Source organism: Zhongshania antarctica (assembly GCF_014202945.1).
Taxonomy (GTDB): domain Bacteria; phylum Pseudomonadota; class Gammaproteobacteria; order Pseudomonadales; family Spongiibacteraceae; genus Spongiibacter; species Spongiibacter antarcticus.
Genome location: NZ_JACHHW010000006.1, coordinates 171900 through 287242, shown reverse-complemented (window position 1 = coordinate 287242; position 115343 = coordinate 171900). Strand labels below are relative to the sequence as shown.

Sequence of the window (115343 nt, the reverse complement as noted above, 5' to 3'; positions counted from 1 at the left end):
CCAGTCAGCGCTATATTTATACGGTAACGGAATTTGTCGACGGTAAAAGCCTTTTCCAATGGATGCTAGACAATCCTACGCCCGCCATAAATGAGGTGCGCGGTATTGTTGAACAAATCGCCAACGGCCTTCGGGCTTTGCACCGTCTTGAAATAGTACACCAGGATTTGCGCCCCCAGAACATTATGATCGACAGCGCGGGCACCGTAAAAATCATCGATTTTGGCGCGGCTAAAGTCGCGGGACTTGCCGAAACCTGCCGCCGTAATCTCGGGGTGGTCGGCACTATGCAGTATTCCGCGCCAGAGTATTTTTTAGATTTTGACGGCAGTAGCCGCTCAGACATATTTTCACTGGGGGTAATTGTCTACCAAATGCTATGCGGCGAATTGCCCTACGGCAACGAAGTCTGCCGTGCGAGTACTCGGCAGGCGCAGGCAAGATTGGCGTATAAGCCCCTGGCCTTAGTGCGCGCCGATTTACCCGGCTGGGTAGACTACGCAATTTCCCAAGCGCTTCAGATCCAGCCCGAAAAGCGTTACCAAGAAGTCTCGGAATTTGTTTACGATTTACAAAATCCCAATAGCCGCTATTTAAATAAGGCCAAACCGCCAATTATCGAGCGCAACCCCGTATTGTTTTGGCAAGTTATATCGGCGGCCTTACTGGCCGTGATTGCGATTCAAAATATACGCTAGTAATACCAGGAGATTGATTGACGGTGTGAGAGCGTAAAGTGGCTGACGCCACTTTACGCAGTGCAGCGGCTTTACCAGCTTTTGTAGGGCAAAAATTTTCCGTTCATTGTGATTACAACCCTGTCGCCTTTGGGGTTCTCTTCTTTATCAACATCCATCGAAAAATCAATGGCGCTCATAATCCCGTCACCGAACTGCTCTTGAATAACCTCTTTCAAAGTATCGCCATAAACGCCAACGATTTCATAAAGGCGATAAATAAGCGGATCTTGCGGCACATCCCAGCCCCAAGTTTTAGTCGGATAGCTCATTAAGGTCGCCTTGGCCTCGGGCGGTAATTCGAGTAATGCGCACAACTTATCTGCTGGAGCTTCGGGCATGCTGTTCATACCTAGGCAAGCGGATGTTAGCCATACCTTGCCAACACCAAGATCATCAGCAATCGCTTCCCATGTTAGGCTTTTTGCTTGCTTCGCAAGCACGATAATTTCGGTTAATTCCTCTCGGTTCATGTGCATACCTTTGTTGGTTTATTTTAGGTATGTAAATCATTCAAGATGTATGCCAGCGGTCGAATTTTTTCGATTCATGTCTAAGCTTTTGGGCAGTGTATGGTGCGGTCAGTGATGCAAGAATTTTGAATCCGTGAAGCGTTCTGGCGTTTCCGCGTCAGCGTTACGGTTTTATGAAGAAAAAGGCTTGATAAGGCCTGTTGGCCGACGGGGAATACGCCGCCAATTTCGTAGTAGTGTTTTGGAGCGTTTGGCGCTTATTGCATTAGGCCGCTCTGCGGGATTCTCATTAGGTGAAATCGCAAAATGTTAGGCCCTGATGGGGAGCCGCAGATAGATTGCCAGTTGCTTGCTGATAAGGCGGAGGGATTTGATAGTTCAATTCGACAATTAAAATCAATGCGGGATGGTCTTCGCCATGCGGCGGTGTGTTCGGCGCCAAGTCATATGGAGTGCCCCAAGTTTCGCCGTTTATTGGGTTTAGCTGCCGCTGGGGTTATCGGTGCTTATGAGGAGAAAAAGCCGCTGCGTAAGCGGAAGTCTAAATGAGTTTTTCTGTCTTGGTTAATCGCTACTTGAATTTATTAGTTCTGCGTTACAGATAATACGTTTGATTTTCACTTCGTTGCTGGGATGGACCCCTGCCTTCGCAGGGGCGGTGATCGGCCGTCGCAGGAGTGACGAGCAGTTGTAAACGTCGCTCGGAGTTTTGAGTTAAGTCGACGTCATGCCTGCGCAGGCAGGCATCCATGTGAACGTAGTGAATGCTTTTTCGTCAGACACCCGACACCCGACACCCGACACCCGACACCCGACACCCGACATCCGTCGTCCGACAATCGCTACCGCAACTCAAAATCATCCGCATCCAAATGCGCGGGAAACTTTTCCCTAAACCCCTGCAAATCGGCAAATGATATTTCAGCGGTAAGTATCGCGGGGGTGTGGGCAATAGTTTGTGCCAGGGGCTGGCCTAGGTAGTCGAGGATGACGCTGTCGCCGCTGTAATTGATGCCGTTGCCGTCTTCGCCTACACGGTTCACGCCAATAACATAGCTTTGGTTTTCGATGGCTCTGGCGGTGAGTAGGGATGACCAAGCGTGGCGGCGGGGTTCTGGCCAATTAGCAACAAAGATCAATACGTCGTAGTCGTTACGGTTACGGCAGAACACGGGGAAGCGCAGGTCGTAGCAGACTTGCAGGCATAGTCTGAAGCCTTGGTATTCGACTATTTTGCGCTCGCTGCCGGCGGCGTAGTGCGTGTGTTCGCCGGCCATGCGGAATAGGTGGTGTTTGTCGTAGTGGCTTTCGCTCTCTGGGCTTACCCAATACAGGCGATTGTAGAAGTTGCCATTTTCTTCAACCGCGACGGAGCCGGTAATAGCGATATTGTGTTGCTGGCTCATATCCCGCAACCAACGCAGGCTTGGGCCATCGGCGGCTTCGGCGATTTGTTCCGGCGCCATAGAGAAGCCGGTGGTGAACATTTCAGGTAAGACCAGTAGGTCAGCTTCCCCGAGACTGTCAATAAGGTCGCTGAAGTAGGCGAGGTTGGCTTCGCGGTCTTGCCAGTACAGGGGCGATTGCAGCGCGGCTATTTTCATCGTAGTGCTTCTTTCTATAGTCGTTTAATTACAGGGCGCAGAGTTTGGCGGCGGCATCTAATAGGGTCTGTTCGCGCTTGGCAAAACAGAAACGGATGATGCGGCTATTCGGCGGGGTTTTATAGAACACCGACAGCGGAATGGCGGCAACGCCGTGCTGGCGAGTTAGCTCCTCACAAAAGTCGACGTCGTTTTTGTCGCTAATGGCGCTGTAGTCGGCCAAAGCAAAATAAGTGCCGGCGCTGGGCAGCATGTTAAAGCGTGATGCCTGCATAGCGTTAATAAAGCAGTCGCGTTTGCTGCGGTAAAAACCCCCTAGGCCGTGAACCTCGTCGCTATATTCGTTAAGCATATCAGTCACAGCGTACTGGGCTGGTGTAAAACTGGTGAAGGTGACGAACTGGTGTATTTTACGAAATTCCGCGCTCAGGGCTGGCGGCGCAATGCAGTAGCCCAGCTTCCAGCCGGTGGCGTGAAAGGTTTTGCCAAAGGAAGAAACGATAAAGGTGCGGTCATATAGGGCCGGATAGCGGTGGGCGCTAATGCGGGCTTGGTCGAAGACAATGTGTTCATAGACCTCGTCGCTTATCACAAGCAGGTTGTGTTGCTCTGCCAAGTTGGCGAGGGCCTGCCAGTCGTTGTCGCTAAATACGGTAGCGGTGGGGTTGTGTGGGCTGTTGACGATAATCAGCCGGGTTTTCGGCGACACTGCGGCGGCGATTTGCTGCCAATCTGGCTGGTAGCTCGGCGGCATTAGGCTGATGTGCTTACATATACCCCCCGCCAAGGTCACCGCCGGCGCGTAGCTGTCGTAGGCTGGGTCGAGCAGAATCACTTCATCGCAGGGGTTAACCACGGCTTGAATGGCAACGAACAGCGCTTCGGTAGCGCCAGAGGCCAAGGTGACTTCGGTGTCCGGGTCAATTGCGCGGCCGTAGCATTCTTGGGTAAGGGTCGCGATGGCGTGGCGCAACTCAGGAATGCCGTTCATGGGCGCGTATTGGTTTTTGCCGTTGTGGGCGTGGTGGCTAAGTCGGTCTAGCAGATACTCATTGGGCGTGAAATCTGGGAAGCCTTGGGACAAGTTGATGGCGTCACACTCGCTAGCCATGGCTGACATCACTGAAAATATGGTGGTGCCAACGTCGGGAAGTTTACTTTTCAATGTTGAGTCCTTGGCGCTGGGAACGATTGTTTGCTGCCCGAGTTTACTACAGATAAGTGGTCGGAGAGAAAAGCCTCTTGGTGCCAACGTTTGCTTTGCCATAGCGACGGGCGGCGACAAAAATAGCTAATGAAGCGCTTTATATCGAGTATTCCGAACTTTTGTTTTCAGTGATCACATCTGGGTCGTGGCACTCTTTGCTTGCGCCTTTGTTGTGCGCTTAGGTGAGGTGATAGCTGGGACATTGCCTACTCGATCACGCTTTTGTGTGATTTAGCTAAGATTGCCGCACCGTGGCACTGATTCTGCAATAACGGTAGTGATATGCACTGTTTAGCTAAATTTAATGGCTAACTTCCTTTTAAGCTGTAGGGATTTTTATGACATCACTTCGACCGAGTAGTAAATCTAAGCTGTTTTTTAAAATTATTTTTGCAACTTGTTTGGTGGCAAGTATTGCTGCCTGCGGAGGCGGTAGTTCGTCGTCGACTGCTGCGCCTATTGATAATGTTGACACGGGTGGAGATACCGGCGGAGATACCGGCGGCGATACCGGTGGAGATACCGGTGGAGATACCGGTGGAGATACCGGCGACGAGCCAAAAGGCGCACCGGAGCGCTTTAATGCCACCGCTGCAGATGCCGATGCAGCTGGTGCATATAGCATTTCTGGCCCTATCGATTTTAAATACGCGCCGGTGATTGCGACTAAAGACATTAATGATGCAGATGGCACTAGCACGTCGACATTTGCCGACCCCATTGATGTGTTGGGCGTAATTCATTACCCCCTAGTGACTGCTGATATGCCCGCACCACTTGATGGCTTTCCGGTTATTTTGTTTCAGCATGGGCGCCATTCCACGTGCTCTACAACGGGCGATGCCAACGGCGACGAGAGTTCCGGTACAGATTGCGAAGCGAATGGTTTAGTAGCTATTCGCTCAGACAAAGGCTATGACTATATTGCCGAGACATTGGCCGCTAACGGTTATGTCGTGATCTCCATTGATGTGAATGACATTAATGCACAGGACTCTGGCTCGAATGACCAGGGTATTACCGCGAGGGCGGAATTGATCTTGCACCATTTGGATATTCTGCGCGATATTAATGACAACGCCGCATCAGCTTACGCTCAGGACAGCAATGGTCTTGATTTAAGTTCGCTTTACGGCAACATAGATATGTCGCGCGTTGGATTAATGGGGCATTCGCGGGGTGGTAATGGCGTGGCAAAGGCAATTACCTATAATCAGGATCCCCGGTTCCGCAGCAGCTCGCAGTTTGATCAGCCTCACGAAATAAAGGCAGTGTTCTCTTTGGCGCCAACGGATTTTGACTCTGAGCTGCCCTTAAACACCGCGTGGGTTACTTTGTCGCCCTATTGCGATGGTGATGTATCGACTCTCCACGGCGTGTATATGTACGACAATATTCGTTACAACGCAGAGGACGTGTCTCAGCCTCAGTTTATGGTGACGTCAATGGGCGCCAACCATAACTATTACAATGATTTTTGGTTTAACGATGACGCGACCCTAAACGGTTTTGATCCCTACTGCACCGAAGCGTCGCCGGTGTCTGGCCGATACTCTCGGGCTGATCAGAAGCGTCATGGCGAGTTTTTGATTGCCAGCTTCCTGCGGCTGTTTGTCGGTGGTGAAGGTCAATATGCTGGTTATTGGGGCGGTGTTGAGCGTGCGCCTACGAGTGCATGCCCAGAAGGCTCCGATACCTGCGACGAGCGTTTACATATGTCCTTCCATCAGTCGCAAGAGAATTTAATTGTGGTAGACACGACGCTGACGGATGCATCGTTAAGCACCAATGAATTTGGTTTGGCTAATACGCTTTCTGGCTTTAACTTTACCGGCTGGTGTGCGCCAAACGGTGGCAGTTTAAATGATATTTTGGGGTTTAATACCGATAGCTGCCCGTCGCCATCTACGATCTCGAAAGCACCGCAGATATTCGGTAATTATCTTGGCTCGGCGGCGAGTATAAATTACGCCTTGCCCGCTGGCGGCTTGGATGCGAGCGGTGCCGACTTCCTTACCCTGCGCATGGGGGTGAGTGTGACACCAGAGAATGCATTTGGTCAGGATTTTACTTTGACTCTCACGGACATTAACGGTGTCTCAGTAAGTTTGCTCGCCAGTGACTTTACCGATGCCCTATACTTCCCGCCAGGCTTGACGGTGTCGGCGCGAGATACCGGCGCTAAAACGGTTATTAATATGGTGCCTTTTAGGTTGGATGCTCAGCTGCTATTTGATTCCGATTTGGATCTGAGTAAACTGACCAATATTAATTTAGCCTTTGATCAGCGCATTGCAGGTACGATTCAGATTACTGATGTTTTGTTCCAGAAGGTGCCTTATTAAGCCATAGTGCACACGGGACAGTTTGCCAGCAAACCCCAGTCTTTGGCTGGGGTTTGTCGTTTTCGGATGTTGTTAATTAGCGCTGTTATGTCAGAAATACTCGGCCTCGCAGGAGGGCGCTGTTGCTTTGGCTCTATGCAAATTCAACGTATGATGGCTGTGTTCAAGGTGTTGCCGTAATTATTCAAAGACTGGGCCTCAACATCTCAAGTTGACGTCATGAGTTCGAGTTTTTATCGCTGTTGTTTTTGCTCAGGTATCGTTATGAATCGAAAAAAGAAATTGAATAAAGTGCTTAATCAAAAGCTCAAGAAGGCCAATGCAAAGAATCAACCGAGTAATAAACCGCGCTATATTTCTAAAGCGGAGCGAGCGGTGGCGGCTGGGCGCGAAGCTGAGGCCGGAACCGTGTAGATTTACGCTGTGACTCTGTTGGACTGTGTCTAGCCTAAGGCTTGGCAAACTGCCCGTTTGGCCTTGTTCTTGGCTGTATTGGCCTCGTTTTAAGTTGGGTGGTCTCGAGTGGTATAATTTGGGGTTAAAACCACCGCACTATGGATGAAACAAGTGGATAAAATGATGAATATCCGCAGCTTATAGGTTTAATCCCTAGTGAATAACTGGTAATAGGGGGTAGACACGGCCTGAAATCTCTATATACTCAATCGCAGCTAGAAAGTTCGACCTATATTTATGTACACCATTTCGAAGTCCTGTCTGTAGTTTTCGTCCTGTACTTCATAAGTAATAGAATCACTTCCAGCCTAATCGATCTGATTTCAGATCAAAAATTACCTTTGAATATTTCAGGAAAAAATTATGTCTACTACTACTGGCACAGTAAAATGGTTCAACGAATCTAAAGGCTTTGGCTTCATCGAGCAAGAATCTGGCCCAGACGTTTTCGCTCACTTCAGCGCTATCTCTGGTTCAGGCTTCAAAACTTTGGTTGAAGGCCAGCGCGTTCAGTTCACTGTTACTCAGGGCCAGAAAGGTCCTCAGGCAGAGAACATCGTAGCACTGTAATTTGCTATGTGGCCGCGCCCTTGGGCAGCGGCCAGCTTCAAACCCTTGTGGATTGAATGCTAAAGGGGCAGGACCTAAGGGTCTTGCCCTTTTTTCATTTCAGCAACACCATTTAACATCCAGTTCCACCGCGCCACCGCCGCGCATTTTTCTGGCGGTATTACAGGATACACATCGTGAGTCAGCTAGATTTTTCTACCCTTCCGCTTAACCCCTCGTTATTGCAAAACCTGAGTTCGCTCGGTTATACCGAGATGACCCCCATTCAGGCCAAGGCGTTGCCGCATACACTGCATGGCAAAGACGTTATTGCACAGGGCAAAACCGGTTCGGGAAAAACCGCTGTTTTCGGTCTTACCCAGTTACAAAAATTAGATGTAAAAAAGTTTTATGTGCAGTCTTTAGTTTTGTGCCCGACTCGTGAATTAGCCGATCAGGTCGCTAAGGAACTGCGTAAGTTAGCGCGTACTATCCATAATATTAAGGTTCTAACGCTGTGTGGCGGCATGCCTTTTGGCCCGCAGGTTGGCTCCCTAGAGCACGGCGCCCATATTGTGGTTGGGACCCCCGGTCGTATAGAAGAGCATGTGCGCAAAGGCACGCTCAAATTAGATAATGTAAATACCTTGGTGTTGGACGAAGCCGACCGCATGCTGGAAATGGGCTTTCAAGATTCCCTAGACACCATCATTGGCTATATTCCCAAGGAGCGACAGACCCTGCTCTTTAGTGCGACCTACCCCGACGAAATTCAGGATGTTGCCACCCGCATTATGCAGCGGCCATTGCTCGTTAAAGTGGAGTCGACCCACGACAATGAAAGTATTGCCCAGCATTTCTATAAAGTGGCCGACAACACCCAGCGTATTGTTGCGGTAAAATTGTTGTTGCTGCGCTACCGCCCAGATTCCACCGTTATTTTTTGTAACACCCGCCATGAAACCCAGCAGGTGTGCGACGATCTTCGCGAAGCCGGTTTTAGCGTGCAGGCCCTGCACGGCGAGCTAGATCAAAAAATGCGAGATCAGACCTTGGTGCGCTTTGCGAATAAGAGCGTGTCGGTGCTGGTTGCCACTGATGTTGCGGCGCGAGGCTTAGATATCGACGCCCTTGATGCGGTGATTAACTACCATATTGCCCGCGACGCCGAAGTGCATATTCATCGCATTGGTCGTACTGGCCGTGCTGGCGGCAAAGGTATTGCCTGCAGTCTGTACACTGAGCGTGAAAGCGCCAAGATTGCCCGTATTGAAGAAATGCGTGGCAATAAAGTGGTGCCCGAGGCGCTGCCCGAGGTTAATTATTTAGACAAGCCGACATTCAAACCGCCAATGGCTTGCCTGCAGATTGACGGCGGCAAGAAGCAGAAAATTCGTCCCGGTGATATTGTCGGTGCCTTAACCGGTGCCGACGGCATTGCCGGCACCGATGTCGGCAAAATCCACGTTTTTGACAATACTGCCTATGTTGCTGTGCGTAACGACGTGGCGGCTGACGCCCTGCGCAAACTAAGCGAAGGTCAGCTCAAGGGGCGTAACTTTAGAGTGCGTCGTATTCGCGGCTAGCTGCTTGGCGGACATCGGGCGGCGGCGCAGAATATTCGCCGCCCGAAGTAAACCGACGATACAAACCCCTCTTAATGAATAAAACCCTCTTTAAAATTCACCGGCTACTCGCCTTCTTGGTGTGTGTACCACTATTGCTGATTAGTTTAAGCGGCAGTGTGCTGGTGTTTAAGCATGAAATAGATGCGCTGCTCATGCCCGAGCGCGTTCGCGTAGATTTTCACGGCCAACAACGGCTGCCCTTTGATGTGTTGTTGGCTGCGTTTAATCAGCGCTATCCTGAGTATGAAGTCACTGGCTGGCAGTTATTTGCCGATCCTGGCCGAGCCGATTTAGTCTATGTAATGGCGCATGGCGGCAGCGACTGGTCGTCTTTATTTGTCGATCAATACAGCGCGAGCATGTTGTCGGCGCCTACGCCGCCAAAATACTACTTTAGCGACCTTGTACGTGAGTTTCACTACACCTTTTTGGTGGGGGATACGGGCTTGCTGCTCTGCGCAATCGTCGCTGTGTTACTTTGCTTGCAAGCCATAGTGGGTTTGATTTTACACCGCAAATTCTGGAAAGTTTTGTTTACCTTTCGTTATCGCGCTCGGCCAATAATTTACCTTGGTGACGGCCACAAATTGCTCGGCGCAATTGCTGCGCCGGTATTGCTGGTGCTGGGGTTTACCGGGGCATATTGGAATATCAGTCAGCTAAGTTATAGTCTCGGTAAGCCTGTTGTCACCCCGTATATTGTTGGTGAGCGTCTGTATCATTCGGCAATTTCTATCGATGCACTGCTAGGCGAGAGCCGCCAGCGCCTGCCGGGTTTTACGCCTAGTTTTATCTCGTTGCCTAGCAAGCCCGGCTACGGCATTAGTATCTTCGGTGAGGTTGCTGGGCAAAATCCCTTGTTCAGCGAGTTTGCAAATTTGCTTCGTTACGACGCCCAAAACGGTGTATTCGTAGGTATGCGCGATATGGCGGAGGCCGCGACTGCTGAGCAAATAAAAAATAGCTTTCGCCGCCTGCACTTTGGTGATTTTGCCGGTAATTGGAGTCGCGTGATTTGGGTGGTGCTAGGCTTTAGTCCAATATTGTTAATCGCTATGGGCGTGGCGATGTGGCGTCTACGTCGCCCGCAGCGGCTGCGGCAGGCAGGAAAAAGTACAAAACGCCGGTGTAATAAGTAAGGGAATAGTCATGATAATTTTTTTACGGGGCTGGGGCATTAAGAAGTAAGCGCCCCAATTATTGGACAAGTAGGTGTTGTATTGGCGTCACACTGTTTAATCATATCAGCTAAGGTCTTTTCCATTTTTTTCAAATCTCTAATCTTTGCTTTAATGCTCCGCAAGTGAACGGCTGATAAGTCCCGTACTTGGCTGCAGCTTCTGTCGCTGCTGTCACTGAGTGAAATTAGATCTTTTATTTCTTTGAGTGTAAAGCCGAGCTCGCGGCTGCGGCGGATAAAGATCAAACGCTGCAGGTGTTCCTCAATGTATATACGTTGCCCGCCAGCACTCCTGGCCGGAGGCTGAAGTAATCCGCAACTTTCGTAATAGCGAATGGTCTCGGCGTTTACGTTGGTAACTTTGGCGGCCTGTGCGCGGGAATAGCTGCGGATTTTACTGTTCATACAATACTTGACCCTGTAGTTGCTACAGGGTTTATAGTCCTTTTGTACAAAAAATGTCAATCTTTGGGGTTTAGTATGAGTCGTAAATTAAGCGCATTAGATCACGTCGGCTGTGGCGGTATTTTGATCGCCGCATTGAGTTGCGCTGGCTGTTTCCCAGCACTGGGTGCGCTTGCGGCGACATTTGGGTTGGGCTTTCTTGGTCAATTCGAGGGTGTGATGGTAAACACCGTTTTGCCACTGCTCGCCGTATTGGTGTTGTGTATCAACGGCTACGCTTGGTGGCAACGCCGGAGCCACTGGCGTGGGGTTTTATCTATCCTTGGGCCAGCTGCCATACTGGCGAGCTTGTACCCGTTTTGGCAATACTCGTGGAGCGGGGGATTGTTTTATGGTGCACTCACTTTAATGTTGGTGGTGTCGGTGATGGAATTTGTTAAACCAGTACAGGCTCGTTGCGCGCTGCCGAGGGGGCTTAATGAATAAGATTGTTCAGGAATCGACAATACGCTGCCCATCTTGTGGGTATGAAAATTGTGAGGTAATGCCTGCAGATTTTTGTCAGTGGTTTTACGAGTGCCATTCCTGCGGTACGTTAATTAAACCTAAAGCGGGCGACTGCTGTGTCTATTGCTCCTACGGCACAGTGAAATGCCCACCGATTCAAGCGGGCAGCTCGTGTTGCGGTCAATGATTATTTGTCATGCCGCGTTAATTTATCAAGCATTCCCATCGCAAAAGCCGAGAGCACAAACGTCAGGTGAATGGCCACGTACCAAAGCAGTTTGTCGTTTTCGATTTTGTCGGCATTCATAAAAATTTTAAGTAAGTGAATAGACGAAATAGCGACGATGGAGGCGGCAACTTTGTTCTTGAGGCTGCCGGTGTCGAGTTTACCGAGCCAGCTTAGTTTGTCGTCGTTGTCATCGAGGTCGATTTGCGAGACGAAATTCTCGTAGCCAGAGAACATCACCATAACAAGTAGGCCGCCGACGAGGGAGATGTCGATCAGCGAAAGGACAAGTAGTACTAAGTCCATTTCTGAAGTTTCAAAGATATGGGGTAAGACGTGAACGATTTCTTGAAAGAATTTGATGGCTAGCGCCAGCAGTGCAAAGCTCAGGCCGAGGTAAATTGGGGCCAATAGCCAGCGGGCAGAGTAGAGTATGCGTTCAAAAACTTTTTCTAACATCGGGCTAAAACCTTGTGGGCGAGTGGACAGTTTAGCGCGCTATTATAGGGGAGTTTTGTTGCCGATGGTGAAGCTTAGCGGCGCAAATATGACATTGCTGAAGCGGTAACGCTTAAGTCGTTTTATAGCCCTTACAGCGGTGTCATTGAGCGCGAGCGGCGCATATTGCGAGATCGTGGTGTTTAATTCTGAATTTTCTTGATAAAGCCCGCTGCGCGCAGCGGGCTTTTGGTCGTTTTACGAGGCTTTTGGTGCTGAGCTGCGGCCACGGTTGCCGCCACCTGGGCGACCACGGCGTGCACCTGGGTTTGCCGCTGGGCGTTGCCCGTCGCGGTGTTCAACTCGAGGGCGGTGGGGGCGACTATTGCTGGGCGCTCCCAGGCGAGATTCTGGCAATGGGTTGACTGGGGTAAAGCCTTCGGGAATCTCGCGGGGCAGAATTTCCTTTATCAGCCGCTCGATGTCAGCTAGCAGCTTAAACTCGTCTGCACAAACCAATGATACCGCGTGGCCTGTCGCACCGGCACGGCCGGTACGGCCAATGCGGTGAACATAGTCTTCGGGCACATTGGGCAGGTCGAAGTTAACGACTTGAGGTAGTTGATCGATGTCTAAGCCCCGCGCGGCGATATCGGTTGCCACTAGCGCTCTTACGTCGCCATTTTTAAATTCGGCGAGTGCACGAGTACGCGCCCCTTGGCTTTTATTGCCGTGGATGGCGGCGGCTTTAATGCCCGCATTCTCTAGCTGGGTCGCTAGACGGTTGGCGCCGTGCTTGGTCTTGGAGAAAATCAGCACTTGCTGCCAGTTATTACTGTTGATGAGGTGTGTTAAGAGCGCGGGCTTCTGGTTCTTATCAACGGGGTATATGCACTGGGTGACGGATTTTGCCGTAGTGACTTCGGGGCTAACGGATATTTCTACTGGATTATTGACCAAGCCCTTGGCGAGCTGGCGAATGTCGCCGGAGAAGGTCGCAGAAAACATCAGATTCTGGCGGCGCTTCGGCAATACCGCGAGTATTTTGCGAATATCGTGAATAAAGCCCATGTCGAGCATGCGGTCGGCTTCGTCGAGTACCAGAATTTCTAGCTGGTTAAATTTCACAGCATTCTGATTGTATAAATCTAATAAGCGGCCTGGGGTGGCAACAAGAATGTCGACGCCACGGCGCAGCTTGATCATTTGCGGGTTAATTTTTACGCCACCAAATACCACGGTGGAGCGCAGTGGCAGGTTCTTGCCATACATGGCGACGTTTTCGCCAATTTGGGCGGCAAGTTCGCGGGTTGGTGTCAGTATTAGGGCGCGGGCTTGGTTGGCATTGGCGCGCTCGCCACGAGACAGTAATTCCAGTATTGGCAGGGTAAAACCTGCGGTTTTGCCGGTGCCAGTTTGTGCAGCGGCCATAACATCTCTGCCTTCCAACACGGCGGGAATGGCTTGGGCTTGGATTGCTGAGGGTGTGTCGTAACCTTTGTCGGTTACCGCAGAAAGTATCGGGGCGGATAAGCCCAGGGAGGTAAAGCTCATAAAATCTATCGTCTCATAATGTCGCGCGTCGCGGCGTGATGGCCGGTGTCCTGATGACAGCGGGCGTGCAGCTTACGGGAAAAGCAAGATTTGCGCCATAGATAGAAACCCCCAGTGCGACGGAATACCAGAGCTGGCGGGGTTTTGGTGGCTATTTGCGGTATTTATTGGCAGGGCGTTTCGCCGGCGATTGATGCGGCGAATAGTGCAAGCCCTGCTCAAGTCCTTTAAACTCACGCCTCTTATATACGCAGCGAGATTTTATTCTGCGTATCGTCCCGAACCTGTTTAGTCAGAAGACCCAATTTAATGTCAGATATTAGCTTTCAGCAGGAAGTGGCCAAGCGCCGCACCTTTGCCATCATCTCTCACCCAGATGCCGGTAAAACCACTATTACCGAGAAATTGATCCTATTGGGGCAGTTGATTCAGGTGGCCGGTACGGTGAAAGGTAAAAAGAATGACCGCGCGGCGACGTCTGACTGGATGAGCTTGGAGAAAGAGCGGGGTATTTCGGTGACCTCCTCGGTCATGCAGTTCCCTTATAAAGGCCGAATCGTTAACTTGCTGGATACCCCGGGGCACGAGGACTTCTCTGAAGACACCTACCGCACCCTGACGGCGGTGGATTCAGCACTGATGATTATTGATGGTGCCAAGGGTGTCGAAGACCGAACCATTAAATTGATGAATGTTTGCCGTTTGCGCGACACGCCCATTTTAGGTTTTGTAAATAAGATGGACCGCGATATTCGCGATCCCATTGAGTTGTTAGACGAAGTCGAGAGTGTGCTGGGTATTGCCGCGGCGCCGATCAACTGGCCGATTGGCATGGGGCGCGATTTTAAGGGCGTCTACAATATGTACACCGACACCATTCACGTGTTTCAGCCCGGTAAAGGCTCGGTGGTGGCTGAAGATATTCGCATAGACGGTTTAGAGAGTGACGCTGCGCGGACTTTGCTTGACGACGAGTATGAGAATTTCCTCGAGGAAATTGAGCTGGTGCGCGGCGCTAGCCACTTCTTCGACCGCGAGGCGTATTTGGCGGGTAAGCAGACCCCAGTATTTTTTGGAACGGCGCTGTCTAATTTCGGCGTGCGCGAGATGCTCGACGGTTTTGTAGAGTGGTCGCCGGAGCCGCTGGATCGGCCTACCGATACTCGCGAGGTCAGCGCCAAAGAAGACACTTTCTCGGGCTTTGTGTTTAAGATTCAAGCGAATATGGATCCCAAGCACCGCGACCGTATCGCCTTTATGCGGATTTGCTCGGGCACGTATACCAAGGGTATGAAAATGCGCCATGTGCGTCTTGGTAAAGACGTTAAGATTGTCGATGCGGTAAGCTTTTTGGCGGGTGACCGAGAGCTTGTGGAAGAGGCGGTGTCGGGTGACATAATTGGCCTGCACAACCACGGCACCATTCAGATAGGCGATACCTTTTCTTCGGGCGAAAATTTTAAATTTACCGGTATTCCTCATTTTGCGCCGGAGCTGTTTCGCCGCATTCGCCTAAAAGACCCGATGAAGGCTAAGCAATTACAAAAAGGCTTGCAGCAGTTGTCTGAAGAGGGATCAACTCAGGTATTTATGCCCCAGCGCAATAGCGACCTGATTGTTGGTGCCGTGGGTAATCTGCAGTTTGAAGTGGTGAGCTATCGTCTTAAAGACGAGTATAAGGTCGAGGCGATATACGAGCCGATCAACGTTTTTACCGCACGCTGGGTAGATTGCGACGATGCTAAAAAGTTTGAAGAATTTAAGCGCAAGTGTGCAGAAAACCTCGCTATTGACGGCGGCGGTCACTTGACCTATCTGGCGCCAACGCGGGTGAATTTGGCGTTGACCGAAGAACGGCATCCCGAGGTCCGCTTCAGGTCAACGCGCGAGCATTAATGTCACAAGCTTGCTATAAGCTGAACGGTGACTAGAATTGTGGCTGAAAATTACGGTGAAATTTACGCTATGTAAGGCTTGTTTGAACGCTGCGCTGCCCTACAATAGATCTCACTAAACGAGTTCAATAATGACTTTTGATAAAAAAAGGATTATCACAATGAAAATGAAAGAATTAGTTCTGGCCGTAAGTTTAATCGGATTGAGCGGCAGCGTATTGGCTGAAGGTGGTTTCTTTAGCAAGCTGGGCTTGGGCGGCAGCGCTAAAGCTGAAGAAAAAGCAGATGCAAAAGCGGACGCGAAAGTAGAAGCCAATGTGAATGTCGATACCAATATCGATGAAAAAGCAGCCAAAATGAAGGCTGACGGCGAAGCGAAGGGCGAGGCAATGAAAGCGGCTGCAGCCGAGAAGAAAGCAGCTGCCGACGCCCAGCGTGCAGAAGCGAAAGCGAAGCGTGAAGAAGAAAAAGCTGCTGCCAAAGCACGTAAAGCTGAGCGCGAAGCCCAAGCTGAGGCCGATGCACAAGCCCGTGCTGAAGCTCGCGCAGAAACTAAAGCGAACGCAAAAGCGGCCGTAGAAGAGAAGAAAAGCGCCCTGCGCAGCCTGACGAATATCAAGGTTGATGCTAGCGTAAATGCTGGTGCTGCAGCAGAATAAATCTGTTTTACATCAGTGTGTAAAAAAGGGGCCTTCAAGGCCCCTTTTTTGTGGATGCGCCAAACTGCACCGGTAGCGCCGTCGGGATTTAACCCCACCCCAATCTTCAGCGTTGGACATCAGAACCCGTGAGGGTTATGTTCAAGAGAACGTTATTATTATTTTGCGCTTGGTTGCCGTTTAGTTACGGTGAATCACGCTGGCGCAAACAATGTGGAATTGATCGCGGTGCAGCCGGGCTGCACCGCCGACATATGATTCGGGGGCGCGATGAACACCATTTTTGAACAGGCGGTCGCTAGGTTGCTCGCCATGGGGCAGCTTGCCGGTGTTGCCGATTCGGTACTTGCTGGTTTGTCGCGGCCCAAAGCAATGATGTATGCCTCGCTTCCGGTGCGCATGGATGATGGCGCTACCCAATACTTTGACGCCTATCGCTGCCATTACAGTCAAATGCTCGGTCCCAGCAAGGGGGGGATTCGATTCCACCCTGGCGTTGATGATGCTGAAATGCGCGCCTTAGGTTTGTGGATGACGATCAAGTGCGCTTTAGTAAATTTGCCTTTTGGCGGCGCCAAGGGTGGCGTTGTTGTCGATCCAAAATCCTTGTCACGTATGGAATTAGAGCGGCTCTCCCGCGCCTATATGCGGGCGATGGCTGATTTTGTTGGGCCGGATCTTGATATTCCAGCACCCGATGTGTACACCAACGAGCGCATTATGGGTTGGATGCGTGATGAATATGAAGTAATTAAAGGCGCAAAATTTCCTGCGGTGATTACTGGTAAACCCGTCAATTTGGGTGGTAGTGAAGGGCGCTTCGAAGCGACCGGCCGAGGTGCGTTTTATTGCATTGAATTTTTACGCGTTAAGGAGGGTAAACTCCCAGAGGATTTGCGCATTGCCATTCAAGGTTTTGGTAATGCGGGATACCACTTGGCGAGGCTGCTAGCTGAGGCCGGTTATAAGGTGGTGGCCGTGAGCGATTCCCAAGGGGGAATTTATTGCGCGCAGGGCTTAGACGTGCAATTAGTTCATGAGCGCAAAATAGCAACGAATCAGCTCCATCCGAACTACCCTGAAGGCTCAGTGAGTAGCTGCGAAAATTGTGACAGTTACCAGTCTATAAGCAATGAAGACCTATTGGCGATGGAAGTGGATATTCTTGTGCCGGCGGCGCTAGAAAATGCCATCACAAAGCATAATGTTGAAGCCGTGCGCGCAAAATGGGTGGTTGAAGTGGCTAATGGCCCGATTAGTCTCGACGCTGATCAAGCCCTATTTGAACGCGGTATTGTCGTCATTCCCGATGTTTTAGCGAATGCCGGTGGGGTGATTGTGAGCTATTTTGAATGGGTTCAGAACCGCGCGGGTTACCCGTGGTCATTACTGGATGTCCAAAGTCGTTTGAAAGAAAAGCTGGAGGCGGCGTTTGAAGAAATGTGGCAGTTTCAGCACCAGAAAGAAGGCGTTAGTTTTCGACAGGCCGCTTACGCAAAGGCGCTACTGCATCTCCAAGAAGTGTTTAAGATGAAAGGAACTAAAGAGTACTTTGCTAACGGCGAGTAATGTTTCTTTGGTATGGCGGGCTATGGATACCGCGGTGCCAATATTGCTCCACCTACGTCTAAGAGAGAGGATACCCCGCATGTGGCTACGCACCAGCTGTGAAATGAGTTTTGAAATCTCAGTGCCGACGCCGTTTATTTTAATGCTGCGCCTACGCAGTGGGCGTCAGCAATGGGTGGCAAGTGATGAGTATATGCTCACACCGATTATTCCGGTGATGGAGTTTACCGATGGTTATGGCAACCTCTGCCAACGCTTAGTTGCTCAGCCTGGGCCTTTAACTATCTATACCTCTGCCGAGGTGATGACGGCCGATTATATGGATCAGTCGCCAGGGGCGCCGTTTGTCGATATTGAGTATTTACCAGATGAAGTCCTCAGTTTTCTTTTGCCCAGCCGGTTTTGTGAGTCCGACCGCTTTGGGCAGATGGCCACTGCCATTGTGGCGGGAAAAGCACTGGGCTACGACCAGGTTAAAGCGATTGAGGATTGGCTGCGCAACTCGATACGTTTTGAACCCGGTAATAGTGAAGTGCCTATTTCTGCGGTAGAGGTACATGCCAGGCAGTCGGGGGTTTGCCGCGATTTATCACACTTGGGAATTGCGCTGTGTCGCAGCCTTAGTATTCCCGCGCGCTTGGTGGTGGGCTATATGTATGGCCTTGAACCCATGGATTTACATGCCTGGTTTGAAGCCTATGTCGGTGGCCGCTGGTATACCTTTGATGCGACGCAGACAGAGCTTCGCAGCGGCTATGTGGTTATTGGCTATGGACGAGACGCGGCTGATGTTGCCATTTATAATCAGTTTGGCCCGCCGGTAAGCCCCGTGGTCAAAGACGTTCGCGTGCAGTTGCTTGAAAAGCGCCATGCCTAAAGGACGAACATTGAGCGTGGTGGTCATCGGCCGCTTGCTGCCAGTGCTGCCATGGCCGACAATAGCCGCTTAATATAAGAGTGGCCAGATTTGTGAGTAACGTCAGCAATAAACCTCTGCGCCTGGATCGTTATTTGGCCAGTGTGACCGATTATTCCCGTAGTGATGCCAAAAAGCTGATTAAAGCCGGTGAAATAACCGTAGATGGCCTCGTTGTGCGTGATCCTGCGCAAGGGGTTGCGGCAGATGCCGAACTTGCCTTAAGCGGTCATTCGCTGCGGGCCGCCAGTTCCCGCTATATCATGTTGAACAAGCCGCAAGGTTATATCTGCGCGGCGCGAGATCGTCGCCACCAAACTGTGTTAGACCTGATGGATGAAGATAACCCTGAGCGTTTGCATGTGGCTGGTCGTCTCGATATTGATACAACCGGCCTAGTCTTACTCACCGATGATGGTAACTGGTCCCACGCAGTGACCTCACCTCAGCGGAAATGTTGGAAGCGCTATTACGTTGAAACCGCTGAAGTGATTAACGAGCAAGCCCAACTGCATTTTAGTCGCGGCGTGTTTCTAAAGGATGATAAGGCCCGCACACTGCCGGCCGAATTGGATATTTTAGGGGAGCGGGTGGCGCGCTTAAAAATCTGTGAAGGGCGCTACCATCAGGTTAAGCGAATGTTTGGTGCTGAAGGTAATTTGGTGACCCGCCTGCACCGCGAGGCAATTGGCGATATTGTTTTGGACGCCGACTTAGCGGAAGGTGAGTACCGCTATTTAACGGCGGCCGAGGTTGCCAGTGTTCAAAAATAGTATTGATGTATTTTGGTCAGCGTAAATTACCTAGAGATTCCCATCGCAATGAGCAGTGAACAGCCAAACTCCATCGCGTCAGATACCGCTTTAATGGCGCTGTATCAGCAGTTTTCAGCTATGCCTACACCGGCTTGGTGGTTTGCCGACGAGCACGTTGCAGCGATGCCCTTGCCTGCTGCGCGGGCTGATTGGCATAGTTTTAGTAATCGCTGTGATATCGCTGGGCTCTTGCGTCGCGCGGGCTACCCCGTGACCTTGGCTGATTTTGTGGTGCCGGTCGACATCCCTAGGCCGCAAACAGTGTGTTATCGGGTGTCTAAAGAAAAAGCCTTGGTGAATTATTTAATTAATCAGGCTCTGGCCGCGTTGCCTGTTGGTGGTAGCCTGCATTTGGCCGGCCATAAAAATGATGGTTTACACAACTACGCAAAAAAGGCGGCTGCGCTGGTAGGCGGCTCTGCGGATATTAAAAAATACGGCGGCGCAGCGTATATCGCTACCATTGGCAAATACGCCGAGCCGAGTGGCCTGCTGCCAGACAGCGACTATACCCAAATACAGGAAATAGCGCAGTCACCAAGCTTGTATAGCAAGCCGGGAGTGTTTGGCTGGCAGAAAATTGATCGTGGCAGCGCCTTATTAGTTGAGCAATTACCTGCATTTTTTGCTGGCTTTGTTCAGCGTCCGGCGAGCTTGGTGGATCTTGGCTGTGGCTATGGGTTCATCACGGTGATGGCGGCGGCGCAGCTCCCCGCAAGCAACTGGCTGCTCACGGACAATAACGCCACTGCGCTGCTGGCTGCTCGCAAAAATTGTGAGGTGAGTGGGATTAGCGCGCAAATTGAATTGGCCGACTGTGCGTCGGGTTTAAGCGGCCCCTATGATGCAGTGTTGTGTAATCCGCCTTTTCATAAGGGCTTTGCTGTTGCCGGGTCGCTAACCGATCAATTTATTGGCGCAGCCCACCGGCTGTTGGGCCGTAAAGGTCGGGCTTTGTTCGTGGTGAATCAATTCATACCGCTGGAGCGCAAAGCAGCGGCACTGTTTGCCGGTGCCGAGGTGCTTGTTGAGCAGGACGGCTTTAAAGTCGTTTGCTTGAGCAAGTAACTGTGCTGATACACCAGCCCTCAGTTTTGAGGGCTGGCAGTTTGTGCTGCTGGTGCCGAAGGGGCGATGGCTGTATTACCCGCTTCCGGGGTGGCTTCGGGTAAGCGCGGCTTTAATAGTTCTTCTGGTAGTTCGTCTACCGTCGGAATCTCATCTATTGCGCCGTCACAGGCGCTACCGGCGTAAATAGCCCGTTTCAGTAAACCTTGTGCCAATAAAGATAGGCCGCCAGTATACACCGCCGCGCCGGTCGATAGCCCTGAGGTAAACATCCCCGATGGGTCGGCGACAATTTTCGGCTTGCTAAAAGTGCCGCCAAGTCGCACCAAACCTGCGGCGGCGCCGACATTAATACCTACGCCGGTGCGCGCGATAGGGGATACCCCAAATAAGAGTTGTTCTTTGCCGAGATCAAAATGGCCGGTGCCGATAATTTTGGTTTGGGCGGTTTCTAAAGCAATGCCGTCGTCGCTGATGAATTTACCATTTTTGCCATCGAAGTGAATGGCGATGCATTCAATTTCTGTACTGGTTTTTTTCTCCGAAAACGGATTGAGCTTATCAATAGTTTCACTGAGTACGTCGGAGCCGATCAAATTCAGGGCATTACCTTCGGCGACTAAATCGGTGATTTTTACGTCTAATTTACCGTTCATATTGGCGGCTAATAGATAGGGGCTGGCGCCTTGGCTATTCACATTTAAGCGAATGTCGCCGTTACCGCCATTAATACCTGCGGCTTTGGTTAGCCCGAGTTTGCCGTAATCTTCCGCATTCACGCTGAGCTTTAGGTCGATGCGAGTTTGGTTTTGAGTACTGTCGAGTTTTAGCCGCAATTTGGCGTCGCCACCGGCAAAGTTGATGGTGGTGTTTTTTAAATTTAGAACGCCAGCTTGCAGGCTGGGTTTGAGATTGGCTTTGCGAATAAGCGCGTAGCCGGTGTCGATGTCTTCCAGGGCAATACTCACATTGGCATTCATTGCTTGCAGTGCGCTCAAGTCGAAGGGGTCTTTGCTAATGAGCTTGCTGCCCTTTTTTGCGGGCGGGGCAGCGGTCGGACTAGTAGTCGCGGTTGGCGCGCTGAGAAAGGCGAGGTCAATGCGTTTCAAGTTTATGCTGCCACGGAGCTCGGCGAGTTGTTCTTTGGCGGCGGGAGTAAACTGCAAATCGAGTTCGGTGTTTTGCTTGCCCATGCTGGCGCTGCCTTTGGCGGAGTAGCGATCGGCTTGGGTTTGAATATTGGCATTTACGCTTATCGCACCCGCTTCTTGGTAGGGCAGTTGGGCGAGTTTCCAGAGCGTTGCGCTCTGCGGGGCGTCGGCTTGCAGTTGCAGTTCGGTGCCCGCTATGCCGTTGACATTGAGCTTGCCATCAACGCTGGTCTCAAGTCCGGCCATGCTCAGCTTTAAACTCATGGCGAGGTCGGCGGCGTCGGTGATTTTAGCGAGAGGCTTTAAATCGACATCGGCCTTAAATTGGCTGATTTCACGGCTATTGGCCAACTCGGTGATGCTTGCGGCGGCGAGTATCACCTTGATGTTTTCTTTTATGGCGATATCGCTACTGAGGTCTTGCAGTTGCCAGCCCGACGCGGTGAGGGTGCCAATATTAAGTTTGAGGGCAAGTTGGGTCGTGTCTAGCCATGCCCAGTCGATGGCTGTTTCTTTGTTTGGCTCATCAGCGTTTTTGGTACTTGCTGAGCTTGTATCAGCCGGTGGCGCTGACAGGAGTTTATCGACATTAATGGATTCGGCGCTTAATTTGCCGCGCACTGCGGAACTGCCTGCATCAACAGTAAGCGCGCCGCGAATTTCGTCGTCATTGAGTTTTAATATGATGTCGGTGAATTCGTAGTTGGGGTTGATGGCGAGCGTACTCGCGAGACGTATCTTAGGGATCACCGGCGCGTCGGTATTGGCGAGCGCGGCTAAATTTTTGACACTGCGTAAATTGAGTTTGAGCTTGATCGCGCTGCCCGCCAAATTGGGTGTGAGCACCAATTTCCCTTCGCTGCTGAAATCGAGGTCTTGGTGTTTGAGCGCCAATGCGTAAACGAGTACACCGCTCTTGGGGTCGAATAAGGTGATGTCGGTCTTAAGTTCAAAGTGCTGTTTTTGGTAATCTAGGCCAATATAAAAATCGCCGTTGCCCGCTTCTACTCGTTCACCGCTGACCTTGGGCAGATGGACGCTGCGCTCAACGCCGGTTTTATCCCGCCATATGAAATTGATGTTCTTTAGGCTGATGTGATTAAAGTTAAAATCGCCGGGTAACGCCGGCATCCCAGTACTGACCTGGGGTTCTGGGCTGGCGGTGTTGCTATTGGCGAGTAGTTCTGGACTGATCCAATTGAATTCTCCCGCTTCATTTTGCTCGAGTCGTATATTCAGTGCGTCGGCGTTAAGAGTCCAAAATGGCTCACTGCCAAAGGGATTCTCGTTGAGGCTAATGCTGATGTTCGCCAAATTTAATAGCGTGGGCCGTGGCCAGTGGGGGTTGCGAATCGCCAAGCCGTCTACTTCGAGGCGCAGGGGGTTTAGCTGCGAGCGTATATCGCTGATCTCAACCTCTAAACCGGCAAAGCGCTGCGCGCCACTGCTGATGATGCCGCGCAGTAGTTGCGGCTGAATTAAGACGGTGGCAACGGTGATGAGGACAATGAGAGTCAGGAGGCCGAAAGCGATTAGTGTTTTTTTTATCATGGTATTGGTTTAAAGCTCATACGCAAATATCTGAAAATCTACGATACCATGTTTAACCGGCTTGCTGGGACTTGCGCGGGGCGCTAAACAAGCAGATTTACACTATTTACAGATTGCTAGGAGAGTAGGTGTGCAATGGCATGGGGAGTTACAGGGCGGCTATTTACTGCGGCGCTATAAGCGCTTTTTAGCTGACGTGGTCTTAGAAAGCGGCGAGGAAATCACGGTGCACTGCCCAAATACCGGGGCCATGACCGGCTGCGCCGAGCCGGGCAGCCGAGTGTGGCTGTCGCGTAGTGCTAACTTAAAACGCAAATACAGTATGACTTGGGAGTTACTTGAAACCGAAGCTGGGGCGACGGTATGTATTCATTCCGCGCTTGCTAATGGCCTGGTTCATGAGGGGCTGCTAGCTGGGCGCGTCGCTGACTTGGCTGGATACACCCAGTGGCAGCGGGAGAGGAAGTTGGCTTCGGGCAGCCGCATTGACTTCTATGCGCCGCCGACCCACGGACTGCCTGAATGTTATGTTGAGGTGAAGTCGGTGACCTTGGACTGTGGCAAGGGTCTTGGCGCCTTTCCCGATGCAGTGAGCAAGCGGGCGAGTAAGCATATCGAGGAATTAGCCGAGCTGCGGCAACAGGGGGCGCGAGTGGTGCTGCTGTTTGCCGTTTTGCATGAGGGTATTCAGCGGGTCACCGCGGCGAGCCATATTGATCCTGGGTACGCACGCACCTTAGGTGAGGCCGTTGACGCCGGTTTGGAGGTTTTGGCGTATAAGGCAAACATCAGCCTTGAACAGATGGTTTTAGGCGCATCACTACCGGTGTGTCTTTAATCTGGTTCGCAGACGCTTATCATGCCCCGGTCAATGCGAAAGTCGACGGCTTCTAGGGTTTTGCCGATACACGGTCCGGCTATGCACTCGCCATTTTCAATAATGAATAAAGCGCCGTGGGTCGCGCATTGAATCAGCGAGTCGTCGTAGTCTAAAAATTGATCCTCCTGCCAATTTAATTCAATGCCAAGGTGCGGACAGCTGTTGCGATAGACGTAAACCTGTCCGCGCAGGCGAACCGCAAACAGGCTGTGCTCTGCGGATTTAAAGCCCTTGGAACCGGGGTCGGGAATGTCGTTGAGGTGGCAAAGTACGCGCATAAAGTGGCTTGTATAGGTTTTTGGTCGCTAGCGCTGCAATACGCTAGCGACGTTGGTTTGAGTGAGGGCCGAGCTGGCGCGGGGAATTTATTGCCCGGGTTCTATTAGGCGGTCGTCGCCTTCGCTTTTAAAGGCGTGGCGAATGGCCGGCAGCATGCGGTCGACGGCGTCGCGACCCTCTTGAATGGCTTCGGCGGCGCTGCTGAATTCCATTAAACCGATATGCCCGAGGCGCGGCCACAGCATGATATCGGCTGGCTCGCCAGCGAGGCGGCTGCGAGTGATGCGATCCTGCATAATATTGATAGCGCTCATCATTACCGCAATGGTGCCGGGCGGTTCTGGCTTTTTGTCTTCCTCACTGCCGCGGAAATTACTGGCAGCTTCCTTCACCGAGGCGGCAAAGCGGCTAAATGCGGCGCCGAGAAAGGGGTCTTGACCATCTACCTCGTCACCTTCGCTGTCCTCGAAAACGGGCAGCTCTTCTTCGGACTCCTCCTCTTCAGCGATTTCTTCCGCGCTGGCCGCTTTCGCATTGCTGATGACCTTCTGACGACCAACGAGGTCGCTATTCAGGTCGACACCGATAATGATGTCGGCGCCTAAGGCGCGACACACGGATACCGGTACAGGGTTTACAAGGCCGCCGTCAACGAGCCAAGAGTTGCGGAAGGGTACGGGGGTTAGTATGCCGGGAATCGCCATAGAGGCGCGTACGGCGTCCCACAGCGGGCCGCGCTGTAGCCAAACTTCGCGGCCGCGCACTAGGTCGGTGGCGACGGCGGCAAAGGGTTGGTCTAAATCTTCGATGTTTGGATTGCCATATTCTCGGGCAAAAAAGTCGATCAGCCGAGTTGCATGGGCTACGCCCCCGGTGGCGCCGAGACTAACACTCATATAGTGGAGTACTTGGGTTGTACTTAAGGATTGGATCCAGTGTTCAAAATGATCGAGTTTTCCGGTGAGGTAGCAGGCGGCGATAATTGAGCCAACTGAGGTGCCGCAGAGGATGTCTGGGCGAATACCGAGCTCGTCGAGGCGCTGGATGACGCCGATATGAGCCATCCCGCGAGCTGAACCGCTGCCTAGGGCAAGGGCAATTTTTTTTACATGTCCAGTGGACTCGTTCACGTATTCCTACTCCAGAATTTCAAGTCAGATCATTTGGCGGTAGTATGATGCCATGAAGCTTCAATACCTTAAACAGCGCGAATAGTATGCACCTATGATGGATCTAACCGTAAGTGCCGATTTGGTTTTAGGGCGCGATGACTCCGCCAATGAGCTATTTAATGGTATTCCTGTGCACCGTGCCATTATCGCACCGTTAACGGCCTTGTGTGCTGACGCCAAAAAAGCGGGTTTCGATTTGCGTTTGGTGAGCGGTTATCGCAGTTTTGAGCGTCAGCTGGCCATTTGGAATGCGAAAGCCCAGGGGCGGCGCCCAGTATTAGATAGTGCGGGCCACGCGCTCGATATCAATACGCTAAGCGAGTCAGAGTTGATCAATGCCATTATGCGCTGGTCAGCCTTGCCAGGCGCGTCGCGACATCACTGGGGGAGCGATATCGATGTTTACGATGCGGCGGCGGTTGCTGCCGATTATTCTGTGCAGTTAACCCCCGCTGAGGTTACTGATGCCGGTGTTTTCGGCCCGATGCATCGGTGGTTAGACCGGCAGTTTGCCAATGGTCACGGCCATGGCTTTTTTCGACCCTATGCGGTTGATCGCGGCGGCATCGCGCCGGAGCGTTGGCATTTAAGTTACGCGCCTTTAGCGGCAAAGTGCGATGACGTGATAAGCGCAAAGCTCTTGGCTGAAGTGTTAAATAGTGTGTCAACTTTACACTTGCGAGAAAGTGTTTTGGCGGAGTTAAATAAGCTTTATTCACGTTATGTGGTGGTGCCAAAGGCGTGCTATCCCGTGAATTATATTGCGCTTAAATAAGGCTTTAGTAATGAATGCAGCAGTAAATGATTTGTGGCTTGCCATGACCAGTGAAGCGCGGGAATACGGTCGCAACGAACCGGTGCTGGCGAGCTTTTATCACGCCAGTATTTTAAATCACGCGAATTTTGCCGATGCCCTCAGTTTTCATATTGCATCTAAAGTGGGTTGCGATTCTGTTCCTGCAATGCTGATTCGCGATGTGTTCAGTGAAGCTTTTGTCAGTGATCCTAGCATTGTAAACTCGGCCGCCATGGATATCCGCGCCCATTTTGATCGCGACCCCGCCTGCGATCACTACGGCATGCCGTTTTTATATTTTAAAGGTTTTCAGGCAATTCAGGCGTATCGAATTGCCCACTGGTTGTGGACGCAGAACCGCGAGTCACTGGCATTGTTTTTGCAAAATAGAATTGCAAGTGTATTTGATGTCGATATTCATCCGGCCGCAGTCATCGGCTGTGGGGTGATGGTCGATCATGCTACTGGCTTAGTCATTGGTGAAACCGCCGTGGTTGGTAACAATGTTTCTATGCTGCATTCGGTGACCTTGGGCGGCTGTGGCAGCGGACCTGGCCCGCGCCATCCACATATTCGCGATGGCGTATTAATTAGTGCTGGTGCTAAGGTTTTAGGAAATATTGTTGTTGGTGAAGGAGCTAAAATTGCGGCGGGTAGTGTGGTGTTAAACACTGTGGCGCCGCATGCTACAGTAGCGGGAGTGCCGGCAAAGCAAGTCGGGGTATTATCTGTTGATTTGCCCGCGTTAAACATGGATCAATATATTAACGATGACGCCTAGCATGCCCGTTTATTTTTGGCTCAGTATTATTAGGTCGCATCTGTTATATTGTGAGATATAGATGTCGCATAACTACACAAAGGGAGGTGCTTGTGAGCGTTAAACTATTAGATAATAAGGCGTTTTACGGCTTTCGGGTGCGCCGTACGGTAGCAGGGAAGCTGTATCAGGAATACTTTTCGCTGAAGAACGGTGGTGCGCGGCTGGAAGGTAAATTAAAAAATGAAGTAGAGAAACAAGCGAATGAACGCGATGCGATTCTTGAAGCTGAGCAGCGTCGCTATCTTGATGAAACTAAAGAAGATCGCTGTTTTAAAAGTGATGGCACGGTGCGGGGAATTAGCTATTTACTCAAAACTGAGAAAAGCGGAAATTTAACCCCAATTTTTCAGGTTGGTGTGGCATCTAAGCTTGAGCAAAAAACCGTCTGTACCAGTTTTTCGCTTAATGCCCACGGTAGTGATGATGCGTGGCATAAAGCCGTTGAAGCTTATTCTAAACACAAGTCAATTCGTAAGAACTCAAAATTATACCAGCGCTTATTAAAAGCCATGCCGCAAGTGGGCTGATTGATGGTTTTGTATTAAATAGTGCGTGCGCACAAAAAGGGGGCTCATTGAGTCCTTTTTTTTCGTCTGCGCTTCTGGATGTCCGGTCAAAAGTGGAGTGTGACGCGGTGTTGGCTGAGTTCGATTGTAAGGCGGGGTTGGTGCTTTCTTTGAATTAAATTGGTTTTTACGGGGAGGGTTCGCGGGGCCTTGAGCGACCCCGCAGCAAGACTTAGCCTTTGTAGGCTGCAGCTGCTTTCATCACTTCAGCGCGCGCTTCTTCACTGCCTGCCCATCCGTCAATTTTTACCCACTTGCCTTTCTCGAGATCTTTGTAGTTTTCAAAGAAATGTTCAATTTGCTGGATCAGCAGCGCGGGAAGATCTGAAGGCTCCTTCACATCTTTGTAGAGAACCGAAAGTTTGTCGTGGGGTACGGCTAATAGCTTGGCGTCTTTACCCGCTTCATCGCTCATATTGAGGATGCCGATAGGACGAGCGCGAATCACTGAGCCGGGTACCACTGGGTATGGGGTAACGACCAATACATCGAGTGCGTCGCCGTCTTCTGACAGGGTGTTGGGAATGTAGCCATAGTTCGCTGGGTAGAACATCGGCGTGGCCATAAAGCGGTCTACCATCAACGCGTCGTAGTCTTTGTCGATTTCGTATTTGATCGGGCTGCTATTGGCAGGAATTTCAATGGCAACGAAGATGTCGTTAGGCAGGTCTTTACCGGCCGGAATTTGCGTGTAGCTCATGACGGGCTTCCATATTGGGTTGTGGTTAGGGTTGAAATCTGGGCCGATTATAAACTGTGTGAGGCTTTATTACCAAAGGTCGAAAAAGGTCGGCTACTACCGGGGTAGCAACCGACGAGGGGGGAGACTAAAAGGCTTCGTTCAATCCGCTGTGTTGCGGTTTAGCAATTCACTTGAACTTGCACCAGTTCACCCTCGGTGCGAACTTGGTAGCAGGGAATGGATACGGTTTCGTCTTCTAAGCAGTTGCCTGCTTCAAGGCTAAAGTGCTGCTTGTAAATGGGTGATGCAACGACCAGAGTCCCCTTTACGCTGCCAACAATACCGCGCGACAGGACATTGGCCTTACTAAAGGGGTCTTTGTTGGCCAGGGCGTAGACTTTGTCGTCTACCCGAAAAATAGCAACTTGCGTTTCGTCTATTAATGCGGCGACGCCGGCATTGGGCAGAATGTCGTCAAGGCGGCAAACGGTGGTCCAAGACATGGTGTATTCCTCTTATAGAGCAGTTTGATCCACCGCGATTTGACCGCGGTGGATCGTTAAGTATGGTTTAGGCAACCACAATCAGGTCGTCTGCATTCGTCATTTTTTCGGCGTCGGTGGCGGGACGAATCTGGCCGCGCTCTTGAATGAAAACAATTTCTTTGTCAGTTTTATCGGCATTCACAAAGCTGCGGAATTGCTTCACTTTCTCGGGGTTTTCAACGGTGGTTTTCCACTCGCACTGATAGGTGTCAACGACGTTCGCCATTTCTGCTTCAAGCTCGGCGCAGATGCCTAGCGAGTCGTCGATAACGACCTTACGGAGGTAGTCCAGTCCGCCTTCGAGGTTTTCCATCCATACTGAAGTGCGCTGCAGACGGTCAGCGGTGCGCACATAGAACATCAGGAAGCGGTCGATATATTTCACCATTGTGTCGGTGTCGATGTCCGAGGCGAACAAGTCGGCGTGGCGTGGCTTCATGCCACCATTACCACAAAGGTAAAGATTCCAGCCTTTTTCCGTGGCGATAACGCCAACATCTTTGCTTTGCGCCTCGGCGCATTCGCGAGTACAGCCGGAAACTGCCATTTTGAGTTTGTGTGGTGAGCGCAGGCCTTTGTAGCGATTTTCTAAATCAATGGCCTTGCCAACACTGTCTTGCACACCGTAGCGGCACCACGTAGAGCCAACGCAGGACTTGACGGTGCGCAATGACTTGCCGTAGGCGTGGCCAGACTCAAACCCTGCGGCGATTAATTCCATCCAAATTTTGGGCAGCTGGTCGAGGGTGGCGCCAAATAAATCGACGCGCTGGCCCCCAGTGATCTTGGTGTAAAGATTATATTTTTTGGCTACTTGGCCAACCGCAATTAAGCCATCTGGTGTGACTTCGCCACCCGCCATGCGGGGTACCACTGAGTAGGTGCCGTTCTTTTGCATGTTTGCTAAATAGCGGTCATTGGTGTCCTGCAGGCCTGCAAGCTTGGGCTCGAGAATATAGTCGTTCCAGCACGAGGCCATGATCGACGCGGCGGTAGGCTTGCAAATTTCACAGCCGTGGCCGCTGCCGTGTTTTTCCAGCAGCTCGTCAAAAGATCTAATTTGTCCAACTTTAACGAGGTGGAAAATCTCTTGGCGGGTGTAGGGAAAATGTTCGCAGAGGTCGGTGTTCACCTCAACGCCCATTTTGGTTAGTTCGGCGTTCAATACCTGGCCGACAAGCGCAGTACATCCGCCACAGGTGGTGGCTGCCTTGGTGCAGGCTTTAAGGTCGCCTACGGTCATTGCGCCGCCTTGAACCGCTGCGCATAAACCACCCTTGCTCACGTTGTTGCAGGAGCATATCTGGGCGACATCAGGAAGCGCGTCAACCCCTAAACCAACCCCAGCACTGCCGTCCAAACTAGGCAGAATCATACTTTCTGGTTGCTCGGGTAGGGTGATTTTGTTCAGGGCAAACTGGAGTAGGGTGCCGTAGTCATTGGCCTCGCCAATAAGCACGCAGCCAAGTAGGTGTTGGCCATCGCTGCTAACCACAATCTTTTTATAGACCTCCGCTTTCTCGTCTATAAAGGTGTAGCACTTGGCGCCTGGGGTGCTGGCATGGGCGTCGCCAATAGAAGCAACATCAACCCCCATTAACTTGAGCTTGGTGCTCATGTCGGCGCCAGTGAACGCCTTCTCTTCGATTCCGCCCAGCACATGGTCGGCGGCAACTCTGGCCATATCCCAGCCCGGCGCAATGAGTCCGTAGATGCGACCGCCCCACAGGGCGCACTCGCCAATCGCGTAAATCGCGGGGTCAGAGGTTAAGCAGGCATTGTCGATGACGATGCCGCCACGTTCGCCAATGGCCAGTTCGCATTGTCTCGCTAATGCATCTTGGGGGCGGATACCTGCCGAGAAAACTAATATATCGGTCTCGAGTTCTGCGCCGTCAGCAAATTGCAATTTGTGAACGCAATCGTCGCCATCAATGATTTGCTGGGTGTTCTTTTGGGTGTGGACGGATACGCCCAGATCTTCAATTTTACGGCGTAACAATGCGCCGCCACCTTCGTCAACCTGAACCGCCATAAGGCGAGGAGCAAATTCGATGACATGGGTTTTGAGGCCCAAGTCCATAATGGCCTTGGCCGCTTCTAAGCCAAGTAAACCGCCGCCCACCACTGTGCCAACTTTGGCATTAGCGGCAGCGGCGGTGATGGCTTCTAAATCTTCTATAGTGCGATAAACAAAGCAGTTTTTGCGATCGTGGCCCGGTACCGGTGGCACAAAGGGAAAGGAACCGGTGGCCAAGATTAATTTGTCGTAGGCGTATTGTTCGCCTTTGTCGGTACTGACCGTTTGCGCCGCGCGGTCTATGGCAATGACTTTCTCGTGGGTCAGCGCGGTGATGTTGTTGTCGCTGTAAAAGCCTTCCTTGACCATATTCAGCGAGGCGGCTTCGCGGGTTTCAAACCACGCGGTAAGGTGAACGCGGTCATACGCTGGGCGAGGTTCCTCGCCAATAACCGTGATATCGAATTGCCCGCCTTTGCCGCTTTCAATAATGGATTCAATAAATTGGTGGCCAACTGGGCCGTTACCAATGATGAGCAGGCGTTGTTTGTCAGTCATGGTTACTTCCTTTAATGCTGTGTGCGATGGCGTGCGTGGGCGGCCGGTGCTGCTAATGGATATTGCATAAAGAAAAGCAAAAGCTGTGCCACAGTTTTGATCATTAATTAAGGTATTGATTTTAAAAGGATATGCAGAGATTTCGCCCTTTTATAGGGCGATCTTGGTGGTCTAGTTAGGCTGGTCGAGGAGTTTGCTGGGGCGTCAGGGTCTATTTTGGTGCGTTATCGCGCGTCTTAGTGTAAGTGTTAGGCGCTCCAAAATAGTGCGGCGCAGGCTAATTGTCATCGGGAAATAAAAAATAAGCGTTTGTAAACAGTACCTTAGTGATTCCGTTCCAGGTGCCTGTGCATGTTTGGCACAGGCCTTGCTCTTCAGGAGTAATACTTTTGAATGGCCATAACGGAGCTGTTAATGTCTTCCTCGACCTTAAATGTGCTTGATCTCAAGCAAGAAAAAATTCGATTACTTCATCTCAGTTGGTTTGCGTTTTTCCTCAGCTTTGTTGTGTGGTTTAACTTTGCGCCGATGCTGTCGTCAATTAAAGAAGCCTTTGACCTGACTAATCAACAGGTTAAGGCGTTAATGATACTGAACGTGGCCTTAACTATTCCGGCTCGGGTGGTGGTTGGCATGCTAGTGGATCGCTTTGGTCCACGCATTGTGTACAGCGCGCTATTGGTGACCGGCGGTATGGTCTGCGTGGCCTTTGCATTTGCCAATAGCTATGAAGCGATTGCCCTATTACGATTTTTGATGGGCTTTATCGGTGCAGGTTTTGTTATTGGCATTCGTTTGGTGGGTGAATGGTTTCCGGCCCGTCAGGTAGGGTTAGCTGAAGGTGTGTACGGCGGCTGGGGTAATTTTGGTTCGGCCGCTGCCGCGATGGCGCTGCCTACGTTGGCGCTGTATTTTGGTGGCCCAGACGGCTGGCGTTACGCCATCGCCTCAACGGGGGTGGTAGCCTCTATTTACGGTGTGTTCTTTTACTGGCGCGCACGCAACACACCCAAGGGCTCTACCTACTTTAAACCTAAAAAGTCCGGCGGCTTAGTTGTTAGCAATAAACGTGATTTGATTTTTTACATTATTATGTGTGTGCCCATGTATTTGGCGCTGGCCACTTTAACGTGGAAATTGTCGCCGGCGAATTTAGGCCTATTAAATGACACGGCTTCAGTAGCGCTGTATGCGGTGTTAGTGGTTTTGTTTGTTGTGCAAATCAGCCAAATATTGCGGGTTAATAGTGATGTGCTGAACAATATTCCTATTCCGGAAATGCAGCAGTACAAGTTTAAGCAGGTCGCGATTTTAAACGTGGCTTACTTTGTGACCTTTGGGTCGGAGTTGGCGGTAGTGTCAATGTTGCCATTATTCTTTATGGAAACCTTTGAATTGAGTGCGGTAACTGCGGGTATGTTGGCCTCGGGTTTCGCCTTTATGAATTTGGTGGCGCGCCCCGGCGGCGGCTATTTGTCTGATAAATTCGGACGTCGTAAATCCTTGTCTATTTTGATTTGTGGTTTGGCTATTGGCTACATGGTATTGAGCAATATCGATTCGAGCTGGACGATCTGGGTTGCTGTGCTTGCAACCATGTGTTGTTCCTTCTTTGTTCAAGCTGGTGAGGGTGCTGTTTTCGCGATCGTTCCTTTAGTTAAGCGCAGCATGACCGGCCAGATTGCCGGTATGACCGGCGCGTATGGCAACGTTGGCGCGGTCATCTTTTTGACGGTATTGTCTTTTGTTAGCGCGTCGAACTTTTTCCTCGTCATTGCAGCCTGCGCTGGAGTGATCTTTATCGCAGTGCAATTCATGGAAGAGCCGCAAGGTCATACCGCCGAAGTGAATGACGACGGCAGTGTCGCGCTGATCGAAGTAAGCTAAAGTGCTAGGGTTGTTCAGAACTTACTCGGTGATTCACCTTGGGACGTTTTAATGCACTTTGATGGCGGTTTGAAATTGGCCATTGCCCAGCGCAGCAGCGCTGGGCAAAAATCCGTTAATGAAGACAGCTTGGGGATTTGCGTTCCCAAAGATGAGCAGTTGACGACCAAGGGCGCGGTTGCGGTTATTGCCGATGGTGTGTCGGCAGCCGAGGCAGGCAAAGAAGCCGCAGAAACCTGTGTTACCGGTTTTTTGAGCGACTATTTTTCGACGCCGGATTCTTGGTCAGTTAAGCGCTCCGCCCAACAGGTGCTAAATGCTTTAAACCGCTGGCTGTATGGTCAGGGCCAAAATTATTTGCAGGCTGAAAAAGGCTATGTGTCGACCTTGAGTATTGCCGTTTTTAAGTCGCAAACTGCACATTTATTCCATGTTGGCGACAGCCGAATTTATCGATTGCGCGATGGCTGTCTTGAACTGCTAACGCGCGATCACGCCATGCCCATAAGTCGGGGGAAATCGTATTTAACCCGCGCCATGGGCTTGGATATTAACTTAGATGTGGACTACCGCGCGGCCGATGTGGCCTTGGCGGATATTTTTCTATTGAGCACCGATGGTATTCACGATTTTTTAAATAGTAGCCGTATGCAGGCCATTATTAGTGATGCGGGCGATGATCTCGATCAGGCTTGTCAGCGAATGATTGACGATGCCCTAGCTGCGGGCAGTGACGATAATCTAAGCTGTCAGTTATTGCGGATTGAGGCCTTGCCGCTGGAAGATGCGGGCGATGTCTATCGAAAATTGACCGCCTTGCCATTTCCCCCGCCGCTATCTGCGGGCATGGTGGTGGATGGTTTGGTTATTGAGGATGAGATTCACGCCAGCCCTCGCAGTCAACTATACAAAGTATACGATGCTACGGCTGATCGGCACTACGCGATGAAAACGCCATCGGCAAATTTTAATGACGACCCAGCCTACATCGAACGCTTTATTTTAGAGAGCTGGGTGGGGCGGCGTATTCAGAGTGAATACGTCATCGAGGTCATCGATCCGCCACAGACGCCGACGTGCTTGTACTATTTGTCGGCATTCGAGCCGGGGAAAACCCTTGGCCAGTGGATGACTGATCATCCGCAGCCATCGACGCAGCAAATGTTGGATATTATTTTGCCTGCGGCTAAGGGCCTGCAGGCGATGCATCGCCGCGACACAATTCATCAGGATGTTAAACCCGATAATATTTTGATAGGAGATAATGCTCGGGTAAAAATTATCGACTTTGGTTCTTGCTATGTTGCTGGTTTAGCCGAAATTGCCGTGCCAATCATTCGCGACAGGGTGCTTGGAACGGCTCAGTACTCGGCGCCGGAACATGTGTTGGGGCGACGCCCTAGCACCAAGGCCGATCAATTTTCGCTGGCCGCCATTGTGTTTGAAATGCTCACGGCGCATAAGCCTTATCAAGGTCGTTTGGAAAATTGCACGACAACAGCTGCGTTTACGCGTCTTGAATATATTTCGGCAAGTCATTACAACCCTCATGTGCCGCTTTGGCTAGACGCTGCCCTATGCCGTGCTTTGAGCATTAGTCCGGAACTTCGCTATAACGATATTTCTGAGTTTGTTCACGACCTTCAGTTTCCTAACCCAGTGTATAGTAAGGATAATTTCCAGCCATTGCTAAGCCGTAATCCCTTGATGGTTTGGCAGGGAATATCCTTGATATTACTCATTTGCCTGATCTGGAGTTTGGGTCATTAGTGACGGCGTTGGCACATCGTAATTCCATGTTCTTTATTTTTGGTCATATGTGGTGCAATGCACACTGAAATGCCATTTTCTCTATGTTTGAAAGTGGTGCACTGAAATCACAAAAACGGCCTTTCCTGTTTTTTGTCGTACAGCAAACATCCCCGTTGCCCGTGATTTTTGTGCCCTTGTGCGCAGAACCACCGCCTATTTCACCGAAAGCCTTAGCTAATTCGTCAGTGCACAAATAATTTCATACCGTTGGCGCGGCTTTTGCTATCACTAACGTGAACACGTTGGTGAATAAGGGAGTGCAGTACTTTAGGTTCTGCACTGTTCGGTAAAGGACTGGAAATACGTCGATGTGCTTGGTGAAAATTCCATTGCTTGGTGTTATTAAATGCGCGCTCTACAGTGTTTTGCTCCTGCTTTCGGCAGTGGTGAATGCAAGTGACGGCGCCAGTTTAAAAACTGAGGCATTAAATTTATTCAGTGATATAAAATTAGCCGAAGAGAAATTGCCCACGCGCACGCCCACCATCGCGCTCTATATTGCCAATAGTGATAAACGTTTTACAATTCAGTCGGTAAGGGTGAGTGTTGACGGCCGCGAAAGGGCACGTTATAGCTACAGTGAATTAGAAACCCAAACCTTGCTCGACGGCGGCTTACATCTTTTAAGCAAATTGGCGTTACCCGAAGAAAATCATACGATAAGTGTTAAATTTGCAGTGACAGAGGTGGGCGCCGGCCCCCACGCCGAGCGCTTATACCCGCGCTTCGAAAAAGCGATTTCGGTTGCGGAAAATACCCAGTGGGAATTAGAGCTGATTCGCGGCGGCTGGTTGCAATGGCAAGACAAAGTCGCGATTCAATTACATGATCATGGCCCCGAAAATAGCGTGAGCAGTGGCTATAGTCATCCCCGTTTCAGATCAATTTACTTCAATGCCAAGCGGCATTTTTCTTTCGACGCCCTCGCTGATGCAATGGTGATGATTAAACGTGGTGTCAGCGCGGGGCAATTTTCTGAACAAGTAAAGCTCGCCTTAAGTCGCAGTGCGCGCGACTTGGGGTTAACGGAAGTTCCGACGAGCTTACAGGGCCTTGTCGAGTTTGATCGGCTAAGTGAAGAATCCAAGCCCAGTAGTATGTTTAGTCATTTCAATACCGGCGCCGGCCTCATTCAACAGGGAAAATATGCCGAAGGTGTCGCCCTTCTCGCGGCACTGAGCGAAGGGGAGTTGCTTGCGCCGGATGAGTTACTCCTTCGCGATAAAGTCAATTTGGCGCTGGGTTATCATTTTTTAAAGCAGGGCGACAGCGAGCAATCGGTAAATTATTTCAGTCAAGTACGGCGCTTGAGTCCCTATGCTAATAAGGCGCTGGTAGGTCTTGGTTGGGCTTTGCTGAGCCCACGTCAGAATCAGGCGGCGCCGTTGGTCGCGAGCGATGACCATTCCCGCCAGGCAATAGCGACAGCCACGCCTTATTTGTGGTCAGGATCAGAGGATGAAATAGCGTGGGCACGGCGACATACACCATTTCGACGAGCGTGGGCGATCGCTTCTGGCGGTAAGGAAGAGGATCTGCAGGCGGCGATGGTGCCGTGGATGGAGTTGGTAAATCGCGACCCACTAGATCCCGCAGTACAGGAAGGTTTGTTGATTTTGCCCTACGTAATGTCACATTGGGCGGGTCAGGCACAACGCGCTGAGCGCTATTACGTCGCTGCAAGCAGTCGTTTGCAAGCGGCATTACAACACTTGCGTGGAGCAAGCGCCGATATTCAACGTGGCGGCTTGCGCGCTGCGATTGACCTAGCTGATCAGCGTGGCGGCAGTGGCTGGGATATTTGGCTGTCGGCCTTATACGAGGATAAGGATGCTTACCTCGACTTATTGCTTGATAGTCCTAATTTTCACCAGGCACTGAGCGAGTATCGTCAATTAGTACGTATTCGCAATTTACTCGGCGCATATCAGGCTGGTGCGCTAGTTGCGGTGGGTGGCGGAGAATTTAACGCGAAGCTAGCGGCGTTGTTGCCACGGTTGACGGCGAGTATCGCAACGCGGGCAGCGACGTTAGATCGCGAGGCACTGGCTGAAATCGGTCGTCATCACCGGCGTACGGAAATGTATTTAGCCGAGGCCAGCTTTGCCTTGGCAAGGAACCATGAGAATACGCGGCGCAAGTTAAGCGGTGTGGTATGGGATGGGGAGCTGAGACGATGACAGTCGTCACAACGTATCAATCAAAACACCTAGGCCTGCCGGTTGTCGCGACGCTATTACTCGTATGCACTCTGCTTAGCGCTTGTCAGCAGAGTGTAAAGCCAGGTGGCGAGTCGCAAACCATCGGTGGGATGTTGGCGCGGAATGGTCAGGGTCCTGATCGTTTGTTCATGGAAAAACTGCCTGCCAAGAAAATAGCAGATATTGACGCCGAGAGTCAGCGCGTTGAGGCTGCCGCCTTAAAGCACTACCAAGCCATATTAACGCTAGATTCGGCGCCCGGTGTGCGGGCTGAGGCAATACGTCGCTCCGCAGATTTGCGTATTGAGGCCGCGGGGCAAGGTCTTGATATTAACGCGGACGAGGTCGCGTTGGCCATCGGGCTCTATCGCGATCTTCTGCTTGAATTTCCCGACTACCCAAATACAGATCATGTGATATATCAGTTGGCACGAGCCTACGAATTGTCGGGTCGCGCGGAGCTTGCTATTGATACCTTGCGGGGCTTAGCAGAGGACTTTCCCAAGTCTTCTCGTGCAAATGACGCCTTGTTTCGGTCTGCCGAAATGCTTTATTTGCGCAAGCGCTATGCCGAGGCTGCTGCCCAGTACGGTAAATTAATCACCCAAGATGCTGCCATGCCCTACTGGCAGATGGCGCAGTATAAATACGCGTGGAGCCAGTATCTGCTGAGTAGCCCCGACTTGGCCGTCGATGCCTTTACGGCGATTCTGATGCAATTGAAGCCTCGTCGGGAGGTGCGCAGCGTGGCGGAGTTAACGGCGCTGGTCCCGGCTGCGAAAGCAGAATTGTTGAGTGACAGCTTGCGGGGTCTGTGTTTGGCGCTGGCCGCAAAGCCGGAAGGGCATAATATTAACGCCTATTTTGCGGCACTCTCCGGCAAGCAATTCTCCCCTTTGGTATATAGCAGTCTTGGCGAGCTCCTGCTAGGTAAGCAACGTTACACCGATGCGGCGAGCGTATTTGACGCTTTTGCGAGTGCTTACCCCCAGCATGACTTAGCCATTAGCTACAGCGAAAAAGCGATTTCGGCCTATAAACAAGGTGGATTTACCGCCTTAATGATTGCTGCGCAAGAGGCGTATATCAAGCGTTATGCGAATGACTTAGTCGCGGCAGCCGCAGCGGATACAGCGCCAGCCAAGTTAAATTTAATACGGGATTATATGGTTGAGGTGGTGCGCTTTCGCCATGCCGAGGCGCAGCAGACGCCGGATAGCGAAGCCAATTTACGCCAAGCACGTTTTGTCGCGGTGGCGGCGGGCTATCGCGAAATGCTCGTCATGTTCCCCAATGACCCAGAATTTGCGACAACAAGCATGCGCTATGCTGATGTGCTATTTGACGCGGGCGAGCTTAATGCCGCCGCTCGGCAATACACCTTAGTAGCCTACGATTTGCTCGCGTACGACAAGGCTGGGGATGCGGCGTTGGCGGCGGTACAAGCATATAGAGCATGGCTGGCGGTTGCGCCAGCGCAAGAGCGCGATACCGCCCAGCAAGCGGTAATTGCCGCCAGTGCGCAACTCGCCAGCGTTTTCCCCCACCACCCTGAACGCAGTCGCGTAGTGCTGGCTAGCGCCGAGGATTTGTACGCGCTAAAGCGCTATGACGAAGTCCTTGCGTTGTGTGTGCCACTGTTGGCAGGTGCGCCATTGCCAGCGTCGAGTTTGACGCAAAAGGCACTAAGTGTGACTGCTGACGCCTTTTTTGCCCAAGACAATTATACGCAAGCTGAGATTTACTACAGCAAGCTATTGCCGATGCTCGAGGCTGAGTCGGCGCTGCAAAAAATGGCGGCAGACCGTTTGTCGGTATCGGTATATCGTCGTGGGGAAGTGGCCAGAAATGCCGGTGACAGTGTTTTGGCGGCAAATTTATTTATGCGCGCCGCGCAGTTAAGTCCAACAGCGGAATTACGGGCCAATGCCAGTTTCGATGCGGCGGGGCAGCTTTATGCCAGCCAAGGCTGGGGTAAAGCGGCCAGTGTGCTGCAGGATTTTCAGCGCGCGTTCCCACGCCATGCTATGGCGGCGGAGGGAGATAAGTTGCTTGCCGAAACCTATCAGAAATCGGCGCAACCGGTACTTGCCGCCGGGGTTTACGCTCGCATTGCCACGCGCAGTGACGAGGCGTTTGAAACTCGTCGTCAGGCCAGTGCCCTGGCGGCAAGGCTTTATGACTCTGCCGGTCAGGGGGAGGCAGCTCGCACTGCGATAAAAAATTATATTGCGCAATTTCCGACGCCGCTGCTGGAGGCTCAGCAGTTTCGTCAGCGTTTGGCGACGATGGCAAAGGCCAATAGCCCTGAGCATTTAAATTATTTGCGCGAAATTATCGCCGCCGATCAGGCTGCAGAGATGCCACTTGTCGCATCGCAATTACTCGCTGCCGATGCCAGTTTGCAATTGGCGATGGTCGATGTGCAGCAAGCTAATAGCGTTGAACTGAGGCTACCTATCGCCAACAGTTTGCCTCGGCGTCAGCGCGCTATGCAAACCGCTATCGACAGTTTGGCGCGCGCAGCAGCCTATGGTTTTGCCGATATTACTACTGTTGCTGGTCACGAACTGGGCGAGCTTTATCGTCACTTTGCGGCTGCCTTAATAAAATCGGAAACACCGCGTGAATTACACGGTGATGTCCTTGATGAGTACACCTTGCTTTTGGAAGAGCAAGCCTACCCCTTTGAAGAGAAAGCGATTAGCGCTTTTGAAGCCAATGTGGCGCGGGTTCGCGAGGGCGTGTGGACCGCCGGTATGCGTAAGAGTCTTGTGGCTTTGGCCGAACTCGCCCCTGCTAAATATGGCAAACAGCCTGAATTGGAGAATAGCTATGACTCGCTTAATTAGGATTTTTGCGGTGCTACTAATAATAGCCACGGTGGCTGGGTGTAGTGCAGGGCCGCCGCCAATGAGGTCGAGTCAGTCCGCCGCTAAATCCGCGCTGACAGAATTTGATAATGCACTAGTGCTAATGAAAAGCGGCGATAGTCAAAGCGCCATACAAGCATTTTTAGCATTGAGTGAGCGACATCCTCGTGCCACTGGGCCGCTGACTAATTTGGGGATACTCGCGGCGCGCCAGCAGCAACAAGAGTCTGCGGCCAAGTACTTTTTGGCTGCGCTACAGCGGGATGCGCAAAATGTTACAGCGTTAAATTGGATGGGCTTTGTTACCAGCAAAAGCGGAAATTTTACCGGTGCTTTAGATTGGTATACCAAGGCATTGGCTGTTCGCGGTGATTACGCTCCCGCGCATTTGAACCTGGGCATTCTTTACGAAACGGTGTTTAAACGCGGTGACCAAGCACTTGAGCACTACCGCCGTTATCAGGAACTGACCGGCGGTGACAATATGCTGGTCAGCGCATGGATCCATAATCTGGAGTCCGCAAGCGATTATGTTGCGGTGAATATGTCGCAGGTGAACAGATGAAGGGCATTCAATTTTTAACAGCGACATTGGTGTTAAGCGCCGCGCTGCCAGCCGCTGCCGAGCAAGATATGGGCGTGACGATTCACGGTGATGATGAGGCGGCGGTGGGTTTGTATTTAATGCCCTGGGGGGACGAGCCGGTGAGTGATATCGATCGGCCGCCGCAGTTGATTGATGAGAGCCCCAAGCCCATTAACGCCGACGAATTTCAGCGTTACGCCGAATGGCATCAGGCCCACCGCGCTTATCGCTACTGGCGTTTACAGTCCAATAACTGGTAGTGCAGAAGATATCTTCAGGCGCATTAGACATTACATTTTTGAGGAATAATTATGGAAGCCCTATCGACGTTCGTTGCGTTTTTTAACAATGGCGGTCATTTCATGTACCCAATAGCCTTGGTGCTTGCCTTTGCTGTTGCCATCAGTATCGAGCGCTTTATTTTTTTGAACAAATCCCTCAGGGATAATCGGCGGTTTTGGGCAAAAGTGTGGCCCATGTTAAGTGCCGGTAAGCTTGGCGAGGCTGAGAGTTTGATTGGTAATTCAACGCTGGCAGTGGCGCATATTTTGAATTGTGGTTTAGAGCAAGCTCGCATTGATAGTCGCCGCAGCGATGTAGAGATCGCCACTGAAGACGGTTTGATGGCGTTGTTGCCCGCCATTGAGCGCCGTACTCATTATCTTGCGACGTTTTCAAATGCAGCAACCTTGCTGGGGCTACTCGGCACGGTGCTGGGTTTGATTGGCGCCTTTGGTGCGCTGGGCAATGCCGACCCCGTGGAAAAAGCCAATTTGCTGTCGGCGGGTATTTCTGAGGCGATGAGCTGCACCGCATTTGGTTTGATGGTGGCGATTCCCTCGTTATTTGCCCACGCCTATTTGCAAAGTCAGGCAGGGGAGTTAGTCGACACCTTAGAGTCTGCTTGCTCGCGATTTGTCACCGCGATTAGTCGCAGTAAATCACTGCAGCACTGAGGGATAACAATGAGCGCCATGTTTGGTATTGAGCCAGAATTTGAGGAGGGGCCGCGCAGCTCACGGCGCTTGCGCCGCCTAAAACGGCGCCTGCGTCAGCGACCCGATGGCGAGCTGAATATTGTGTCGATGATTGACGTGTTTGCGGTGCTGGTATTTTTTCTCTTGGTTGGCTCATCGATTTCTGCCAGTAAGCTACACGCGCTGAAATTGAGTTTGCCGTCGGTGTCGCCGTCGCCTGTGGTGAGCGAAACGCCGACCCTCGATTTAGCGGTAAGTTTGTTTGAAAATTATTTGGAAATTACGAATAGCGATGGTGTGGAAAAAAAATTGCCCAAGCGTGATTCGGGCTACGACACCGCAGGCCTAGCGCAGGCGCTAATTGACATTAAAAGCACACATCCGAGTGAAACAACATTAACCCTGTTTATTGCAGAAGACATTGCCTACGCCGACATTGTGGCGGTGATGGATAGCAGTAGGGAGTACCCAGTAGGCACATTCGGGGTTGATGGCAGCACCGCCTTGTTTCCCGTGATTTCAATGGGGGATGCTGCGCCAGGCAGTGCCAGTGCCAGTGCCAGTGCCAGTGCGGAGTCGGGAGTGTTGCCATGAGCCGCCGTCAGGAGCGAAAGCTAAGTCGAAAAATTAAACTTGGTAGCCGTGATGTTGCAATTAATGTGGTTTCGCTAATTGATATCTTCGCCATTTTAGTTTTTTACTTATTGGTTAATGCCTTGGTGGTTGAGGTTATTCCCGAGTATCAGAATTTAACATTGCCCAGCTCGATTGCCACTGAGAAGCCCCAGCGCACGGTCACCGTTGCGGTGAGCGCTACGGATATTTTGCTCGATGAGCAGCCAATAATGAGTGTTGAGGCGGCGCTCCAGTCGGAGCAGCGCGTACTTGGCTTGCTAGCGGCAGCGCTGCGACCACTGACGGGGGCAGAGGGTGTTGCTGGCACGACGGAATTAGGTGCAGCGCAGTCGCGCAGCGGAGACGTGAATATTGTTGCCGACCGAGATACGCCGTATCGGCTGCTTAAAAAGGTTTTAGCGACCTGTGTCGATGCGAATTTTGACCGTGTATCGCTTGCCGTACGGGAAATTACTCAGGGAGGCGGGGCATGAACAGCGTGATGTCTGGTCCACGTATATCGAGCCAAGTCGCTAGCGGGCATTCCGTCTTGGGTACCGATTACTGGGGAATTATGTTTGCCGCAGATCGGCATTTTAAGCGAATTCTCAGTCATGTTATTAGCCTGCTGCTGGTGGTTTTACTTGTCTTATCTTATTGGGTCGTTGAAACCCCTGAGTTCGCGGCGGTAAAACCGACGGTTAATTATGCTTTAGAGCTGCTGCCGGTACCCACGCCAAAGCCATTAGCAAAGCCGGCAGTTGCTAAGCCGCAGCCAAAGCCGACTACCATCGTCCAAACATTAAAACCAGAACCACTTGCGCCAGCGCCTGTGGTGGCGCAAGTAAACAAGACGGTGAATGTGAAACAGCGCGAGCAGGATGCTGCGGCCGCAGCGACGCGGCGGCAGGCGGCGGCAAAGGCCGCAGCCGCGCAGGCTGGCGTTATGGCCTTTAGTGAGCAGTTAGCGCAGCTGCGCGACACCAGCGATAAGGTGCTTGTCGCCGAGCAAAACCTGCGCCACCGGGGCGCAGTGAGTAAGGAATCCGTCGACGTTAGCGTCAACCAACTTTCGGCAAGTAAAAGCAGTGCTGGTCATGGTGATATTGGTCAGCGTAGCGTTAGCGGCCAGCAGGGTAGTGCTGGCGTGGGGCAACACAGTACCGAGCAGCTGGCTGCGATTCCGTCGCGGTCGACGGCTACCAATAGTCACGGTGGTGAGCTTGGTAATGTGAAGCCATCGCGGAGCTTGGAGGAGATTCAATTAGCGTTTGATCGCAGTAAAACGGCTTTTTATACCATCTTTAATAGGGCCGCTCGCAAAGACACTAGCATTCAAGCTGGCACGGTGGTCGTTAGCCTTACCATACAGCCGGATGGTTCGGTGAGTGATTGTAAAATAGTGTCATCTAGCTTTTTTAATCCTGATTTAAAAGAAAAGCTTTTGCAGCGCGTGAGTATGCTGAAATTTGAGGCGAAGGCGGTTCCGGCTTTTACCTACTCTAATTACCCTATTAGTTATATGCCCTAAAAGGGGCGGCCACGGTTTGCTGTCTATCGCGATGGGTTTGTGTGCCCAGCATCCGCTGTGTCGATTTGCTTCTTTATGGTGCCGCACAAAAATAGCACAGAATTTCTACGTGACATTTATTGGTGCAGTAATATATAAAATTTAATTTTTTCGTATTTTTGGCATAGTAGATATTTTGGTAATAACATGATTTATAAGTATTTTTAAATTAAGTTCGTCTCATGTCTGGTTGTGGCGCGTTGTTTGCTAAATCTTAGGCATCGCAAATTTATTGAGACAAGTATTGTTTGCGGTGTGCATCTGCCTAACAAACATTTATCTTAATGAGACACATTATGCTGAAAAAGAAATCATTAACCTCGGCTGTTTCCCTCGGCTTATTGGCTGCAGCAGCGCAAACAACGTTTGCGGCAGAATCAATTACCGAAGCGCTTAGTCAGGGCGAGGCCCATTTGAATTTGCGTCTGCGTTACGAGTCGGTTGCGGAGGACGTGGCGGCCGGTGGCAATAAAACAGGCGACGCGCTAACCCTAAAAACCCGCGTAAATTATAAAACCGAGGGTTTTAAGGGCTTTAGTGGCTTTGTTGAGTTTGACGACGTGAGCAATTTTGCTGGTGATTCCAACGACAGCGTGAATGGGCAAGTTTCTGAATCGCTGATAGCCGATCCGGTAGGTAGTGAAGTGAACCAAGCCTATATTAGCTATAGTAATTGGAATAGCGAATTTAAATACGGTCGTCAGCGCCTGACCTATGATAATCACCGTTTTGTTGGACACGTTGGCTGGCGTCAAAACGAGCAGACCTACGACGCGTTTACTGCGGCGAATAGCAGCGTCGAAAACCTGAAACTTAATTACGCACATATTGCCAATGTAAACCGGATATTTGGCGAAGCCAGTGTGGTGGGCGACACCGAAATGGATTCTCATCTATTGAACGCCAGCTACACCCTGCCTGCCGGTACGGTGACCGGCTATGCCTATTTGCTTGAGACCGATGATAATTTTGCCGGCTTTAAACGTATGGATACCGATACCTACGGTGTTCGCTGGCAGGGTGTGGCGGGTGATCTTGCCTATAATGTAGAGTACGCGAGCCAAGAGAGCGCGGGTAAAAACCCTGCCGACTACAGCTCAGACTATATGCTGGTTGAAGCCAGCTATAAGCTTGCGCCGCTGACCTTAGGTCTTGGCTATGAAGCGCTTGGCGCTGACAAAGATGGCTTCTTTATTACGCCGCTGGCGACCTTGTTTAAATTCCAAGGCTGGACGGATATGTTCCTCAATAAAGGCTTGGGTAATATCAGTGAGGGCATAAACGACACCTACTTTACCGTTGGTGGCGCCGCACTGGGTGTGAAATGGCTATTGGCCTACCACAGCTTTGAGTCTGAGCAGAATAATGCCGCCGGTGATAGTGACCTAGGTTCTGAGCTTGGCGCTATGGTTACCAAAAGTTGGGGGCCATACTCTGCGGAGCTACGCTATGCTAGTTATAGCGCCGGAGACAGCACGGCCTTTAATGGCGGCGGCCTGAGCTTAAAGGACACAGAGAAAGTATGGCTGACCATGAGCGCTAACTTCTAAACACGAAAGTCTAATCGCGCAATGCGGTGCGCTGGCGTAGAGCTGGCGCGATAGCAGTGATACCATGCCACACAGACTTTTCTGTGTGGCGTTTTTATCTATGCACCTTCATATTTTGGGAATTTGCGGCACCTTTATGGGTGGCTTAGCCATTCTCGCCCGCGAGCTTGGCCACACGGTGACCGGCTCCGATACCAATGTTTACCCGCCCATGAGCACCCAGCTGGAATCTCAAGGTATTACCTTGATGGAAGGCTATGAGGCGGCACATCTAACGCCTGAGCCAGACTTGGTGATTATTGGCAACGCCATGTCACGGGGCAACCCCGCGGTCGAGCACGTGTTAAATCGCGGTATTCCCTACACCTCCGGCCCTCAGTGGCTGAGTGACAATGTGTTGCAAAGTCGCTGGGTGCTGGCTTGCGCCGGTACCCACGGTAAAACCACCACCAGCAGTATGTTGGCCTGGCTGTTGGAAGATTGCGGCTTTCAGCCGGGTTTCTTAATTGGTGGTGTTCCCGCCGATTTTGGTTTGTCGGCGCGCCTTGGTCAGACTGACTTCTTCGTTATTGAAGCCGATGAATACGATAGTGCCTTTTTTGATAAGCGCTCAAAATTCGTCCATTACCGACCCTACACCGCTATTTTGAATAATTTAGAATTTGATCACGCCGACATTTTCCCTGACTTGGCGGCAATTCAGCGCCAGTTCCATCATTTGGTTCGTACCGTGCCCGCCATTGGTCGTATTGTTATTCCGGCCGGTGAGAGCGCTTTGGATGACGTGCTGGATATGGGGTGCTGGAGTGAAGTGGAGCGGGTTAGTAGTGAGAAGGGGCAGGCGGCAGACTGGCAGGCCAAGGTGCTGAGCAGTGACTTTTCTCAGTTCGACGTTCTTTATAAAGGTGTAGTGCAGGGCCGTGTAATTTGGTCACACACCGGCGCCCACAATGTCAATAATGCCTTGGTGACCTTGGCGGCGGCGCACCACATTGGTGTTCAGCCCAAGGATGGTATTGACGCTTTATGCCAGTTTCAGGGTGTTAAGCGGCGTATGGAATTGCTTGCCACGGTGGCGGGAATTTCAGTGTACGATGATTTTGCTCACCACCCCACGGCGATTGCGACAACGCTACAGGGTTTGCGGGGACGCGTGGCAGAGGGAAGAATTATTGCCTTGATAGAACCGCGCTCCAATACTATGCGTATGGGTATCTATAAAGACCGCTTGGCGCCCGCAGCAGCGTACGCGGACGAAGTGATTTGGTATCAGCCGCCGGGCTTAAATTGGTCCTTGGATTCGGTGATTGCAGGCAGCGCAACACCGGCGCGGTTGAGTGTGGATCTTGATCAAACCATTGCCGAGCTGAGTGCCAGCTTAACGGCAGGAGATCACGTGGTGATTATGAGTAATGGCGGCTTTGGTGGCGTGCATCAGCGCTTGATTAAGGCGCTGCGCAAGCGCTGGGAGTCGTCACAATGAAAGCGGTCACGCTGGCGATGACTGGCGCCTCTGGTGCGCAATACGGTTTGCGACTGCTGGAGTGCCTGTTGGCAGCGGGCTGCGAAGTGCATTTTATGATTTCCAAGGCGGCGCTGTTAGTTGTGGCGACTGAAACCGAGGAGACCCTGCCGGCTAAACCTGCGGCCTTGTCGCGCTATTTGTGCGAGCGCTTTCAATGTACGTCGGAACAACTTAAGGTGCATGGTCCTGAAGATTGGATGGCGCCAGTAGCTTCTGGCAGTGGTGCGCCGAGCGCCATGGTGGTGTGTCCGGCCAGTACCGGTACGCTGTCTGCCATTGCCTGCGGTGCCAGCAATAATTTAATTGAACGCGCCGCCGATGTTGCGCTCAAAGAGCGCCGCCAATTGATTTTGGTGCCCAGAGAAATGCCCTTATCGGCGATCCACCTGCAGCATATGCTCAGTCTGACGCAAATGGGTGCGACGGTGATGCCCGCGTCGCCGGGGTTTTATCGCAAGCCCCAAAGCGTGGCTGATGTGATTGATTTTGTGGTGGCGAGAATTTTGGATCACCTTGGCGTGGCGCAGGATTTGGTGCCGCGCTGGGGCGAATAAAGAATAAGGTTTTAAAAAAATCGGACGCGCCCGCGAGGCGACCAACCAAGCTTAAGGGTTAAATATGAGTGGAATGCTGCTGTCGATTTACCAACGCGTAATACTGCGTAATGCATTTTGGGTTTTGGCGATATTACTCGCCTTGGTCGGCTGGTTGGGAAGCTATATTCCCACCTTGCAGCTCGACGCTTCCGCCGATGCATTGGTACTAGAGGGCGACGAGTCGCTGGCCTATTACCGCGATATCAGTAAACGCTATGGCTCCGAAGACTTCCTGTTGGTGACGTATCAACCGCAAGCCGATTTGTTTGCCCCAGAGCAGTTGCAGACGCTTGGCGAACTGCGTGACCGCTTGGCAGGATTGCCGAATGTTTCTAACGTAACCTCGATACTGGATGTGCCTTTACTTGAGAGTCCACGGGTGTCGCTGAGTCAGGTCACGGCGGGAGAGATTCCGACCCTGCGTACGCCGGGTATTGATATGGAGATGGTCCGCGAAGAGCTTGCGACCAGCCCGATCTACAAATCTTTACTGACCAGTACCGACGGCAGCACCACCGCAATTCAGGTCAATATTCAGCGCGACGAGCGTTATTATGAACTGCTAAATCAGCGCGACGCTCTGCGCGCCAAGGCTGCTGCGGAAACCATTAGCGCTGACGAACAGGCGACGTTGGACGACTTAGAAAAAACCTTTGCAGATTACACTGCCGAGGCCCACGAGCGGCAGGCTAAGTTAGTTGCCTTGGCGCGGGATATTGTTAAGGATTATCGCGGCGATGCCACGGTGTTTCTCGGCGGTGTCCCGATGATCGCGGTGGATATGATCGCCTTTGTTAAAAGCGATTTGCGGGTGTTTGGCGCTGGCATACTGCTGTTTATTGTGGTGTTGTTGACGGTGATTTTCCGTAGTCTGCGCTGGGTGCTAATCCCCCTGTCGACCTGCGTGTTGAATGTGGTCTTTATGCTCGGTCTGTTGAGTTTTCTCGATTGGCGGCTCACTGTTATCTCCGCGAATTTTGTGGCTTTGCTGCTGATTATTACCTTGTCGGTCACCATCCACCTTGTGGTGCGTTACCGAGAGTATTCTGCTGCTCAGCCAGACGCGGATCAATTTAGCTTGGTCTCGCAAACCACCGCGATTATGGCCATGCCGTGTTTGTACACCACGTTAACGACCTTGGTGGCGTTTGCCTCCTTGGTGGTTAGCGGCATTCGCCCGGTTATTGATTTTGGCTGGATGATGACCATTGGTGTCGTGTCGGCACTGGTGTTGACCTTTATTGTTATGCCCTGCGCAATGATGCTGATGAAGCGCCGCAACGAAAAGGGCAGCTCGGATGATAGCGCCGCATTTACGCGGTATTTTGCCGTGGCTACCGAGCGCTTTGGACGCACTGTGGTTGTAGTGTCTACAGGGCTTTTGCTGCTTAGTGTGTGGGGTATTACTCAGCTCAAAGTCGAAAACCGCTTTATTGACTACTTCCACGATACCACTGAAATTTATCAGGGTATGGAGACGATTGACGCTGAGCTGGGGGGCACTATTCCTCTCGATATTATCTTGGACCTACCCAAGAAAGACCCAGTCGCCGAGAAGGCTGTAAATAGCGGCGGCGATGATTTTGACGATTTCAGTAACGATTTCGCCAATGACTTTGCCGATGATTTCGGCGGCGATTTTGGTGATGCAGGTGCTGCTCAGAGCGAATGGTTCACAGTTGCCGGCTTGCAGCGAATTCAATCGGTACACGATTATGTGGATGGTTTGCCAGAGACCGGCAAGGTCCTGTCGCTGTCGACCTTTTATGAATTGATGCAGATTATTATGGGTAATGTCGACGACCTGCAATTGGCACTGGCTCAGCGCTCATTGCCGGAGTCGATATCGTCCATTTTGATTGATCCCTATATGTCGGCAGAAGTCGATCAAGTCCGAATCAGCGTGCGGGTTAAAGAAACTAGTCGCACCCTGAATCGCAATCAGCTATTGATTGATATTGAAGATCATTTGGTGAATGAGTTGGGCTTTGCGCCGGAGCAAGTGCACTTAACCGGCATGTTAGTTTTATACAATAATATGCTGCAAAGCCTGTTTACCTCGCAGATTATGACCTTGAGCGCGGTATTTGTAGCCATACTGGCCATGTTTATGGTTTTGTTTCGCTCATTGAGCCTGGCGCTTATTGCCCTGGCGCCCAACTTATTGGCGGCCGGTGCAGTATTGGGCGGCATGGGTTTGGCGGGTATCCCGCTGGACATGATGACGATCACCATTGCAGCGATCACCGTGGGTATTGGTGTGGATAACACCATTCACTACGTACATCGCTTTAAACAGGAATTTCCGACGGACCGCAATTACTTGGCGACCATGTACCGCTGTCACGCCAGTATTGGTAAGGCAATGTATTACACCTCCAGTATTATTATTTTTGGCTTCTCCATTCTGGCCTTGTCTAACTTTACGCCAAGTATTTATTTTGGCTTGTTAACCGGCTTGGCGATGCTGGCGGCCTTGCTGGGCGCCATGTTGTTGTTGCCAAAGTTGCTGTTGGTGGTTAAGCCTTTAGGTCCTGAAATAGCCTTAGAAAAGGCTGCGGAGAAGAATGTCTGACTTAGGTTCGAGCGCGGTAGCAGAGCTACCGCTATTTCCCTTAAGCACGGTGCTGCTGCCCGGTGGTCGCATGGGCTTGCGGATTTTTGAGCGTCGTTACCTAGACTTGATTCGCGATACTATGCGCAATCAGCAGAGCTTTGGTATTGTTTGGTTGGCCGAGGGTGGCGCCGAGCTCCTTAAATCGGGAGAGCGACAAGCGACCTTGGCTCAAATTGGCACTGAAGCGCATATTGCCGATTGGGATCAGCTGCCGGATGGCTTGTTGGGGGTTGTGGTTGAAGGTCGTCGCCGGTTTCAGTTGGCGTCGGCTCGTCAGGACGACACCGGTTTGTATATAGGCGAAGTCAGCTGGCTCACCGAGCAGGAAGATGTTGTATTGCCGCCGCGCAGTACCGAGTTGCATGATTTGTTGCGGCAGTTGGGCGAGCACCCCCATGTTCAGCGTTTAGGAATGCAGCTGAATGTGGAGACCGCGGGTGCCTTAGCCAATAGTCTGGCGCAATTATTACCATTGCCCGCCGCCGACGCCTACCAAATTCTTGGTATCGACGCGCCCTTGGCGCGTTTAGATGCCCTTCACGATATTTTGGATGCGCTATCGAGCTAGTTAAGCTAGCTGACGTCACTCTGTACATATTGTCGATAGTGAGTCCTTTTCCAATCCGTTATACTAGCGGTCATTTTTCGTTCTCCTATTATGTGGGAATTAGCAGGTATTGACCTTCGCGATAGCGCGCAGGTGAGAGGATTAGAAGGCTCATGGATATTAAGCAGTACATGAATCAGCTGGGGCGTCAGGCGCGGGTTGCTGCGCGGCTGGTGGCGGCGGCTGATACTGGCGTTAAAAATCGCGCCCTGCTGGCGATCGCTGCGGCAGTAGACGCTAGGCGCGACGACATTCTTACCGCCAATGCCAAAGACGTTGCGGCGGGTGAGGCCGCGGGTCTCGACGCGGCACTGCTGGATCGTTTGGCGCTCAATACCGCTGGTATTGCCGGTATTATTGAAGGTCTTACCCAGGTGGCGGCGCTTGCCGACCCGGTTGGCGCTATCACCGATTTAAACTACCGGCCCAGTGGTATTCAGGTCGGTAAAATGCGGGTGCCTTTGGGCGTTATTGGTATTATTTATGAATCTCGCCCCAATGTGACCGTTGAAGCGGCCAGTTTGTGCCTAAAGTCAGGGAATGCGGCGATTCTGCGTGGCGGCTCTGAAGCGATTCACTCAAATCAAGCCCTCGCCGCGTGTATTCGCGAAGGCCTGGTGGCGGTAGGTCTGCCAGAGCATGCCGTTCAGGTATTGGAAACCACGGATCGCGCCGCGGTAGGTGAATTGATTACCATGCCTGAGTATGTCGACGTGGTTGTGCCCCGCGGCGGCAAGGGCTTAATTGAGCGTATTGCCCGCGATGCCACGGTTACCGTGATTAAGCACCTCGATGGTATTTGTCATGTTTATATTGATGATGCCGCCGATGCTGAAAAAGCGTTGGCAATTGCAGTGAATGCCAAAACCCATCGCTATGGCACCTGCAATACCATGGAGACCTTGTTGATTGCTGAAAGTCGCGCCGAAGAATTGCTACCGGCAATTGCTGACGCTTTGCTGGCAAAGGGCGTTGAGTTGCGTGGTTGCCCGCGCACGCGGCAGATTGTAATGACTGCCGCAGAGGCCAGTGAAGAAGATTGGGCCACAGAATATTTGGCCGCGATACTGTCTATCAAAGTGGTGGCTGACGTCGATGAGGCAATGAGTCATATTGCCCGTTACAGCTCGGCCCATACCGAATCCATCGTGACAGAAAATTACACCACCGGCCGCCGCTTTTTGCGCGAAGTGGATTCTAGCTCGGTAATGATTAATGCCTCGACGCGGTTTGCCGACGGTTTTGAATATGGTTTGGGCGCGGAAATTGGTATTTCCACCGACAAAATACATGCTCGTGGCCCAGTAGGGCTGGAAGGTTTGACCTCGCAGAAGTACGTGGTGCTCGGCGATGGCCATATTCGTCGTTAAATGACCGATTCGCATAAGGCTACTGCGTCGCTGGCGATTTTTGGTGGCACCTTTGACCCCATTCATCACGGTCATCTGCGGTCGGCGATTGAGATTAAAGAAACCTTGGGGGTTGATGAGCTGGCGCTATTGCCAAGTCATCGGCCGCCATTGCGTGGACAGCCCGGTGCCGATAGCGCCCAACGCTTGGCGATGGTCAGCGCTGCCGTCGCCGGGGAGCCAGGTTTGGCTGTCGACGGACGCGAATTATTGCGGGAAACCCCGTCGTATACCGTTGATACCTTGCGGGAGTTGCGTGCTGAACGCGGCGCAGAGGTATCGATTACGGTGATTATGGGCAGTGACGCTTTTAATCAGTTGCAGCGCTGGCGAGATTGGCAGTCGCTGTTTCGTTTGGCTAATGTATTGGTTTTACATCGCGCCGCACATCCTTTAGCAATGGATGAGCAGGTGGCGAATTTTGTGGCTGATCGCAAGCTTGGATCAGCATCGGCACTGACAGCGCGCAGTGCCGGTGGGTTTTATGACACAGGTTTGATTCAGTTGCCGATCTCGGCCACTGATATCCGCCAGCGCCTGGCCTCTGGGAGGTCAATTCGTTACCTTGTTCCCGACGTTGTCGCGGACTATATCGCTGAACACGGTTTATATACACAGTGAAATACATAGGAATACCCGTTAGATGAACGCTGAACAACTCCAAAAGCTGGTGCAGAAAGCCCTTGAAGATGTAAAAGGCCGAGATGTTGTGACCCTAGATGTGCGCGGCATGAGTGGCGTTACTGACTATATGGTGGTGTGCAGTGGCACCTCGAATCGTCATGTAAAATCCTTGGCCGACAATGTCTGGGTTGAGACAAAAAAGCAGAATGTGGTGCCGATCGGCATGGAAGGCCAAGATACCGGTGAATGGGTTTTGGTCGATTTAGGCGATGTGGTGGTACATGTAATGTTGCCAGAAGCCCGCTTGTTTTATGACCTTGAACGCCTGTGGCAAGTGCCAGAGCCGGGCTCAGAGCCAGGGTCTGATGCGAGTTAGCTTAATTTGCATAGGCACTAAAATGCCGGCTTGGGTCGAGGAGGGGGTTGCGGAATACCGCAAGCGCCTGCCCGCCGAGATTCAGTTTGATATTAAAGAATTGCCCCTGCCTAAGCGGGGCAAGAATACCGATATTCGCCGTGCCATTGCCCAGGAAGGCGAGGCAATGACGGCGGCGATTCCCGCCGGTGATCGTATTATCGCCCTCGATGTATTAGGTAAGGCCGTTAGTACTGAGTCTTTAGCTGAGGCCTTGGCGAGTTGGCAAATGGAGGGCGACAATATCAGTATTTTGGTTGGTGGCCCCGATGGTCTCAGTCCGGCGTGTTTGGCTTTAGCTAGGCAAAAATGGTCGCTGTCTGCCATGACCCTGCCTCACCCGCTGGTGAGGGTATTGTTCGCCGAACAGCTCTACCGAGCGTGGACAATTAATAATAACCATCCCTACCACCGCTGATGACTGTGTCATGACTAGGCGCCAACAGCTTAAAAACACTCACTATGAACGTAGGGTTTACCGCCATCGGGTGGCGATTTCCATTATATTCGTAGTGACAATGATATCGATTTTGATTGCTCGTTATGGGCAATTGCAAATCGCCGATTACAATATTTATAAAACCCACTCTGATCGCAATCGCATTCAACTTTTGCCCATCGCCCCCAAGCGCGGTTTGATTTTTGATCGTAACGGCGTGTTATTGGCTGAAAATATTCCCAGCTATACCTTAACCGTCGTCAAGGAGCGCCTTGAGTCACTGGATGAAACCTTGGCCATTATTGGTGAGCTGATTCCCCTTGCAGAAGAGGATATAGAGCAGTTTCGCAAGCGTTTGAGTCGGCGCAGACCCTATGAAGCAGTGCCGCTGAAATTTCGCGTTAGCGAAGAGGAAATTGCTAAAATTGCAGTTAATCGCTACCGTATTCCGGGTGTAGAAATTGACGCTCAGCTAGTGCGGCACTACCCCCATGGTGAGTTGTTTGCGCATGTACTGGGCTATGTTGGGCGGATCAGCGAACGTGAGCTTGACGAGATCGATCCCGTTAATTACAGCGGCACTCACCACATCGGTAAAATCGGTCTGGAAAAATATTACGAAGAGTTGCTGCACGGCACGGTCGGGTATCAAAACGTTGAGAGCAATGCTCACGGCCGTATATTACGAGTGTTGGAGCGCCACGACCCCCAGCCCGGCGGCGATATTCATCTCAGTGTTGACGCCTATGTTCAGCAGGTCGCGTTTGAGGCATTAAAAGGTCAGCGCGGCGCGATAGTGGCAATGGATCCGCGCACGGGGGGGGTTATCGCCATGGTGAGTACCCCGAGCTATGATGCCAATTTATTTGTTAATGGTATTAGTAGCGCCGATTACAACGCTCTGCAAAATGACCCAGACCTCCCCCTCTATAACCGCGCTCTGCAAGGTCAGTACCCACCGGCATCGACCATTAAGCCGATTTGGGGCTTGGCGGGTTTACAGTATGGCATGGTGACGACAGCCACGCGTATTGCCGATCCGGGTTGGTTTACGCTACCCAACGACAGTCGTCGTTACCGAGATTGGAAGCGGGGTGGTCATGGTTACTCGGTGAATTTAGAGCAGGCCATTGTGCAATCCTGTGACGTTTATTTTTATGAGCTGGCATACCGGCTGGGGATTGATCGCCTTCACGATTTTGGCGCGCGCTTTGGTTTGGGGGTGCCCACGGGTATTGATAATACCAATGAGCGCAGTGGCATATTGCCGTCACGGGCGTGGAAGGAAGAAGTGCGCAATAGTCACTGGTATCCTGGCGAGACCATCAGCGTCGGCATTGGTCAGGGCTTTATGCTCGCTACTCCGCTGCAATTGGCGGTGGCGACATCGGTTATCGCTTCGCGTGGCGAGTTGCGTGCTCCCCGTCTGCTGGCGTCGGTTGACGGTGAAAAGGTTATTGCACCGCTGCTAGGTCGAATGGATGACGTGCCCGATGCTTACTGGGACGCGATAACCCAGGGAATGGAGCAGGTTGTGGCTAGCCCGCAGGGGACGGCGAGGGGCTTAAAAGCGGGATTGACGTATCGGATGGCGGCGAAAACGGGTACCGCGCAGGTTGTCGGTATCGCGGCGGGTGAAAAATACGATTCCAGTACGCTTCATAAGCGTAATTGGGATCACGCTTTATTTGTGGCCTTTGCTCCAGCGGAGGACCCGAAAATAGCCGTGTCGGTGATTATTGAAAATGGTGAGCACGGCGGCAGCGTTGCAGGCCCTGCGGCCCGAAAAGTATTTGAGGCTTTTTTGGTCGGCGAACCTAAAACTGTACCAACGCCAATGGATATCACGCCTGAGGTATGGGTAGATGAATAATTCAGATTTTGTACGCCAGCTCCCCGGCAGTAACCGCAGTATTAGTAGTCAGCGCACCATCAGTCAGCGTTTGCGTATTGATATTCCGCTGTTGCTGTTGTTGTTGATATTGAGTGGTGTTGGTCTCGGTGTGCTTTACAGTGCCAGTGATGGCAGTATGGACACGGTAATACGCCAGGGGCGCTACTTATCAGTCGCCTTTGTGGTGATGCTGCTGGTCGCCCAGCTCCATACGGAACAGCTGCAGCGCTGGGCGCCTTTTGCCTATATTGGCTGTGTTATGTTGTTATTGGCGGTGGATTTCGTCGGTGTGGGGGCCAAGGGTGCCCAGCGCTGGCTAGGCATCGGTGGTTTTCGTTTTCAGCCCTCGGAGATTGCCAAATTGGTGATGCCGATGGCCGTCGCGTGGTATTTGTCGACCCATCCGCTGCCGCCGAGTTTTCGCCACACCTTTATCAGTTTGGTTTTGATTCTAATTCCAACTGGGCTGATCGTTATTCAGCCCGATTTGGGTACGTCGATTTTGATCGCAACCTCGGGCATTTTTGTGCTGTTCTTAGCCGGAATTAGCTGGGGCTTTATATTTTCTTGCTTGGGCCTGCTGGCGATGATGGCATACCCAATGTGGGAGTTTGTGCTCCACGACTACCAGCGTCAGCGCATTCTGACGATGCTCAACCCCGAAAGTGATAAGCTTGGCGCTGGTTGGAATATCATTCAGTCCAAGACCGCGATAGGCTCAGGTGGCTTTGAAGGCAAGGGCTGGCTGCTGGGCACCCAGTCGCATTTGGACTTTTTGCCTGAAAGTCACACCGATTTTATTATTGCGGTGCTCGCGGAGGAATTCGGCCTGCGTGGGGTATTGCTGTTATTGTTACTCTATGGCTTGATCGTTAGTCGCGGTCTGTGGATCGCAAGTCAGGCAAAACAATGCTTCGGTCGCTTATTAGGCGGGAGTATTATTCTCACTTTCTTTGTCTATGTCTTTGTGAACATGGGCATGGTCTCGGGTTTGCTGCCAGTGGTGGGTGTACCCCTGCCGTTGGTGAGTCAGGGCGGTACTTCACTGGTAACACTATTAGTGGGGTTTGGGATTTTGATGGGTATTTGCGCCGATGAGCGCTTAGTACACCAGTAATAATAGGATTTACTGTGAAAAACCAATATAAATTAACAACGATGATAAAACAGTTGTGCGGCGGCGTGGCCACCGCACTGTTACTTGCCAGCCCAAGCCTTGCCGATTATAGCGCTCATCCGGGTTCTGAGGCGTTTATTAAAACCATGGTCGAAAAGCATAATTTTGACCGCGATTGGGTGGTCGGTGTGCTTAAGCAGGCTGAGCCAAAACAGTCTATTTTAGATGCAATGTCACGTCCGGCGGAGTCGGTGATGACGTGGGGCCGTTACCGTAAAATATTTATTCAGGACTCTAGAGTCGATCAGGGCGCTGAGTTTTGGCGGGAGCACCGCGCCACCTTAGCGCGAGCAGAGCGCGAATATGGCGTGCCGGCTTCGATGATCGTCGGCATTATTGGGGTAGAGACTCGGTATGGCCGTAATAAAGGCAGCTACCGCGTGGTTGATGCCTTGGCCACTCTGGGGTTCGACTTCCCGCGTCGCAGCAGCTTTTTCCTTGGTCAGCTCGAGGAATATATGTTGATGGTGAGGGAACAGAGCTTTGACCCCTTTAACCTTAAGGGTTCGTATGCCGGCGCCATGGGCTTCGGTCAGTTCATACCGAGTAGTTACCGCGCCTATGCCGTCGATTTTGATGGCGACGGCAAAATCGATATTGTAAACAATCCCGTGGATGCCATCGGTAGCGTAGCTAATTATTTCAAACGTCACGGTTGGCGTGCGGGTGAGCCGGTGGTCAGTGGTGCGGTTTTGAAGAAAAATGCCGATACTAGTTTGTTTAACGCGGGTCTCAAACCGACTAAAACCGTTTTAGAGCTAAGCAAGGCCGGTATTGGTAGTGATCGCGCGCTGCCACCAGAACTGAAAGCCACGGCGATGAAGCTCGACGGCGACGAGGGTGATGAGTACTGGATTGGCTTGAAAAACTTTTACGTCATTACTCGTTATAACCATAGTGCGATGTATGCGATGGCCGCCTATCAACTCAGTCAATTGATTGAGGCCAAGGTGAATGGGGTAGCTGGATCTTGAGTTTGCGCTTTGTTTTTGCCTTTGCGATGCTCCTGCTGCTGGCGGCCTGTGCGCCAGTAAGTCAGGTGCCAGATAGCAGCTCGAAAACGCCCGTGTCGGCAACACCAAAGCCCACTAATCACGGCCGCTACCAACAACAACACGATGGTGCGCCGCCGGTTCGTCTCGATCCGGCTACCATTGTCGATGCCATCCCTCGGCATGAACCGATAAGGGCATCGGGTAACGCCAGCCCCTATGTCGTGAACGGCAAGGAATATACCTTGCTTGCCGATCACCGCCGCTACAAAGAGCGAGGCATTGCCTCGTGGTATGGCACTAAGTTTGACGGTCATGCGACCTCGAATGGCGAAACCTATAGTCTTTATGACATGAGTGCGGCCCACCGTACTCTGCCGATACCGGTGTATGTCAAAGTGACTAATTTACGCAACGGCCGCACCGCGGTCGTGCGGGTAAATGATCGTGGCCCCTTCCACTCAGATCGCATCATGGATTTGTCTTATGCGGCAGCGGTAAAGCTGGGTTTTTCTGACCAGGGGACTGCGCCGGTGGAAATTGAGATCATAGACACGGATAATAGCCACGTTGTCAGCGGCACTGAGGCGACGCGGTATTATTTGCAGGTTGGCGCATTTAAACAGCTGGCCTCCGCAACTGAATTACAGCGCAATTTAAGTGCTGGTTTGGCCTATCCCGTGTTGATTGCCAGTAGCAGTGGCAAGCGTGGTAATGATTTGCATCGCGTGCGGGTCGGCCCGTTTGTTGACTATTCCTCAGCGCAAGCCGCGAAAAAAGTATTAAAGCAGCGTTGGTCGGGAGAGCCCCATTTGGTGGTTGAGACCAATGACTCCTAAATTGTTAACAAAAGTAGAAAAGGGAATTATGTTTAAACAACAATTTTTGGCATTTGCAGCAAGCGTATTGGTGTCCTCCGCTGCCTTGTCCCAGGCTAATCTTATTCCTGCGGCGCCGAGTGTGGCGGCGTCGGCGTATTTGCTCATGGATGCGAACAGTGGCCAGGTGCTCATTGAACATAATGCGGACGAGCGCGTACCACCAGCAAGTCTAACCAAGTTGATGACCAGTTATGTGTTGTCATATGAGTTGGAGCGCGGTGAAGTTAGCAACGACGATATGGTCACCATTAGTAAAAATGCGTGGGCACAAAATCCGATATTTAATGGTTCATCGTTGATGTGGATTGAAGTCGGCAAACAAGTCGCGCTGCATGATTTACACAAAGGTGTGGTGATTTCCTCGGGTAATGACGCCAGTGTCGCGGTAGCAGAGCATGTGGCGGGCAGCGAAGATGCATTTGCGGGGATCATGAATCAGCACGCCGGTATGCTGGGTATGAGCAATAGCCATTTCATGAACTCCCATGGCCTGCCAGACCCAGAGCATTATACTTCGGCGCGTGACTTGGCATTGTTGGCGAAGGCAATTATTGGCTTTCCCCAAGAATATGCGCTGTATAGTGAGCGGGAATTTATTTATAACGGTATCCGCCAGAGCAACAGAAACGGTTTGTTGTGGAGCGATCCAAGTGTTGACGGTCTAAAAACCGGCCACACTGCAGAAGCGGGATACTGTTTGGTGACCTCGGCCAAGCGTGACGGCATGCGTTTGATTTCTGTTGTGATGGGTGCGAGTGGTGAGCGTGCTAGAGAGCGCGAAACGCAAAAATTACTGTCTTACGGTTTCCGCTATTTCGAAACACACCACCTCTATGCCGCAGGTAGTGAGCTGACCCGTAGCAAAGTGTGGAAGGGTGACAGCGACACCGTCATTCTTGGTGTACAGAAAGATGTTTATATGACCATACCGCGTGGCAAGAGCGAAGCCCTTGACGCTCAGCTGATTGTTGACGAAGTGCTGACTGCGCCGATCGCCGCTGATGAAGAATACGGTGAACTGGTCGTGAGCTTAGACGGTGCTGAAAAGGTACGTGTACCTTTGGTGGCACTCGAGGCGGTAGAAGAGGGCGGTATTTTCAAACGCCTGTGGGATAGCATTGTGTTGTTCTTCCTTAATTTGGTGTCTTAAGTCGCCCAAGCAGTTCAATAGAATGAGTTATGCGCCGCCCAGCGGCGCGGATGGCCTTATGAGTGAGAATCCCCCGTTATTAGAATTTCCCTGCGCCTACCCGATCAAGGTCATAGGCAACGGTGGCGCCGAGCTGCGCGAGCGCGTTATTGAAGTAATGCGCATCCACGCCGGTGATTTTGACGAAAGCATTATCACCGAGCGCGCCAGCAGTGAGGGGCGCTTTGTGTCAGTTACCGTGACGATTACCGCTACGGGCAAGCCCCAGTTAGACCGTATTTTTGCGGATTTAAAAGCGACCGGTATTGTAAAAATGGTTTTGTAATGAGCCGTCCTGAAACAATATATGTACGCAAACTCGGTCGTCAGTCTTACGAGCCAGTGTGGCGTGCTATGCAGCGTTACACTGATATTCGTGACGGGGATAGTCCTGATGAGTTGTGGTTTTTAGAACACGACGCAGTATTTACTCAAGGCCAAGCCGGTAAGGCCGAACATATATTGATGCCGGGTGATATTCCGGTAGTGCAGGTGGACCGCGGCGGGCAAGTAACTTACCACGGTCCCGGCCAGCTGGTGGGCTATGTGTTAATTGATCTACGGCGCCTGGGTATTGGCATCCGCGATTTAGTGACTGCCATTGAAACCAGCATCGTTGCGGTATTGGCCAAACTGGGTATTGCTGCACATCCCCGTGCTGATGCGCCTGGGGTTTATTTGGATAGCGGTGCCAAAATTGCTCAACTGGGTTTGCGGGTGCGCCGGGGCTCAACCTTTCACGGTTTGAGTCTGAATATTGATATGGATTTAAGTGTGTTTTTACGCATTAATCCCTGTGGCCACCAAGGTATGGAAGTGACCGATATTCGGCGTCAGCGCGATATTGCACCGCCATCACAAGCTGAGCTCATTCACGCGTTGAGCGAAGAGTTAGCCGCGCTTTTAGGCTATGTATATTGTCTGCCGGCGAGCGAACACACGCTGCCGGAGATGCCTGAATAATTATAACAAGGGACGCGAGTCCGGCTGGCGTCGAGATCATTGTAAAATCTGTGCGCCCAAGGCGGAAACATTACGGGGCGTCGAAAAGGCGCTCGTACGCCGATTAACATTATTCCCACGACTGGGCAGCCTAGAGGGCCGACGTCGACTCGCCTAGGGAGTAGCTGCTGGCTAAATTCTTTAACGGCGGCAACCCACCTTTTGGAGAATGCTTTAGCGCTTTGGGCAAGCTTGCTTGCTTATGTTTTCGCGACAGCATTTTTCTTGGTGCGGGGATAGTTCAAAATATAGCTTGGTTTTAACGCCGGATAGTCAGTGCTTAGGTGGCTGGGGTAATTAGGCGCTGGCCAGCCAGGGCTGAGACTAAATTACTCAGCAGCAATTTAGCGTTCTCGTCGCTTTGGCCTTTTTGGGCGGCGTCGATGCGAGTTGCGAGTTGCAGTAAGGCGCCTAATTGTCGGGGTTTTAAGCGTCGTAGGGTGTTTTTGTAGAGTCCTTTGCGTTTGTCCCAAACTCGCTGGCTATCTAAGGCTTTATCGATATTTTGGCCTTGCTCAACTAATTGCGCGCAGGCGTAGAGGCCGCGAATTTCACGAACGATGGCGCCGAGCATGGCGATATCTTCACCGCCTTCGGCGAGCAGGCTGTTAAGCATTTGCAAGGCATTACCTGCCTGCCCCGCCAAAGCGGCATCGATTAGTTTAAACACATCGTAACGCGCGCTACTGGCCACCGCGCTGGCCACCAACTCGGCAGTGATGGCTTGGTCGCCCACCAAAATCTTGAGTTTGGCAATTTCCTGATCCGCCGCCAGTAAATTCCCCTCGACACGGTCGGCTAATAATTGCACCGCATCGGGTTCAGCCGTCAGGTTCATGCTGCGCATACGCTGCATGATCCAGTTGCCGAGGTGTTGGCGCTCTACCGGCCATACTTGAACGACAACGCCTGCTGCATCTAGGGCTTTGACCCATTTGCTGTTCATGCTGCGGCTGTCGAGCTTGCTACAACTCACCAGCAAGATATTACTGCCATCACTGAGCTGCAAATACTCTTGGAGAATGGCCGAGCTTTTCTGATCCATTTTGCTACTACCTAGGCGCAGCTCAATCAGCTTGCGATCGGCAAATAGCGACATGGATTGCCCAGAATCGATTAACTGCCCCCAGTCAAAGCCGCGCTCAACATTGAGTACTTCGCGCTCGTGAATTCCCTGCTTGCGACAATATTGGCGAATGGTGTCGCAGCACTCTTGAGTAATCAGTAGCTCGTCACCGCAGACTAAGTAGACGGATGCTAGGTCTTTTTTGAGTTGTGCGGCTAATTGCTCAGGGCGCAATTTCATCAGGGCTGGGCGTGCATTTGATGTGACCAGTATTCAACTTGGCGGGCGAGGCGAATACTGAGTTGCTCGCGCATTTCGGCGCGAACAATGGTGGACTCGGTTTCTTCACCCACGGGGTTGTTGGGATCATTTACAATTAGGCGGCGCTGCTGAAGGGTGTGTGGGCCTTTCAGGTTTTTGCCGTCGGGCGCTTGCAGCTCAACGCTAGCCGACTCATACAGTGCGTACTCGGCGTCGCGTGCTTCGCGGTCTAAGGCCGCGCTGCGCTTTTGTTCGTCGAGAAGTTTAATGACCACAATGAGCTTGGCTTCATTGCGGCGTTTGGTGACGGCGACATCGTTAATAACAAATTGCCGCTTCAGCGATTGCTTTAATTCCTGGCTGTCGCGCTGCGCACTGATGTACACCGGCTGCATATTGGCCGCCAAGCTGGTACTGCCGCGCAGGGCGAAGCCGCAGGCCGCTAGCCATAAACACGCAGCGGTGGTAATTGCTATTTTCAGAGCCTTAGTTTGCAACGATATTCACCAGTTTTTTAGGCACTAGAATTTCTTTGCGAATGGTTAAATCGCCAATAAAGCGTTTCACATTTTCCTGCTCTCTGGCCAGCTTTTTAATGGCTTCGCCGTCAGCATCTATGGCTACTTCGATGGTGGCGCGCAATTTACCATTAACCTGTATCGCCATTTCAATGGTATTGCGCACTAGCGCAGCATCGTCAACCTGGGGCCAAGGTGCATCGATGACGGCGTCGCTGTGACCGAGTTCGATCCAGAGCTGATGGCTGATATGGGGCACGATGGGCGCGAGTAAACGGACCGCGGCTTCGAGCGCCTCGCGTTCAACCGCCAAGCATTGCGGGCCTTGGGCTTGAAAGCGCGATACGTCGTTGATCAACTCCATTACTGCCGCAATGGCGGTGTTAAAAGTTAGGCGACGGCCGAAGTCGTCGCTGACCTTAGCAATTGTCTCATGGGTTTTGCGGCGCAAATCCTGCTGGGGGCCAGACAAGCTTGCGGTATCCAGCGCTGGTGGGCTAGCCGCTTCTAAATGCCTAGCGGCCAAGTTCCACAGGCGTTTAAGGAAGCGATGGGCACCCTCAACAGCGCTGTCTGACCATTCCAAGCTCTGCTCCGGCGGCGCGGCAAACATAATGAACAAACGCACAGTGTCGGCGCCGTACTGCTCGATTAAAGCCTGAGGGTCGACGGTATTGCCCTTGGACTTGGACATCTTGGTGCCATCTTTTAGCACCATGCCCTGACACAGCAACTGCTTGAAGGGCTCGTCAGAATTGACCAAGCCCTCGTCGCGCATCAGCTTGTGGAAGAAGCGCGCGTATAACAAGTGAAGTATGGCGTGTTCGATGCCGCCCACGTATTGGTCTACCGGCAGCCAGTAATTGGCGCGATCGGGGTCGAGCATGCCGTCTTCAAAGTCGGGGCAGGTGAAGCGAGCGTAATACCAAGACGACTCCATAAAGGTGTCGAAGGTATCGGTCTCGCGCTCGACGGGCTTGCCGTCGAGTTTGTCTTTACGCCACTCGGTATCGGCTTTAATGGGCGACTGCACGCCGTCCATTTCCACGTCTTCGGGCAGCAGCATGGGCAGCTTGTGGGCGGGTACCGGAATCTCGCCGCCTTCGGGCAGATTAAACATGGGGATAGGCGCGCCCCAGTAACGCTGACGGGATACACCCCAGTCGCGCAGACGGTAATTGGTGGTCACGCGGCCTTTATCTTGGGCGATGAGGGCGTCGGAAATAGCAGTGAAGGCTGCGGTGAAGTCGAGGCCGTCAAAGTCGCCGGAATTGACCAACACGCCTTTTTCGGTAAAAGCGGCGACATCGATGTCGATGGCTTCGTCATTGGCAGAGGCAACAACTTGTTTGATGCCAAGGCCATATTTTTTCGCGAATTCATAGTCGCGTTGGTCGTGGGCGGGTACTGCCATAACCGCGCCAGAGCCGTAGTCCATGAGCACGTAGTTGGCGATCCAGACCGGCACCAATTCGCCAGTCAGAGGATGGCGCGCTTGCAGGCCGGTGGCCATACCGCGTTTTTCCATGGTCGCCATATCGGCTTCAGCGACCGAGCTATTGCGGCAGCTGTCGATAAAGGCGGCCAGTTCGCTATTGGTTTTGGCCACTTCAATGGCGATTGGGTGCTCCGCGGCTAGGCTGACATAGGTCACGCCCATCAGGGTGTCGGGGCGGGTGGTGTAGACCTCAAAACTGTCGGCGCCAGCAACCGGGACTTCTAAGTCAAAGCGCATTTGCACGCCCTGCGAGCGGCCAATCCAGTTGCGCTGCATGGTTTTAACTTGCTCAGGCCAGCCGTCGAGCTGGTCTAAGTCGTCGATTAACTGTTCTGCGTAGCTGGTGATTTTAATAAACCACTGGGGGATTTCTTTGCGTTGTACTTGGGTGTCGCAGCGCCAGCAGCAGCCGTCGATAACCTGTTCATTGGCGAGCACGGTTTCATCTACCGGACACCAGTTTACCGCCGAGGTCTTTTTGTAGACCATGCCTTTTTCGTAAAGGCGGGTGAAGAACCACTGCTCCCAGCGATAGTAGTCGGGCTTGCAGGTGGCTAGTTCCCGATTCCAGTCGTAGGCGAAACCCAGCTGCTTGAGTTGGTTGCGCATATAGGCGATGTTTTCGACTGTCCACTTCGCGGGCGCGGTTTTGTTTTTAACGGCGGCATTTTCGGCGGGCAGGCCAAACGCGTCCCAGCCCATGGGCTGTAATACGTTTTTGCCAAGCATGCGCTGGTAACGCGAGATAACGTCGGCAATGCTGTAGTTGCGGACATGGCCCATATGGAGCTTGCCGCTGGGATAGGGGAACATGGCCAAGCAGTAGTATTTTTCGCGACTAGGATCTTCTACGGCGGTGAAGCTGCCTTGCTCATGCCAAAATTCTTGGGCAGCGGTTTCGATGTCGCGGGGGGCGTATTGATGATCCATTGGCAGTGTCAATTCTCTATACAGCGGGCAGTTGAAGTTTAGGGCGCTTATTCTAGCAGCTTAGCTGGGGCGGGGCGATTGCTTGGCGCCGATCCGCGTGCAGAGAATAAGGGCAAAGCACAATAAAATAATGGGGGTGGAGCCGTAGCGGGTGAAGGGCGTGGTGCCTTCGCGGGCGTGGACTTCACCGCGCAGGGCAGTTTCCGTAAATGACGGCACGCGGCGTTGAATATTGCCATGGTGATCCACGAGGGCGGTGATGCCGGTGCTCGTTACCCGTATCAATTCTCGACCATTCTCTAGCGCGCGCATTTGCGCCATTTGCATGTGCTGATCGGGGCCGATGGAGTGGCCAAACCAGGCGTCATTGCTGATGGTAAATAACACATCACTGCCGCGAGAACTTTGCGCAATAAGATCTGGATAGGCGATTTCATAGCAAATTGATGGTGCTAATTGCCAACCCTTAACACTGAGGTGAGCTTGCTCTGAACCACCTCGGCTAAAACTGGATAGTGGCAGGTCGAATATTTTGAGCAGCCCCTGAATATAGCCGCTTAGTGGCACGAACTCGCCAAAGGGCACGAGGCGCTGCTTGTGATAAATGCCTTCGCCGCCGCTGATGACCATGGCGGAATTGTACATTTTCTCCTCGACGCGGGTGGGTACGCCGGTAATCAAGGCGCTATTGCTGGCGCTGGCGCGCTCCGCAATATAGTCAAAAAAGGACTGGGCATTGTGATAGAGCGCGGGAATAGCGGCTTCTGGCCAAATGACGAGATCGGCGTCGGCCCATAGTTTCTCGGAGGCTTGGTCGTACAGTTCAAGGGTGGCCCAGTATTGGGTGTAGGCCCATTTCTTTTCCTGGGCAATATTGGACTGCACCGCGCCAATGCGCAGCGGTGTAGTGCTTTTGGCTTGGGTCCACTCGGTTTGTTTCAATAGATAACCCTGGCTAAACAGCAGTAGACAGCCGAGTAGTGGCGCGGCGCTGTGCAGTTTTCGCGGTGTTGGCGCGATAATAAACTGACTCAGTGCGGCGCCGCTCAGGGCAACCCAAAAACTGAGACCGTATACTCCAACCACGGGTGACCATCCCGCTAGCGCGGTGTGTAAGTGGCCATAACCCAAGTACAGCCAAGGGAAGCCAGTGAAAATCCAACCTCGCAGCCATTCACACAATACCCAGATGGCGGCAAAACCAAGGACGCGGCCACCCCGGCCATCGCGAACCCAGCGGCTATATGCGTAGCACGTTAGTGCTGGGACAAGACCGAGAAAAATGCAAAACACCGCCGTCATCGGTAAGGCGAGATAGGCGGGTGTAGCGCCAAAGTCGTGAATGGCGATATAAACCCAAGACACGCCAGTTAAAAAACTGGCGCTGCCGAAAACCCAACCCAGCAAAAAACTGTGCTTTGGGCCGCTGTTATTGACCCCTGCGGCCAGTGCAGCCATCGCCAATATGCCCAGCCACCACAAGCCGAAGGGCGCGAGTGATAGCGGCAGACTGGCACCCGCGAGGGCAAGAAACAGAAACTGGCTAAATTTTATTGAGGGCGGGGTTTGCTGTGGCAGGGTGTTCACAGAGTGCAGATCCAAACAGAAGGCCAAATTTAGCGAGGGTCTAGTGTAACGGTGCGCTGGCGTTGGCGCTAGCGCACGGCGATGAATCAGGCCTGGCGAATGTCCGTATCATTCGCGGAGTGTAGGGCGGGAATAGTTGCGGCGCTGTGGTGCTCGTCTGCGGTGCTGGCAATCAGGTATTCAGGTTTGGGTGTGCGCTCTGGATAACGGTTGGTTAGCGGTTCCGGGCTGCCGCTATTGTCAATTAAATACACGTGTTTGCGCTGTAGGCCGCGGGCTTCTTTTACACCGCAGGAATGCGCAATAACGCCGACCTCGTGCATTAAGTTCAGCGCGTAATTTTTAACGCGAGTGGCTTTGTTCTCTGGAACGAGGCCGCGTTGCAGCTCTGGGTCGTGGGTGGTAATACCGGTGGGGCAGGTGTTTTTATTGCATTGCAGGGCTTGAATACAACCCAGTGCAAACATAAAACCGCGGGCGCTGACGATAAAGTCGGCGCCGACGCAGAGGGCCCATGCCGCTTCGGCTGGATTAATCATTTTGCCCGAGGCGATAACTTTAATACGTTTGCGCAAATTGTATTCGCAGAGTTTATCGACCACCAGCGGCAGGCTGCGCCGAATAGGAAGGCCCACATAGTCCATCAAACTTTGCGGGGCCGCGCCCGTGCCGCCATCGGCACTGTCTATGGTGATGAAGTCGGGCGCGTACTTTTGGCCGCGTAGGTGTATCGCTTCGCACATTTCGTCTAGCCATTCGGAAAACCCCACGACGGCCTTGAAGCCGACGGGTTTGCCGGTGATGTTGCGAATGCGCACAATCATATCTAAGAGATTGTCGATGCTGTGAATATCAGTGTGGCCGTTAGGGCTAATCGAATCTTTACCAATTTCGATACCGCGAATATTGGCGACTTCGGCAGTGACTTTGCCACCGGGCAGAATACCGCCTTTGCCGGGTTTAGCACCTTGGCTGAGTTTGATCTCAATCATGCGGACTTGGGGGTGGCGGGCAATATCGCGGAGCTTGTCGTCGCTGAGATGGCCATCTGCGTCGCGCACCCCGTATTTGGCGGTACCAATTTGAAATACGATGTCGCAGCCCGCTTCGAGGTGGTAGGGCGACAGACCGCCTTCACCGGTATTTAACCAGATGCCAGCTTCTTTGGCGCCAGCACTGAGGGCGCGAATCGCAGGTTTGGAAATGGCGCCAAAGCTCATGCCGGAAATATGGAAGATGGCTGAGCTGGTGTAGGGGTGCTTGGCAAAGCCTTCGCCAATGGTGACGGCGTGAGTGGGCACGGCATCTTGGCTGAGCGTTGGGAAAAAGCAGTTCATGAACAGCACGTCGTTGTTCTGGTTTAGCGGGCGGGTTGAGCCAAAGGCGACCGTGGTGTCGATGTTTTTGGCAGCGCGGTAAACCCAGGAACGCTGGGAGCGATTAAAGGGCAGTTCTTCTCTGTCCATGGCAAAAAAATACTGGCGGAAAAACTCGCCTAAATGTTCAAAAATATAGCGAAAGCGTCCAATTATGGGGTAGTTGCGACGGATGGCGTGTTGGGTTTGGGTGATGTCGGCAATATAGAGGTAGGCGAGGTAGACAATGCCGACCGCCAAAGCCAAGAGGAATACTAATGCACCGTAGCCGACGATGGCGTTGGCGATATTGTTTAGCTTGTCGAGGGTGGTTGCGAACATAGCTTCCTCTTGGTGCGCAGTAAAATGCCGGTGTATTTAAGGCATTGTAGACTGAAACCAAGAGTAAAGTTCACCGAGACGCTGAATGTGTCTCGGTGACAAAACGAATAGGTAATTTATTCGTCGATTTTTGCCAATGACCGCATGCGTAGCAAATGAATTTGACGATTGTCGGCGTTGACCACTTTGAATTCAAAATCATCTAGGCGGGCAACTTCATTACGGCTTGGCAGGTAACCAAAGGATTTTAGTAATAAGCCGCCAATGGTGTCGAATTCCTCGTCGCTGAGTTTGGCGTTGAAGTAGTCATTAAAATCGTCGATGGGGGTCAGTGCCTGCACAACAAAGTCGTTGTCAGTGATTTTGCGAATGGGCAGGTCGTCGTCTTCGTCGTATTCGTCTTCAATATCACCAACGATTTGTTCGAGGATGTCCTCGATGGTAATGAGGCCCGCTGCGCCGCCGTATTCGTCAATGACCACGGCCATGTGGTGGCGTTTTTCCCGGAAGTCGCGCAGTAACACGTTCAGGCGTTTACTCTCGGGCACCAAGGTGGCTGGTCTGAGAATGTCGCGAATATCGATATCTTCGCTGTTGGGGGTTTTCCACAGCAGAGGAAGTAAATCTTTGGACAGCAGTATGCCCAAGACATTGTCGAGGGTGTCACCAATGACCGGATAGCGGGAATGGCCGGTATCCACAATGATGGGCAGTAGTTCGCTCAGCGGTTGGTCTGCCTTGAGAACCACCATCTGCGGGCGCGGAATCATGATTTCTCGGGCCTGCATATCGCTGATATGCATGGCGCCCTCAACAATGCTTATCGCATCGTCATCAATGACTTCGTTCTGTTTGGCGACAGCAAGCAGTTCAAACAGATCTTCCCGAGTTTTGGGTTCAGATGAAAAAGCATGGGCTATTTTCTCGATCCAAGACTTGTCACTTGGATCGTTGCTAGATCGATCTTCACTCATGGTTTTGGGTGCTGTCCTCACATATGGGGGTATAGGGATTGCTAATATTTAGCGTTTTTAGAAGCGCAATCTCAAGCGCTTCCATGATTTCTGCCTCGTCATCGTCAATATGATCGTAGCCGAGGAGATGGAGTGTACCGTGAATTACCATGTGCGCCCAGTGGTCGTGGCAGGCTTTACCCTGCTCTTGGGCTTCGCGCTCAACCACTTGCTTGCAAATAGCGAGATCGCCCAGCAGGGGAAGCTCGAGTTCTGGGGGTAAATCGGCGGGAAAAGACAGCACATTGGTGGGGCCGTGCTTTTGTCGATATTGTAGGTTCAGTTCGGCGCTTTCAGCGATATCAATGAGGCGGATGCTGAGTTCGGCCTCGTCGCGGCGCTCAGCTAAGGCTATTTGCGCCCAGTGTTCAAATTGCGCTTGGCTGGGCAGGCCACCGGTTTTACAAGCAATTTGCAAATCAAGATCAAGCTGGATTTGACTCATTGAGCGCCGCCAGTGCTGGCTTCGAAGGCGGCGTACGCTTCAACTATACGCTGCACCAAGGGGTGGCGAACCACGTCTTTGGCGGCAAAGTGGGTCATGCTGATGCCGTCGATGTCGCCGAGCACCTTCATCACGTGAACAAGGCCTGAGGGGGTGCCGCGTGGTAAATCGATCTGGGTGGCGTCACCGGTAATGACGGCGGTGGAGCCAAAGCCAATACGGGTAAGAAACATTTTCATTTGTTCCCGCGTGGTATTTTGGGCTTCGTCCAGAATAATGTACGAATCATTTAGTGTGCGGCCGCGCATAAAGGCCAGCGGCGCGATTTCAATAATATTGCGCTCAATGAGCTTGGTGACGGTTTCCATACCCAGCATTTCATAAAGTGCATCGTAGAGTGGGCGCAGATAGGGATCGATTTTCTGGGCGAGGTCGCCGGGCAAAAAGCCTAATTTCTCACCAGCCTCTACCGCCGGGCGAACCAGTAAAATACGCTGCACATCGTTGGAAATGAGGGCCTCAACTGCGCAGGCTACGGCCAAATAGGTTTTGCCGGTACCGGCGGGGCCAATGCCAAAATTGATGTCGCAATTTTGAATGGATTTAACATAGCGCTGCTGGTTTTCACCGCGAGGTTTAACGCTGCCTTTTTTGGTTTGAATTACCACCGGCACATGATCGGCAACCGGGTGGCTTATTTGCTCAAGGCCTGATTTCTGCAGATTAAGATGAACGCTTTCAGCGTTCAAGACAACCCCATTTTGGGAGTCGCTATACAAGTGCTTGATGAGCTGTACCGCATCGTCGACAGACTCGCTGGGGCCGTTAATTTGGAAGGTATTGCCCCGCGCGGCAATGCGCACGAGCAGGCGCTGTTCAATCATTTTGAGATTGGCGTCGTGCTGGCCGCAGAGATCCGCTAATAAGCGTGGGTCGTTGGGTTCAAGGGTGAGAACGCGTTGTATATCTTGTGCTGTCAATGATTCACCGAGTGCCGCTATTGCGGCGTAAATTGGGAAAATTAGATCATAAGCCGGTTTGCATGAGAATCAAACCGGCATTAACCACTAGCGCATTTTGCCGCGCAGGGAGTTGGAGTAGGCCTGCAATATGTCCACGTCGACAAATTGACCAATAATACTTTGGTCGGTGCAGGGGAAATTGACCACCCTGTTATTCTCGGTGCGGCCCTGCAATTCACCGGAGTCTTTACGAGAAACCCCCGTTACGAGAATGCGTTGCGTAGTGCCGGCCATTTGGCGACTGATTTGCGCGGCGTTCTGCAAAATGTGGTGTTGCAGAATATCGAGGCGCTCTTTTTTGACTTCTTCGGGGGTTTCGTCTGGCAGCTGGGCCGCGGGGGTGCCGGGACGGGCGCTATAGATAAAACTGAAAGAGTGGTCAAAACCAATATCTTTTATCAGCTGCATGGTCTGCTGGAAGTCTTCATCGGTTTCGCCGGGAAAGCCGATGATGAAGTCAGATGACAAGCTGATGTTAGGGCGTATGGTTTTGAGTTTGGCGATTTTGGCGCGGTATTCGTCGGCGGTGTGGCCGCGTTTCATGGCCGCTAGTATGCGGTCGCTGCCATGCTGCACTGGCAGGTGCAGGTGATCTACCAGTTGCGGTACGGTGGCATAAGCCTGAATCAAGGCCTCGCTAAATTCCACTGGATGGGAGGTGGTGTAGCGTATGCGGTCGATACCGGGAACCTGGGCAACAAAGTGGATAAGCTCGGCAAAATCGACGATATCGTCTTCGTGGTTAATGCCGCGATAGGCATTCACATTTTGGCCCAGTAAATTGACCTCGCGCACGCCCTTGGCGGCCAACTGCGCCACTTCGGCAATAACGTCATCAAAGGGGCGGCTGACTTCTTCGCCACGGGTATAGGGCACCACGCAGAAGGTGCAGTACTTTGAGCAGCCTTCCATAATTGAGACAAAAGCACTGGGTCCGTTGACGCTGGGCTCAGGTAGATTGTCGAATTTTTCAATTTCAGGGAAGGTGACGTCGACAATAATGGGGCCTTTGGGCTTTTTGCTGTCGAGCATGGCGGGCACCCGATGCAGAGTTTGCGGGCCAAAAATAAGGTCGACATAAGGGGCTCGGCGGCCAATATCGCTGCCTTCTTGGCTGGCCACGCAACCGCCAACACCAATGATGAGGTCGGGGTTTTTGGCCTTGAGTTTGCGCCAGCGGCCTAGCTGGTGAAAGACTTTCTCTTGCGCTTTTTCGCGAATTGAGCAGGTATTTAGTAGTAATACATCGGCTTCATTCGGGTCGTCGGTGGGAATCATGCCGTGGCTGACCCCAAGCAAATCCTGAATACGGGACGAATCGTATTCATTCATCTGGCAGCCCTGGGTTTTGATAAACACTTTTTTGGGCTTGGCTGTGGCCGTGCTGGCAATAAGCTCGGGCGCTGCTGGTGTGAGAGACGATTCGCTGGTTTCAGGCATAGGATTAGCTGACGATTTAGGGCCTTAAAGGCCGCAAATAAAATTGGGGAGGCATTATAGCCAAATTGTGGTCTAAAACCCAGAAGTGCAGTGGATTTGACAAATTTATGCTATCATCCGCGGCCCGGTTTTCCGGTGCGATCTCTCGCTAATACAGTGCTGCTAAACGACGGAAAGACTATGCCCCAAGCTCCTATTTATAAAGTTATTTTTAATAATAACAACAAGGTCTATGAACTGTACGCGCGCGCAATTTACCAAAGCGATATGTACGGTTTTATCGAGATCGAGGAGATTGTTTTTGGCGAGCAGAGCCAGATTGTGGTCAATCCTGGCGAGGAAAAGCTCAAAAATGAGTTTCACGGCGTAACGCGTAGCTATATTCCAATGCATGCGATTGTGCGGATTGACGAAGTAGAGAAGGAAGGCGCGGGTAAAATTGTCGATGTGGAAGGTGGTAGCAGTAATGTGCGGCATTTCCCAAGTGCGCCGGGTCGGCCGATTAACCGGACGCCGGATTCTGAGTAGTTAATAAATAGATGTAAAAAAGGGGGCAGCGATTAATCGCTGCCCCCTTTTTATTGTGCGGTCTATTTAACTTAAGCGCTGCCGCACCGAGGCTAATTTCACGCAGTTCACAAATACCGCCATGGCGCGGTCGATCTCTTCCAGGCTGGGTACACTGGGTGCAATGCGGATGTTTTTGTTGTCTGGATCTTTGCCGTAGGGGAAGGTCGCACCGGCTGGTGTTAATTTCACGCCAGCGTCAGCCGCCAATTGAACGACTTCCTTCGCCAAGCCGGGCAAGGTGTCAAAGGAGACGAAATAACCGCCCTGCGGCTCATTCCAGCTCGCCATGCCAGTGTCCGCCAAGCCTTCGCGCAAATGCTTGAGTACAATATCAAAGCGGGGCTTGAGCACGGCGGCGTGGGCGCGCATATGCGCGGCGAGACCCTCGCTGTCTTTCAAAAAGCGAACGTGACGCAGTTGATTGATTTTGTCTGGGCCAATTTGGCTCATACCCAGGTGCTGGCTAAAGGCCTTGAGGTTGCCCTTAGACATGCCGGCAAAAGAGACGCCAGCGCCCGCATAGGTGATTTTCGAGGTTGAGCCAAAAATATAGATGCTGTCTTCGGTGCCGTGGGCGCGGCAGCGGTCCATGATATTGGCCAGTTCTGGCGCGTCGTCGCTGAGGCTGTGAACGGCGTAGGCATTGTCCCAGAACACGCGGAAGTTGCTGCCCGCCAACTTACCGAGCTGGGCGAGCCTGTCAACGACCTGGTCTGAATACACTGTGCCAGTTGGGTTGCTAAAACGCGGCACACACCAAATGCCCTTGATGCTGGGGTCGGCTTTCACTAATTGCTCAACCGCGTCCATATCTGGGCCGTCGTCGTTTAGCGCAACGGGGATAAGCTCGATGCCGAGGTGCTCACACACGCTAAAGTGGCGGTCGTAGCCAGGCACGGGGGCGAGGAATTTAGTGGTCTTACCTTCGCTGGCCCAGCTAGCGCCCAGGGCACCAAAGCCTTGGTTTTGCGCGAACAGCACGGCAAAGTACATCAAGGTCAGGCTGCTATTGCCGCCGATTAAAATCTCGTCATTGGCGACACCGAGTACCTTGGCAAATAGGCGCTTGCACTCGGGAATGCCGTCGAGGCCGCCGTAATTGCGTAAATCGGTATTGCTCTCATTGCTGAGGTCGTCGCCCAGAATGAGGTTCATGGCATCAGATAAGTCGAGCTGCTCGGCGCTGGGTTTGCCCCGGGTAAGATCGAGATTGAGGCCGGAGGCTTTAAACTGCTGATACTCCTGCGCTAGGGTGGTTTCCCATTCGCGTAGCTGCGTTGTAGAAGCTTGGTCGAGTTGCAAAGTCATCACCTTAAATACCTGATCGCGCTGAGCGCGATTAAACGAGTATGGAGTCGGGCGGAGTTGGCTCATGAAGAGCAAACTTGCGGGGCAAAATTATACCTATTTTTTGCTGCTTCCGTCACCCAGATATAAATAAATGCAGGAGACTAACGTCGAGCTTAGGTGCGATTGAGGCTAGCGCTGCGCCCAGAGGCAATCATGCGGAGTTGGTGTAGCTCTTCGATCAGGGCTTGGCTGGCGGAGTAGCTGTAATTGATGCGCGCCAAGCCTTCACTGAGCTCGGTTTCAATATCTTTGCCCATCGCTTTGGCGCGGCGCAGCTCAGACCAGTCGGCGTGAGGCTTGATGTACCAAAGTATATCGTCAACTAATTTCATGCTGCGCCGCAGTGGCGTGCTGTTACTGCCGTGGCGGAGCCAGTGGTATAAGACGATAGTGGTCATTGGCCCGTAGAGCATATTGTCAACGCTGGTGGGGAGTTTGAGCTCTGCGGTTTTTTCGTCGAGCATCTCATGCACTTTGCGGCGCAGCCTAGTTAGGCGTTTTTGGCCAACGTCTGTGCTGAGGTTGCGTTTGTCGTTGAGTTTGATGCTCTGCAACAAGTGTTGGCAGCACTCGTCGACTTGTTTGCGAATCTGGGTAAAGTCGCTAGCGTGGATGTCATTTTTCGCGAGCTTGCGGCTAATGATTTTAAGCGCCCCCTCAAATTGCAGACGCTGGCCATTGTCGGCGTCGTCCCAATGGCTGAGGGCATTCACGATTTGTCGGCACACCTGGCGGGCCGGGTGCAGCGAGTGCAAAAAGCTTTGGCGATCTTGCAGAGCAATACTGCTGACCTGATTTTGCAGGGTATTGAGCCCTGCGAGTATGCTTGGCGACAGTCGGCGGCGATTGCTCAGTTGGTGGAATATGCTGGCGGCGGCCTCGATGAGTTCGTTGTCAGTGACCTCGATAGGTTTGGCAACACTGCTACTTTCGCGGTAGTCATGCAATTTTAACAGTCGCTGCAAGCGCAGCTCTGTTAATGCCCGCTGCTGGGTTGTTAGGTTCTTTTCACTTAATTGGAGTTTGCTGTGGGCAATCCAGTCGGCAAGGTTGTGGGCGTCAATCGGTTTGGGCAAGGTCGCCGCCAAATTGTCATAAAGCTTGCTCAACTCATTTATAAATAGGCCCTGAAACATGGTGAGGGCGTGATGGCGGTGCTGGGTGTCTAAGCGCAGCGGAGTCATTAAGTGCTGAAAACCCGCCAGCAAGGTGATTGGCGCGATGGCGCGGCAAAAATACTGCAATTCAGGCTTTTCTTTCGCAAAGCCGTCGTCGGGCAGTTTTTCTAATTGTTGGGCGAGGCGATCAAGCTCCGGGTAATTACCGGTTTCGTAATCGCGCTTGGTGGTGAAGGCGTGATTGATGTGATCGGCAAATAGGCGAAAGGCTTCGTCCTGTCCGGCCCTGACCGCACGCTGCTGGTCGAGCAATTCATTTTGTTCGCTGCCAGAGTTAGCGGTGAGGGCGCGGCGATGGAAATTATCTTGTAGGCGCTCAAAATAACGGTACAGCTGCTCGCCAAACCACTGTCTTGACTGTGATTTGAGGCGGTCAACGAGTAATCCTGTATCGCTAAGAGGCATGCATTGTCCAAGGCGCTACGTAATAGTGCGTATATCGATGTAATAAAGATATCATATAAATGACATACGAGGACTAAGTTTGAGTGTTATTTGTTCAGGTTTTGACCAGTGTCACGCTTTGCTAGTGCCCAGTTTTAGGGCGCTTCGGCGACAAATGTTGCTCTTTTGGGTGCGGGGTAGCCCTCAATTGTTTTACTTGGATCCTTGGGGTCTAGAAACTCGGATAATGAGTGGAACTGCATCCACTCAGTGCTGCGCTGCTCGTTAATACTGGTTTGATTGACCTCGATCAGGCGAGGGTTTTTAAAGCCCGCCTTCTTCAGCCATGAAGCTAAGCTAGCAGTGCTGGGAATAAACCAAACATTGCCCATTTTGCTGTAACGCCCTTCGGGGACTAAAACGTCACCTAAGCCGCCATCGATTACCAGTGTCTCAAGAACCAGTTGGCCACCACTGCGCAGGGTGTCGCGCAATGCAAATAGATGGTCGAACGGTGAGCGGCGGTGGTAGAGAATGCCCATTGAAAAGGTGGTGTCGAAGGCCTGGAGTTTGGCTGGTAGGTGCTCAATGCCCATGGGGAGGACGGCAACGGCTGGGTCGCCTAGGTATTTTTGCAAGGCAAAATACTGGGTGACGAATAGCGGTGTTGGGTCTATCCCCACCACGAGTTCCGCACCTGCGCCGCGCATCCGCCAGCAGTGATAGCCACTGCCGCAGCCGATGTCGAGAACGCTGCGGCCGTGGAGTGGGGCAATTGAATCCTTAAGACGGTCCCATTTCCAGTCCGAGCGCCACTCTGTATCGATATGCACACCGAACAAGGAGAAGGGCCCTTTGCGCCAAGGGTGCAGCCCCTTTAGGGCTTGTTCCAATGTGCTGCGCTCGAGGTCGCTAATATCGCCAGTGGCGCCAACCCGCGATGAATCTAAGCAGATGCCGCTTGGCGTGAGGTTTGGCAGGGCGGCAAGGGCTTCCTTCCAACGTGGTAGATCGCCATAGCGCGACTCATTCAGCCCATTGTTAATTTGCTCAGGCAATAGCGCAGCCCATTCAGCGAGCTTTGGATTTTGGCTAAGTCGGGAGAGAAATGCGTGGTAATCCATCATTTAATGGCAACCAATGAGGCGAAATTAAAGCATTGGAACCACACGTCGATACTGCTAAAACCAGCCGTTCGCAGACGTTGCTGGTGTTCCGCTAGGGTTTCCGGAACTAACACTTTCTCTATGGCGTTGCGTTTTTGTGCAACTTCTAGCTCGCTATAACCGTTGGCGCGCTTAAATGCGTGATGTAAATCGGTGTTTAAGTCTTGTAAGTGGGCGTCGGCAAATCGAATCTTTTCAGACAGTATCAGAATGCCGCCGGGGCGGATGGCCTCGCTGATTTTGTTAATTAGCGCTGCGCGCTCGGCAGCGGGGACAAACTGTAAAGTGAAGTTTAAAACGACCACCGAGGCGTTGTTGATCTCGGTGTTTTGAATGTTTTCGCAGCGCAGTGTAATTGGCGTGGCGCTATCAGCAATATAGCCGCGACAGCGTTCAATCATTGCCGCTGAGTTGTCTACCCCAATAATATTGCAGTCATGCTTGTTAATTTCCCGCGCCATCGACAAAGTGCTGGCACCTAATGAGCTGCCGAGATCATAGATGTTGCTGCCGGTCTGTGCGTAGCGGCCCGCCATAACTCCGGTCATCGCGATAATCGTTGAATAGCCAGGCACCGAGCGTTGAATCATGTCGGGGAAGACTTCGACGACGTGTTCGTCGAAGGCGAAGCGGCCGAGATTGGCGTGGGGTGTGGCGTAGAGGGTGTCGGGTTTGGTCATGTAGGCTACTGGTGTGGCGTAAGAAAGTGCGATAGTGGGATTTTACCACAGGCTAGTGGGGGTGGTGCTGCGATAGCGCTGAGATTTGATGGTGTTGGCCGGCAGTTATATGTCGGCCAACAACTCGGCTACTCTAAGGAGCTAAAGCTGTTTGAACGACAGTTGCGGTTCCTTTTGAAATAACCCCTTTAGGGGTCTCCACCGTGACGGTAAAAGTGCCGGTTCCAATTTTGGATGAGCTCGGCTTTAATGCAAAGCTGTATGCAATGGCGCCGTCAACGTTCGTTGATAACACTGTTGCTGAACTTTCCCCTGAGATACTACCTTGGTCCGTTGTAACAGATATGGTCGTACCTGCGGGCGGAACTTGGAAGTTCACGTCGCGAACGGTAACGAGCACGCTTGCTCCGGCGTCGATATTTATCGTTGCTGGCGTAACAGTTACATATAGTGAAGAGCCGGACATAACGATGACAATTTCTTCGCGGACAGAGATTGTACTTGCTGTGATTTCGCAATTTTGTGCGCTTGAAATGCAACGTAAGCCATCGTACGTCGAATTTCCGATGATTTCGTCTGGAGTAGAGCGACGGCACTTACCATCATTATTTAAATCTTGAGTGGTACCTGTGTAGTTGCCATCGTTGTTGAAATCTAGGTAGGGTTCATTGGCATCGCGACAGCCATCCTCGTTGTAGTCTATGAATGCTTCAGGGTAATCATCAAAGATTTCGCCATCGTCATAGCTGCCATTTGATGGGGTGGTGTCTTCAAAAGATTCTTCACCAATGGCTGTTGCTAAGATTGTTGCCCGTCCGTTTGCGCGGGGGTTGGCAGACCGAAATATCACAGAACATGTGCCGTTTACTGTTGTGCAGCCGCTATCAATGATGCCACCCTCTGTTGTAAAAGCGATTGCAGTGTCATCTGGTACCGGGTTGTTGAAGCGGTCAGCGGCAAGGATAGTTAGGGTTGTTTCGACGCCGTTGTAGTCCAATCCTTCGATATTTAATGTAGATGCTCCCAATGTGAAGCTGTTTTGATCAATAATTCCAGTGGTATTTAATAATAGGCTGGACTGCGCGCTGATAGTTTTGCCATCTCTTATTGCCGATGCGGTGATGCGTACGGTGGTGGCGACAGTGCCTGAAATAACCGTAGTACTTACGATACCTTCGGAATTGGTGGTTGCGGTTGTGTTAGTTAATCCAATATCACCGGCGGTGGTATTCAACGAAAAATTCACATCGAGGTTTTCTACAGGACCGCCAGCTTCATTTTTAACTTGGAAAGACACGGTAGATTGCTCTGGTAGCGCACCTGTGCCGCGTATACCAATCAGCTTTGGGTCGGCAGATACAAAGGTAATTGAACCTAAGGCGGCGGGAATCGTATCTATCGTCGTTGTCGCGCGATAGTTGGTGCCGTTTAGAGTGGATTGCGCGGTGATAGTGTCGGTGCCGCTGCAGCCACGAGCCGTGTATGTTGCTCTTATAGTGCCTGTGGTGTTACTGACGATATCTTGATCGAAATCGGATAGGTCATCAATGCTGCAGGTTGAGGTAAATAAAACATCAGCGGCATCGGTAATCAATTTATTATCTTGGTCTACGAAGGATACTGCTAACGAGGCGCTTTGACCTGCAGTTAATGATGTCTTGTTTTTGGCTATTGTAGCTACGGTAAAAGTACCAGCAGTATTAAATGAGCCGAAACTCGGTACAACCGTTACGCTAGTGCCGCCTGTGTCTGGGGTTTCAGTCGGTGTGCTGGAATTAACGGGAGATAGTGATGGCCCGTCGCCACTGCCGCCGCCACACGCCGCTAGAAATAGTGCTGTCAATACCAGCAGGCTGGTGCGTAACAAAAGCTTCATAACAGGTGTCCCCTATCTATTGTCTCGTGAGGCGAGTTCTACAAGCCCAAGATTATATTTTTTATCAGTTTAATGCAGTAAGTCTCTAACTATAAACGCATATTAGCTTAATTGTTCCGGTTTTGCGGCAAACTTGTGATGGGAGAGTCAAAAGTGACCTGAGTGCGATAATTTGGGGTGCTGCTTTTGGGATGAATGTTGGCAGTGGGCTGATGAATTAGTAATAATCTTATCGCTGGTTTTATCAGAAACAGGTCAGGGCCTGCCAATGCCCCTTTGGGCTGCGCAATGTATAAAAAGACATACACGGCTTGTTTAAAATACTGGTCGCATTTTATGATCAGAAACAGGCTTGGGCCTGTTTCTGCCCCTTCGGGCGGCATTCGCCGTCTAAAATGCTGTTCGCATTTTATCGAGCCGCGCGGCGGTTCTCATTCACCCTTCTAGAGTGGCGCACTTTTCTTGGGGCATAAAAAAACCACCGTTAGGTGGTTTTTTTTGAATAATGGTAGCAAGGGGCGGATTCGAACCGCCGACCCCAACATTATGAGTGTTGTGCTCTAACCAACTGAGCTACCTTGCCACTGTTCTCTATGCAGAGAAGGCGCGCATTTTCCAAGCTTCAGGCCGCTATGTCAAGCGCTCAATGGCGTGTGTTAGACATTGAAGCGGAAATGGACAACATCACCGTCTTTTACAATGTAATCTTTGCCTTCTAGGCGCCATTTGCCGGCGTCTTTGCTGCCTTGTTCGCCTTTGTATTGAATGTAATCGTCATAGGCGATCACTTCGGCGCGGATGAAGCCTTTTTCAAAGTCGGTGTGAATGACGCCGGCCGATTGTGGCGCGGTGGCGCCAACTGGAATAGTCCACGCGCGAACTTCTTTTACGCCCGCCGTGAAGTAGGTTTGCAGGCCGAGTAGTTGGTAGCCTGCGCGAATAACGCGGTCTAGGCCGGGTTCTTCCATGCCGAGGTCGGTAAGGAATTCGACTTTTTCGTCGTCGTCGAGCTCTGCGATTTCAGATTCTAGTTTGTTGCATATAGGGACAACGATGGCGCCGTCTTCCGCGGCGATGGCGCGTACTACGTCAAGGTGCGGGTTGTTTTCAAAGCCGTCTTCGTTAACGTTGGCGATGTACATCGTGGGTTTGATGGTCAGTAGGTGCAGCGTGCGGGTGCGGGCCATTTCATCGCTGTCCAGTGCCAGTGAGCGCACAGGTTTGCCTTCGTTGAGGTGGGCTAGCAGTTTTTCGAATAGATTTTTAAGTATGGTGGCTTCTTTGTCGCCGCTGCGCGCAACGCGAACGACTTTCTGTAGTTGTTTGTCGATGCTTTCCATGTCTGCCAGTGCGAGCTCGGTATTGATGATGTCGATGTCGGCGGCGGGGTCGATTTTATTGGCAACGTGAATGATGTTGTCGTTGTCGAAGCAGCGCACAACATGGGCAATGGCGTCGGTTTCACGAATATTGGCCAAAAACTTATTGCCCAGACCTTCGCCTTTGGAGGCGCCAGCGACGAGGCCGGCGATGTCGACAAATTCCATGGTGGCGGGCATCACGCGCTCGGGCTTGACGATGGCAGATAGCGCATGGAGGCGCTGATCGGGCACCATAACAATACCGGAGTTGGGTTCGATAGTGCAGAACGGGAAGTTGGCCGCATCAATGCCAGCGTTGGTCAGTGCATTGAAGAGGGTGGACTTGCCGACATTGGGCAGTCCGACGATGCCGCAGTTAAATCCCATTTGATTTTACCCTTGTTTATAGCTGTGTAGTTGATTCATGGCCTTGGCCCAGTCGCCGTTAACGGCGTCGGGGAGGCTGCGCAGGGCTTCGTCGATACAGCGGTCGATGCTGATGCGCTCGTCGGCTGGCGGTTTGCCAAGAACATAGTTTGTGACTTGCGCCGCGCTGCCGGGGTGGCCTATGCCAACCCGCAGGCGGTGGAAATTGTTGTTATTGCCGAGTTGGGCAATGGTATCGCGCAGGCCGTTGTGGCCGCCATGGCCGCCGCCGGTTTTAAAGCGGGCGGTGCCGGGGGCAAGATCCAGCTCGTCGTGGGCGACGAGAATGGCTTCTGCCGGAATTCGGTAAAAATTAGCAAGTGCTGCGATGGCTTGACCGCTGCGATTCATAAAGGTGGTGGGTATTAGCAGACGCAAATCGCCGCCTTGATATTGAATTCTGGCGGTGTCGCCAAAAAACCGAGATTCACTGCTGAGGGTGCAGTGATGTAGGCGTGCTAGTTCTGAAACGAACCAGGCGCCCGCATTGTGACGAGTATCGTGATATTGCGGGCCGGGGTTAGCCAGCCCGACGATCAGTTTTATCGTAGTCAATGGGGCGCCTGTTACTATTGGCCCAGAGGGGCCGTTAGTTTATTGCTTACTCTTCGTCGCTAGCTTCTTCATCGTCAGCGCCGCCGTGCGGAGCGTGGACGTGAACTACTGGGTGATCGTGGTCTTCGCCCAGAGCCAATGCTGTGCTTTCGACGCCCGCCGGCAGTACGATGTCGGAGATGTGAAGAATGGTGCCAGCTTCAACTGCGGCCATGTCTACTTCAATGAACTCAGGCAGATCTTTAGGTAAGCACTGAATCTCAATGTCGGTCATCGCGTGAGTGATGTTGCCGCCAGCAAGCTTAACGCCAACACAAGTGTCTTCGTTGATGAAGTGCAGTGGTACGTGCAGGGTAATTAGCGTGTCCGCATTAACACGCAGGAAATCGGCGTGTAAAACGCGCAATTTAGCTGGGTGACGCTGCAGGTCCTTCAGTATTACTGATTCTTTCTGGCCATCAACATCCAAGGTGAGGATAGAGGTGTAGAAAGCTTCGTCGTTGAGCAATCTGATCAGGTCTTTGTGGATCAGGTTGAGCATTTGTGGTGCTTTTTCGCCACCGTAAACAATAGCAGGAATTTCACCTTCCAGACGACGTAGGCGGCGGCTCGCACCTTTCCCTACATCTGCGCGTACTGTTGCGCTAACTGTGTAATCGCTAGACATATGTGTCTCCTTAATAACGCGAAAACCGCCGACTTGCGACCAGTGCGGCGGTAAATGTCGAAAAACGGTGTTGCTAAACGAAGTGCTTAGCGGAACAGGGCGCTGATCGACTCTTCATTACTGACCCGTCGGATTGACTCGGCCAATAGATTTGCCAGGGTTAGCTGGCGAATTTTGCTACATTTTCTTGCGTCTTCAGACAGCGGAATGGTGTCGGTTACCACCAGTTCGTCTAGCTGAGAGCCATTGATATTGGCAATGGCGGCGCCGGATAATACAGGATGTGTACAGTAAGCGACAACTTTTGCCGCGCCATGCTGTTTTAAGGCTTCAGCTGCTTTGCATAAAGTTCCGGCAGTATCGACCATATCGTCGACTAATATGCAGGTTTTGCCCTCAACTTCGCCGATTATGTGCATAACCTGGGCAATGCCGGCGGCGGGGCGGCGCTTGTCGATAATTGCGAGGTCAGCGTCGTCTAGCTGCTTGGCAACAGCGCGGGCGCGCACTACGCCACCGATATCTGGCGATACCACCATTTGATTCTCGTATTGTTGGCGACTGATGTCGTCGAGTAACACGGGTGAGCCGTAAACATTGTCTACTGGTACGTCAAAAAAGCCCTGAATCTGTTCGGCGTGCAGGTCAACAGTAAGTACTCTGTTGATGCCAACGCCGCTCATCATGTCGGCAACCACTTTGGCTGAAATCGGCACGCGCTGTGAGCGCACGCGGCGATCTTGGCGAGCGTAGCCAAAATAAGGGACAACGGCGGTGATGCGGCCGGCAGAGGCTCTGCGCATGGCATCGGCCATGACGATGAGTTCCATTAGATTGTCGTTGGTTGGTGCGCAGGTGGGTTGCAGTAAAAATACGTCGGCGCCACGGACATTCTCGTTTACTTCGACGAAAATCTCGCCATCACTGAACTTGCCTACGACTGCGTCGCCGAGTGGTAGGTGCAGGTGCTCGGCAATTTTACGAGCAAGTTCGGGGTTGGCATTGCCGGTGAAGACCATCATCTTGGGCACGGTCGGCGTCCTGTAGGGCTGGTGTTAATGAATTTCAGGTGGTGTGCGTTGCCAATTTATCGCAATTGACCGGCTCTCAGTGCCTGTACTTTATGATGTAAATAGCTCAGGTAGCTGATTTGAAGCTACAAGCCGCTTTACGCGGCGAGTTTTAAAATGGCTGGGGTGGTAGGACTCGAACCTACGAATGCTGAGATCAAAACCCAGTGCCTTACCACTTGGCGACACCCCAATTAAACTTTTCAGGCTTATGCTACAGAATGCCCAATGCTTTATGCAGTGGCGAGGTGTTCACACCTCGGGCAACAAAACCGTCAATATTATTCGGTCGCTGCGCGCAAACTGCCTCGGCAGTTGCCTGATCTTGAAAGCTGGCAAACACGCACGCGCCTGTTCCGGTCAGCTTTGCGGGAGAGAATTGATTCAGCCAAATCAAAGCCTTATCAACATTTGGATACAGTTTTCGAACCAGTGGTTCGCAACTATTTCCGTTACCTCCCTCAAGAAAGGCGGCTATTTTGATCGGTGAGCTGTGGCGTGTCAATTGTTCATGACAAAAAATTTCTACAGTGGACACATGACAGTCTGGTTTTAGCACCACAAACCAGCTTTCTGGTGTTTCTATGGGGCTAAGTTTTTCGCCTATTCCCTCCGCCCAGGCCGTCTTGCCGTGGACAAAAACAGGTACGTCGGCGCCAAGTTTCAAGCCGATTTCGCCAAGTTGCGTCAAATTTAGCTTTAGACCCCACAGGGCGTTAAGACCCACTAGTGCGCTTGCGGCATCTGAGCTGCCGCCCCCAATACCCCCGCCCATGGGTAGGCGCTTAATGAGCGAGAGGTTGGCGCCGAGGCGTTTATGGGGGTGGAGCGCCTGTAATTGCCGCGCCGCACGCATTATTAAGTTGTCTTCACTGGCGACGCCGTCGAGTTCGGGGTGCAGGCAAAGTTGGTCGTCGTCGCGGCGAGTAAGTCGCAAACTATCGCCGTAATCGAGCAGTTGGAAAACGGTTTGCAGTTCGTGATAGCCGTCGGCGCGGCGGCCGGTGATATTCAGAAATAAATTTATTTTTGCGGGGCAGGGCAGCTCTATTGTCGTCATTGTGGCGTACACGTGCCGGTTTGTTCGCTCCAATCGCGAATAATTAGGGTTAGGCGGGTGTCTGCCGACTTGGCTTCAACCCGTTCCGGCAGCGTTTGGTCGGGCTCGCTGTAGCGATAACGTATGGTCCAGCCGGCTTGTTCGAGTTCTTCAAGTTGGCCGCGCGTATTTATTCGGCTGCGCAACTCGAGTTGCGGCGCGGCGCGACCTCGTACCCACAGGCGTAGAGCGTCAACCGGCAGGGGCCATTGCGCTTGTGCAGCGAGGCTTTCGATGCTCGCGGCGCGACGGGTTTCGCCGTTTTGGCTAAGACTGGCGCCATCGCTGTCAGCAAATAGTTCAATGGCGCCACTGCCGAGTGGGCCGCTGAGGCGGATGTGCATGCTGTCGGTGCTGCATTGCTTCCAGTCGATGGTGGCGCTTTCTTTTTTGTCGCCGTGCCAAAGGCCTATTTTGCCCTTTAGTTGCCATTGCTCGGCGCTATTATCTTGGTAGCGCTCGGGGCTGGCGGCGCAGCCCGTCAATATTATGAGTGCAGCGATGACGGCGAGCTTAGTCTGAGTAAGCGCTGTTTTCGGTAATCTAGTCATTAAGTAACTTCAGTCTGCGCAGAGTGTCAAAAATAATTGGGCTGTTTGGGGTGTCTTTAAGGCCGGCCTTCCACACGGTTTTCGCGCGCTGCTCATCGCCGCTGTTCCAGAGGGCTTCGCCAAAGTGAGCGGCAATTTCGTGATCCTGGCTTTTGCTATAGGCCTTTTCTAGTACTTTCACTGCGCCGTCAATATTGCCTTTGAGAAACAGTATCCAGCCGTAGCTGTCGATAATGGCCGCGTCTTCGGGTTCGATAAGGAGGGCGCGCTTAACGAGGGTTTCGGCCTCATCAAGCCGGGAGCTGAGGTTGGCCAAACTGTAGCCGAGGGCATTTAGCGCCGTCGCATTCTCTGGATCGCGAGCAATAATGTGCCTGAGGTCGGTTTCGACGCCATCGAGGTTGCCGAGTTTCTCGCTAAACAGGGAGCGGGCGTAGCGCAGCTGTTCGTCATCGGGCGTGGTTGCTAGGGCGCTGCTCAGTAGATCGTAGCCGCGTTGATACTGGGTCTCTTTGCGCAGTATTTCCGCTTCCAGTAAGTAAATTAGGCTGCTGTGTTCAGGCATGCGTAAGCGCAGGGATTGTAAGCGCTCCAGGGTTTTTTCGGCGCCGTCGATGCTTAATGAGATACTGGCCAGACGCTGACTGGCAGGATTGAACTCGGGGTTGGTAACGGCTTGCTCATAGTGGGCAATGGCTTCGGGCCAGTTGCGGTCTTCTTCGGCTAGACGGCCGAGTACGTAGTGGGCGCGACTGCTGTGGGCGGGGGTGTCGCTAAGGGATTCAAGCTGTTGGGCAGCCTCGTCGGTATTGCTGAGTTCGCGATTGATCAGCATGAGCTCTAGTAGCAGGTCGTTGTCGTCAGGATTTTGCCTAACCAGTAGCTCGTATTGCGCCTTGGCTTGGTAGAGGTCGGTTTTCACCAGGCGTCGGGCGAGGTCGTGGCGGAGGCGCTTGTGGTTGGGGTTTTGGTCTACCGCGTAGCGCAGGCGGGTCAGCGCTTCATCGTCTCGCCCTAACTGGGCTAGGGTGCGTGTTTCAATGAGCAGGGCGTGGGGGTTGTCTGGCTCGTCGATGAGTACCTGTTGAATAAGCGCTAGGGCTGCGGTCTCTTGCTGCTGATACTGGAGCATAAGTGCTTTGGCAATCTTGAGGGAGTTTTCCCCTGGGTAGCGGTCTAGCTGGGTATTTAGTTGTTGCAAGAAGGTGCTTTGTTCCGCTTCGGAGCGAGAGAGAACGGTGGCGGCCAAGGCCGCGAAGTTACTTTCGCCTCCTAATTCCATGACCTTGGCCATGTGCGGGAATGCGTCCAAGGGGCGTTGGCTGCGCGACAGTGACGAAGCCAATATATAGTGGGCTTCGGCGCTTTCTGGCTCGAATTGTAACCACTGTTGCGCGTATTTTTGGGCCACTTGATCGCGGTTTAGGTATTGCGCGAGTCGAGCTGTGGTGGTGATGACACCGCGATCGCTAGTTTTATCGGCTTGGTAGCTGTAGTTGTCCAGTGCGGTGTCTAGGTCGTGGTAGCGCAGGGCTACTTCGGCAACGAGGAGGTCGAAAAACGTGTCCTCGGGGAAGGGGCGCAGGGGCTTTTCGCTGACCGTTGGGCGGGCCTCTTCCGAAGGGCTTGTCTCAGGCTCAGATACTAGGCTGGCGCAGCCGCTCAGTAGCATCAATGTGAATAACAGGCTTGGTAAGACAGAACGCATAAATAGTGATCACCGAGGTTTTGATGGCCAATGTTAGCATGGCTCTTGCTTATGGGTTAGGGCTATAAGTTAGGACAATTGACGGCAAGTTTAATTCGCCGATCAACAATGTTTGGCTCAAGGTGGGAATAAAATCCACATTTGGCCTTCATCTTGCTAAAATTCACCCTTGCTCCCGCGTTAAACGGAAAGTCAGGCGTCCCATATTTCATGAATCTGCTCGTAATCGGCATTAACCACAACTCGGCCCCGGTCGCGGTGCGCGAGCGCGTGGCGTTTGTGCCTGAGCAAATGCCACTCGCGCTGCGTGATGCGCTTACGTGTATTGGTGTATCTGAGTTGGCAATTCTCTCGACCTGTAATCGCACGGAATTATATGGGGTGCTCAATGACGCTGCCGATGCCACCGTCCATAGTATGGTGGACTGGTTGGCGGGTTATCATCGTATTGATCGCGCTGAGTTAGCCGCCTGTATCTACGATTGTCGTGGCCAAGATGCCCTAAAGCATATGATGGAAGTGGCCGCGGGTCTCGACTCCATGGTGCTCGGGGAGCCCCAGATTCTAGGCCAGATGAAGACCGCCTACGCCCAAGCGGTTGAGGCTGGCACCGCCAATGGCGCCTTGCATCGCACCTTTGCCCAAGTGTTTTCGGTCGCCAAGCGGGTGCGCACCGATACGGGTATTGGTGAAAACCCAGTGTCGGTGGCGTATGCGGCAGTAAATCTCACTCAGCATGTGTTTTCCTCGCTGAGCAGTTGTACTGCACTATTGATTGGCGCGGGCGAAACCATCGAACTAGTAGCCCGCCATCTTCAAGACAAGGGCGTAAAACGTATTATTATTGCCAATCGAACCTTAGACCGGGCGCGGCTTTTAGCCGAGCAGTTTAATGGCGAGGCAGTGATGTTGTCTGATATGCCGAAATATTTGGTCGATGCCGATATTGTGGTGGCGTCGACGGCTAGCCAATTGCCTATTCTCGGTAAAGGTGCGGTGGAAGTTGCACTGAAAAAGCGTAAACATCGGCCCATGGTCATGGTTGATATCGCCGTACCGAGGGATATTGAGCCGCAGGTCGCCGAGCTGGCCGATGTCTATTTATACACGGTAGATGATTTACGCGAAATCGTTGAAGAGAATAAGCGCGCCAGACAAAGTGAAGCCCATAAGGCTGGCGATATTATTGCAAAGGCTTTGCTCGAGTGGCAGACGCAACTTCGCGCTTTAGATGCGGTTGATACAGTGCGAGATTATCGCGCCAAAGCGGAAGAGTATCGCGATGCCGAGTTAGAGCGCGCCTTGCGGCAATTGGCCAAGGGTGACGATGCCGAGCAAGTGCTAGAGCAATTGGCTCGGGGCTTGACCAATAAATTACTACATAGCCCTACAACCCAAATAAAAGCGGCGGGCGCGAAAGGTCGAGCTGACCTCGTCCACTGGGCGCGGGAGTTATTTCAGCTTAAAGACAGCGACTCCTAAGCCACCCCATACCTTAATTAAGTGAGTAAATATGAAGGCCTCCCTTGTCAGCAAACTCGACAATTTACTTGATCGCTACGAAGAGATCGGCGCCCTGCTGAGCGACCCAGAAATTATTGGCAATCAAGATCGCTTTCGCGGTCTGTCGCAGGAATACGCAGAAATAGAGTCGGTGGTGCAAAGCTATGGGCACTACCGTCAAGTTGCTGAAGATTTGGCTGAAGCCACCGCTATGTTGAGCGAAGACGATGCCGATATGCGGGAAATGGCTGAAGACGAAGTTAAGGCAGCAAAAGCCAAATTAGAAACCTTGGAAGTAGAACTGCAAACCTTGCTGCTGCCCAAAGACCCGAATGACTCCCATAACGTGTTTTTGGAAATTCGCGCCGGTACCGGTGGCGACGAAGCGGCTATTTTTGCCGGGGACCTGTTTCGTATGTACTCCCGTTACGCCGAGCGCAAGGGCTGGCGTGTTGAGGTGCTGAGCGAGCGCCAAGGTGAACACGGCGGCTACAAAGAAATTATTAGTCGGGTGGCGGGCCAAGAGGTGTATGGTCATCTCAAATTTGAGTCTGGTGCCCACCGCGTGCAGCGCGTACCCGAAACCGAATCCCAGGGGCGTATTCATACCTCGGCCTGCACGGTGGCGGTGATGGCTGAGCCGGAAGAAGCCGATGAAATATTAATCAATAAAGGTGATCTGCGCATCGACACCTTTCGCTCGAGCGGCGCTGGTGGTCAGCACGTTAATACCACGGATTCGGCGGTGCGTATTGTTCACATTCCTACCGGTATTGTGGTGGAGTGTCAGGACGAGCGCTCGCAGCATAAAAACAAGGCGCGGGCGATGTCCTTGTTAACAGCAAAAGTGAACGATGCCGCGAATAGCAAAAATCTGGCGGAGCAGGCGACCGAGCGCCGCAACTTGGTCGGCAGTGGCGACCGCTCTGAGCGTATTCGCACGTATAATTTTCCTCAGGGCCGGGTAACTGATCACCGTATTAACCTTACGCTGTATAAACTAGACGAATTCGTACAGGGCGAGGTCGATCATATTATTTCGCCGCTGCGCCAAGAATACCAAGCCGATCTCTTGGCGGCGCTGGCGGAATAATGTCGAGCCTCAGCATTGCTGACGCCCTCGCGTATCGCGGACAATTAGCGGCGCTGAGTGACAGCGCCGACCTCGATACGGCACTCCTGCTTTGCCACTGCCTAAACAAGCCCCGCAGTTATTTATACAGCTGGCCGGAGCGGGAGTTGACGGCGACGGAGCAGGCGCAATTTCAAGGTCTGTTTACACGGCGTCTGGCTGGCGAACCAATCGCTCATATTTTGGGGTATCGTGACTTTTGGTCGCTGCCGCTGGCCGTGTCCCCCGCCAGTTTGATTCCCCGTCCGGATACCGAGTGCTTGGTTGAGCGTGCGCTTGAAATAATAATTAGTCAGGACAAACCACAGATTCTCGATTTAGGCACTGGCACCGGCGCAATTGCCTTGGCGCTGGCCTCGGAGCGGGCCGATGCCGCCGTTTTGGGTTTGGATTATGTTGCGGAAGCAGTGGCCTTGGCGGAATCAAATCGTGTTGCACTTGGCCTGAGTAATGTGTGCTTTCTGCAGTCCGACTGGTTTGCTGCCATCGATGCCACGCAATATCAATTGATTGTCAGTAACCCGCCCTATATCGACCCCGATGATCCGCACTTGCTTGAAGGCGACGTGCGTTTTGAACCGCGCTCGGCCCTGGTTGCGGCGGATAGCGGCATGGCGGATCTCAAACATATTATTAGCCAAGCGCCGAGCTATTTGGCCGAGGGTGGGGTGCTGTTGTTGGAACACGGTTTTCAACAAGCTGCAGCGGTGCGCGAGGTGCTGAGCGAGCGCGGTTTTAGTAATGTTGAATCCCGTCGTGACTACGGCGGTAATGAACGAATTAGCTGGGGAGTCTGGCGTAATGAATGACGAACAATTGCTGCGCTATAGTCGTCATATTTTATTGCCAGGTTTGGATGTCGACGGCCAAGAGGCCCTACTGGCTAGCCGTGTGCTTATCGTTGGCATGGGCGGCTTGGGTTGCCCAGTTGCCCTGTACTTAGCAGCCTCGGGGGTGGGCGAGCTGCATCTGGCCGATGATGACACCGTTGATTTAAGCAATTTGCAACGCCAGATCGCCCATGGCAGCAGTGATATTGGCCGCTTAAAAGTCGACTCAGTGGCCGCCAGCATTAGCGCGATAAATAGCGACACTAGATTGTTGAATTACCCAGTGCGACTGAGTGGTGACGCGTTGCTGAAGGCGGTGGCCGAGGTCGATCTTGTGGTGGATGCCAGCGATAACTTCACTACTCGCTTTGCCTTGAACCAAGCCTGTTATAGCGCGCGTAAACCTTTGGTTTCCGGCGCGGCCATTCGCGGTGAAGGGCAGTTGAGTGTGTTTGATTTTCGCCGCGACAACTCTCCCTGCTATCGTTGCCTCTACCACGAGGCCGATGACGCGGCGCTCAATTGTTCAGAGAGTGGGGTGCTCGCGCCTGTCGTGGGCATTATTGGCAGCATGCAGGCGCTGGAGGCGCTCAAGTGCTTGTCGGGTTTGGGTGAGCCTTTGGTGGGACGTTTACTGCTGATCGACGGCATTAATATGGAGCTGAGGCAATTAAATCTCCGCCCAGACCCGGCCTGCCCGGTGTGCAGTTTGGCGCGCACCTAGTTATACTTTTGATCAGTACCATCTAAATAATTATAAAAAAGAGGGATGATTATGGCTTTGCTCTTCAGGGCGTATTACGGCGTACACGATTTCTTTTTTGGTATATTGGGGAAACTGGACGGCTTGGCGCCGCTGCTGATTCGCTTGTACTTGGCACCGGTCATGATCGCCGCAGGCTTATATAAATTTCGCCATCTCGACGCAACTGCCCAGTGGCTAGGGAGCGGCCTTGGATTGCCAGAACCAGAGCTACTCGCGCAATTGCTCACCTATACCGAGTTGCTGGGTGGTTTTTTACTGCTGTTTGGACTGGCTGTGCGCTGGGTAAGCATTCCCCTAATGGTGGTCATGTTGGTGGCGGCAATCACCGTACATTGGGATAACGGCTGGTTTGCGATCGCCCCCGCTGACCCTGCCACCAGTACCGCCAAACCCTTGGCCGATTTGGGTTTGCCTGCGGCGCGCGCCAGTTTGGAAAATAGCCAGGCGGTTGGCGATAGGCTTGACCGAGCGGCAGATATTCTTAGCGAGCACGGTAACTACGTTTGGTTAACGGAAAAAGGCAATATCGCCGTGCTCAACAATGGTATTGAGTTTGCCGCGACGTATTTTATTATGCTGCTTAGTTTACTGTTTAGTGGCGGCGGGCGGTGGTTTAGCGCGGACTATTATCTTGATCGGCAGGCGCGGGCACGCATTGTGGCGAGTAATGAGGCAAGGGCTGCAGCAACGCGGCTGGCGGAAGAGCCTGTAGCAGTGCCGTATCAGAATGCGATATCGGAGCCGCCGGCTGCGGAGGCACCATTAAAACCGCCGCTTACAGAGCAAGTTATATCATCATCGCCGCCTCCCTTAGAACAGCAAAAAGTAGACGTAGCTGATTCGCAAACGTCGATAAAGTAAAAAATAACAGGCGGCAATGGCATTTGGGCGTCTTACCAGAGAATGGTGCTAGAATGGCTGATTATTGCGCAATTTAAGAAGAGTGAATTTTGTTAAAAAAGTTATTTGGCTCAGGTAAAGTATCGTCAACGCCAGAACAGGCTGCGGTTGCAGACAGGCAGGGCGCGGAAGCTGTTTCTGCAAGCAAGCGCTCGCCACGAGGTCGCAGTGGAGCCGAAAAGCAAAAGCCAGCTGAGCCGGAGTGGACCCTAGACGAATTCCCGGTGCCGGCCGAAGAAGGCAAAACGCGTTTTCATGACTTGGGCCTTGATTTGAGCTTAATGCACGGCATTGCCGATACTGGTTTTAAGTACTGCTCGCCCATCCAAGCGGTGTCATTACCTCACACCCTGCGGGGCAATGATGTGATCGGTAAGGCCCAAACGGGCACCGGCAAAACCGCTGCGTTTTTGATTACTATTTTTAATGATCTGCTGAATAACCCCATAGAAGAAGAGCGCTTTGCCGGTGAGCCGCGCGCCTTGGTTATTGCCCCAACTCGTGAATTAGTGGTGCAAATTGGTGAAGACGCGCGAGCTCTCGGTAAGTACTGCGGTTTAAACGTAGTGACCCTGATTGGCGGTATGGATTACCAGAAACAGCAGGATAAATTAAAGGGTATGGTCGATATTGTGGTGGCAACGCCCGGTCGCCTACTCGACTTTGAAGGCCGTAAAGATCTGTATCTGGACCAAATTGAAATTTTGGTGATAGACGAAGCCGACCGTATGTTAGATATGGGCTTTATTCCCCAGGTTAAACGGATAGTGCGGGCCACGCCCAGTACCAATCATCGCCAAACCTTACTGTTCAGCGCCACCTTTACCGACGATATTATGCGGCTCACTGAACAGTGGACCAAAGAGCCGGTTAAAATCGAAATCGAACCCGAGAGTGTGGCGACGGACACGGTTGACCAAAAAGTGTATTTGGTTGAATCTCAAGATAAATACCGTTTGTTGCTGAATATTGTCCGTGAAGAGCATGCAACCAGCGTCATTATTTTTGTTAATCGCCGGGATGAAACCCGTCGTTTATTTGAGAAAATGCAGAAGGCGGGAATTCGCTGCGGGATCCTGTCTGGCGAAATTCCCCAAAACAAACGCTCACGGACCTTGCAGCAATTTAAAGACGGCGAAATTGACTGTTTGGTGGCCACCGATGTGGCGGGGCGCGGCATTCACGTCAACGGTGTTAGTCACGTCATTAACTATGTGTTGCCCGAAGATGCCGAGGATTACGTGCATCGGATTGGGCGCACTGGCCGAGCTGGCGCAACCGGCACCTCGATTAGCTTCGCCTGTGAAGACGATGCCTTCTTGCTGCCCAATATGGAAGAGGCCTTGGGTATGAAATTACCGTGTATCCGCCCCCCTGAGCATCTTTTACGTTAATTTCGTTTTTTACGATGGCTGATGTTTAAAGCGCTCGACCCACATCAAGGTCCCGCCGCACACGGCGGCGGGCATAATAAATAAATTCAAGATGGGTACCATGGTGCCCAACATCACCAAGGCGCCAAAGCTAAAGCTGGTGCCGCGCTGACTGCCGACACGTTTCCTTGCCTCTTTAAAACTCAGCTTGTGATTGTCCATTGGATAGTCGCAATACTCGATGGCCATCATCCACGCGTTAAGCGCGAACCACAGCAAGGGCGCCAAGGGCGAAATCACAAAGCTCGCAATTAAGGTTAGTATGGCAAAACCGAGGTAATAGAGCAGCTTTTGGCATTCGCGGCCGATACTTTTGGGGAAGCTGGCAATCGCCATGGCTATGGTCTCGCGGCCAGCCACTTCCTCACCGGTGAGCATTTCCTCAACTTTCTCGGCCAACAAGCCATTAAATGGCGCGGAGATGATATTGGCCACGGTACTGAAGATATACATCACGATGGCGAGCACTAAAATCACCGCCAGTGGCCACAGTATCCAGCGTAGAAAATCCAGCCAGCTCGGCAGCCATTCAATAACCTGGTTAATCCAGCCGTTCATGGCGTCGAGGGTGAGCGTGGTGAAGGCGCCAAAAATAATAATGTTAATCAGCAGCGGAATCGCGACAAACAAGCGAATGCCCGGTTGGCGTATTATTTTAAAACCCCGGAGTAAATAATCTGGGCCGCTGAGTGGGCTTGCTGTCATATTGTATTACCGCTGTCGCTATGGATTTGGAAAGTCGATGTGGTCTGGTTGATCTCGGGTTTTCAGCTTATCCTTGTTTGGCACTTTTAAAAAGTGCAGTGGCGGTTTGAATATTTATTTGCAGGGGAGCTAAGTTAAATGAAAAGGAATTTAATGGTTTTACTCTTTGCCTTGATGGCTCTGACGTCGTTGGCGCAAGCCGCTGCTTTAGAGGAGGCCTACCATTCGATGTGCGAAAAACTGAAGTCGTGTGCACTAACAGATGTTGCTGAAAGCGATTTATCGCCGGAAATGCGCGCCATGATTTTACAGAGCATGGAAGGGGCCTGTGTCAGCATACAGCAGCAGTTCGCGAATGTGGCTAGCGCCCATCCGCTCTATGCGCCAGCGAGTGCTTGCATGGAATCAATGGCGGCCTTAAGTTGCGACGAAATTACAAGCCGGGGCGATCAATCGACCCCAGAGTGCGCTCGTTATGAGAAAATGGTGACAACAACGCCTTAGTGCTTAGTCCTTATAGGTCTGATCTCAGCTATTTGTCGTCGCTGGGGCGGCCACAGGCTGCGCAGATACAGCGCTGAGGCCCAGCAAGGCTTGCAGCCTGTTGTTTTGCTGCGGTGTCGAGGGTGGCGGTCATGCACCAACAATTGCTTGGCGCACTGCCAGCCGCAACGGCGCATTGATTGTTTTGGCCGCAGAGCGGACATTGGGCGGTGGAGCTTGGCGGACCGGTGTGTGAGGTGCGGCTGTTAGGCATAAATTAACCCTATACGGAGGTGAGCATGGACGAAGAAGAGCAATTGTTCGCCCAAGAGATGAGTGGTGTCAAACGCCTTGAGGTCGATGCGCGGATTGCCCTGAAAAAACAGGGCGTCGATAATATTAATATTGCCGCCCGTCGCGAGGCTGCCACGGCGCGCAGCGAGCGCCGAAATTTTTTATCGACCGGGGATATTGAATTACTCGATCCCTACCATATTTTGGAGTTTAAGCGCGAAGGCGTGCAACACGGCGTGTTTCGGCGCTTAAAACAGGGTAAATACCGCATTGAGGCGAGTTTAGATCTGCACAAAATGACGGTCGAAAAGGCGCGTCTAGAGGTTTTTGAATTTATTCGCGAGGCCATGAAATTGGATTTGCGGGCGGTGATCATTGTCCATGGTCGCGGCCACAATAGCAGTTCCAATGGGGCGGTATTAAAGTCTTATGTGAATCGCTGGCTGCCAGAAATGGAGGAGATACAGGCTTATTGCAGCGCGCAGCCCCAGCATGGTGGCGCGGGTGCGGTGTATATTATGCTGCGTAAAAGCGAGGCTAAAAAACAGGAAAACCGCGACCGCTTTAGTCGCAGTCGCGGTAGCTGAGGGCAGGCTTAAAGGGCGCCCTTGGCCTCTAAGGCGGCAACGTGCTCGCCGGAGTTGCGGTGTTCTTTGGCGTAGCTGAGTACGGTGCGCCCAGCTTTGTCGGTGGCATTGAGATTGCGATTGGTCTCTAGGAACATGCCAATAAACAGTTCGAAATCATCGGCGCGCATGCTTTGGTAGGCTTTGAGCAGGGCGTGAAAATCCGCATCGGTACCTGCTTTGGGCTCAGAGGCCAAAAACTCCCTAACCCGGTCTTCGGTCCATACTTCGTCTAGAACCTTTTCTTTGTCTTTTTTCATAGTATTTACATTACCTTGTGGCTTGTGGGGGCAGTGCTTAGCTGCCCAGCTTTTCGTTTAAAAGTTTGTTGATCACGCCGGGGTTGGCTTGGCCCTTGGACGCTTTCATAATTTGGCCAACAAAGTAGCCCAGCATTTTTTTGCGCTTGCCTTCGTCGGCGCCGCGGAATTGCTCTACTTGATCGGGGTTGGCGGCGAGTACGTCGTCGACCATCGCGCCAAGGGCGCCGGTGTCGGAAACTTGTTTTAAACCCTTGCTGTCGATGATGGCATCGGCGCTGTCGCCTTCGCCGTTCCACAGTGCTTCAAAGACCTGCTTGGCGATTTTGCCGGAGATGCTGTTGTCGACAATACGCTGGATTAAACCGCCGAGCTGGCTTGCGCTAACGGGGCTAATGGCAATGCCGAGGCTGTCGCGATTGAGCGCGGCGGAGAGTTCGCCGTTCACCCAGTTGGCGGCGAGCTTGGCGTCGCCCGCGGCATCGGCTGCGGCTTCAAAATAATCGGCAATGGCGCGCTCGGTGGTGAGCAAAGCGGCATCGTAGCTCGACAAACCATAGGCTTGTTCAAAGCGTTGACGTTTGGCGTCGGGTAGCTCGGGCATGGTGGTTTTGAGCTGGTCGACTAAGTCCTGCTCAATAACCACTGGCAGTAAATCAGGGCAGGGGAAGTAGCGGTAGTCATTGGCTTCTTCTTTGCTGCGCATGCCGCGGGTTTCGTTCTTGTCGCTGTCGTAAAGACGGGTTTCTTGTTTAACTTTGCCGCCGTCTTCAATCAATTCTATCTGGCGTTGGGTTTCAACCTTGATTGCGCGCTCAACAAAGCGGAAGGAATTGATGTTTTTAATTTCTGCGCGGGTGCCATATTCGGCTTGGCCTTTGGGGCGTACCGAGACGTTGGCATCGCAGCGCAATGAGCCCTGAGACATATCGCCGTCGGAAATGTCGAGGTAAGTCACAATGGAGTGAATTTTACGTAAATACGCCACCGCTTCTTCGGCGCTGCGTAGATCGGGTTCAGAGACGATCTCGATTAAGGGCGTGCCAGCGCGGTTGAGATCGATACCCGTCATGCCGCGGTAATCTTCGTGCAGGGATTTACCCGCGTCTTCTTCCAGGTGGGCATGGTGCACGCGAATATCGCGGCTGCTGCCGTCGGCTAAGTTGATAGTGACAATGCCAGGGCCAACGATGGGAAAGTCCATTTGTGTGGTCTGGTAGCCCTTGGGCAAATCGGGGTAGAAATAATTTTTGCGATCGAACACCGAGGCCATGCAAATATCGGCATCGATCGCGAGACCAAATAGTATGGCTTTTTTCAGTGCCTGTTCATTGAGTACCGGCAGGGTGCCAGGCAGGGCCAGATCGACTGCGCTGGCCTGGGTGTTGGGCGCGGCGCCAAAGGCGGTACTGGAGCCGGAGAAAATCTTTGTTTTGGTGTTGAGCTGGACGTGTACTTCCAGGCCAATAACTACTTCCCATTCCATAATGCTTTCCTTTATACGCTGCCGGGCGCGGCTTGACGGTGCCAGTCGCTGCGTTGTTGATATTGATGGGCGGCGGCGAGTAGGCTCGCCTCGTCAAAGTCGCGGCCAATCAATTGCAGGCCAATGGGTTTGCCTTGGGTAAAGCCCACTGGGAGTGAAATAGCAGGTAGGCCCGCCAAATTCACTGCAATGGTGTAAATGTCTTCAAGGTACATGGTTAGCGGATCGCTGACTTTCTCGCCCAGTGCAAAGGCAGGGTTTGGGGTGGTGGGGCCGGCGATCATGTCGACCTCCTTAAATGCTGCGTCGAAGTCCTGTTTGATCAGACGGCGAATCTGCTGGGCCTTGCGGTAGTAAGCATCGTAAAAACCCGATGACAGCGCATAGGTGCCGATGAGAATGCGGCGTTTAACTTCGGCGCCAAAACCTTCGGCGCGGGTGCGGGTGTAGAGGTCGTCGAGGTCTTTGGGGTTTTCGCAGCGGTAGCCGTAGCGCACGCCGTCGAAGCGAGATAAATTCGCCGAGGCTTCTGCGGGGGCAATAATATAGTAGCAAGGTACGGCCAAATGGGTATGGGGCAAACTAATGGCTTTTATCTCGGCGCCGAGTTTGCGGTATTCGTCCAGTGCGGCTTCAACCGCCGCGCCGATGGCGGGATCAAGGCCTTCGCTGAAATACTCTTTCGGTACGCCGATTTTTAAGCCTTTAAGATCTTTGTTTAGGTTGCCGACAAAGTCAGGCACCGCGAGCTGCATGCTGGTGCTGTCGAGGGGGTCAAAGCCCGCCATTGCCTGTAAGAGCAGGGCATTGTCTTCGGCGGTTTTGGCCATGGGCCCGGCTTGGTCGAGGCTCGAGGCGAAGGCGATCATGCCGTAGCGAGACACGCGGCCATAGGTCGGTTTGATGCCGGTTAGGCCGCACAGCGCTGCGGGTTGGCGGATGGAGCCGCCGGTGTCGGTTCCGGTAGCGGCTGGCGCGAGACCGGCGGCAATTGCTGCGGCTGAGCCGCCAGACGAGCCGCCGGGTACGCAGTCGGTATTCCAGGGATTGTGTACCTTGCCGTAAAAGCTGGTTTCATTGGATGAGCCCATGGCGAACTCGTCCATATTGGTTTTACCCAAGGTAACGGTACCCGCTTGCGCCATTTTGCTAACGACCGTGGCGTTATAGGGTGCGATAAAATTGTCGAGCATTTTAGAGGCGCAGCTGGTGCGCACGCCTTCTGTGCAAAAAATATCTTTATGGGCGATGGGCACGCCGCACAGCAGGCCGCCATTGCCATTTTGGCGAGCTTGATCGGCGGCGCGGGCTTGCGCTAAGGCCGCGTCAGCGGTCACGGTGATATAACTGTTATACCGCGGGTCGTGGGCGACAATAGCGTCTAAATACTGTTGGGTAATTTCTTCGCTGGAGAAGGTTTTGGCCTCCAGTCCGCGGAGGATGTCGGCAACCGTGTGATTGGGCATATATATGTAGCTCTTGGCAATATGTTTAATGTGGATGTCGCGCGGTGGGCAGCTGGTGCCCATTGGTCTCACTCAATAACTTGGGGAACCAAATACAGGCCGTCTTCGGTCTGCGGGGCAATAGTTTGGAAGTGATCACGCTGATTGGTTTCACTCACTTCGTCGGCGCGCAGGCGCTGAACAGCGTCGTGAGGATTGGCCATGGCCACTACATTGCTGGTGTCCACCGCTTGCATAACATCGACCATATCTAAAATATCGCCAATGCGCTGACTGAGTTCTTCGGTTTCACTGTCGGCAACGTTGATGCGTGCCAGTCTGGCCAGCTTGCTAATTTCGTTCTGGTCTAAACTCATGGGTCACCTAAATTCGTCGGTAATAGGCTGGCGCAGGCGTGTTTTTTCGGTGTTTTGCTTGAGCGTGGCACCGAGATTGCTTGGCAGACAGCAGTAAACCCGTAAACTTATCATATTTGCGCCTTGCCCTAAATCCCTGCCATTGATAGAGTGGCAAAGTTTTCAATTCAGGGGCATGCGAAAATTGCCGGGTGGCAATCTCTTCGCGTCTCTTTAGCCTGGCTCTAGTCTAAATATACGGGCCGTATAAGGTGATACATACTAATGTTTAAACGAATTCGTGGCATGTTCTCCAACGATTTAGCTATCGATCTTGGAACAGCAAATACGCTTATTTATGTTCGAGGTCAGGGCATCGTTCTCGATGAGCCCTCGGTAGTAGCTATTCGCGTGCACAATGGTCAGAAAACCATTGAGGCGGTTGGTATGGAAGCCAAGCGCATGTTGGGACGGACGCCCGGTAATATCACCGCCATTCGGCCATTAAAAGACGGCGTTATTGCCGACTTCCAGGTGACCGAGAAAATGCTGCAGCATTTTATTAAATTGGTACATCAAAATAGTTTTATTCGACCCAGCCCTCGGGTGTTGGTCAGCGTACCCTGCAAAAGTACTCAAGTTGAGCGCCGCGCGATTCGCGAATCGGTACTCAGTGCCGGTGCCCGTGAAGTGCGTTTAATCGAAGAGCCCATGGCCGCCGCAATTGGTGCTGGTCTGCGAGTTGGCGAAGCTTCGGGTTCTATGGTGGTGGATATCGGTGGTGGTACCACTGAAATTGCTATTATTTCTTTGAACGGCGTCGTCTATTCTGATTCTGTGCGCGTTGGTGGTGATCGTTTCGACGAAGCGATTGTCACCCATGTGCGCCGCACCTACGGCAGCTTGATTGGCGACGCGACCGCTGAGCGAATTAAGCAGGAAATTGGCTGCGCCTACCCCGGCAGTGAGCTGCGTGAAATTGATGTGCGTGGCCGCAATCTGGCCGAGGGTATTCCTCGTCGCTTTACTTTGAACAGCGACGAAATACTGGAAGCGCTGCAGGAACCTCTGCAGGTAATTATTCAGGGCGTTAAACGCGCGCTGGAGCAGTCGCCGCCAGAGTTGGCGGCGGACATTGCCGAAACCGGTATTGTTTTGACGGGTGGTGGCGCGCTGTTGCGTGGTATTGATCAGTTAATTGCCGATGAAAGTGCGCTGCCAGTCATTATTGCCGAAGACCCGCTGACCTGTGTTGCCCGTGGTGGTGGCAAGGCGCTGGAAATGATGGATCGGCATCACCTCGACATATTGTCTGCAGAGTAATAATGATTCGCCCTGTAGAGGGAGGACGAGGCAATTAAGCCGGTATTCTCGAATGAGTCCTCGGTTGGCGGGCGTCTACTGCTGTTTGGTGGTATCGCGCTCGCGCTTATTTTGGTCGGGCAACGACTAGACTTTATGGCGCCGGTGCGCACGCAATTATCGCTTGTAGCTGCGCCATTTTACTGGGTAGTCGATGTGCCCAGCAAAATGCTGAGTGAATTTAGCGACATGCTGAGTACGCGTCGTGAGCTAATGGACGATAACGAGCGGCTGCGCGCTGAGTCCTTAATTCTGAATGCCAAACTGCAAAAATACATTGAACTTCGCGCCGAGAACGTGCGGTTGCGGGAGTTAATGAATTCTGCCGAGCGTATTAATGACACGGTTGTCGTCGCCGAAGTGGTGGCCGTTGCCTCCGACCCCAATCGCCATCAGCTGGTCGTTGATAAAGGCAGCCGCGATGGTGCTTTTGTTGGTCAGCCTGTTATTGATGCCACAGGCTTACTCGGTCAAATTATAGAAGTGGGTTTATTGCAGAGTAGGGTGTTATTAATTACCGATAGCGCCCATGCCTTGCCGGTACGAGTGAGTCGCAATGGCTTACGGGCGATTGCCGAAGGCACCGGACTCATAGACGAGCTGACCCTAACGCATGTTGCGGCTACCACCGATATTCAAATTGGCGATCTTTTGGTTAGCTCGGGCTTGGGTGGTCGCTTCCCCGGTGGCTACCCTGTTGGTGAGGTCACTGACGTATCCATTGACCCCGGTCAGCCCTTTGCCGAAGTGCGGGCAAGGCCAATGGCGCAGCTCGATCGCAGTCGCAATGTCTTACTGGTTTTCAGTGAGCAGAAGTCAGAGGAGTAGCGCGTGGAATCGCATGCGCACGGGCTGTGGTTTGTCGTAGTGAGTTTGTTGGCAGCGCTGCTGCTGAGTATTTCCCCGCTGAGCGGTGATTGGGCTTGGGCCCGTCCCGATTTCCTGTTACTGACGTTGGTGTATTGGCTCTTGGCGCTGCCGGAGCGGATTGGCATATTTGCCAGTTGGCTGTGCGGCATGGTGCTGGATATTTTGCAGGGCGTGGTGCTAGGTCAAAATGCGTTTGCGCTGGCGGTTATTGCCTACATTATTCATGTCTCATACCAGCGTTTACGTATGTTTAGTTTGCGTAAACAGGCTGCGTTTATTTCCTTGCTGGAACTCTTCCATATATTAGTCGATCAGTGGGCACAAAATATTAATGGTGTTGCCCAAACGCATTGGCTGGTGTTTTTACCCATTATAAGCACCGGTTTCTTGTGGTTGTTTTTGCGGCCGAGTATTGCTTGGTTGCAGCGTTTATTTGCGGTCTACTGAAATGTCTGAAATAGTGATACTGGCATCGCAGTCACCGCGCAGGAAGGCGTTACTCGCCCAAATCGGCATTGCCGTTAAGGTTGTTGCCGCAGATATTGACGAGACGCCACTCGCAGGTGAAAACGCGGCGCTGTATGTGCAGCGCATGGCTAGCGAGAAGGCCATGGCGGTGGTGGCCCGAGTTGAGCAGGCGCCGGTGATCGCTGCAGACACGTCGGTGATTGTCGATGGCGATATTTTAGGTAAGCCGGAAAGTCGGGCGCAGGCCCGGGCAATGTTGACGCGATTGAGCGGGCGTACACATCAGGTTATGACGGCCGTGGCGCTCTATGCGAAGGGCCAATTGCGATTGAGCTTGGCGGTGACCGATGTCACCTTCGGCGATCTAAATGCCGAGCAGATTCATTGCTATGTCGCTAGCGGTGATGCCGACGACAAGGCCGGGGCCTACGGAATACAAGGGGCGGCGGGAAAATTTGTGCAACACATCTCGGGCAGTTATTCCGGAGTGGTGGGGCTACCATTGTATGAAACGGCGGCTTTATTGAGTGAAGCCGGAATCGGGTTAGAGTAAGGCCATGAGCGAAGAAATTCTGATCAATGTCACGCCGGTCGAAACTCGGGTTGCCGTGGTCGAAAATGGCGTGTTGCAGGAAGTGTATATTGAGCGCAGCCGCTCTCGCGGTATTGCGGGTAATATTTATCAGGGTAAGGTGGTTCGGGTTTTACCCGGTATGCAGGCCGCTTTTGTTGAGATTGGCTTGGAGCGCACCGGCTTTATTCACGCCTCAGATATTGCCAGTTTAGATACCGCCGACGGTGAACACGCGGATATTCGCACTAAAATTCGCGAGGGCCAATTGCTGACGGTACAGGTTAGCAAAGATCCCATGGGTACCAAGGGTGCGCGCTTAACGACCCGCTTATCCGTGTCGTCACGCTATTTGGTGTATATGCCTGGCGCCGCGCATATTGGCGTTTCGCATCGGATTGATGACGAAGTTGAGCGCCAGCGCCTGCGCGATTTATTAGAATCGGAAGCCCTTGATGAGAGCGGTGAATTGCGGGACGGCTATATTCTGCGCACGGCCGCAGAGGGCGCCGGCGAAGAGGAAATGCGCGCCGATGTGCAATTTTTAAAACGTTTGTGGGTAGCGGTTGAACGGCGGATGAAGCGCGATGTCGCGCCCAGTGTCATTTACGAAGACCTGCCGCTGTTCATGCGTACTATGCGCGATCTGGTGCGACCAGGCTTGGAAAAAATCCGTATCGACTCCAAAGAAAGCTTTCAGCGAGTGGCGCAATTTGCTGAGGATTACTTGCCGGAAATAGCCTCCCAGCTTGAATATTACCCCGGCGAACGGCCGATTTTTGATCTTTATGGGGTTGAAGACGAAATTCAGAAAGCCCTTGGTCGCAAGGTTGAGTTGAAATCGGGTGGCTACCTGATTATCGATCAAACTGAAGCCATGAGCACCATCGATATTAATACCGGCGCCTTTGTTGGTCATCGCAATCTTGAAGAAACCATTTTTAAGACGAATTTAGAAGCGACGGCGGCGCTGGCGAGACAGCTGCGGCTGCGCAATCTCGGCGGTATTATCATCATTGATTTTATCGACATGAAAGACCCTGAGCATCGTCGTCAGGTCTTGCGGGCCTTGGAAAAGGCCATGGAAAAAGACTATGCCAAGACCTCAATCACGGGGGTGTCAGAATTGGGCTTGGTGGAAATGACCCGCAAGCGCACCCGCGAAAGCCTAGAGCATATTCTGTGTGAGAGCTGTCGTTACTGCCATGGTCGCGGCTCGATGAAATCGCCGGAAACCGTTTGTTATGAAGTGTTTAGAGAAATACTGCGTGAGGCGAGAGCCTACGAGAGTAAGCGCTTATTGGTGTTGGCATCACAAGAAGTGGTTGATCGTTTGCTCGACGAAGAGTCGTCGAGTGTCGCTGACTTAGAAGAGTTTATTGGCGCCAGTATCCGTTTTCAAGTTGAGGCCGTGTATACCCAAGAGCAGTATGACGTGGTGCTATTGTGACGATGAACATGAGTCAGCGCGGCGGTCACCGTGGGTGAATGGTGATGCTTGGGCGCTTATTTCGGCAACTCTACAGCTTGCTTTGGGGTACCGCGCTGCTGGTGTTGGTCTTACTCGCCCTCTATGCCAGTTTGGGACGGCAGTATATTGGTTTAGTTGACCGCTATCAGGACGAAATATTTCAGCGTGCCGAGGCGTATTCAGGTATTCCGCTGAAAGCCAGCGCAATGCATGGTAGCTGGGCAGGCTTGTCTCCGGTTATTGAGCTACTCGAATTTCAACTCGGTGAAAGTGGCGCTCTGCGCTTTGATCGCGGTCGTATTGAAATAGACTTACTCGCCACGCTCTTTTCCGGGGCCCCTAAAATCCGCCAGATTAAAGTGGCGGAACTAGCGCTAGATTTACAGCAGGACAGCGCTGGGCAATGGCATATTCCGGGCTTGGATACGGAGGGTGGCGGCAGTCCCGACACCTTGATTGACTCGGTGCTGGGGGTTCGCAATGCCAGCCTAGAATCGTTTTCGGTAAAGCTTCACTACGCTAATGGCAATCAAACCCAAATAAGCATGCGGGATTTCTTTTTGCGCAGCGATGATAAATTTCGCCGAGCCTACGCTGAGTTAAATACCGATAGTGATGGCGATATCCAATTATTACTTGAATCTTACGGTGATCCCCGCAATACCGAGCGCTTTAGCGCCAGCGCGTATTTAGCCATTGCTAACAGTCGTTTAAGCGCATTAGCGCCGCTTTTTAAAGACAGTGCGCCGTTGATTGATAGCGAACTCAGTGGCGAGGTGTGGCTGAGCTGGCGACAGGCGCAGCGGATCAGTATCAGTGGTGTATTAAAAGCCCCCGCGCTGTCCTTAGGTGTACTGTGGAATTCTCAGGGCACCGTGCTGAATGATGTGAATATGCGGTTTAAGGGCAGTCACCGCGATGGTTTCTGGCAAATTGGTTTTTCTGAATTTGATGCGCGTTGGCAAGACGTCCAATTGGATCTCGCTGGCGTGTCTGTGCAGCGGCCTGAAGCGACGCGCTGGCAATTTAGCCTGCCGCAGCTCGATCTGGATATTGCCAATACCTTGTTGCTCGAAAGCGAGGCGCTGAGCCCGAGTTTGCAAATGACGCTGGCGGAGTTGGCGCCCAAGGGAAGCTTGAATAATATCCAGTTAGATTTGGGCATTTCTCCTGCCGGGATTGAAGGGTTTAATTTGCGCGCTCAAGCCAATGCGCTAAGTGTGGAGCCCTGGCAGGGTGCCCCTGGTGCAAAAGGGCTGTCTGGGTATATGGAAATTGCACCGAGGCGAGGTTTGCTGCTCTTGGATTCGCCGCGCCTCGCGTTGGACTTTCCGCATCTTTATGAGCAGGCATTCGACTTACAAAACGTCAAAACTGAGTTGAATTGGGCTTTTGATGATGATCATTTGGCGCTCAGCAGTGGCTTGATCAGGGCTGATAATCAGGGCGTGCCGATATCGGCGCTGTTGCGGCTGGATCTGCCATTGCACAAGGAAACGGATGCCGAGCCCCAGATGAGTTTAGTCATTGGTGCACAAGATGCCGATGCCACCTTGCACCGACGTTTTACGCCGACGGTATTGAGTGATGGTTTGCTTGATTGGTTAGGCGAAAGCATTCGTGCAGGCAGGGTCAATACTGCGGGGTTTATCTATCGGGGTTCACTGCTGGCGTCTACTGAGGACCGCCCCGCAGTGCAATTGCATTTGGACTTAAGCGATATCGAACTCGCATTCCATCCCGACTGGCCGGTCATAACCGCCGCGAATGCCGAGGTCTTAATTGACAATGCTCTAGTCACGGCGACGGTGGCCGACGCTGCTCAGCTCGACGGTTTAGCGGTGGACGAACTGCGTGTGGCAATAGGGCCGGATGCGGAAGGCCTGTTTACATTAGATGTAAGTGCCAGTGCGCAGCCAAACTTTGTGCAGGCCCAGCGCCTATTCACTGAAACGCCACTCCATCAATCTGTCGGCAATGTCTTTGATCAGTGGCGTGGCGAAGGCGAGGCCGATGTCGACTTTGCCTTACAAATGACCTTGACCGAGACGCCGGACATTGATGTCAGCGTTGACGCTGATATCAATTTCAACACAATTGAAATGCGCAATTATCGTTTGACCTTAAACGATGCAAAGGGTCATTTGCACTATCAGACCGAGGGCGGCATCCAGAGCCGAGGTTTGCGCGCTAAACTGTTTGGCCAGCCTATGAAGGCAAGCATTAGGCAGCGTGGTGGGCAGCTCGCTATCGATGTTAATGGCAATATTAATATGGCGGATATTGCGCGCTGGACGGCGCAGCCCGCAATGGGCTTTTTCCGTGGTAGCACGGCTGCCAAACTGTACATTCAGACCGGTTCGGACGCCGGCTTAACAGTGACATCTGATTTGCGGGGGGTGGATGTTCTACTGCCGCAGCCATTGTATAAAGCGGCGGATAAAAAACGCGACATAAAAATAAGCCTGCCCTTTGGCGACGGCCTTCAAGTGATGCATGTCGACTTGGCTGAGCAATTGAGCTTGTTACTTGGGTTTCAAGACGGGGCTGCGATTAGCGCAAACTTACACGTGGGTGCGGCGTCTAAACCGAATACCTGGCGAGATTTAAGCCCTGGGCAAATGCTGATAGGTGGCCGACTCGCGTTTGCTGATGTTGACCAGTGGCGGCGGGTTTATGATCGCTATGCCGAGCTGGCTGCCAATAATGCCAGTTCAGAAGAGGGCTTGGCGATTAGTGTTAAGGACCTCTATATCGATGAAGTCATGGTGTTCGATAATTTACTGGAGGCCGCGCAAATTTCTTTGCGCAGTGATCCCTACGCGTGGTTGTTGCATATTAATAGCCCGCAGGTATTTGGCGATCTTCAAATTCCTCGGGCCGGAAGCGCTGCGGGTGACGTTTATAAATTGGAATTAGATTACTTGAGCTTGCCTTCGCCAAGGGATTCTTCGGCTAATTCCCTGGCTGGGGTAGATCCGCGAAGCCTGCCGAGCGTCGACCTGGATATTGTGAAATTGAGCATTGGCGACGAAACAATGGGGCGGCTTGGCTTCGATTTACGCAGTGATACCAGCGGTGCCCATTTTTATAATGTGCGTGGCAGCTTGCGGGGAATTGAGTTGGCAACGGTGGCCGGGAGTACTAATTTGCATTGGCTGCAGGATGATAATGGCCAAAATACGTCTCAGTTGCGGGGCCAATTTGGCGTGGGCGACCTGGGCGATGTCTTAGAGGGCTTCTCCTACCCGAGGGTAATGGAAACTCGGCGCGGTAATTTTGATCTGAATTTGCATTGGCTGGGAGCGCCCAGCCAATGGACGCTCGCTGACAGTGAGGGCGAGTTTAGCTTTTCCTTTAAGGATGGTCGATTCTTAAAAACCTCGGATGCGGCCAGTGGCACTTTGCGAATTTTTAGTATCTTCAATATGGCCAATATCGTGCGTCGCTTAAAGTTTGATTTCCGCGACGTGTTTAAAAAAGGCATTTATTTTGATCGTATGCGGGGCGGCTTGAATCTAGCGGATAGTCAGCTGCAATTATCGTCACCGCTTGATGTTCATGGGCCGTCGAGCCGTTTCCAGATGACGGGCGCCATTAATTTGCGCACCGAGGTACCTGATTTACGCTTGGTTGCAACCTTGCCGGTCGGGAGTAATTTACCGTGGGTGGCGGCGCTGGTGGGGGGCTTGCCGGCGGCGGCCGGTGCCTATGTGGTGAGTAAGGTGTTTGAAGAGCAGATGGACAGCTTTTCCAGTGCGGTATATGAAATTTCGGGCACTATTCAAGAGCCAGAGTTGATATTTAAAAATATTTTTGATGACGACTCCTTTGATATTAGTACGCCGCCAAGCCGTAACACTGGCAAGCCGGGACTAAAGTAATCGTGGTGAAATTAGCGGCTATTCAAATGGTGTCCAGTGCGGACCTAGGGGCCAATTTACAGCGGGCGGAAGCCTTGGTTGCAGAGGCGGCGGGAAATGGCGCAAGACTGGTGGTGCTGCCAGAAAATTTTGCCTTGTTTGGCAGTCGAGACATCGCCGCGCTAGCGGCTACCGAGGCCGTCGACGCGAATTTGCAGCAATTCCTCAGTGCACAGGCAGCGCGTCATCAGCTTATTGTGGTCGGTGGCACTATTCCTACCCCTGCGGAAGACGGTCGCGTGTACGCGACAAGTTTTGTCTATGCCGCGAGCGGCAACTGTCTTGGTAGTTACCGCAAAATACATTTGTTTGACGCCGAGCTTGGTGATGAGCAAGGCCGCTACCGGGAGTCTGATGCTTATGCGCCCGGCGACAGCGTGCTGGTCGTCGATACCGAACTGGGCAAGCTGGGCGTGGCGGTGTGTTACGACCTGCGTTTTCCGGAGCTATTCAGGGCCATGCAGGATCGAGGGGTTGATATTATTGCTTTGCCCTCGGCGTTCACCCGCAGTACCGGCTGGGCGCATTGGTTGCCTCTGCTTCGTGCTCGCGCAATTGAAAATCAGTGTCTTGTGGTAGCGGCTAACCAAGGTGGTATCCACGATGCCAAACGGCAAACCTCGGGCGGCTCGGTGCTTATTGATAGCTGGGGACGGGTCTTGGCTGAGGCGGGCTTGGGTGCCTGCACGGTTATTGCTAACTATGACACTGAGGAGCAAATAGCGTTGCGCAAGCGAATGCCAGTTGCCCAGCATCGCCGCTTATAGATTACTATTCGTCCGCAGGCTTGGCGGCCTGAAGCTCTTTCAAATATTGAAATAACTTACGTTTCGCGGCGGGCGGCTTTTTTGCCTGTGCGTCTTTGTCTATTTGCATCACCAGTTGGCGCAGACGTTGACGATCGCCATGGGGGTAGAGGTTTAGGGCCTTTTCGATGGCGCTGATACCGGTCTCTGCGAGTTCATCGCGGAGTAGTTCTAAACGGTGAAATTGCTGAGCTTGCTCGCGTTGACCTTCTTCGCGTTTGGCTAAGCCAGCTTCAATTTCAGTGAGGTCGATTCCGCGCATCAGCTTGCCGATATACTGGAGCTGGCGGCGCAGCGCTTCGCGGCTGGTCAACTTTCGGGCGGTGCTTAGGGCCTCGATGAGATGCTCATCGTGAATCGTTATTTTGGCCAGTTCATTATTGCTGAGTTTAACGAGCTTCTCCCCCAGTTGCTGGAGGACTTGCATCTCTTTTTTAACCGCCGTTTTGCTGGGGCGTTCTGATTCGGGTATTTCGTCAGTCACATTAAAATCCGTTGCTATTAAGCGTAAAAATAGGTTGCTAGGCCGAGAAAGGACATAAAGCCGATAACATCGGTAACAGTGGTAAGTACTACGCCGCCAGCGAGGGCGGGGTCAATATTTAGGGATTTCATCGCCAGCGGCAGAACAGCTCCCGCTAGCGCGGCGGTAATTAAATTAATAATCATGGCGGCGGCAATAATGCCGCCCATCAGTGGATCACCGAACCAAACGGTAGTGGCACCCGCTACGATCAAGGCCCAAAGCCCGCCGTTAATTGCGCCGACCATGATCTCGCGGTTAATGAGCCAGCGACTATTGTCTTTGCTGATATGGCCCAATGCCATACCCCTTATCACCACCGTTAAGGTTTGGGTGCCAGCGACGCCACCCATACTGGCCACAATCGGCATGAGTACGGCCAGCGCCACTACTTTTTCAATGGTGGCTTCAAATAAGTTGATAACACCGGAGGCAATAAAGGCGGTAAGTAAATTGATGCCCAGCCATATGGCCCGGCGCGGTGCGGTGCTCCATACGGCGGCGAAGGTGTCTTCGTCTTCATCCAAGCCCGCCATACTCATCAGGGAGTGATCGGACTCTTCGCGAATAACGTCGACCACGTCATCGATGGTGATACGACCGAGCAATAGGCTGTCTTCGCCAATGACGGGGGCAGAGACCCAGTCGTGGCGGGCGAAAAGAGTGGCGACTTCTTTCGACGACATACTGGCAGAGATCGGCTCTACCTCGGTGTCCATAATTTCCCGCACGGTCACGCTGGGGTCAGACACCAGCAGTTTGCGCAGCGACAGTATGCCGATGTACTGGTCGTTGCGGTTGACGACGATCAGGCTGTCGGTCATCTCTGGCAGACTCTCGTGGCGGCGCAAATAGCGCATCGCGACGTCGAGGGTGATGTTGGGCCGCACGGTAATCGTGTCGGTGTTCATCAAACCGCCAGCAGTGTCCTCGTCGAAGGACAATACGTGTTCTACGCGCAGACGATCCTGGTGGTCCATCGATTCCAGAACTTCGCGAATAACGCGGTCTGGCAATTGCTGGAGAATGTCGGCGATGTCGTCGGCTTCGAGACCTTCGGTGATGGCCGCGACTTCTTCGGCGTCCATTTGCCGTAGGAATTGGCTTTGGACTTCGTCATTGAGGTGTTGAAGGATGTCGCCTTCATTCTCAGAGTCGATAAGCTGCCACAAAACACTGCGGATTTTGTGCGGCGTTGATTCAATTAAGTGGGCGGCGTCTGCGGGGGGCAGGCCGTTTAGCATGCGGCGAATTTGCAGAAACCCGCCAGAACCCAAGGCGTCGTTAAGGGTTTTGAGTTGGCTCTCGGATTGTAGCTTGTCTGCAGTCTGGGCCATACCTATCCCTAGCCTGAGCCGTGGTGGATTTGTGAACTATCTTGGCAATTATCCTTGAAAGCGCGGCGCGCAACAATCCACTAGCTAATTTCAGATGAAATAAAGTTTCTTACTCACCCTCACCAAAGCGTTGATTTATCAGGTCTTGTATTGCGGTCAAGGCCGCCGTCTCGTCGTTTCCTTCGCAGCGAACGTGAATGTCGCTGCCTTTTCCGGCGGCGAGCATCATCACCGACATAATACTTTTGCCATCGACACTTTTGTCGCCGATGCGAAGCGTGATAATCGAGCTATACGCACCTGTGGTGGCAACGAGTTTGGCGGCAGCGCGGGCGTGCAAACCGAGCTTATTGATGATTTTGAGTTCTGCTTCGACCATCGTGTCGTCTCTAATTCTGGAGTTCGCGATGGCGAACTTGTAAGTCTGGGTAGGCGCTACGCATGGCCTCTGCCAAGGATTCAACCATATATACTGAGCGATGTTGACCACCGGTGCAACCAATCGCAATGGTGAAATAACTGCGATTGCTGGCTTCAATTTTGGGTAGCCAAGTTTGCAGGTATTGCAGTATATCGTGATGCATTAATTGCACGTCAGACTGCTTGGCGAGAAAGTCCTGCACGGCTTGGTCTCGACCTGTCAGGCTGCGTAAATTATCTTGCCAGTGGGGGTTGGGCAGCATACGCAGATCATAGACAAGGTCGGCATCAATCGGTAGGCCGCGCTTAAAACCAAAAGACTTAAGCTGCACCGCAAGACGGCTGGCGTCGACACCGAGAATACGGTCGCGAATCGCCGCGCGGAGTTCGTGTACCGTCATGTCACTGCTGTCGATGGCCAGCGAGGCTTCAACCACAATGGGTTCCAGTAAACGAGACTCCAGTTTAATGGCATCGGCCAGTGGCAGCGAATCGGTGGTTAACGGGTGGCGACGACGAGTTTCACTAAAACGTTTGATAAGTTTGTCGTCACCGGCGTCGAGAAAGACGATTCGCAGGTGGGCGTATTGTTTGACCTGATCGCACAGGCTTTTGAAGCGCGCGAGGCCATCTTGGGCGTTGCGGGCGTCGATGCACACGGCGACGTGCTGGTGCACTTTCAGTGGACTTAGTGATAGTTCACGAACCAATTCGGGTAATAGAGATACGGGTAAATTATCAATGGCATAGAAGCCTTCATCTTCCAGTTGATGCAGGGCGGTGCTTTTACCCGAACCCGAGCGCCCGCTTAGGATGATGAGTTCCATTAGCTTTGTAGCGCTCGCTCAAAGAGGGCTTGGTCAGACGTGGCGCTGCGCAGCTCACTGCGAAAACTTTCTTCATTGAAGGCCGTGGCGAGCGCACCTAATACTTTAAGGTGCTCGTCGTGGGCTTCTGCCGGAACGATAAGGGCAAACACCAAGTCGACGGGCTGGTCGTCTACCGCTTCGAAATCGATGGCTTGGTCGAGTTTGAGTAGCATGCCGGTGATGGCGGTGCAGCGGCTACTGCGGCAGTGCGGGATTGCTACCCCATGGCCGATGCCAGTGCTGCCAAGGCGCTCTCTGGCAAGTAATTCGTTAAATAATTCATCGGCGTCAAATTCGCTGTTGTCAGCGCTAATGCCAGCCGAAATAAATTCGAGAAGTCGTTTTTTACTGGTAATGGACGCACCGCTATGGGTGCGTCCTAAGGTAAGAATGGAATTGAGTATCATGGTTTCTTGCAACAGTCGGTTAGGTCGGGGGCTTTAGCGGCCCAGGGTTTTTTCTTTGTGTTTAATTAATTGTCTATCGAGTTTGTCGGTCAGGCTGTCGATCGCCGCGTACATATCCTCTGATTCGCAGGTCGCAAATAGGTCGGCGCCGGCGACGTGCACGGTGGCCTCGGCTTTTTGGATCAGCTTTTCTACTGACAGGGTGACGTCGGTATTGGTGATGTTGTCAAAATGTCGTTGAAGTTTGCCGAGCTTGGTATTGACGTAATCGCGAAGAGACGGGGTAACATCAACGTGGTGACCACTAACAGTAATCTGCATATTTTGCTCCTTCATCGCTGAAAATAACTAGCGCCTCACGGCGCGTGTATGACGACAATGACCGTAACAGGGGCACTGCCACTATACCAGTCGTTTCCGCTCGTTTGAGGGCGGAATAACCAGTGATTCTCGATATTTTGCAATGGTGCGGCGGGCAACCTGAATGCCTTGCTCGCCGAGTAAGTCGGTAATTTTACTGTCGCTTAGCGGTTTACGGGGGTTTTCTGCCGCCACCAGTTTTTTAATTAACGCGCGAATAGCGGTCGATGAACATTCGCCGCCGGTGTCAGTAGATACATGACTGGAAAAGAAGAATTTAAGCTCAAAAATGCCTCTTGGTGTGTGCATGTATTTTTGGGTTGTCACCCGCGAAATCGTGGATTCGTGCATGCCAACGGCTTCGGCAATATCGTGTAAAACCAGCGGCTTCATGGCTTCTTCGCCGTATTCTAAAAAGCCGCGCTGGTATTCAACAATTTTGGTCGCGACTTTCATTAGGGTTTCATTGCGGCTGAGTAGGCTTTTGATAAACCAGCGCGCTTCTTGCAAATTGTCGCGGATATAGTCGTTATCACTGCTATTGCTGCTCTTTCTGGCCAGTGCCGCGTAATGTGCGTTAATTTGAATTTTGGGTGCAATATCAGGGTTCAGCTCCACCAGCCAGCGATCTTCTTTTTTGCTAACAAACACATCGGGGACCACATATTCAGTTTCGTCGGCGCCAATGCTGTCACCCGGTGTGGGGTTGAGCGATTGCACCAGTTTTATAATGTCGCGAAGCTGATCTTCTTTTAAGCGGCAGCGGCGCATTATCTGGTTATAGTCGCGATTGCCCAATTGCGCCATATATTGGCTCACGACAAGGCGCGCTTCTTCAGCTAAATAGGTGTCGGCGGGTAATTGCTTGAGCTGAATCAATAAACACTCTTGCAAGTCGCGGGCGGCCACGCCCGGTGGATCAAATTGCTGAATAAGGTGTAAAACGGCGTTGAATTCTTCGATTTCGATTTCGTCACTGGCAAAGCCTTCGACAAGTTCTTCTGCGCTGACCGTTAACCTGCCATTGTCATCGATGGCGTCGATGATGGCGTCGGCAATTAAGCGATCAATATCGGATAGGCGACTGAGGTTGAGCTGCCAGCGTAAATGGTCTTGTAGGGAGTCTGCGCTGGAGTTGCGATAGTCATTGCTGTAGTCGTTGTCTTCAGCTCCCGAACCGCTGCCGGAGCCGCTGCTAGTGCCGCTGGTTTGGTATACGTCGTCCCACTGGCTATCGACCGGGAGGTCGTCAGGGATGTCACTGCGTTCGGCCCACTCGGTGTCGGCCTCGGGCTGCGGAGCTTCGGTCTCTTGGTCGCTGCTTTTCTCTGCTTTTTTTGGTTCGGCGGACGTGGGCTCGGTATTGACTTCAAAATCGTCGTTGTCATCACTGATTTCAAGCAGTGGATTGGAGTCCAATGCCGACTGTATTTCTTGTTGGAGATCGAGGGTGGAGAGTTGTAATAAGCGAATCGCCTGTTGCAGCTGAGGTGTCATGGTCAGGCTTTGACCGACTTTGAGCTGTAGCGATTGTTTCATAGGCAGCGGCTTCTACAACGGAGTGATGGCAACACGAGTAATAGGTTTTACTCTACCGGCAATAATTATGCCTCACTCTCAGTGTAGTCGGGACAATCATCTCCTGCAATACCTGTGCCGACTCATTTGCTCATTGCATAACTTATAAGGTAAATTTATCGCCCAGGTAAATATCACGAACAATCTGATTACTTAATACGGTGTTGGCGTCCCCTTCGGCAACAATACGGCCTTCGCCAACGATATAGGCTTTGTCGCAAATATCGAGGGTTTCTCTGACGTTGTGGTCGGTGATGAGTACGCCGATCCCCCGCGCCTGCAGGTGCTTTACAATATTTTGAATGTCGTTCACCGAGATTGGATCGACCCCTGCAAAGGGCTCGTCAAGGAGTATGAAACTGGGCTCGGTGGCCAGTGCGCGGGCAATTTCAACTCGGCGGCGCTCACCGCCAGACAGTGCCATGCCCATGGATTTGCGAATATGGGTAATGTGAAACTCTTGAAGTAATGCCTCTAATTTTTCCTTGCGTTGCGCGCGGTTGAGATCTTTTCGGGTCTCGAGGATGGCCATAATATTATCGGCGACGGTCAGTTTGCGAAAAATCGACGCTTCCTGTGGCAAATAGCCCACTCCGTTTTTTGCGCGGCCATTAATTGATAGTTTGGTTAGGTCGCGGTCATCGAGGCGGATCGTGCCTCGGTCGGCATTAACGATGCCGACAATCATATAAAAACAGGTGGTTTTGCCCGCGCCATTGGGGCCGAGTAGGCCGACAATTTCGCCGCTGCTGATGGTGAGTGACACATCTTTGATGATTTCGCGGCCCTTGTAGGCCTTGGCGAGATTGCTGGCTTGCAGAACTGGCATGGTTAGCGCGATTCTCCGCTGGGGGCGTTGTCAGGGATGGGCTTGGTCGTCGTGTTGTTGGCGTCACCGCCAGGCAGCTCGCTGTCAGGGATTGCTTGGGGTTGGAGGGTCATTTTCACCCGATTCTCTTTTTCTGTGGTGCCGCCGTCGGCCACCACCATCTGCTTGCGGCCACTGTACACGACGCGGTCGCCGGAAATTTTGGAGCCTTGGTGGGTAATCGAGGCATTCTTTTGGAGAAGAATCTCCTCTTGTGCCAAGCTGTATTCAATGCGCTGGGCGCTGGCGATTACGACCCCCTCTTCGGCCCTGGGCTGTTGTTCAAAGTAGGCGGGACTGCCCTCGGCAATCACTTTTTCAACTTTTCGGTTTGACTCAATAATAGTCAGTTTGTCGGCGCGGATCTTGAGCGAGCCCTGACTCATACTGACGTTACCGATATAAACACCTTGGTTATTTTCGTAAATTGCCCTATCGGAACTCAGATTGATGGCTTGTTTGCGGTCATCGGGCAAGCTCA

110 protein-coding genes and 2 tRNA genes (2 of these 112 cut by a window edge) are annotated in these 115343 nt (G+C 52.3%); 62 read left to right on the top strand and 50 right to left on the bottom strand.

Annotated elements, in window-relative coordinates; translation table 11 throughout:
• Positions 1-698: the final stretch of a bifunctional protein-serine/threonine kinase/phosphatase gene (locus tag HNQ57_RS12505; protein WP_184463436.1), read on the top strand. The gene continues 1021 nt to the left of window position 1, outside the view; the window shows 698 of its 1719 coding nt (coding positions 1022-1719); its start codon lies beyond the left edge, outside the window; it ends in the stop codon at positions 696-698.
• Positions 699-769: 71 nt separating this feature from the next.
• Here the strand turns inward: HNQ57_RS12505 and cynS are convergent, their stop codons facing one another.
• Positions 770-1210, bottom strand: a complete 441-nt coding sequence (gene cynS / locus HNQ57_RS12500; protein ID WP_184463434.1) for a cyanase — start codon at positions 1208-1210, stop codon at positions 770-772.
• A 133-nt stretch (positions 1211-1343) separates the two neighbouring features.
• Between cynS and HNQ57_RS18245 the strand changes: the two genes are divergently transcribed.
• Both HNQ57_RS18245 and HNQ57_RS18240 read left to right on the top strand, forming a co-directional pair.
• Positions 1344-1523 (top strand): MerR family transcriptional regulator, encoded by a 180-nt coding sequence (locus HNQ57_RS18245; RefSeq protein ID WP_420825307.1) that lies wholly within the window; start codon positions 1344-1346, stop codon positions 1521-1523.
• Entirely contained in the window at positions 1517-1759 is a 243-nt protein-coding gene (locus tag HNQ57_RS18240; protein WP_420825306.1) for a MerR family transcriptional regulator, read from the top strand. Before HNQ57_RS18245 ends, HNQ57_RS18240 begins: the two co-directional genes overlap by 7 nt.
• Before the next feature lie 293 nt (positions 1760-2052).
• Here the strand turns inward: HNQ57_RS18240 and HNQ57_RS12490 are convergent, their stop codons facing one another.
• Together HNQ57_RS12490 and HNQ57_RS12485 are read right to left on the bottom strand one after the other, a co-directional pair.
• Entirely contained in the window at positions 2053-2814 is a 762-nt protein-coding gene (locus tag HNQ57_RS12490; protein WP_184463432.1) for an amidohydrolase, read from the bottom strand.
• A gap of 28 nt (positions 2815-2842) precedes the next feature.
• Positions 2843-3979: a methionine aminotransferase gene (locus HNQ57_RS12485; RefSeq protein WP_184463430.1), complete on the bottom strand. Its 1137-nt coding sequence runs from the start codon at positions 3977-3979 to the stop codon at positions 2843-2845.
• A gap of 380 nt (positions 3980-4359) precedes the next feature.
• Here HNQ57_RS12485 and HNQ57_RS12480 point away from each other — a divergent pair, with 380 nt between their 5' ends.
• The 5 genes from HNQ57_RS12480 (at position 4360) to HNQ57_RS12460 (ending at position 10138) form a co-directional block, all read left to right on the top strand.
• Positions 4360-6366 (top strand): alpha/beta hydrolase, encoded by a 2007-nt coding sequence (locus tag HNQ57_RS12480; protein ID WP_184463428.1) that lies wholly within the window; start codon positions 4360-4362, stop codon positions 6364-6366.
• Positions 6367-6630: 264 nt separating this feature from the next.
• Positions 6631-6780, top strand: coding sequence for a DUF2986 domain-containing protein (locus HNQ57_RS12475; RefSeq protein ID WP_184463426.1), 150 nt, complete (start codon positions 6631-6633; stop codon positions 6778-6780).
• Positions 6781-7185: 405 nt separating this feature from the next.
• On the top strand, positions 7186-7392 hold the full coding sequence (locus HNQ57_RS12470) for a cold-shock protein (protein ID WP_008251819.1): 207 nt from the start codon (positions 7186-7188) through the stop codon (positions 7390-7392).
• A 173-nt stretch (positions 7393-7565) separates the two neighbouring features.
• Complete coding sequence (gene dbpA, locus HNQ57_RS12465; RefSeq protein ID WP_414617105.1) at positions 7566-8957, top strand: ATP-dependent RNA helicase DbpA; 1392 nt, start codon at positions 7566-7568, stop codon at positions 8955-8957.
• Positions 8958-9031: 74 nt separating this feature from the next.
• Positions 9032-10138, top strand: a complete 1107-nt coding sequence (locus HNQ57_RS12460) for a PepSY-associated TM helix domain-containing protein (RefSeq protein WP_184463423.1) — start codon at positions 9032-9034, stop codon at positions 10136-10138.
• A gap of 38 nt (positions 10139-10176) precedes the next feature.
• Here the strand turns inward: HNQ57_RS12460 and HNQ57_RS12455 are convergent, their stop codons facing one another.
• The gene (locus HNQ57_RS12455) at positions 10177-10584 is read right to left on the bottom strand and encodes a MerR family transcriptional regulator (RefSeq protein ID WP_184463421.1); all 408 of its coding nucleotides are present in this window, start codon (positions 10582-10584) and stop codon (positions 10177-10179) included.
• Between the two features lie 75 nt (positions 10585-10659).
• Here HNQ57_RS12455 and HNQ57_RS12450 point away from each other — a divergent pair, with 75 nt between their 5' ends.
• Together HNQ57_RS12450 and HNQ57_RS18075 are read left to right on the top strand one after the other, a co-directional pair.
• Positions 10660-11070 carry a MerC family mercury resistance protein gene (locus HNQ57_RS12450; protein WP_184463420.1) on the top strand — a complete coding sequence of 137 codons (411 nt, stop codon included), beginning with the start codon at positions 10660-10662 and terminating at the stop codon, positions 11068-11070.
• Complete coding sequence (locus tag HNQ57_RS18075) at positions 11063-11278, top strand: GDCCVxC domain-containing (seleno)protein (RefSeq protein WP_276509424.1); 216 nt, start codon at positions 11063-11065, stop codon at positions 11276-11278. Before HNQ57_RS12450 ends, HNQ57_RS18075 begins: the two co-directional genes overlap by 8 nt.
• Here the strand turns inward: HNQ57_RS18075 and HNQ57_RS12445 are convergent, their stop codons facing one another.
• Together HNQ57_RS12445 and HNQ57_RS12440 are read right to left on the bottom strand one after the other, a co-directional pair.
• On the bottom strand, positions 11279-11776 hold the full coding sequence (locus tag HNQ57_RS12445) for a TIGR00645 family protein (RefSeq protein WP_008251816.1): 498 nt from the start codon (positions 11774-11776) through the stop codon (positions 11279-11281).
• A gap of 237 nt (positions 11777-12013) precedes the next feature.
• Positions 12014-13309 carry a DEAD/DEAH box helicase gene (locus tag HNQ57_RS12440; protein WP_184463418.1) on the bottom strand — a complete coding sequence of 432 codons (1296 nt, stop codon included), beginning with the start codon at positions 13307-13309 and terminating at the stop codon, positions 12014-12016.
• 309 nt (positions 13310-13618) lie between these two features.
• On the opposite strand from HNQ57_RS12440, the gene HNQ57_RS12435 reads away from it, so the two are divergent.
• The 6 genes from HNQ57_RS12435 to HNQ57_RS12410 all read left to right on the top strand — a co-directional run bounded on the left by HNQ57_RS12435 (position 13619) and on the right by HNQ57_RS12410 (position 20231).
• Positions 13619-15205, top strand: a complete 1587-nt coding sequence (locus HNQ57_RS12435; protein WP_184463415.1) for a peptide chain release factor 3 — start codon at positions 13619-13621, stop codon at positions 15203-15205.
• A gap of 160 nt (positions 15206-15365) precedes the next feature.
• Positions 15366-15863, top strand: coding sequence for a hypothetical protein (locus tag HNQ57_RS12430; protein WP_184463413.1), 498 nt, complete (start codon positions 15366-15368; stop codon positions 15861-15863).
• Positions 15864-16133: 270 nt separating this feature from the next.
• On the top strand, positions 16134-17432 hold the full coding sequence (locus HNQ57_RS12425; protein WP_184463411.1) for a Glu/Leu/Phe/Val family dehydrogenase: 1299 nt from the start codon (positions 16134-16136) through the stop codon (positions 17430-17432).
• A 79-nt stretch (positions 17433-17511) separates the two neighbouring features.
• Positions 17512-18309 carry a transglutaminase-like domain-containing protein gene (locus HNQ57_RS12420; RefSeq protein ID WP_184463409.1) on the top strand — a complete coding sequence of 266 codons (798 nt, stop codon included), beginning with the start codon at positions 17512-17514 and terminating at the stop codon, positions 18307-18309.
• Between the two features lie 92 nt (positions 18310-18401).
• On the top strand, positions 18402-19121 hold the full coding sequence (locus tag HNQ57_RS12415; RefSeq protein WP_226968295.1) for a pseudouridine synthase: 720 nt from the start codon (positions 18402-18404) through the stop codon (positions 19119-19121).
• A 48-nt stretch (positions 19122-19169) separates the two neighbouring features.
• The gene (locus tag HNQ57_RS12410; RefSeq protein ID WP_184463407.1) at positions 19170-20231 is read left to right on the top strand and encodes a class I SAM-dependent methyltransferase; all 1062 of its coding nucleotides are present in this window, start codon (positions 19170-19172) and stop codon (positions 20229-20231) included.
• A 20-nt stretch (positions 20232-20251) separates the two neighbouring features.
• On the opposite strand, the gene HNQ57_RS12405 is transcribed toward HNQ57_RS12410, so the two are convergent.
• Positions 20252-22933: an AsmA family protein gene (locus HNQ57_RS12405; protein WP_184463405.1), complete on the bottom strand. Its 2682-nt coding sequence runs from the start codon at positions 22931-22933 to the stop codon at positions 20252-20254.
• 130 nt (positions 22934-23063) lie between these two features.
• Here HNQ57_RS12405 and sfsA point away from each other — a divergent pair, with 130 nt between their 5' ends.
• A complete protein-coding gene (sfsA, locus tag HNQ57_RS12400; protein WP_184463403.1) occupies positions 23064-23771 on the top strand; it encodes a DNA/RNA nuclease SfsA in 708 nt (235 codons plus the stop codon).
• On the opposite strand, the gene HNQ57_RS12395 is transcribed toward sfsA, so the two are convergent.
• Positions 23768-24091, bottom strand: a complete 324-nt coding sequence (locus HNQ57_RS12395) for a Rieske (2Fe-2S) protein (protein ID WP_184463401.1) — start codon at positions 24089-24091, stop codon at positions 23768-23770. The genes sfsA and HNQ57_RS12395 overlap by 4 nt on opposite strands.
• An 87-nt stretch (positions 24092-24178) precedes the next feature.
• A complete protein-coding gene (locus HNQ57_RS12390; protein WP_221301691.1) occupies positions 24179-25222 on the bottom strand; it encodes a patatin-like phospholipase family protein in 1044 nt (347 codons plus the stop codon).
• Between the two features lie 94 nt (positions 25223-25316).
• On the opposite strand from HNQ57_RS12390, the gene HNQ57_RS12385 reads away from it, so the two are divergent.
• The 3 genes from HNQ57_RS12385 (at position 25317) to HNQ57_RS12375 (ending at position 27410) form a co-directional block, all read left to right on the top strand.
• Positions 25317-26039 (top strand): M15 family metallopeptidase, encoded by a 723-nt coding sequence (locus HNQ57_RS12385; protein WP_226968294.1) that lies wholly within the window; start codon positions 25317-25319, stop codon positions 26037-26039.
• A gap of 10 nt (positions 26040-26049) precedes the next feature.
• Positions 26050-26841, top strand: a complete 792-nt coding sequence (cysE, locus tag HNQ57_RS12380) for a serine O-acetyltransferase (RefSeq protein ID WP_184463399.1) — start codon at positions 26050-26052, stop codon at positions 26839-26841.
• A 92-nt stretch (positions 26842-26933) separates the two neighbouring features.
• On the top strand, positions 26934-27410 hold the full coding sequence (locus tag HNQ57_RS12375) for a hypothetical protein (RefSeq protein ID WP_184463397.1): 477 nt from the start codon (positions 26934-26936) through the stop codon (positions 27408-27410).
• 211 nt (positions 27411-27621) lie between these two features.
• On the opposite strand, the gene ppa is transcribed toward HNQ57_RS12375, so the two are convergent.
• The 3 genes from ppa to nirB form a co-directional block, all read right to left on the bottom strand.
• Positions 27622-28149, bottom strand: a complete 528-nt coding sequence (gene ppa / locus HNQ57_RS12370; RefSeq protein ID WP_184463395.1) for an inorganic diphosphatase — start codon at positions 28147-28149, stop codon at positions 27622-27624.
• Between the two features lie 161 nt (positions 28150-28310).
• Positions 28311-28634, bottom strand: coding sequence for a nitrite reductase small subunit NirD (nirD, locus tag HNQ57_RS12365; RefSeq protein WP_184463393.1), 324 nt, complete (start codon positions 28632-28634; stop codon positions 28311-28313).
• A 67-nt stretch (positions 28635-28701) separates the two neighbouring features.
• Positions 28702-31254, bottom strand: a complete 2553-nt coding sequence (gene nirB, locus HNQ57_RS12360; RefSeq protein WP_184463391.1) for a nitrite reductase large subunit NirB — start codon at positions 31252-31254, stop codon at positions 28702-28704.
• A gap of 414 nt (positions 31255-31668) precedes the next feature.
• Here nirB and HNQ57_RS12355 point away from each other — a divergent pair, with 414 nt between their 5' ends.
• The 26 genes from HNQ57_RS12355 (at position 31669) to lipB (ending at position 60653) form a co-directional block, all read left to right on the top strand.
• Positions 31669-33141: a NarK family nitrate/nitrite MFS transporter gene (locus tag HNQ57_RS12355; RefSeq protein WP_184463389.1), complete on the top strand. Its 1473-nt coding sequence runs from the start codon at positions 31669-31671 to the stop codon at positions 33139-33141.
• A gap of 51 nt (positions 33142-33192) precedes the next feature.
• Positions 33193-34911 carry a bifunctional protein-serine/threonine kinase/phosphatase gene (locus tag HNQ57_RS12350; protein WP_184463387.1) on the top strand — a complete coding sequence of 573 codons (1719 nt, stop codon included), beginning with the start codon at positions 33193-33195 and terminating at the stop codon, positions 34909-34911.
• Between the two features lie 350 nt (positions 34912-35261).
• Positions 35262-37133 (top strand): tetratricopeptide repeat protein, encoded by a 1872-nt coding sequence (locus HNQ57_RS12345; protein WP_184463385.1) that lies wholly within the window; start codon positions 35262-35264, stop codon positions 37131-37133.
• Entirely contained in the window at positions 37130-40006 is a 2877-nt protein-coding gene (locus HNQ57_RS12340) for a tetratricopeptide repeat protein (RefSeq protein ID WP_184463383.1), read from the top strand. Before HNQ57_RS12345 ends, HNQ57_RS12340 begins: the two co-directional genes overlap by 4 nt.
• The gene (locus tag HNQ57_RS12335; RefSeq protein WP_184463381.1) at positions 39990-40592 is read left to right on the top strand and encodes a tetratricopeptide repeat protein; all 603 of its coding nucleotides are present in this window, start codon (positions 39990-39992) and stop codon (positions 40590-40592) included. Before HNQ57_RS12340 ends, HNQ57_RS12335 begins: the two co-directional genes overlap by 17 nt.
• On the top strand, positions 40589-40873 hold the full coding sequence (locus HNQ57_RS12330; protein ID WP_184463379.1) for a hypothetical protein: 285 nt from the start codon (positions 40589-40591) through the stop codon (positions 40871-40873). Before HNQ57_RS12335 ends, HNQ57_RS12330 begins: the two co-directional genes overlap by 4 nt.
• A gap of 51 nt (positions 40874-40924) precedes the next feature.
• Entirely contained in the window at positions 40925-41569 is a 645-nt protein-coding gene (locus HNQ57_RS12325) for a MotA/TolQ/ExbB proton channel family protein (protein WP_184463377.1), read from the top strand.
• 9 nt (positions 41570-41578) lie between these two features.
• Positions 41579-42184 carry an ExbD/TolR family protein gene (locus HNQ57_RS12320; protein WP_184463375.1) on the top strand — a complete coding sequence of 202 codons (606 nt, stop codon included), beginning with the start codon at positions 41579-41581 and terminating at the stop codon, positions 42182-42184.
• The gene (locus HNQ57_RS12315; protein WP_184463373.1) at positions 42181-42699 is read left to right on the top strand and encodes an ExbD/TolR family protein; all 519 of its coding nucleotides are present in this window, start codon (positions 42181-42183) and stop codon (positions 42697-42699) included. Before HNQ57_RS12320 ends, HNQ57_RS12315 begins: the two co-directional genes overlap by 4 nt.
• Complete coding sequence (locus tag HNQ57_RS12310; RefSeq protein WP_184463371.1) at positions 42696-43736, top strand: TonB family protein; 1041 nt, start codon at positions 42696-42698, stop codon at positions 43734-43736. Before HNQ57_RS12315 ends, HNQ57_RS12310 begins: the two co-directional genes overlap by 4 nt.
• A 335-nt stretch (positions 43737-44071) precedes the next feature.
• Positions 44072-45325 (top strand): alginate export family protein, encoded by a 1254-nt coding sequence (locus HNQ57_RS12305; RefSeq protein ID WP_184463369.1) that lies wholly within the window; start codon positions 44072-44074, stop codon positions 45323-45325.
• Positions 45326-45425: 100 nt separating this feature from the next.
• On the top strand, positions 45426-46808 hold the full coding sequence (mpl, locus tag HNQ57_RS12300; RefSeq protein WP_184463615.1) for a UDP-N-acetylmuramate:L-alanyl-gamma-D-glutamyl-meso-diaminopimelate ligase: 1383 nt from the start codon (positions 45426-45428) through the stop codon (positions 46806-46808).
• The gene (locus HNQ57_RS12295; RefSeq protein WP_184463367.1) at positions 46805-47404 is read left to right on the top strand and encodes a flavin prenyltransferase UbiX; all 600 of its coding nucleotides are present in this window, start codon (positions 46805-46807) and stop codon (positions 47402-47404) included. Before mpl ends, HNQ57_RS12295 begins: the two co-directional genes overlap by 4 nt.
• A gap of 64 nt (positions 47405-47468) precedes the next feature.
• Positions 47469-50021, top strand: a complete 2553-nt coding sequence (locus tag HNQ57_RS12290) for an efflux RND transporter permease subunit (protein ID WP_184463365.1) — start codon at positions 47469-47471, stop codon at positions 50019-50021.
• Positions 50014-50631 carry an LON peptidase substrate-binding domain-containing protein gene (locus HNQ57_RS12285; RefSeq protein ID WP_184463363.1) on the top strand — a complete coding sequence of 206 codons (618 nt, stop codon included), beginning with the start codon at positions 50014-50016 and terminating at the stop codon, positions 50629-50631. Before HNQ57_RS12290 ends, HNQ57_RS12285 begins: the two co-directional genes overlap by 8 nt.
• Before the next feature lie 152 nt (positions 50632-50783).
• The gene (locus HNQ57_RS12280; protein ID WP_184463361.1) at positions 50784-52040 is read left to right on the top strand and encodes a glutamate-5-semialdehyde dehydrogenase; all 1257 of its coding nucleotides are present in this window, start codon (positions 50784-50786) and stop codon (positions 52038-52040) included.
• Positions 52041-52700, top strand: coding sequence for a nicotinate-nucleotide adenylyltransferase (gene nadD, locus HNQ57_RS12275; RefSeq protein ID WP_184463359.1), 660 nt, complete (start codon positions 52041-52043; stop codon positions 52698-52700).
• Positions 52701-52722: 22 nt separating this feature from the next.
• Positions 52723-53079, top strand: coding sequence for a ribosome silencing factor (gene rsfS / locus HNQ57_RS12270; protein ID WP_184463357.1), 357 nt, complete (start codon positions 52723-52725; stop codon positions 53077-53079).
• Positions 53069-53536 (top strand): 23S rRNA (pseudouridine(1915)-N(3))-methyltransferase RlmH, encoded by a 468-nt coding sequence (gene rlmH / locus HNQ57_RS12265; RefSeq protein ID WP_184463355.1) that lies wholly within the window; start codon positions 53069-53071, stop codon positions 53534-53536. Before rsfS ends, rlmH begins: the two co-directional genes overlap by 11 nt.
• Positions 53537-53546: 10 nt before the next feature.
• Positions 53547-55430: a penicillin-binding protein 2 gene (mrdA, locus tag HNQ57_RS12260; protein ID WP_184463353.1), complete on the top strand. Its 1884-nt coding sequence runs from the start codon at positions 53547-53549 to the stop codon at positions 55428-55430.
• Positions 55423-56568, top strand: a complete 1146-nt coding sequence (gene rodA, locus HNQ57_RS12255) for a rod shape-determining protein RodA (protein WP_184463351.1) — start codon at positions 55423-55425, stop codon at positions 56566-56568. Before mrdA ends, rodA begins: the two co-directional genes overlap by 8 nt.
• A 41-nt stretch (positions 56569-56609) precedes the next feature.
• Positions 56610-57602 (top strand): lytic murein transglycosylase B, encoded by a 993-nt coding sequence (gene mltB, locus HNQ57_RS12250; protein WP_184463614.1) that lies wholly within the window; start codon positions 56610-56612, stop codon positions 57600-57602.
• Positions 57599-58459 (top strand): septal ring lytic transglycosylase RlpA family protein, encoded by an 861-nt coding sequence (locus HNQ57_RS12245; protein ID WP_184463349.1) that lies wholly within the window; start codon positions 57599-57601, stop codon positions 58457-58459. Before mltB ends, HNQ57_RS12245 begins: the two co-directional genes overlap by 4 nt.
• 28 nt (positions 58460-58487) lie before the next feature.
• On the top strand, positions 58488-59651 hold the full coding sequence (locus HNQ57_RS12240) for a D-alanyl-D-alanine carboxypeptidase family protein (RefSeq protein ID WP_184463348.1): 1164 nt from the start codon (positions 58488-58490) through the stop codon (positions 59649-59651).
• 58 nt (positions 59652-59709) lie between these two features.
• Complete coding sequence (locus HNQ57_RS12235) at positions 59710-59976, top strand: HP0495 family protein (RefSeq protein WP_226968279.1); 267 nt, start codon at positions 59710-59712, stop codon at positions 59974-59976.
• Complete coding sequence (lipB, locus tag HNQ57_RS12230; protein ID WP_184463344.1) at positions 59976-60653, top strand: lipoyl(octanoyl) transferase LipB; 678 nt, start codon at positions 59976-59978, stop codon at positions 60651-60653. Before HNQ57_RS12235 ends, lipB begins: the two co-directional genes overlap by 1 nt.
• A gap of 319 nt (positions 60654-60972) precedes the next feature.
• Here lipB and holA read toward each other — a convergent pair whose 3' ends face one another.
• The 9 genes from holA to miaB all read right to left on the bottom strand — a co-directional run bounded on the left by holA (position 60973) and on the right by miaB (position 72169).
• Positions 60973-61998 (bottom strand): DNA polymerase III subunit delta, encoded by a 1026-nt coding sequence (gene holA, locus HNQ57_RS12225; protein WP_184463342.1) that lies wholly within the window; start codon positions 61996-61998, stop codon positions 60973-60975.
• On the bottom strand, positions 61998-62516 hold the full coding sequence (locus HNQ57_RS12220; RefSeq protein ID WP_184463340.1) for an LPS-assembly lipoprotein LptE: 519 nt from the start codon (positions 62514-62516) through the stop codon (positions 61998-62000). The genes holA and HNQ57_RS12220 overlap by 1 nt, the downstream gene beginning before the upstream one ends.
• On the bottom strand, positions 62506-64965 hold the full coding sequence (gene leuS, locus HNQ57_RS12215) for a leucine--tRNA ligase (RefSeq protein ID WP_184463338.1): 2460 nt from the start codon (positions 64963-64965) through the stop codon (positions 62506-62508). The genes HNQ57_RS12220 and leuS overlap by 11 nt, the downstream gene beginning before the upstream one ends.
• 60 nt (positions 64966-65025) lie before the next feature.
• Entirely contained in the window at positions 65026-66552 is a 1527-nt protein-coding gene (gene lnt, locus HNQ57_RS12210; protein ID WP_184463336.1) for an apolipoprotein N-acyltransferase, read from the bottom strand.
• An 86-nt stretch (positions 66553-66638) separates the two neighbouring features.
• Positions 66639-68249, bottom strand: a complete 1611-nt coding sequence (locus HNQ57_RS12205) for an FMN-binding glutamate synthase family protein (protein ID WP_184463334.1) — start codon at positions 68247-68249, stop codon at positions 66639-66641.
• A 116-nt stretch (positions 68250-68365) separates the two neighbouring features.
• A complete protein-coding gene (locus HNQ57_RS12200; protein ID WP_184463332.1) occupies positions 68366-69223 on the bottom strand; it encodes an HlyC/CorC family transporter in 858 nt (285 codons plus the stop codon).
• A complete protein-coding gene (gene ybeY, locus HNQ57_RS12195) occupies positions 69216-69707 on the bottom strand; it encodes an rRNA maturation RNase YbeY (protein ID WP_184463329.1) in 492 nt (163 codons plus the stop codon). Before ybeY ends, HNQ57_RS12200 begins: the two co-directional genes overlap by 8 nt.
• Complete coding sequence (locus HNQ57_RS12190; protein WP_184463328.1) at positions 69704-70687, bottom strand: PhoH family protein; 984 nt, start codon at positions 70685-70687, stop codon at positions 69704-69706. The genes ybeY and HNQ57_RS12190 overlap by 4 nt, the downstream gene beginning before the upstream one ends.
• An 87-nt stretch (positions 70688-70774) precedes the next feature.
• Positions 70775-72169 (bottom strand): tRNA (N6-isopentenyl adenosine(37)-C2)-methylthiotransferase MiaB, encoded by a 1395-nt coding sequence (miaB, locus tag HNQ57_RS12185; protein WP_184463326.1) that lies wholly within the window; start codon positions 72167-72169, stop codon positions 70775-70777.
• Positions 72170-72349: 180 nt separating this feature from the next.
• Here miaB and HNQ57_RS12180 point away from each other — a divergent pair, with 180 nt between their 5' ends.
• Positions 72350-72697 (top strand): DUF1820 family protein, encoded by a 348-nt coding sequence (locus HNQ57_RS12180; RefSeq protein WP_008251707.1) that lies wholly within the window; start codon positions 72350-72352, stop codon positions 72695-72697.
• Between the two features lie 66 nt (positions 72698-72763).
• Here the strand turns inward: HNQ57_RS12180 and HNQ57_RS12175 are convergent, their stop codons facing one another.
• The 14 genes from HNQ57_RS12175 to HNQ57_RS12110 all read right to left on the bottom strand — a co-directional run bounded on the left by HNQ57_RS12175 (position 72764) and on the right by HNQ57_RS12110 (position 86810).
• Entirely contained in the window at positions 72764-74041 is a 1278-nt protein-coding gene (locus HNQ57_RS12175; protein WP_184463612.1) for an aspartate aminotransferase type Ic, read from the bottom strand.
• Positions 74042-74202: 161 nt separating this feature from the next.
• A complete protein-coding gene (locus HNQ57_RS12170; protein WP_184463324.1) occupies positions 74203-75672 on the bottom strand; it encodes a DUF1631 family protein in 1470 nt (489 codons plus the stop codon).
• Positions 75673-75806: 134 nt separating this feature from the next.
• A complete protein-coding gene (gene cmoB, locus HNQ57_RS12165; RefSeq protein WP_184463322.1) occupies positions 75807-76778 on the bottom strand; it encodes a tRNA 5-methoxyuridine(34)/uridine 5-oxyacetic acid(34) synthase CmoB in 972 nt (323 codons plus the stop codon).
• Positions 76775-77497, bottom strand: a complete 723-nt coding sequence (cmoA, locus tag HNQ57_RS12160) for a carboxy-S-adenosyl-L-methionine synthase CmoA (protein ID WP_184463320.1) — start codon at positions 77495-77497, stop codon at positions 76775-76777. The genes cmoB and cmoA overlap by 4 nt, the downstream gene beginning before the upstream one ends.
• A 133-nt stretch (positions 77498-77630) precedes the next feature.
• The gene (locus tag HNQ57_RS12155; RefSeq protein WP_184463318.1) at positions 77631-79373 is read right to left on the bottom strand and encodes an Ig-like domain-containing protein; all 1743 of its coding nucleotides are present in this window, start codon (positions 79371-79373) and stop codon (positions 77631-77633) included.
• Between the two features lie 506 nt (positions 79374-79879).
• A tRNA-Met gene (locus tag HNQ57_RS12150) sits at positions 79880-79956 on the bottom strand.
• 73 nt (positions 79957-80029) lie between these two features.
• A complete protein-coding gene (gene ychF / locus HNQ57_RS12145; protein WP_184463317.1) occupies positions 80030-81121 on the bottom strand; it encodes a redox-regulated ATPase YchF in 1092 nt (363 codons plus the stop codon).
• Positions 81122-81127: 6 nt separating this feature from the next.
• On the bottom strand, positions 81128-81715 hold the full coding sequence (gene pth / locus HNQ57_RS12140; RefSeq protein WP_184463315.1) for an aminoacyl-tRNA hydrolase: 588 nt from the start codon (positions 81713-81715) through the stop codon (positions 81128-81130).
• 46 nt (positions 81716-81761) lie between these two features.
• Complete coding sequence (locus tag HNQ57_RS12135; protein WP_184463313.1) at positions 81762-82382, bottom strand: 50S ribosomal protein L25/general stress protein Ctc; 621 nt, start codon at positions 82380-82382, stop codon at positions 81762-81764.
• An 86-nt stretch (positions 82383-82468) separates the two neighbouring features.
• Positions 82469-83401, bottom strand: coding sequence for a ribose-phosphate pyrophosphokinase (locus HNQ57_RS12130; RefSeq protein WP_040804160.1), 933 nt, complete (start codon positions 83399-83401; stop codon positions 82469-82471).
• A gap of 169 nt (positions 83402-83570) precedes the next feature.
• Positions 83571-83645: transfer RNA gene (locus HNQ57_RS12125), tRNA-Gln, on the bottom strand.
• A 21-nt stretch (positions 83646-83666) separates the two neighbouring features.
• Positions 83667-84512 (bottom strand): 4-(cytidine 5'-diphospho)-2-C-methyl-D-erythritol kinase, encoded by an 846-nt coding sequence (ispE, locus tag HNQ57_RS12120; RefSeq protein WP_184463311.1) that lies wholly within the window; start codon positions 84510-84512, stop codon positions 83667-83669.
• Entirely contained in the window at positions 84509-85102 is a 594-nt protein-coding gene (gene lolB / locus HNQ57_RS12115) for a lipoprotein insertase outer membrane protein LolB (RefSeq protein ID WP_184463309.1), read from the bottom strand. Before lolB ends, ispE begins: the two co-directional genes overlap by 4 nt.
• Entirely contained in the window at positions 85095-86810 is a 1716-nt protein-coding gene (locus HNQ57_RS12110; protein ID WP_184463307.1) for a tetratricopeptide repeat protein, read from the bottom strand. The genes lolB and HNQ57_RS12110 overlap by 8 nt, the downstream gene beginning before the upstream one ends.
• Before the next feature lie 210 nt (positions 86811-87020).
• Between HNQ57_RS12110 and hemA the strand changes: the two genes are divergently transcribed.
• The 6 genes from hemA (at position 87021) to rhlB (ending at position 93335) form a co-directional block, all read left to right on the top strand.
• Positions 87021-88292: a glutamyl-tRNA reductase gene (hemA, locus tag HNQ57_RS12105; RefSeq protein WP_184463305.1), complete on the top strand. Its 1272-nt coding sequence runs from the start codon at positions 87021-87023 to the stop codon at positions 88290-88292.
• A gap of 31 nt (positions 88293-88323) precedes the next feature.
• Complete coding sequence (gene prfA, locus HNQ57_RS12100; RefSeq protein WP_184463303.1) at positions 88324-89406, top strand: peptide chain release factor 1; 1083 nt, start codon at positions 88324-88326, stop codon at positions 89404-89406.
• Entirely contained in the window at positions 89406-90254 is an 849-nt protein-coding gene (prmC, locus tag HNQ57_RS12095; RefSeq protein ID WP_184463301.1) for a peptide chain release factor N(5)-glutamine methyltransferase, read from the top strand. The genes prfA and prmC overlap by 1 nt, the downstream gene beginning before the upstream one ends.
• Entirely contained in the window at positions 90247-90999 is a 753-nt protein-coding gene (locus HNQ57_RS12090) for a HesA/MoeB/ThiF family protein (protein ID WP_184463299.1), read from the top strand. The genes prmC and HNQ57_RS12090 overlap by 8 nt, the downstream gene beginning before the upstream one ends.
• 51 nt (positions 91000-91050) lie before the next feature.
• Entirely contained in the window at positions 91051-91902 is an 852-nt protein-coding gene (locus tag HNQ57_RS12085) for an HvfX family Cu-binding RiPP maturation protein (protein WP_184463297.1), read from the top strand.
• 89 nt (positions 91903-91991) lie between these two features.
• Complete coding sequence (gene rhlB / locus HNQ57_RS12080) at positions 91992-93335, top strand: ATP-dependent RNA helicase RhlB (protein ID WP_184463295.1); 1344 nt, start codon at positions 91992-91994, stop codon at positions 93333-93335.
• 9 nt (positions 93336-93344) lie between these two features.
• On the opposite strand, the gene cysZ is transcribed toward rhlB, so the two are convergent.
• Positions 93345-94079 carry a sulfate transporter CysZ gene (gene cysZ, locus HNQ57_RS12075; protein ID WP_184463293.1) on the bottom strand — a complete coding sequence of 245 codons (735 nt, stop codon included), beginning with the start codon at positions 94077-94079 and terminating at the stop codon, positions 93345-93347.
• A 138-nt stretch (positions 94080-94217) separates the two neighbouring features.
• On the opposite strand from cysZ, the gene HNQ57_RS12070 reads away from it, so the two are divergent.
• Complete coding sequence (locus HNQ57_RS12070; RefSeq protein ID WP_184463291.1) at positions 94218-94583, top strand: hypothetical protein; 366 nt, start codon at positions 94218-94220, stop codon at positions 94581-94583.
• 28 nt (positions 94584-94611) lie between these two features.
• Here the strand turns inward: HNQ57_RS12070 and HNQ57_RS12065 are convergent, their stop codons facing one another.
• On the bottom strand, positions 94612-94836 hold the full coding sequence (locus tag HNQ57_RS12065) for a cysteine-rich CWC family protein (protein ID WP_184463289.1): 225 nt from the start codon (positions 94834-94836) through the stop codon (positions 94612-94614).
• Between the two features lie 25 nt (positions 94837-94861).
• On the opposite strand from HNQ57_RS12065, the gene smrA reads away from it, so the two are divergent.
• Positions 94862-95443: a DNA endonuclease SmrA gene (gene smrA, locus HNQ57_RS12060; RefSeq protein WP_184463287.1), complete on the top strand. Its 582-nt coding sequence runs from the start codon at positions 94862-94864 to the stop codon at positions 95441-95443.
• Positions 95444-95451: 8 nt separating this feature from the next.
• On the opposite strand, the gene HNQ57_RS12055 is transcribed toward smrA, so the two are convergent.
• The 4 genes from HNQ57_RS12055 to gatC all read right to left on the bottom strand — a co-directional run bounded on the left by HNQ57_RS12055 (position 95452) and on the right by gatC (position 99050).
• On the bottom strand, positions 95452-95742 hold the full coding sequence (locus HNQ57_RS12055) for a PA4642 family protein (protein WP_184463285.1): 291 nt from the start codon (positions 95740-95742) through the stop codon (positions 95452-95454).
• Positions 95743-95779: 37 nt separating this feature from the next.
• Positions 95780-97228, bottom strand: coding sequence for an Asp-tRNA(Asn)/Glu-tRNA(Gln) amidotransferase subunit GatB (gatB, locus tag HNQ57_RS12050; RefSeq protein WP_221301690.1), 1449 nt, complete (start codon positions 97226-97228; stop codon positions 95780-95782).
• 11 nt (positions 97229-97239) lie between these two features.
• Positions 97240-98694, bottom strand: coding sequence for an Asp-tRNA(Asn)/Glu-tRNA(Gln) amidotransferase subunit GatA (gene gatA / locus HNQ57_RS12045; protein ID WP_184463283.1), 1455 nt, complete (start codon positions 98692-98694; stop codon positions 97240-97242).
• 68 nt (positions 98695-98762) lie between these two features.
• Positions 98763-99050 (bottom strand): Asp-tRNA(Asn)/Glu-tRNA(Gln) amidotransferase subunit GatC, encoded by a 288-nt coding sequence (gene gatC / locus HNQ57_RS12040; RefSeq protein WP_184463281.1) that lies wholly within the window; start codon positions 99048-99050, stop codon positions 98763-98765.
• A gap of 264 nt (positions 99051-99314) precedes the next feature.
• Here gatC and HNQ57_RS12035 point away from each other — a divergent pair, with 264 nt between their 5' ends.
• The 7 genes from HNQ57_RS12035 to HNQ57_RS12005 are packed head-to-tail and all read left to right on the top strand — an operon-like array spanning position 99315 to position 108461.
• Positions 99315-100352, top strand: coding sequence for a rod shape-determining protein (locus HNQ57_RS12035; RefSeq protein ID WP_184463279.1), 1038 nt, complete (start codon positions 99315-99317; stop codon positions 100350-100352).
• Between the two features lie 33 nt (positions 100353-100385).
• Positions 100386-101219 carry a rod shape-determining protein MreC gene (mreC, locus tag HNQ57_RS12030; protein WP_184463608.1) on the top strand — a complete coding sequence of 278 codons (834 nt, stop codon included), beginning with the start codon at positions 100386-100388 and terminating at the stop codon, positions 101217-101219.
• Positions 101220-101222: 3 nt separating this feature from the next.
• Positions 101223-101708: a rod shape-determining protein MreD gene (gene mreD / locus HNQ57_RS12025; RefSeq protein WP_184463277.1), complete on the top strand. Its 486-nt coding sequence runs from the start codon at positions 101223-101225 to the stop codon at positions 101706-101708.
• A 1-nt stretch (position 101709) separates the two neighbouring features.
• A complete protein-coding gene (locus tag HNQ57_RS12020) occupies positions 101710-102282 on the top strand; it encodes a Maf family protein (protein WP_184463275.1) in 573 nt (190 codons plus the stop codon).
• 4 nt (positions 102283-102286) lie between these two features.
• Complete coding sequence (gene rng, locus HNQ57_RS12015) at positions 102287-103750, top strand: ribonuclease G (protein WP_184463273.1); 1464 nt, start codon at positions 102287-102289, stop codon at positions 103748-103750.
• A 44-nt stretch (positions 103751-103794) separates the two neighbouring features.
• Positions 103795-107655 (top strand): YhdP family protein, encoded by a 3861-nt coding sequence (locus HNQ57_RS12010; RefSeq protein WP_184463271.1) that lies wholly within the window; start codon positions 103795-103797, stop codon positions 107653-107655.
• A gap of 5 nt (positions 107656-107660) precedes the next feature.
• The gene (locus HNQ57_RS12005; protein ID WP_226968343.1) at positions 107661-108461 is read left to right on the top strand and encodes a carbon-nitrogen hydrolase family protein; all 801 of its coding nucleotides are present in this window, start codon (positions 107661-107663) and stop codon (positions 108459-108461) included.
• A gap of 4 nt (positions 108462-108465) precedes the next feature.
• On the opposite strand, the gene yjgA is transcribed toward HNQ57_RS12005, so the two are convergent.
• The 9 genes from yjgA to lptA all read right to left on the bottom strand — a co-directional run.
• Entirely contained in the window at positions 108466-108984 is a 519-nt protein-coding gene (gene yjgA / locus HNQ57_RS12000; protein ID WP_184463267.1) for a ribosome biogenesis factor YjgA, read from the bottom strand.
• Positions 108985-109001: 17 nt separating this feature from the next.
• Positions 109002-110360, bottom strand: a complete 1359-nt coding sequence (gene mgtE / locus HNQ57_RS11995; RefSeq protein WP_008251644.1) for a magnesium transporter — start codon at positions 110358-110360, stop codon at positions 109002-109004.
• 109 nt (positions 110361-110469) lie between these two features.
• Positions 110470-110739, bottom strand: coding sequence for an HPr family phosphocarrier protein (locus HNQ57_RS11990; RefSeq protein WP_184463265.1), 270 nt, complete (start codon positions 110737-110739; stop codon positions 110470-110472).
• Positions 110740-110749: 10 nt separating this feature from the next.
• Complete coding sequence (rapZ, locus tag HNQ57_RS11985; RefSeq protein ID WP_184463263.1) at positions 110750-111607, bottom strand: RNase adapter RapZ; 858 nt, start codon at positions 111605-111607, stop codon at positions 110750-110752.
• Complete coding sequence (locus HNQ57_RS11980; RefSeq protein WP_184463260.1) at positions 111607-112056, bottom strand: PTS sugar transporter subunit IIA; 450 nt, start codon at positions 112054-112056, stop codon at positions 111607-111609. Before HNQ57_RS11980 ends, rapZ begins: the two co-directional genes overlap by 1 nt.
• A 33-nt stretch (positions 112057-112089) precedes the next feature.
• Positions 112090-112377, bottom strand: a complete 288-nt coding sequence (gene hpf, locus HNQ57_RS11975) for a ribosome hibernation-promoting factor, HPF/YfiA family (RefSeq protein ID WP_008251637.1) — start codon at positions 112375-112377, stop codon at positions 112090-112092.
• 81 nt (positions 112378-112458) lie between these two features.
• Positions 112459-113955, bottom strand: a complete 1497-nt coding sequence (locus tag HNQ57_RS11970; protein ID WP_184463258.1) for an RNA polymerase factor sigma-54 — start codon at positions 113953-113955, stop codon at positions 112459-112461.
• A gap of 142 nt (positions 113956-114097) precedes the next feature.
• On the bottom strand, positions 114098-114823 hold the full coding sequence (lptB, locus tag HNQ57_RS11965) for an LPS export ABC transporter ATP-binding protein (protein ID WP_184463256.1): 726 nt from the start codon (positions 114821-114823) through the stop codon (positions 114098-114100).
• A gap of 2 nt (positions 114824-114825) precedes the next feature.
• On the bottom strand, positions 114826-115343 hold the 3' portion of the coding sequence (gene lptA, locus HNQ57_RS11960; RefSeq protein ID WP_184463254.1) for a lipopolysaccharide transport periplasmic protein LptA. It continues 61 nt past the right edge of the window; only the last 518 of its 579 coding nucleotides appear in the window; the start codon falls outside the window, past its right edge; its stop codon occupies positions 114826-114828.

What these genes read in the sequence shown, in the direction of transcription:
- cysE (WP_184463399.1), top strand. Translation starts at nt 26,050, where the DNA reads ATGAATGCAGCAGTAAATGATTTGTGGCTTGCCATGACCAGTGAAGCG.
- gatB (WP_221301690.1), bottom strand. Translation starts at nt 97,228, where the DNA reads ATGGAATGGGAAGTAGTTATTGGCCTGGAAGTACACGTCCAGCTCAAC.
- HNQ57_RS12340 (WP_184463383.1), top strand. Translation starts at nt 37,130, where the DNA reads ATGACAGTCGTCACAACGTATCAATCAAAACACCTAGGCCTGCCGGTT.
- HNQ57_RS12480 (WP_184463428.1), top strand. Translation starts at nt 4,360, where the DNA reads ATGACATCACTTCGACCGAGTAGTAAATCTAAGCTGTTTTTTAAAATT.
- HNQ57_RS12180 (WP_008251707.1), top strand. Translation starts at nt 72,350, where the DNA reads ATGCCCCAAGCTCCTATTTATAAAGTTATTTTTAATAATAACAACAAG.
- HNQ57_RS12155 (WP_184463318.1), bottom strand. Translation starts at nt 79,373, where the DNA reads ATGAAGCTTTTGTTACGCACCAGCCTGCTGGTATTGACAGCACTATTT.
- HNQ57_RS12490 (WP_184463432.1), bottom strand. Translation starts at nt 2,814, where the DNA reads ATGAAAATAGCCGCGCTGCAATCGCCCCTGTACTGGCAAGACCGCGAA.
- HNQ57_RS12405 (WP_184463405.1), bottom strand. Translation starts at nt 22,933, where the DNA reads ATGATAAAAAAAACACTAATCGCTTTCGGCCTCCTGACTCTCATTGTC.
- HNQ57_RS12205 (WP_184463334.1), bottom strand. Translation starts at nt 68,249, where the DNA reads ATGTTCGCAACCACCCTCGACAAGCTAAACAATATCGCCAACGCCATC.
- cysZ (WP_184463293.1), bottom strand. Translation starts at nt 94,079, where the DNA reads ATGACAGCAAGCCCACTCAGCGGCCCAGATTATTTACTCCGGGGTTTT.
- miaB (WP_184463326.1), bottom strand. Translation starts at nt 72,169, where the DNA reads ATGCCTGAAACCAGCGAATCGTCTCTCACACCAGCAGCGCCCGAGCTT.
- HNQ57_RS12325 (WP_184463377.1), top strand. Translation starts at nt 40,925, where the DNA reads ATGGAAGCCCTATCGACGTTCGTTGCGTTTTTTAACAATGGCGGTCAT.
- HNQ57_RS12035 (WP_184463279.1), top strand. Translation starts at nt 99,315, where the DNA reads ATGTTTAAACGAATTCGTGGCATGTTCTCCAACGATTTAGCTATCGAT.
- HNQ57_RS12200 (WP_184463332.1), bottom strand. Translation starts at nt 69,223, where the DNA reads ATGAGTGAAGATCGATCTAGCAACGATCCAAGTGACAAGTCTTGGATC.
- HNQ57_RS12135 (WP_184463313.1), bottom strand. Translation starts at nt 82,382, where the DNA reads ATGTCTAGCGATTACACAGTTAGCGCAACAGTACGCGCAGATGTAGGG.
- HNQ57_RS18240 (WP_420825306.1), top strand. Translation starts at nt 1,517, where the DNA reads ATGTTAGGCCCTGATGGGGAGCCGCAGATAGATTGCCAGTTGCTTGCT.
- hemA (WP_184463305.1), top strand. Translation starts at nt 87,021, where the DNA reads ATGAATCTGCTCGTAATCGGCATTAACCACAACTCGGCCCCGGTCGCG.
- HNQ57_RS12450 (WP_184463420.1), top strand. Translation starts at nt 10,660, where the DNA reads ATGAGTCGTAAATTAAGCGCATTAGATCACGTCGGCTGTGGCGGTATT.
- HNQ57_RS12310 (WP_184463371.1), top strand. Translation starts at nt 42,696, where the DNA reads ATGAACAGCGTGATGTCTGGTCCACGTATATCGAGCCAAGTCGCTAGC.
- lipB (WP_184463344.1), top strand. Translation starts at nt 59,976, where the DNA reads ATGAGCCGTCCTGAAACAATATATGTACGCAAACTCGGTCGTCAGTCT.
- lolB (WP_184463309.1), bottom strand. Translation starts at nt 85,102, where the DNA reads ATGACTAGATTACCGAAAACAGCGCTTACTCAGACTAAGCTCGCCGTC.
- HNQ57_RS11970 (WP_184463258.1), bottom strand. Translation starts at nt 113,955, where the DNA reads ATGAAACAATCGCTACAGCTCAAAGTCGGTCAAAGCCTGACCATGACA.
- mgtE (WP_008251644.1), bottom strand. Translation starts at nt 110,360, where the DNA reads ATGGCCCAGACTGCAGACAAGCTACAATCCGAGAGCCAACTCAAAACC.
- HNQ57_RS12330 (WP_184463379.1), top strand. Translation starts at nt 40,589, where the DNA reads ATGAAGGGCATTCAATTTTTAACAGCGACATTGGTGTTAAGCGCCGCG.
- hpf (WP_008251637.1), bottom strand. Translation starts at nt 112,377, where the DNA reads ATGCAGATTACTGTTAGTGGTCACCACGTTGATGTTACCCCGTCTCTT.
- rlmH (WP_184463355.1), top strand. Translation starts at nt 53,069, where the DNA reads ATGCGAGTTAGCTTAATTTGCATAGGCACTAAAATGCCGGCTTGGGTC.
- HNQ57_RS12440 (WP_184463418.1), bottom strand. Translation starts at nt 13,309, where the DNA reads ATGAGCTTTACCTCCCTGGGCTTATCCGCCCCGATACTTTCTGCGGTA.
- HNQ57_RS12055 (WP_184463285.1), bottom strand. Translation starts at nt 95,742, where the DNA reads ATGAAAAAAGACAAAGAAAAGGTTCTAGACGAAGTATGGACCGAAGAC.
- HNQ57_RS12280 (WP_184463361.1), top strand. Translation starts at nt 50,784, where the DNA reads ATGGATATTAAGCAGTACATGAATCAGCTGGGGCGTCAGGCGCGGGTT.
- HNQ57_RS12475 (WP_184463426.1), top strand. Translation starts at nt 6,631, where the DNA reads ATGAATCGAAAAAAGAAATTGAATAAAGTGCTTAATCAAAAGCTCAAG.
- smrA (WP_184463287.1), top strand. Translation starts at nt 94,862, where the DNA reads ATGGACGAAGAAGAGCAATTGTTCGCCCAAGAGATGAGTGGTGTCAAA.
- HNQ57_RS12435 (WP_184463415.1), top strand. Translation starts at nt 13,619, where the DNA reads ATGTCAGATATTAGCTTTCAGCAGGAAGTGGCCAAGCGCCGCACCTTT.
- HNQ57_RS12235 (WP_226968279.1), top strand. Translation starts at nt 59,710, where the DNA reads ATGAGTGAGAATCCCCCGTTATTAGAATTTCCCTGCGCCTACCCGATC.
- rapZ (WP_184463263.1), bottom strand. Translation starts at nt 111,607, where the DNA reads ATGGAACTCATCATCCTAAGCGGGCGCTCGGGTTCGGGTAAAAGCACC.
- HNQ57_RS12110 (WP_184463307.1), bottom strand. Translation starts at nt 86,810, where the DNA reads ATGCGTTCTGTCTTACCAAGCCTGTTATTCACATTGATGCTACTGAGC.
- ybeY (WP_184463329.1), bottom strand. Translation starts at nt 69,707, where the DNA reads ATGAGTCAAATCCAGCTTGATCTTGATTTGCAAATTGCTTGTAAAACC.
- cynS (WP_184463434.1), bottom strand. Translation starts at nt 1,210, where the DNA reads ATGAACCGAGAGGAATTAACCGAAATTATCGTGCTTGCGAAGCAAGCA.
- prfA (WP_184463303.1), top strand. Translation starts at nt 88,324, where the DNA reads ATGAAGGCCTCCCTTGTCAGCAAACTCGACAATTTACTTGATCGCTAC.
- HNQ57_RS12315 (WP_184463373.1), top strand. Translation starts at nt 42,181, where the DNA reads ATGAGCCGCCGTCAGGAGCGAAAGCTAAGTCGAAAAATTAAACTTGGT.
- ispE (WP_184463311.1), bottom strand. Translation starts at nt 84,512, where the DNA reads ATGACGACAATAGAGCTGCCCTGCCCCGCAAAAATAAATTTATTTCTG.
- nirD (WP_184463393.1), bottom strand. Translation starts at nt 28,634, where the DNA reads ATGTCTTGGACCACCGTTTGCCGCCTTGACGACATTCTGCCCAATGCC.
- HNQ57_RS12285 (WP_184463363.1), top strand. Translation starts at nt 50,014, where the DNA reads ATGTCTGACTTAGGTTCGAGCGCGGTAGCAGAGCTACCGCTATTTCCC.
- gatC (WP_184463281.1), bottom strand. Translation starts at nt 99,050, where the DNA reads ATGAGTTTAGACCAGAACGAAATTAGCAAGCTGGCCAGACTGGCACGC.
- HNQ57_RS12290 (WP_184463365.1), top strand. Translation starts at nt 47,469, where the DNA reads ATGAGTGGAATGCTGCTGTCGATTTACCAACGCGTAATACTGCGTAAT.
- HNQ57_RS12010 (WP_184463271.1), top strand. Translation starts at nt 103,795, where the DNA reads ATGCTTGGGCGCTTATTTCGGCAACTCTACAGCTTGCTTTGGGGTACC.
- HNQ57_RS11990 (WP_184463265.1), bottom strand. Translation starts at nt 110,739, where the DNA reads ATGGTCGAAGCAGAACTCAAAATCATCAATAAGCTCGGTTTGCACGCC.
- HNQ57_RS11980 (WP_184463260.1), bottom strand. Translation starts at nt 112,056, where the DNA reads ATGATACTCAATTCCATTCTTACCTTAGGACGCACCCATAGCGGTGCG.
- mrdA (WP_184463353.1), top strand. Translation starts at nt 53,547, where the DNA reads ATGACTAGGCGCCAACAGCTTAAAAACACTCACTATGAACGTAGGGTT.
- HNQ57_RS12240 (WP_184463348.1), top strand. Translation starts at nt 58,488, where the DNA reads ATGTTTAAACAACAATTTTTGGCATTTGCAGCAAGCGTATTGGTGTCC.
- HNQ57_RS12070 (WP_184463291.1), top strand. Translation starts at nt 94,218, where the DNA reads ATGAAAAGGAATTTAATGGTTTTACTCTTTGCCTTGATGGCTCTGACG.
- HNQ57_RS12345 (WP_184463385.1), top strand. Translation starts at nt 35,262, where the DNA reads ATGTGCTTGGTGAAAATTCCATTGCTTGGTGTTATTAAATGCGCGCTC.
- HNQ57_RS12385 (WP_226968294.1), top strand. Translation starts at nt 25,317, where the DNA reads ATGATGGATCTAACCGTAAGTGCCGATTTGGTTTTAGGGCGCGATGAC.
- gatA (WP_184463283.1), bottom strand. Translation starts at nt 98,694, where the DNA reads ATGCCCAATCACACGGTTGCCGACATCCTCCGCGGACTGGAGGCCAAA.
- HNQ57_RS12455 (WP_184463421.1), bottom strand. Translation starts at nt 10,584, where the DNA reads ATGAACAGTAAAATCCGCAGCTATTCCCGCGCACAGGCCGCCAAAGTT.
- HNQ57_RS12320 (WP_184463375.1), top strand. Translation starts at nt 41,579, where the DNA reads ATGAGCGCCATGTTTGGTATTGAGCCAGAATTTGAGGAGGGGCCGCGC.
- HNQ57_RS12445 (WP_008251816.1), bottom strand. Translation starts at nt 11,776, where the DNA reads ATGTTAGAAAAAGTTTTTGAACGCATACTCTACTCTGCCCGCTGGCTA.
- holA (WP_184463342.1), bottom strand. Translation starts at nt 61,998, where the DNA reads ATGAAATTGCGCCCTGAGCAATTAGCCGCACAACTCAAAAAAGACCTA.
- HNQ57_RS12420 (WP_184463409.1), top strand. Translation starts at nt 17,512, where the DNA reads ATGTGGCTACGCACCAGCTGTGAAATGAGTTTTGAAATCTCAGTGCCG.
- HNQ57_RS12410 (WP_184463407.1), top strand. Translation starts at nt 19,170, where the DNA reads ATGAGCAGTGAACAGCCAAACTCCATCGCGTCAGATACCGCTTTAATG.
- HNQ57_RS12355 (WP_184463389.1), top strand. Translation starts at nt 31,669, where the DNA reads ATGTCTTCCTCGACCTTAAATGTGCTTGATCTCAAGCAAGAAAAAATT.
- rsfS (WP_184463357.1), top strand. Translation starts at nt 52,723, where the DNA reads ATGAACGCTGAACAACTCCAAAAGCTGGTGCAGAAAGCCCTTGAAGAT.
- leuS (WP_184463338.1), bottom strand. Translation starts at nt 64,965, where the DNA reads ATGGATCATCAATACGCCCCCCGCGACATCGAAACCGCTGCCCAAGAA.
- HNQ57_RS18075 (WP_276509424.1), top strand. Translation starts at nt 11,063, where the DNA reads ATGAATAAGATTGTTCAGGAATCGACAATACGCTGCCCATCTTGTGGG.
- HNQ57_RS12020 (WP_184463275.1), top strand. Translation starts at nt 101,710, where the DNA reads ATGTCTGAAATAGTGATACTGGCATCGCAGTCACCGCGCAGGAAGGCG.
- cmoB (WP_184463322.1), bottom strand. Translation starts at nt 76,778, where the DNA reads ATGATGGATTACCACGCATTTCTCTCCCGACTTAGCCAAAATCCAAAG.
- nirB (WP_184463391.1), bottom strand. Translation starts at nt 31,254, where the DNA reads ATGACTGACAAACAACGCCTGCTCATCATTGGTAACGGCCCAGTTGGC.
- ychF (WP_184463317.1), bottom strand. Translation starts at nt 81,121, where the DNA reads ATGGGATTTAACTGCGGCATCGTCGGACTGCCCAATGTCGGCAAGTCC.
- HNQ57_RS12460 (WP_184463423.1), top strand. Translation starts at nt 9,032, where the DNA reads ATGAATAAAACCCTCTTTAAAATTCACCGGCTACTCGCCTTCTTGGTG.
- HNQ57_RS12085 (WP_184463297.1), top strand. Translation starts at nt 91,051, where the DNA reads ATGGCTTTGCTCTTCAGGGCGTATTACGGCGTACACGATTTCTTTTTT.
- HNQ57_RS12350 (WP_184463387.1), top strand. Translation starts at nt 33,193, where the DNA reads ATGCACTTTGATGGCGGTTTGAAATTGGCCATTGCCCAGCGCAGCAGC.
- prmC (WP_184463301.1), top strand. Translation starts at nt 89,406, where the DNA reads ATGTCGAGCCTCAGCATTGCTGACGCCCTCGCGTATCGCGGACAATTA.
- HNQ57_RS12425 (WP_184463411.1), top strand. Translation starts at nt 16,134, where the DNA reads ATGAACACCATTTTTGAACAGGCGGTCGCTAGGTTGCTCGCCATGGGG.
- HNQ57_RS12305 (WP_184463369.1), top strand. Translation starts at nt 44,072, where the DNA reads ATGCTGAAAAAGAAATCATTAACCTCGGCTGTTTCCCTCGGCTTATTG.
- rodA (WP_184463351.1), top strand. Translation starts at nt 55,423, where the DNA reads ATGAATAATTCAGATTTTGTACGCCAGCTCCCCGGCAGTAACCGCAGT.
- HNQ57_RS12295 (WP_184463367.1), top strand. Translation starts at nt 46,805, where the DNA reads ATGAAAGCGGTCACGCTGGCGATGACTGGCGCCTCTGGTGCGCAATAC.
- ppa (WP_184463395.1), bottom strand. Translation starts at nt 28,149, where the DNA reads ATGAGCTACACGCAAATTCCGGCCGGTAAAGACCTGCCTAACGACATC.
- HNQ57_RS12395 (WP_184463401.1), bottom strand. Translation starts at nt 24,091, where the DNA reads ATGCGCGTACTTTGCCACCTCAACGACATTCCCGACCCCGGTTCCAAG.
- HNQ57_RS12130 (WP_040804160.1), bottom strand. Translation starts at nt 83,401, where the DNA reads ATGGTCTTCACCGGCAATGCCAACCCCGAACTTGCTCGTAAAATTGCC.
- HNQ57_RS12170 (WP_184463324.1), bottom strand. Translation starts at nt 75,672, where the DNA reads ATGCCTCTTAGCGATACAGGATTACTCGTTGACCGCCTCAAATCACAG.
- rng (WP_184463273.1), top strand. Translation starts at nt 102,287, where the DNA reads ATGAGCGAAGAAATTCTGATCAATGTCACGCCGGTCGAAACTCGGGTT.
- nadD (WP_184463359.1), top strand. Translation starts at nt 52,041, where the DNA reads ATGACCGATTCGCATAAGGCTACTGCGTCGCTGGCGATTTTTGGTGGC.
- HNQ57_RS12470 (WP_008251819.1), top strand. Translation starts at nt 7,186, where the DNA reads ATGTCTACTACTACTGGCACAGTAAAATGGTTCAACGAATCTAAAGGC.
- mltB (WP_184463614.1), top strand. Translation starts at nt 56,610, where the DNA reads ATGATAAAACAGTTGTGCGGCGGCGTGGCCACCGCACTGTTACTTGCC.
- HNQ57_RS12090 (WP_184463299.1), top strand. Translation starts at nt 90,247, where the DNA reads ATGAATGACGAACAATTGCTGCGCTATAGTCGTCATATTTTATTGCCA.
- lptB (WP_184463256.1), bottom strand. Translation starts at nt 114,823, where the DNA reads ATGCCAGTTCTGCAAGCCAGCAATCTCGCCAAGGCCTACAAGGGCCGC.
- cmoA (WP_184463320.1), bottom strand. Translation starts at nt 77,497, where the DNA reads ATGACCAAACCCGACACCCTCTACGCCACACCCCACGCCAATCTCGGC.
- mpl (WP_184463615.1), top strand. Translation starts at nt 45,426, where the DNA reads ATGCACCTTCATATTTTGGGAATTTGCGGCACCTTTATGGGTGGCTTA.
- HNQ57_RS12335 (WP_184463381.1), top strand. Translation starts at nt 39,990, where the DNA reads ATGACTCGCTTAATTAGGATTTTTGCGGTGCTACTAATAATAGCCACG.
- HNQ57_RS12065 (WP_184463289.1), bottom strand. Translation starts at nt 94,836, where the DNA reads ATGCCTAACAGCCGCACCTCACACACCGGTCCGCCAAGCTCCACCGCC.
- HNQ57_RS12430 (WP_184463413.1), top strand. Translation starts at nt 15,366, where the DNA reads ATGAAAATGAAAGAATTAGTTCTGGCCGTAAGTTTAATCGGATTGAGC.